The following is a 115,343-nucleotide window of genomic DNA, read 5'->3' on the forward strand; positions in this document are numbered from 1 at the left end:
CGCATCAGGCTCGCCTTTTGTATACATGTGCTCGTAAGCCCATACCGGGTAAGTGCCTTTTGCCACGTTGTCTACAGTTGCGTCAACGCCTTCGTATTTCACGGCTGTTACCGAATCATCCAGGTAAGACAGCGCCAGGTAACCAATTGCGCCAGGAGTTTCGCTTACGAGCTTCTTAACTGTACCGGAAGCATCCTCTTGGATCGAACCCGCAAGGTCTTCTGTTTTTGTGCCAAGAGCGAATTTCTCGAAAGTAGCGCGAGTACCGGAGCTAGCTGGACGGTTAACGATTTGGATTTTCTCGTCTTTGCCGCCTACTTCTTTCCAGTTCGTTACTTTGCCAGTGAAGATGTCAACCAGTTGTTGTTTCGTCAGGTTGTCTACGCCTACGTCTTTGTTTGTAACGGCAGCCATAGCTACTACCGCTACTTGATGGTCAACCAGTTCAGCTGCTTTGTCAGCGTCAAGCTTCTCTTCAGCGAATACGTCGGAGTTGCCGATTTGCGCTTGGCCTTCGGATACTTGCGTCAGACCAGTACCGCTGCCGCCGCCTTGAACTTGAATCGATACGCCTGTATTTTTCTCCATGAACTCTTTGGATACTTGGTCAACAAGTGGTTGAAGAGCTGTAGAGCCAGATGCCAGAATCGAACCGGACAGATCAGCGGAAGCAGTGTTATTTGTTGGAGCATTGTTTGTTGCGGCCGCGTTTCCGTTGTTTGCACTGTTTGTGTTGTTGCCGCATGCTGCGAGCGAAAGCGACAATGTCAGTGCCATAGTGACGATCAGAGACTTCTTCATTTTGAGTAGGTTCCCCTTCCAAACTTTCATTTTTGTTTTTCCTTACAAGAGTCATTGTAGTAGGGCTACGTAAACAGAAAACCCGAATCATGTTAACGCAATGTAAATTTTTTTGAGCGTTGTAAAAATTGATCGATAACGATGGAATCCTCTATAGTAGAAATAGAGTTTTATTATCGTCATGAGGGAGGTATTAGATGAAAGAATTAAAGCTGCAGCAGCTATGCAATCAAGTCGAGGAGCGGCAAGAAGAGCTATTTGCTTTGTTGGCGGAGCTGGTTGCGTTCCCGACGGTTAGCCCGCCCGCGCGCAATACAATGGAAGCACAGCAGTATATGGAGAAGCAGCTAAGAGGCCTAGGCTTTGAGACCGAGCTGTGGGAAGTGTATCCCGGTGATCCGAATGTAACCGCCGTTCTTAAAGGAACGCAAAGCAGTGCTTACCGGAGCCTGCTCTTGAACGGACATATGGATGTAGCCGAAGTTGGCGACAGCTCCGAATGGTCCGCAGATCCTTTTCGGTTATCTATTCATGATGGAAGAGTCTACGGCCGCGGGACGGCGGATATGAAGGCTGGTCTTGCTGCCCTGTTGTTTGCCGTTAGGCTTCTGGTTGAAGCGGGTATTGAACTGAGGGGAGATCTTCACTTCCATTCCGTGATCGGAGAGGAAGCTGGCGAGGCAGGGACAAGAGCCTGCATGGAGCGGGGATGCGAAGCGGATTTTGCCATTGTAGCGGATACAAGCCATCTTGCCGTTCAAGGCCAGGGCGGGGTTATTACCGGGTGGGTAACCGTGCAAAGCCCGGTTACTCATCATGATGCGATGCGCTCGCGGATGATTCATGCGGGAGGCGGGCTGCACGGGGCAAGCGCCATTGAGAAGATGGCCAAGCTGATTGCCGGACTTCAAGAGCTGGAGCGGCATTGGGCGGTAACCAAATCGTATCCGGGATTCGCGCCAGGATCAAATACGATAAACCCCGCCGTTATTGAAGGAGGACGACATGCGGCGTTTATTGCGGATCGCTGCTCGTTATGGATAACGGTTCATTTTTACCCGGATGAGGATTACGAATCGGTTGCCGCGGAGATCGAGGAGCATTTGATTCGCGTGGCACAAGCGGATCCTTGGCTCAGGGACAATCCTCCCGTATTTCGTTGGGGCGGCAGGTCCATGATTGAGGAGCGGGGAGAGATATTCCCTTCATTAAAGCTGGATCAGAATGGCGACGGCGTTAACGCCTTGTTAATGAATCATAAGGCTGTCCTGCAGCGCGAGGCGGAAGTCGGGATGAGTCCGACGGTTACGGACGCGGGCTGGATCGGCAGGGCAGGTATTCCGACGGTTATCTACGGTCCCGGAGAGCTGGGCAAAGCCCATGCGGTGGATGAAAGCTTGGACATTAGAGAGCTTATAGAATACACGAAGGTCATGATTTCTTTTATAGCGGATTGGTGCAATCGGGAAAAAGCGTAAAGGTGAACATCAATGAATTTATTGCCGGGTGGAAAAGCCACCGAAACGTCCTAAACGACATGTTGGAGGAGGCAACAACGGAGCAGCTGTCCTTCAAACCTTGGGAGAAGGGGATGACGGTTGCGGAACTGGCGCTTCATATAACGGGCTCGATGGATATGTTCATGAAGACGGACTGGCGGGCATCGAGAAGCTTCCGTTCTTCGTTAGCCGCGGTTAAGACTGTTAAAGTATAGCACTGGACGGTGCAAAGCGCCGGATGGTATGATGCTTGAGGGTGATTACACGATGAATAATGATATGACGAATACGAATAATAACGATAATACGGAAGTCTGGGACTCGCTCATGAAGACGATTTTCCAAAAGGGACTAGCTTCCTTGCGGCCATTCTTCCCAAATGTTGAAGGTCTTATTGTAAACGATGAGAAGTTCGGACAGATCTTCATCTACCGCGTGACGAATGATTTCAAGAAATCCTACGACTGCGGCTTCTTCCTGCGCGAGCTGGCTGAACAATTCCAGGATGGCGGCCGGGAAGCAGGGGAATGGATGGCATCCTTCTTCTACGAGCTGATGAAAACAAACAAATTCGGCAAAGAGCTGCCTGCTCCACCTGAAAGCGAAGAGAAGGAAGAAGCGTTTATCGATGATGTCCTGTTCCCGCATTGCCTTGGAGCGGTCAGCGAAGAATTCGCTCCGCTTCGGATTACCGGAAACCGCGGACTTGATGACAACCTTACTCCTGTCCTTGAGCTTGGCTTTATCGACATACCGTCGGAGAAATGCGTTTTCCCGATTCATTACCTGTATAAAATGATGCAATTGAACCGCGATCCTTCGGAAACGATTCTGATTGCGCTCGCCAAGCTTCGTCAGAAGCATGGGGTAGAATAACCAATAAAGAGGGGCCGTCCTTCCTGGGCGGCTTTCTTTTTTCTCATGGGAAATGGACTAGACTGTTTAATTGATGGAATGATATGATGATTATGGGTGAAGCGAATAATGAATAACGAGACAACTAACGAAGAGATCAAAGGCAATCAAGAAGAAGAGGCGAAGCAATTCGCTGAGCTGGTCAAAGCGGTCCAGCATAACGGCTTTGTCGCATTGAGACGACATTTCGAAGACGTCCAAGGCCAAGTATTGAATCAAGAGCTTTATGGTCCCGTGTTTGTTTACAAAGCGAAGGATGAATCGGGCAGCGACTATGTATGCGGCTTTTTCCTTCGCGAGTTAATCGCGAACTTCCAAGCGGGCAACGATGAGGCAACAGAATGGATGGCTTCGTTTTTCTATGAACTGATGAAAACCGAAGGGGGCAAACCTCTTCCGGACCCCCCTGCAAGCGAAGATGATGCCAAGGCATTAATAGATCATGTACTCATCCCGCATTGCATTAAGGCTGTCGAAGAAGAATTCCCTGAAGAGAAGGTTCACGCAGGACTTGCCTGGAATGAGGAGCTTAAAGGCCCGGTATTCGAAACGGGTTTCCCGGCTATATCCGATGGCAATAATGTTTGCGCTTTCTCTCTTCATCTGTTGTATACGCATTTGCTGCTGAATCGCGATCCGGCGGAACTGCTCTTGAAAGGGTTGTACAAAATCCGGGAAGAGCATGGTATGGATTAAGAAAAAACAGCTCCCTAACGGAGAACCCTGCAAAAGTCCACTTTTTTAGACTAAGGAAAAAATCAAAGAAAAACGAGCCTCCAGAATCGCTTCTAAGGCTCGTTTCTTGTTCAGGAGGTCATTTTTGACTCCCTGATTTTTGTGATTTTTTCTAAATAGGTACTTTTGCAGCGGTCTCTTAACGGGGGCTGTTTTTTTGTTAATGCCTATTTTGTGATATACTGTTTATATAATAAGCAATTATCGGTATGGAGGATAACCAAATGGATCATGAGGACGAACAAAAAATAGTCAGCAGCCTGCCTCGCGGAGTCGCGCTGGCATGGGGGCTGGTGAAGGAGCCGCAAAGAGGGCCGAAGCGCGAGCTGTCCATTGACCAGATTGTTGCTGCGGCCGTTGAACTTGCGGACAAGGAAGGGCTGCAGGCTGTGTCCATGAACCGGGTGGCGGCTTCCCTGGGGTTTACGGCCATGTCGCTTTACCGTTATGTGGAAAGCAAAGACGATCTGTTGTTGCTTATGCAGGAAGCGGTCTGCCATTTCCCGGATCAGCCCGAAGAAGCGATAGCGGATTGGCGGGAAGGACTGCGTCAGTATGTTCGTGCTTGTATTGACGTCTTTGTCAAGCATCCCTGGTTTGCGGATATCCCGGTGTCCGGAGTGCCTATAACTCCGAATAACCTGCTGATCGTTGATTTGGCCCTTCGGCCGCTGCGCAATCTGCCGCTTAATGACTATGAGAAGATGTCTACGGTATTGCTCCTTAGCAGCTACGCGCGTTCCACCGGCATGATCCAGCGGGATATGGAGCGGGCCATACAAGGAGGAGCAAGTCCGGGTTCATTCAGCGGTCTTGATTATACCAAGGCGCTTAAGCTTCTTGTTAAGAAGGATCGTTATCCGGATCTGCAGCCTATTATCGCGTCTGGCGTATACACCGAGGAGAATCCGGCGGACAATCCGATCGGCAACGACTTTGATTTTGGCCTGGAGCGGATATTGGATGGGGTGGAGCATTATCTGGCTTCCAAGTAGCAAAAAGGACAGCAGGTTGATGATAATCATCAGCTGCTGTCCTTTTTGCTATGGATGGCTTTGTTAACGGCGTCCGGCTTTTTTTCGGAAGGAGGAAATGCTCCATAAGAAAGCAATGGCGAGGATGGCAAGGCACCAGCCAACGGCCCACCATGCGCTGTCTTCCAGAGGCGTACCCGTCAGCAGTCCCCGGATGGTCTCGATAACAGGAGTAATCGGCTGATGATTAGCCACGCCTTGCAGCCATGAAGGCATCGTGTCTGTTGGAACAAAAGCGCTGGACAGATAAGGAAGGAATAAGAGCGCAAAGCCATAACCGCTCGCAGCGGCAGGACTTCCCGCCACTAAGCCGATTGCTGCGAATAACCAGGTGAAGGTCAGAATAAACAGGGTAATGACAGCAATGGCGAGCACCCACTCCACAAAGCTGGCGTTCGGACGGAATCCAACGAGCAGGGCGACACCAAACACAACGCCGGTTGCAAATAAGTTGCGGGCAAGACTGGCTACCACATGCCCGGTCACAACGCTGAGGCTTTTGATCGGCATGGTTCTGAACCGGTCGATAATGCCATTGGTCATATCATTGGACACATCGACGGCCGTGCTTGAAGAGCCAAAGCCGGCACAGAGCAAAATAATGCCCGGAACCACGTAATTCACATAGTCTCCGCTTGAATCGATGGCCCCTCCAAACACGTAAGTAAAGAGAAGCATCAGCATGACGGGCAGCATGATGGCCATAAGCAGGGCTTCCGTATTGCGAAGGCTGTGACGGAGGCTGCGGGTGATAAAGACAAGGTTTGTCGTAAGAATCGATGCCGGCTTCACCGGTTTCTCTGCTGTTATCATACGTGCAGCACCTCTTTCGTATTGGCTGTTAGGGCTACAAATACATCGTCCATGCTTGGTCGGCGGATGTTTACCCGCGTTCCGTGTGGAACCGAATGGACCAGATCATTCAAAGTACGGCTGATATCCTGAATGCTGCCGGTGGTTGGAACGGCATGAATGACTTCATCATGAGCATTCAAGAGTTCAATAACTTCTCCCCCCACGCGAGCCTTTAATTGCTCGGCGCTCCCGGATGCCACGATCCTGCCGCCGTTAATAACGGCGATCTGATCAGCAAGCTGATCGGCTTCTTCCAAATACTGCGTCGTCAGAAATACCGTCATTCCTTGTTTCGCAAGCTGACTGATAATGTCCCATAATGCCCGCCGGCTGATGGTATCAAGCCCGGTTGTAGGTTCGTCAAGGAAAATAACGGGTCGGCTGACCACCATGCTGATGGCAAGATCCAGTCTTCGCCGCATGCCTCCCGAATAGGTTTTTACCTTTTTCCTGGCCGCATCCACGAGATCGAATGCCCTCAGAAGCTCTTCCGTACGAATACGGGACTGTGCGGCGGTTAATCCGGAAAGCCTGCCGATCATCCTTAAATTCTCTTCTCCGGATAAGACTTCGTCCACGGCAGCGAACTGGCCGGTCAGGCTGATGTGCTGCTTGACATGATCCTGTTCTGCGAGGACATCATAACCTCCCACGCGAATCTTCCCTTCATCCGGCGCAATTAAGGTAGACAAAATATGAATCAGGGTTGTTTTGCCGGCTCCGTTTGGACCAAGGAGAGCAAAGACGGTTCCGGCCGGAACCGACAGGTCGACACCGTTAAGAACGGTTTGTTTGCCGAAGCTTTTTCGAAGACCCGATATTTCAATCGCCAGTTGTTTCACGAAACGCCTCATTTCTGTGTACGTTGTACACTGATTATTGTATAAACAGTATATGTCATAAACATTAAAAGATGCAACATTTTTTATCTCGTGGGCTTCGCGGAATTCGGAATGTTTCAAACTTATTCTTTTGGTGTAATAGATAATACGAGATCGAATACGGTTTCGAATACGAGAACGGAATAAAGGAGAGATAACTATGCCAAAGGAAAACACAGGTAGCGGTCTGCTGGTAGGTACAATTGTCGGGACAGCGGTAGGTGCTGTTGGGGCACTTCTACTTGCGCCAAAGTCAGGTGTGAAGCTGAGGGAGGATATCTCGAATAAGTTCCAGGCGTTCAACCAGCGTACTCAGGAACTTGCTTCGACGGCCAAGGATAGAACAAAGGATGTTTTGTCCAGCGTGAGGGAAGAAGCGTCGGATTTGTCCGATCGCGCCAAGAAGTCCAACGAGCATGTTATGGATGCCTTCAGCGCCGCTAAGGACGATGTGAAAGACAAGATAAGAGCGTCATCAAATTAATGAAATTGTTAAAGGAGAAGAAGCTGTCCGTTGGGGCAGCTTCTTTTTGCGCTTGTTCTTGATGGCATAAGAAAGGGGCCGTCTCAAAAGGGGGGCGCTCGCTAGAGAAACGGCTCGCATCAGTAAATTAAAGAAGTGAATTTCATAAAAATAGCGTTGCGGAGGGCTCTGCAACGCTATTTTTATGATTTTGGTCCTTTACTGCTTGCAAGCGAAAGCCACCCGACCTCGAGGCTAACTTTCGGCAAGCCTCGAAGCAGGAATCTGCGAAATCCACGGTTATTCTTGATTTGGCCAAACACACTCTCCGGTTCGTGCATGCGTCGAACCGACAAGGCATGTCCGTCTTCGCTCTTTAATTGCTCCCGAGCTTGTTGTTTGAGGCGAAGATATTCCATACTGACCTTTATTTCTCGATCTCCTTGCGCTCTTGTACACCTATCCTTCAGCGGACAGCCCTCGCAAGAGAGACTGCGATACACGCGAGTAGTGATTTCATATCCGGCTCTCTGTGTTACTTCTGCTCTCATGACGGAACAGGAGTTTCTGACCTGCTGCATATGTCCAAGCATCCTCATTTTCGTCATACAACCAGTTCTCGAACTTGCAAATATCTTGTTTCCACGCTTTGGTGTTTTCTTTGTGGTAGGTATTGTATTTCACGAGCGCCCGTTGTTCTTCAGACTCCAGATAAGCATCGTTTTCTTCACTCCCATAACCTGCGTCTGCAATGATCGTTCCCGGCAATTGTCCGAAGGAAGCTTTCACTTTGTCCAGGTGTGGTTGGAGACAACGCGTATCCGTTGGACGTTGGTGGATACTATAAGCGAGGATGAATTGATCCTCTGTTCCAATCTGCACGTTATATCCAGGCTTCAGCTGACCATTGAGCATGTGGTCTTCCTTCATGCGCATAAATGTGGCATCGGTGTCGGTTTTGCTAAAGCTATTGCGGCTTCGGAGTGTTTCTTGCTGCCCTTCATATTTTTGCAGGCGAGGCAGAAGATCTCTCCGAACAAGGCGAACCGCTTTCTTTAATAGTTTGTCCTTCGGTTTTCCCTGCAGCTTGTTTTCTAACTGCTGAACAGCCTGCTCAAGCTTTTCACTTGTGATGGCGGAAGCCTCTCCGAACTCCGGGAGGTCCAGGTTATTCAAAGCTTGATCTTCCTGCTTCTCTGCCTCTTCAATGGCAGCGAACAAGGTCTGTACTTTCTCTTGCAACTTTACCTTCTGTTTGACGACAGCCTTGCCCCAGACAAAGGTGTAGCGATTGGCATTCGCTTCGATCTTTGTTCCATCCACGAAGTAATGGTCGAGCTTGACGTAGTTTTCATCGATGAGAAGCTGAAGCACGGAGGTAAAGACAGTCTCCAACACGTCTTTCATCCGTTCCGAGCGGAAACGGTTAATGGTGCGGAAATCTGGGCGCTGCCTAGCGGCAAGCCACATAAACATGATATTTTCGCGAACCGCTTTAGCGATTTGGCGAGAAGAGTAAATGCGCTGCGTGTAGGCATAGATGATAACTTTCATGAGCATCTTGGGGTGATGACGCGTACGAGATTGTTTGAGCATTTCATGAACAGGGTAAGGACAGACGGAGCATTTAAATGATTCTGGAGAAGCGTCAGCGTTCGTTTTTGTGAAGGGATTCCAACCACCTTACCTCGTTGATTCAGAGGAATCCCTGAGCAATGGCGATCGGAAGAACATTTAAATGTGCAGTTTGCTGTTTAGCCCAGATAAAACAAGGGGGTGTCCCATTGTCAATTTAATGACTTATGGGACACCCCCTTGTTTTCAGTTCAGCCTTCTTCGCTTTGCGGCGGGTGAAGGAGCTGCTTAAGCTTATCGAGAGCACGCTTCTGGAAGCGGGATACGCTCATCTGGGATACGCCGAGCTGATCGGCGATTTCCCGTTGGGATTGGCCATGCTGGTAGACAAGCACCAATACCTTGCGCTCTTCTTCCTTCAGCTGCGACATGGCATCGCTTAGGGCCAGCTGATCGTCGACATGGCGGTAATTATCGGTATGATCACTGATAACATCGCCAATGGTGGCGCTGTCGCCTTCGGTAGAGAGTGGAGTATCCAGGGATACATACTGGTAGGACTCCCGCGAAGACAAGACCTCAATGGTTTCCTCTACCGATAATCCCAGATAATCCGCGATCTCATCCATCTTAGGCGAGCGCTCAAGCCTTGTTGTCAGCTCATCGATGGCCTTCTGGACGAGCAGCCCTTTTTCCTTCATATTTCGAGGCACCTGTATATACCAGGACTTATCCCGCAAATAATTTTTAAGCTGACCGATGACGCTCTTCATCGCGTAGCCTTCGAACGGAACGCCTTTTTCGCTGTCATATTGCTTGAACAGCCGAAGCATGGACATTTGACCGACCTGGAAGAGATCCTCGTACAGATCCGGTCGGTTACGCGATATTTTGGATACGGCCATACGGACCAGCGGTTCAAAATGCTGCAATAATGCTGTTGCAGCATCATTGCAGCTTACTAGTTTGTATTGAAGAAGAAGATTTGTTATTTGCTGCTGATCCAGGCAGGATGATTGTGATTTCATGCCATCTCCTCTTTCCTACCAAGTCGCTTGGTTAGAATCACCTCGGTTCCCATTTCCGAGCGGATTTCCACTTGATCCATCAAAGCCTGCATCAGAAATAGGCCGAGACCTCCTACATTGGCGTCACTTAAAGGTTTATGATGCAAAGAAGCGCCGGCAATCGCAAGGGGTTCATACTGGAAGCTGCTGCCGGAATCTTTCACCCGAATGTGAAGGGAGTCCTGCTGGACTTCAAATACAATCTCCATCATACCATGAGTTCCGCCATCGTAGGCATGAAGAACAACATTCGTGCATGCTTCCGTAACGGCTACCTTCATATCTTCAATCTCTTCGTAGGAAAAGCCTTCTTTTGCGGCTAACCCTGAAAGGGTCAGCCGTACAATATCAATATAATCTGCTTGAGCAGGTATGGTTAAGCTTATCCATGGTTTCATCATTAGTTCTCGTCCCTCTCCGCTTGTCTATTATAACTTACTGTTGTCTGAGTTTTTTCCAAATACGTACCGAGGATATAATGCCATCTGTTATCGCGCTTGTTATATGACCGCTTCGCGGCCGTACGGTTCCGCTGTCCTGGACCTCCTTATGTTTGCTTTTCATGTTGTCTACAAGGCTGACCGCGGTTTCCTTCATAGCGCCGGTGAAGCTGTGCAGCGTCTGGCCGATATCGTGAACGGTGGCAAATACAACGTCCAGAGAGCGGAGCTTGGTGCGGACATCAAGCGTCATTTCATTGGTATGATGAATCATTTCTTTCACATCGCCGCTAATTTGAGAGACATCGGTTCTTAGTTCTCCTACCGTTGAACGAACCTCGTCCAAGGTAGCCGTCAATGCTTTAATGGTTTGAATGAGGAAGAACATCAGGATGACAAAAGCAACCGTAATTACCGCAATAATGATTTGAATAAACAGATCCATTTCACATCACATCCTCTTTTCTCTATAATTACCCTAGAATAAAGTAAGTGAAACAACAGATTCACGGTGATGATAGTGGTATACTAATAGAAGAGATTAAAAGAGAAGGAGATTCCTATGCTTCGAGCCATCAAATTTAATATCAAGACCAAGATTGCGATCGGGTATTTTCTCATTCTTGTTTGTCTGGGCGCTTCCATTCTGGCAGTGACGGACCGCATTGAGGCTCTGCAAAATGAAGTGGAGACCATCACTTCACGGGATGTTGAGGTCCATAACCTTATTGCATCCATACAATTTGACGCAATCAGCATGGAGACCGCTCAACGCGGCTTTATCATTACAGGCGACTCGAATTATCTGGAGCCCTATGATAAGGGCAAAGCCCAATGGGAGTCCAATTATAACAGCCTGTATAATTATATTTCCGATAACCCCAGCACCCAGAAGGAGCTGGAGGAGATTAAGCTGATGATCCAGGAGTGGATCAGCAAGGCGGCAGAACCAACTATTGCGATGAAGAAGGAAGACAGAAGCGCGGACATCATCGCCTTTTTCCAGAATGATATCGGCAAGCGGCAAATGGACAGCCTTCGCACGAAGTTTGAGTCCATCGGGAGTCAGGAGGTTCAGTCGACAAGACTGCATATTGTTGATCTGGAAAATAAAAACCGTATTCTGACCGTCGGCATTTATGTCCTGCTGCTGGCCGCAACGATTATTTCCTTAATGATCGTTTCCTTTGTATCGAGCTCCATCGTGAAGACCATTAAGCAGGTTGTGAGAACAATTACCGAGATTGCCTCTTCCGGGGGAGATTTGGGCACTCGGATTGCCGTCAATACGAAAGACGAGATCAAGGAGCTTGCTGATGCCACGAATCAGCTGCTTTCCAGTCTTGAGGCGCAAAGCTGGGTGCAAGCGAAGGTGGCGGAAGTCGCGACCATGACCCAAGGGATTAACGATCTGGAAATATTGGCAAGGACGTTCCTGACCAAGGTAGCGCCAATGGTAAACGCGTCTTACGGCGTATTTTACATCCGCAGGGGAACTGGAGAGCAGCAGCGTCTGGAGAAGCTCGCTTCTTATGCGGGAACGGGAGAGGATGCCGGCAAGGTATCCTTCCGCATGGGTGAGGGACTTGTTGGTCAATGCGCCCTTGAGAAACGCGTATTTCTCCTGAATCATCCGAAGGAGCAGGCACCGCTTATTACTACGGGACTTGTCCAGCTGGAGCCAAACAGCATTCTGATGGTGCCAATCTCATATGAAGACAGGCTGGAGGCCGTTATCGAATTCGCTTCTATCCAGTCCTTTACGTCTCAGCATCTGAAGCTGCTTGAGGAGATTGAGAAGGACTTCGGTATTGCGGTTAATAATGTGGCCGGGCGAATGGAAGTTGAACGTCTGCTGAGCGAATCGCAGGTGCTGACAGAGGAACTCCAGATGCAGCAAGAGGAAATGCGGATGACGACCGAGCATCTGGAAGAGCAGTATCTGGTTGCCGAGCAGAAGACAAAGGAGTTGGAGAAAGCAAAGGAAGAGCTGGAGGACTATTCCGAGCAGTTAAAGAAAAGCTCGCAGTACAAAACCAACTTCCTGGCGAATATGTCTCATGAGCTCAGGACGCCGCTCAACAGCATTCTGATCTTGTCACAGCTGCTCGCGGAGAATGAGAACCGCACGTTAAACGATGACGAAGAAGGATATGCTAATGTTATCCATACTTCGGGCACGGACCTGCTCAAGCTGATTGACGATATTTTGGATCTGTCGAAGATTGAAGCTGGCAAAGTCGTTCTTACGGTGGACGAGGTTAATTTAACGGAGATTCCGGAGCTGATGAAGCTCACCTTTAACCCGATTGCGGAGAAGCGGGAGATTGCCTTTACGATTGATCTGGCGGGTGATCTGCCGGATGTCTGGCATACAGACGGACAAAGGCTGCAGCAAATTCTGAAAAATCTGCTGTCGAACGCGTTCAAGTTTACGGAGAATGGATCGGTTCATCTGCAGATCGAGTCGGCAGGCGACGAGATGCTGGCTATTTCGGTGACGGATACGGGGATCGGCATTCCAAAAGACAAGCAGAAGCTGATCTTTGAAGCCTTCCAGCAGGTAGACGGCAAGACGAACCGGCTCTATGGAGGCACCGGCCTTGGATTGTCCATCTGCAGCGAATTTGTAAGGCTTCTTGGCGGCTATATCCGTCTGGACAGCACGGTTGGCGAGGGAAGCTGCTTTACTATTTATCTGCCTGAGCTTAGTCAAGAGAAACTGGATTCTATCCAGCTGGCCATTCAGGAATCGGCCGCGGCTGCCGAGCAGCATGCGGAGAGCGCGGTATCGGAAGAGGCCGAGGATGAGCACGAAGCATTTCCTGCTGACATACACAGCGGCGGATCGGATTTTGCCGGGAAGAAAGTGCTGCTGGTAGAGGACGATGCGCGGAATGTATTTGCCCTTGTCCGTGCGCTTGAGAATAAAAAAATGCAGGTAACGGTAGCAGGCAACGGGCGTCGCTGCATGGAGATTTTACAGGATAACACCGATTTCGACCTGGTGCTGATGGATATTATGATGCCGTTAATGGACGGATATGAGACGATGCGGGAGATTCGCAAGCTGTCTAAGCTTCAGGAGATGCCGATTATTGCGCTTACCGCCAAAGCCATGAAGTCTGATCGCGACAAATGCCTCGAAGCGGGAGCTTCGGACTATATCAGCAAGCCATTACAAATGGATCAGCTGTTCTCGCTTATGCGCGTATGGCTGACGAAGCAGGTGGGCCATTAATGGATGGACAGCAATTCCAAGATGCACCGGAGGCCGCGGTAGACGAGCTCCCGGTTACGGAATGGGAAACTATTGAGATCGAGCTCTTAATTGAAGGAATCTATTTGGCTTACGGTCATGACTTCCGCCATTATTTGCGCTCCTCCCTGAGGCGGCGAATTCGAAACCGGATGTATCAGGACGGCGCAGCTACGGTAACCGAGCTGCTTGGGAAAGTGCTGCATGAGCCGGGGTACGTCAATAAGCTGGTTAATGATTTCTCGATTAAGGTAACGGAGATGTTCCGGGATCCGAGCTTTTTCAAAGCGTTCCGTGAGCGGGCCGTACCGTTGCTCGGGAAGCTCCCGGAAATCCGGATCTGGCATGCGGGCTGCTCAACGGGCGAGGAGGTCTACTCCATGGCGATTTTATTGCAGGAGGAAGGGCTTCTGGATAAAGCCAAAATTTACGCGACGGATATGAGCGAGCATGCGATAGAGCAGGCGAAGGCAGGGAAGTTCCCGCTGAAACGGATGCAGACGTTTACGAGAAATTATATGCAAGCCGGCGGCACGAAAGAGTTCTCGGCCTATTACTCGACTGACAGGGACTATGCTATTTTCAACCGTTCCCTCGCCGAACATATGATGTTCGCACAGCATAATCTAGCCACGGACAGCACGTTTAATGAGTTCCATGTCGTACTCTGCCGCAATGTCATGATTTATTTCAATCCGGAGCTTCAAGACCGTGTCCACCGGCTGTTTCACGACAGCTTGACCGATGATGGCATTCTTGGGCTTGGCAGCATGGAATATTTGATAGCCCCCTGGAAGCAGCATTATGAAGAGCTGGCAGACGGGGAACGACTTTTTGTGAAAAAAGCTATAAACGCATAGAAGTATACAAAGCAGGGTTCCTCCTATTGATCGTTCAATTGGGGGAACCCTGTTTGAGTTATGGCTTTGCGTTGCGCATAACGAACACGCTGTTTTTCCTTTACAATTTATAGTAAGATTAAATTCTGAATTCTTTGATTTAATAACTATTTCTAAGCGAGAGTGAATATAGTGAACACACCCAAAACAAAACAGGGGAAAAATTTAGAAGACGTTCTGGAAATGAACCGCTCGCTGCTTATACGATTAATGAGGAAGCGGCAGCAAGTGTGCACGCGTGCAGAGCTGACGCAGGAATCCGGACTGAATCAATCCACGATTACCAATATTATTAATGAATTAATCAGCTGGGGACTCGTCGTCGAGACCGGCGTTATTGAAGGGAAGAAGGGCCGGAGATCGATTGGCATCCGGTTAAACTGCGAGCCATTCAAGGTTGTGGGTATCCGGCTGGCGCGCAAATCCATCACTGTCGCTCTCTATGATCTTGGCGGCAAGGAATATGAAAGCAAGCAGATCTCCATCCGCAACCTGGAGGGATCCGAGACGGCCTTCTCCAAGATGAAGGGGTTAATTGCCGAGATGATCGAGCCTTGCAAAGACACGGTTAAAGCGATCGGCATTGCCACGCCTGGTCCCCTGTTCCGCAGCGAAGGAAGAATTGCGTTGATGACCGAATTTCCCGGGTGGGAGAAGATTAACATTCACGAACAACTGAACCTCGAGTTTGGCCTGCCTGTCTATATCGAGCATGATGCCAAAGCTGGCGCGCTTGCGCATTGGTGGTTCAGCGATCCTCATCAGGACCATGGCGTTATGGTCTACGTGGCGGCTGGCCAAGGAGTGGGGGCCGGCATTGTCATGGACGGCAAGGTTTACCGGGGGGCGCTTGGCATGGCCGGCGAGATCGGGCACATGAGCATCGATTACAACGGACCGCAATGCGAGTGTGGTCATAAGGGATGCCTGGAGCTTTACTGCTCAACAACCGCTCTGCTCAAGAAACTAAACAAAGAACATGCGGAGCTTCCATCCGTATGGAAGGATTTGAAAAGCGGCGATCCGGTGGCCACGGAAGCAATAACGCAAGCTGCATGGTTTCTTGGTTTTGGCCTTGTTAATATCGTCAATACATTTAATCCGGACCGTATTATTATCGGTGACGAGCTCTCTGACGCGGGCGATCTTGTGCTCCATACGATTAAAGAAGTTATTGATAACCATGCGCTTCCTGTTGTATCCAGCCGATTAATCGTAGAGCAGGCATCGCTTGCAAAAGATGATATTCTGGTTGGTGCGGCAACAATAGCCATAGACAGTTTGCTCAGTCAACCTTCCACCTTGCTTCGCTAAATTTGCCTTTGAAAAAGAGGCAAATTTTTTTATTTTATTACTTGATCAAATCAATTAATTGATTTATAGTAATGATGCAATAAGTAAATATTTACAGATAAGCGGAAGGAGCTTGAAGGAATGACCGTACTGCTGGGAATTGATATCGGAACTTCAAGCGTCAAATCTCTGCTTATGAATGCGGCGGGCAATGTGCTTGGATTCTCACAGCTCGAATATGAAATCAGCATTCCGTCTGCGGGTTATGCCGAACAGGATCCCGAGTTATGGTGGGAGCTTGTATGCCGGACCACTGCGCTAGCGCTTAGTCAGGCGGGAATTGGAGCGGACAGTATTGCAGGCGTTGGTTTATCGGGGCAAATGCACGGTTTAGTGGCTCTTGATCACAACGATGAAGTGATAAGGCCAGCCATTATCTGGTGTGATCAGCGTTCAAATGAACAAAAGCAAGAGCTTGAGGAAATGTTCAGCCGGGAGGAGCTTGGCCGTCTTATTCAAAATCCGGTTGCAGCAGGCTTTCAGCTACTGTCGCTTATGTGGCTGAAACGTCATGAGCCCCATAACTACCGGGAGATTGCGCATGTTATGCTGCCCAAGGATTACATCCGGTTCCGGCTAACCGGCCAGATTGGCGCAGACACAACGGACGCATCCGGTACCTCGGCTTACAATGTGGCAGACAAGGCATTGGCTGGAGAGCTATTGGACAGGGCAGGGATTGATCCGGCCTTATTCCCGCAAGCAAGGGAGCCTTGGGAGATAGGCGGTGAAGTAAGCAGCAAAGCCGCTTCTGAAATCGTGCTGAAGCAGGGAACTCCCGTTGTATTCGGCGGAGCCGATCAAGCGATGCAGGCAATTGGCAACGGAATCCTAGCTCCCGGTACCGTCTCTTGTACAATCGGAACGGGAGGGCAGCTATTTGCTCCAATCGATGCGCCGGTGTACGATCCGTTGTTACGCGCTCATACTTACGTTCATGCAGCCCCAGGCAAATGGTATCTGCTCGGAGCTTCAATGAGCGCGGGACTTTCCCTGAAGTGGCTGGCCGGAAGGATTCTGGGTCGTACCGATTACGAGCAGCTTGACATCAAGGCCTCCCAGGTTGCGGCAGGCAGCGAAGGTTTGCTGTTCTTGCCGTATTTGGCGGGTGACCGCACGCCGCATATGGATGCCCATGCCAAGGGGATGTTTTTTGGATTAGGGCTGAATCACGGCTACGAGCACATGGTCCGCTCCGTGCTTGAGGGCGTTGCTTATTCAATGCTGGACAGTTTGGAAATCTTCAGAACACTGGGCGTACGGATGGATAAAATCATTATCTCCGGGGGCGGAGCCAAAAGTCAGCTGTGGAAGCAGATTCTGGCGGACGTGATGGACTGCGATGTTTATACCAGCACCATGAAGGAGCAGGCGTGTCTTGGCGCAGCAATAACGGCCGGTGTAGGTATAGGGATTTATGCGACGATTGAGCAAGCCATCGCGGATATCGTGTGCATCCAAGAAGCGCCGATACGTCCGCAAGCGGGAAATCGGGAAGTGTATGCAAGGCAATACGAGATTTACAAGCAGTTGTATGTGAGAAATAAGACGCTGTTTCCGATGATGGGATTGTAGGAAGTACTACACACTGGAGGGATGAAACGTGCTTAATCAATGGGAGTTGCCTTGCGTGCTAATGCTGAAGCAAGGTGAAGCGGGATGCTTGAACGCTGGCGCGGTAAAGACGCTGGCAGTTGGACTGGAGCTGAGCGGGGAGGAGACGGGTGATCTTCTTGCTGCGGGATCCGGAGCTATCCGGATTTATTCTAATGGCGGAACAGATTTGGAAGCGTTGTCACTCACCGCTGAGTGTTATACGGACGCAAGGCCGGCACCTATCCAATTATCCGTTCCGTGGGATGCGATTGGCCGCGGGAAGCATTCGTTGTTGTGGCAATACGGCGGTCATTTTGTCCGTTTGTATGTGGATGGCGTGCTTGTTGACGAGGATTGGCCAATGGGTTCCATCATGCTGGACGGGAACCTCCAAGTCCATCCGGATGTGGTAAGCACCCGCATATGGTACGACATTGCTGAATCTGTCATGACTGATCCTGACCTGGAAGAAAGATATTTGGGGAGAGAACCGGAGTCTATCCAATACTGGAAGCCAAAGGGCTTCAATACGGGCGTTGGCGATTGCATGCCGTATTTCGACGGTGAGCAATACCGGATCTATTACTTGTACGACCGGCGCGGACATGCGAGTAAGTGGGGGCTGGGTGCCCATCAATGGGCGCAGCTTTCAACGAAGGATCTAAAGAGCTGGGAGCAGCATCCAATGGCTGTCGCGATTACGGAGGAATGGGAGGGGTCAATCTGCACGGGCTCTGTGTATCGCAAGGATGAGCGGAGCTATTATGCCTTTTATGCAGTCAGGGCGGTTGACGGATCGCCTGCGCGACTAACCTATGCGGTAAGCGAAGATGGAATCAGCTTCACCAAGACGGGTATCAGCATCGGGCTTTCGGACCGGTACACGCTTCCGTCGGTGCGCGATCCGCATGTCTTCCAGAGCGAAGACGGCAAGTATCACATGCTGATTACGACAAGCTTGGTTGATAGCAACAAACATAAAGGATGTCTGGCGCATCTGGAGTCGGATGATCTGGAGAACTGGACAGAGCTTGAGCCTTTCATCGTACCTGGGTATCATGACGAGCCTGAGTGCTCGGACTGCTTCGAGTGGAACGGCTGGTATTATCTTATTTTCAGCAACGACGGAACGGCTCGTTACCGGTATGCCCGCGATCTGAATGGGCCTTGGCTGCGGCCGGCCATGGATGTATTTGACGGTCCGCAGTGGCGGGTGCCAAAGACGGCTGCTTTTCCGGGAGGCAGGAGAATTGCCGCAGGCTTCCTCTCCTCGCCTGGCAAATACGGCGGAGAGCTGATCCTGAGAGAATTGGTGCAGCATCCCGGCGGAGCCTTGGGATTCCGGTTCGTGCCAGAGCTGCTGGAGCAAGCAACCTCAACGACGGATATTCCCGATACCTACCTCCTGGAGGGAGGCTCCGGCCGGGCGGATCAAGCTGCAGGTCATCCATCGCCGTCCTATCGGCTGTCCTTCCAGGCGAAGCCGGAGGATTTAACGATGTACTTCGGTTTTTCCATAGCCGACTCTTCCACCTATCAATCCGGCTATGACATCCGGTTTGAGCCGTCCCGGAGAAAAGTAGGCGTTCATCGCATTCATGCTTCGACCTTGCAGGAAGATGAGCTTTCTTCCATTTACGATGTGGACGGTCTGGATCAACCGGTTTTGGTTGAGGCCGTCATTAAGCCCGGCTGGATCGATTTGTGCGTCAACGGCAATCGGACTCTTATTACCCGGATTGACATGCCTTGCGGACATCTTTCTTTCTTTGCTCAATTTGGCACGGCTGAGTTCGCTTCAATCCGGATGGAAAGGACAGAGGATTTATCCGACGGGAGGGGGCAGGATGATTAGGCTGGGAAGGATAGCCAAAGGGTGGAGGCTTTATGTTCTGTTGCTTCCGGCTCTGGTATACCTGATCCTGTTCCAGTACGTTCCGATGTACGGTGTCCTCATCGCCTTCAAGGACTTTAATGCCATCGACGGGATACTAGGCAGTCCATGGGCGGGCTTCATTCATTTCCAGGAATTTTTCGAGTCTTATGTATTCAAGTCTCTATTGACGAACACGCTGAAACTCAGTGTTTTCTCGTTATTAATCAGCTTTCCTATTCCGATTCTATTCGCGCTCTTGCTTAATCAGATTCGGAGCAGGCTGACTACGAGGTTCGTCCAGACCGTCACTTATGCCCCTTACTTTATTTCGACGGTGGTTCTGGTATCGATGCTTAACGTTTTTCTGGCTCCGAGTTCGGGTATTATCAATAATTTCATTACCTTTTTTGGAGGAGAAGCGGTGAATTTTATGGCGAGGGCGGAGTGGTTCCGCTCCGTCTATATCACCTCCGGCATATGGCAGACGATGGGCTTCAGCGCCATTATTTATATGGCTGCTCTGAGCTCCGTTAATCCGGAGCTTCATGAGGTTGCGATCGTGGATGGGGCATCCAAGCTGAAGCGCATCCGGCATATAGATATTCCGTCGATTATGCCCACGATTGTCATCATGTTCATTCTCGGGATCGGAAGCATTATGTCGGTAGGCTGGGAGAAGGCTTTTCTGATGCAGCAGGGGATGAACCTGACGGCTTCCGAGATTATCTCTACCTATGTCTACAAGATTGGCTTGCTTAACGCGCAGTACAGCATGGCTACGGCAATCGGGCTGTTTAACTCACTCATTAACTTTACACTGCTGATTCTGTCAAACAGCTTGTCCAAACGGGTGATGGGCAGCAGCCTTTGGTGAAGGAGGAGAATTATGAAGGCGCTTACATTTAATGATCGTCTATTTACTGTCTTTATTTACATCCTGATGGCGTTTATTACCCTCAGTATTTTATATCCGCTCTACTTTATCGTGATCGCCTCGTTTACGGATCCCAATATTGTTAACAAAGGCGGTATTCTGCTCTACCCTTCAAAGTTTTATTTTGACGGGTATAACAAAATATTCGATTATAAACCGCTTTGGACCGGCTATGCCAACTCGATTCTGTATACGATATGCGGAACGCTGGTCAATCTGGCAGTTACCATTCCGGCTGCGTATGCCCTTTCGCGAAGAGATCTTGCGGGCCGTACTCCTATTATGATGCTTTTTGTCTTCACGATGTTTTTCAGCGGAGGTTTGATTCCGAGCTATCTTCTTATATCCAAGCTTGGTCTGCTTGATTCCATTTGGGCATTGATTTTGCCTACAGCGGCCTCGGTGTGGAATATCATTATTACCCGTACCTTCTTTCAGAGCTCCATTCCGGATGAAATGCATGAGGCGGCAGTGGTAGACGGATGTACGGACTTCAGATTCTTTTTCTCCATGGTGCTGCCGTTGTCGAAGGTCATCATTGCGGTTATGGCGTTATTCTACGGAATTGCACACTGGAATTCCTTCTTTGAACCTCTCATTTATTTGACCAGCGACAACAAATTTCCTCTGCAGGTTATTTTGCGAAATCTGCTTATTTCAAATGAAGTAAGCAACCAAATGGTGCTCGATCCAATGTCTATGGCTGACCGCCAGAGAATTGCCGAGCAATTGAAATACGGCGTAATTGTTGCTTCTTGCCTGCCTCTCCTTATTGCCTATCCTTTTATTCAAAAATATTTCACGCAAGGCGTCATGATCGGCTCGATTAAGGGCTAGCAGCTCTTGGCCGGCAATCCATCGAATTCAATTGAAGGGAAGATCGATAGATGAGAAAAGCATTTATGCTGTTTGGTACGATTGTGCTGGCAGGCGGTGCCATGTCAGGCTGCAGCGGTAACAAGGACGATAATACGGCTGCTTCGGGCAGCGCTTCAGGAAACGGCGCGGCAGGAGGCGGTACGATAAAAATCGTCCGGGCTAAGGATCCGCGCAATTTACCGGCGAAAGACATGATTTGGTACAAGAACTATACAAAGGTATCAGGCATTAATATTAACTGGGAGGAGGTCCCTGGCGAATCCGCTTCGGAAAAAATTAATCTGATGCTGTCCACGAATAAGCTGCCGGACGCCTTCCTCGGCACCTTAAACACGAACATGGTGATGAAGTATTCTACCCAGAAACTGTTCCTTCCGATTGAAGATTATATTAAAGACATGCCTAACTTCTCCAAGGTACTGGAGCAAAGACCCGAGTATAAAGCGCAAATCACTGCTCCGGACGGTCATATTTATGGGCTGCCGTATATTGAGGAAATGTTCGGACTTGTAGCGAATCAAGGGATACTGCACATCTACAAGCCTTGGCTGGATAAGCTCGGATTGCCGATGCCGGCTACGATTGATGAATATCGGGACACGCTCGAGAAGTTTGTGACGATGGATCCAAACGGCAACGGCAAAGCAGACGAGATTGGTCTAGCAATGGCGAATAAAGATGTCCACTCGGGGATTGGCAGTTTCGGCCGGAACGCCAACGACTTCGGTCAGTGGTTCGGATTGTGGGGACAGGCAGACCGCAGCGACAGTCTAAGCGTGGATGCAAACGGAAAAATATTCAGCACGGCAACAACCGACGCTTACAAGACGGGCGTAGAGTATCTGCACGGCATGTATAAGGACGGGTTAATTGATCCGGAGTTTCTCATTACGGACGGACCTAAGCTGCAGGCGAAGATGACCAATCCGGAGGTTATCGTCGGCTCGCTTATGACCTTCTCCATCAGCGACGTTGTTGGCGCGGACCGGGCTAAAGATTACGCGGCCGTTCCGTATCTGAAGGGCCCGGGTGGAGAAATGGGAACGCGGGAGAACTATTCGGAGATGCATAATCCCGTAGCGCTCGTGTTGACGAAGGATGCCAAGGACCCAAAAACCATATTGAAATGGGCAGACGGACTATACGATCCGTCGTGGTCCGTGCAAACGAACTGGGGGCCGCTTGATTATCAATATAAGCTGAACGACAAAGGGGTCATGGTATTTGACACGCTTAAGGACGGTTTGGAAACTTACAGCGAAATGCGGGGCCGCAATACAATTGGAGGCAATTCCCCTGTAGCCGTATTGAAGGATTATTACGATAAAGTCGTTGAATATCCGCAAGACGCGCAAAGACTGCTCAACGATATGAAGGCGATTGGATTCGTGGATAAACACCTGAACGATCCGTATATTCCGAATACGCTCTACTATGATCCGGAGATTTCCGACCGTATGGCCATTTTGTCCGCGCAGGTATATGGCATCCTTGATAATGAGCGCCGCAAATGGATTACGGACGGCGGCGTTGATAAGGATTGGGATAATTACCTGAAGGAGTTAGACAAGGCTGGATGGAATGAGTTCATCGGTTACGTGCAGGAAGCATATACCAAATACATGAGCAACGTGAAGTAAGACAGGCGGAAAGCCGGCGATTATTCGCCGGCTTTCCGTTATTCACTCGCATATTTGGTCAGAATCACTTCCGTACCATTCTCGCCGGATTGGACCTTTACTTCATCCATTAGAGCCTCCATTAGATAAAGGCCAAGCCCGCCAACCGGAAGCTCGCTGATTTCAATCCCTTGAAGGGGAGGAGAAGCTAACTCCGATTCGCGGTGCTCAAATGGCGGGCCGTCATTTTTGACAATAATGGTTATACCGGCCTCGGTAGGCTGAAAGCTGACGTCAATCAGGCTGCCGCCTTCCTCCTTAGAACGGCCGTACAGAACGGCATTGTTGCAGGCTTCGGAGACAGCAACCTTCATATCTTCAATGTCTTCATAAGAAAAGGATAACTTGGACGCAACACCGTAAAGGCATACCCTTACGATATCGATATAGTCGGCATGAGACGGTATTTGTAATCGTATCATGTCTATTTGTCTGTCCCTTCCGCTAAATAACCGGATATGCCCGTCAAATCGAACAACCGTTGAATCGACGGCGGAATTTCCTTCACCGCGAACGGAGCGTTAATACCGTCACGGTACTTCAATATGGATACGATGATGCCAATTCCGGTACTGTCGATATACGTCAGCTCGCGAAGATTAAGGACTAGGTTAAGATCAGCTCTCTCCATAACGGGTTCTAAAGCGGATCTTAGCTGGGTTACGACAGACAAGTCGAGCTCGCCGCCAAGGGAGATCACGTAGCTGTCGCTTGTTTCTTTCTGATCAATTTGGAATTGCTGAGACTTCATTCGATTCACTCCGATCGTTAAAGTAAGGGTAGTCCAAGCTTATACAGATGAAATATGATAATACGCGATAGATTCAAGCGTACCGTTGTCATAGTTAATGAACAGCTTCAGGACATTCTCCTGACGTTCATATACAATTCCGTCATCGGCTTTATAATCGGGCTCGCCAAGAGCTTCAATTAATGCTCCAATGGAGACGGGGATTTCCTGATCATCGATCCAGATTGTATCCGCGCTTCCGCTAACCTTGATTTCTTCCATAATCCCATCGCTGAACACGACATCCAGATTTGGATACTCATAGGTTTCCTGTTCCGTGAAATAGTCATCACGGGTAACGCGGACGGGTTTGCCGAGCATTCGTTCAACGGTAATTTTGTCATCGTAGAGCGTAAGTCCGTATACCGACTGCAGCTTGATGTCAGATAGGTCATAGTCCGCGTGGGATACGGTTACCCATTCGGATGGGGTCGTGGTGTTCTGCAGCTCATGAACGGGTTGGGGCAGGGATGTATACGTGAGCGGCACGATGCCAATAATCCCTCCCGCAAGATAACATGCCAGCATTGCCTTCTTCATATTAATCCCTCCAGCCTTTGTCACTAGCCTTATTATGAATTACCCGATAAGGAGGGAGTTGAAACAGGCTGGAGTAAAAATTATTTGGTATAAAGGGTGACCAGGCAAATATCGTCCTTCTGTATGGTGCCGTTATCCAACGGAATCATGGAGGCAACCAGCTCGGAGGGGTCCAGCCGCTGCTCATTTTGCATAAGGCTGATTAAGGCATCGCTTGAGATTTCCTCTCCGCCTGCCATTCCGTCGGTCAAACCGTCGGTATAGAGGACAATGCCGGCATCCCGTTTATATTGAAGCTTGCCTTTGTTTACCTTCAGATTATTGAACAAACCGATGGCGCTGCAGCACGGCTCGAGCAATGCCGGCTTTCCGTCAAGGAAGGCAATGCCAGAGGGATGACCGGCGTTGACGTATTCGATCGTCTTTTCCTCCACATCAAGCACCAGATAAATCGCCGTAAAATAGTAACTCATCAATTCGTCCTTCATATGGAGCTGATTCATGTAACGGTTAAGCTCATGCATGACTTGCTCAATATCGGAAATGCGCGTAATGGTATCTCGCAGAACGGATGAGATGTACATGCAGACAAGCGAGGATGAGATGCCATGGCCCATCATATCGAGCAGAATGATGCCATAACGATTCTTGTCAATCCGGTACCAGTTGTAAAAGTCCCCTGCCAGCTCGGAAGAGGGCTGGTACGCTGCATTAATCTTCAAATTCTCGTCATCAATGGCTGTGCTGAGCACGCTGAGCTGTACTTGCTTGGCCAGCTCCAGCTCGGATTTCATTTTCTTGTCATGCTCCTTGTGCCGGTCAATTTCCTGCTTCAGCCGCATGGCGGATCGTATCCGAGCCAGAAGCTCCATGCGGTTGATCGGCTTCATCACATAGTCGCATGCTCCGGCATCAAGGGCTTCAGCCATCTTGTTCGAGTCCCCGACGGCGGTAACGAATATGATCGGAATGTCCTTATAACGCTTGTCCTGCAATACGGTGCGGCATGCATCAATGCCGTCAATATCAGGCATCATCATATCCATAAGGATTAATTCCACATCAGTGTCCACAGCAGCCGCCGAGCCCCCAACACCTAGCAATTCATACAGTTCGCGGGCTGAAGAGACGGTTAATAGATTCCGGTAACCGGCTTTATTCAGAATCGTTTGTACGATAAGCTGATTGGTCGCGTTGTCGTCAACAATGATGATACTCATCCGGGAGCACTCCTTTCCTACATATCTTCTAACACTATACCATAGTTCAAAGACCTACCCGTACGGATAGGTCCTTGAATTTTGGTTTTCACTTGAACGAAAGTGGCGGGTTTCGCTTACAAGCGGTATTCAGGGTAGTAATAGACCGAAGTATCGTATTCGTCATCCCTGTACTCCTTACCGCCCCAGGCGATTACGAGAATTTTGTCCCTGTCCATTTGTTCCTCGAGATGCTCCGCATATTGCTTGGAGATGCCAAGCGACCTCATCTTGGCGCGAAGCTCATCGCCGGTAGACCGGAAGATGTTGGCGATTGCGGTTCCTACGCCTTCGGCGGATACGCCGATTTCCTCGGCGTCGGTATTTCTGGCGATGCGTGCCGTGCGGCCTTTATCGTGAGTCAGTACAAAGATGTTCTCCCTCGCATAGCCGTCACGTTCGAAACGGTGAACCTGCTCTTGAACCTCCAGCATGTTGCTGACCGTGTGTACTCTTGTCGTCATGGTTTGGGTTGTCATTGTAATTCCTCCTCGATTTTGTTAATTGAATTGCAGTTGCTGTTGGTTATGCTCGTCTTCGTCCAAATATCAGGGAAGCAATAAAGAGGACGATAAAGACTACGAATAAGATTTTCGCGATGCCGGCGAGCGCTGATGCGATGCCCAGAAATCCAAACAGGCCTGCGACAACTGCGAAGATGAAGAAGAGTAATGCCCATCCTAACATATTAATCACCTTTCTTTCGATTGGCTTTCTTGCTGTCTTGCTTGTCTTGCTTGATAGATACTTAACCAGGATGCAGGGAGATGAAACAGCTTGTTCTGCAAAAAGTCCGAACTGCCCGGCAGAAGAATTTTCCTTCATTAATAGGCACGTTAATAAAAGAACAGCCTGCACGGTTATCGTGCAGGCTGTTTGACATGCAGGTGATATTAAGTACGGTTCAGATGCTCCTTCAATCGACCCGGGAAATCCGTAATTATGCCGGTTACGCCGATAGAGACAAGACGGTCCCAGTCGGCTGGATGATTGGCTGTGTAAGGGTAGATGTGAAGCCCAGCAGCCGTAGCGTCCCCGGCATCCTGTGCGCCAATTAGGCCGTGATGCGGATGAAGGGACCATACCTCCGTCTCCAGAAGCGCCGCGTACGTAGCATGATGAAGGAGGTCTGCAGCATACAGCAGTCCAATGCGCAGCTCCGGCTCCGCCTGCTTCAGCCTGAGGAGCAGCTTGTGGTCGAAGGAAGATACGACGGTGCGCTCCAGGCGATCTTCTCCGCGGAGGAAATCCAGCAGCACTTCGTCGAGCAGACCCCCGCCGGCATCCTTCACTTCAACATTGATTTCGATGTGCTGTGGGAGGAGATCATAGACTTCCTCCAGAAATGGGACTCTTTCCCCTGCAAAAGAAGGCGAGAACCAGCTTCCGGCATCCGCTTCCCGAATCTCGTCCGAATGAAGGGAGCGGATCGCTCCGGAGTAGTTCGTCGTCCTGTCCAGCGTATCGTCATGGCATACGATAAGCTTGCCGTCTTTCGACAAGTGAATGTCGAGCTCCACCATGTGGCTTCCTTGCTCGGCCGCAAGCTTGAAGCTGGCCAATGTATTCTCCGGCGCTTCTCCGGCTGCGCCACGGTGCCCAATGATGATTGGACTGCTTACATGAATGTCTTGCTCGATTTCCCTTGTCATCTTGCTGTTCCCTCCCAATCGGGCTCCGTTATGGCTTTCGGCAATCCCGTTGGTCATCATTATATTCCGCCTCCGAGAGCTTGTCTCGCATGGATTCCAAATATAAAGAAATCTTTAGAAAGAAACAATTTCTTACAAGTAAGCGTTATCACCTTTCCTAATCTTCATAAAATTCTGACATTGTGGTTACAAATGAGGGTTATTCTTGGACTTGCCAAGCCGATTCCGGCCAAACAAATCTTGAAAGGGCGGTTGCAGTTACACATGAACTCATCACTCTACTCGGACAAGTCTGAAACGGTCTTGTCGCAGGCTTCCGAAGCTAAGGCTAGTACCCGTATCACCGCTGCCAAGCTGAAGCGGATGCGGGAGCAGCTGCTCGGCTACCTGTTTCTGGCACCGAGCCTGGCTGTATTTATTTTGTTTCTATTTTACCCGATGGCTCGATCGGTCTATCTTAGCTTTCAGCTTACCGATCCCCGCGGCAGGGTAGCCGCTTATGCGGGATGGGATAATTATTCGCAGATGCTGGCATCATCGGCTTTCTGGAACAGCCTCTGGATTACAGTCAAATTTACGCTGCTGACCGTGCCTGCCGGACTTGTCCTTGGCTTGCTGTGTGCCAGCCTCGTTCATGCCGCAGGCAGAGGAAGCAAGCTCTTCCGCTTCATCTTCTCGGTTCCGCTGGCGCTTTCCGTCGGAACGGCGTCCATCCTGTGGATGATTCTGTACCATCCGTCGCTCGGCATGCTTAACTACTTGCTGGGACAAATCGGCATCGGACCGGTTCAATGGTTGACCGATCCGTCCGCAGCGCTTGGTTCTGTCTCGCTGATGACGATATGGATGAATTCCGGGTTTCCTTTTGTCCTGCTCCTTGCAGCCATTCAAGGACTCGACAATGATGTGATGGACAGCTCGCGAATCGATGGAGCCTCGATGTGGAGAACGTTCTTCTCGATTAAGCTGCCGCTGCTGTCCCCGACGCTCTTCTTCCTGGCAGTGGTATCGATTATGAGCGCCTTCCAATCATTTGGGCAAATCAATATTCTCACGCGGGGCGGCCCAGCCGGCTCCACGGATGTGCTTGTCTATTCCATCTATCGAGAGGCTTTCATCAACTACCAATTTGGAACTGGCAGCGCGCTTGCCATTGTGCTGTTCGCCTTGATGCTCGTGCTGACGGCGGTTCAATTCGTTGTTCTCGGAAAGAAGGTGCACTACCAGTGAAGGCAATTAGTCATCCGCGCAATCCGTTCCGGTTATTCAGCCAATACGGCCTGCTCATTCTGCTGTCGCTATTGATGATGGGACCGCTGCTCTACCTGCTTGCCCAGATTTTTATGACCTCCGATGAAGCCAGCCAATATCCGCCTAAGCTGCTTCCATCCGGTCTTTACACGGGAGAGCTGCGGAACGCGATTGAAACCGTGCCGATCTTCGGCTTTATCCTCAACAGCTTTGTTCTGGCCGTCTCGATCATGCTGCTTCAGGTGCTGACGGCTGCTCTGGCTGCCTATGCATTCGTGTATATCCGGTTTTCCGGCAGCCGGTTCTGGTTCGCCTTGTTCATCAGCACCATGATGATCCCATGGGAAGTAACGATCATTCCCAATTATTTGACGGTCAAAAGCTGGGGATGGCTCGATTCGTTCCAAGGGTTGATCGTGCCATTCGCAGCCTCGGCATTTGGCGTGTTCCTGCTCCGCCAGTTTTTCATGCAGCTTCCTCGCGAGCTTTTTGAAGCTGCGCGCATCGACGGCTGCGGGCATTTCCGCCATTTCGTATCGGTCGTGCTGCCTCTATCGGGACCTGCGGCTGCGTCGCTGGCCGTATACGTATTTCTGAACGGATGGAACCAGTATCTGTGGCCGCTGCTTACCACGAGCAGCGATGCCATGAGAACGGTTCAGATCGGAATCGCGATGCTCCAGTTCGAGGAGCTGACGAGCTGGAATCTGGTTCTTTGCGGAGTGGCGCTTGTTCTGGTGCCGTCGCTTGTGCTTCTTGCGCTGGGCCTGAAGCCGCTTGTGCGGGGGATTACGGCCGGTGCGGTCAAGGGCTGACCATTTCAACTTTGATTCGGGTAACTGTCCTTCGGGGCTTGCCATATAGAAAACATTCATTTAAAGGGAGAGAAAAGAAATCATGGTTAAACGCAATTGGAAAATGGTACTGCCCGTGGCGGCTATGCTCGTGCTGCCTCTATCAGCTTGCGCATCGAATCCGAACAACGGGGGAAATGAACCGTCGCCTACTGTTTCGGCTTCCAATACGGAGACTTCCGCAAATGCGGGCGCAGCTTCCACTGAACCTGCCAAAGAGCCTGTGAAAGTTGTCTGGTGGCATTCCATGAGCGGCGAGCTCGGCACAGCTGCGGACAAGCTGGTCAGCGATTTTAACGCCTCGCATCCCGATATTAAGGTGGAAGGCGTCTTCCAGGGCACTTATGACGAGAGCTTGAACAAGCTGAAGGCTTCCATGGATTCGAAGTCCGGTCCTTCCTTGATCCAGGTGTACGAGATTGGTTCCAGATTCATGATCGATTCCGGTGCCGTTACGCCGGTTCAGCAGTTCATTGATGAGGAAAGCTATGACGTGTCCTCCCTTGAGCCGAATATCCGAAGCTATTATACATTTGAAGGCAAGCAATACTCGATGCCTTTTAATACATCCAATCCAATTCTTTACTATAACAAAGACTTGTTTGAAAAAGCCGGTCTGGATCCAAACAAGCCGCCAGCGACTTACCAAGAGGTTGCCGATGCAGCCAAGAAGCTTACCGGAAACGGCGTGACAGGGGGCTCCTTCGCCATCTACGGCTGGTTCATGGAGCAATTGCTCGCTAATCAAGGGAAGGATCTTCTTAATAACGGCAATGGCCGCGACAGCGCGGCAACGGAATCGCTTGTCAATCAAGAAGCTGCCGTTAATACGCTGAATTGGTGGAAGGGCATGGTCGACAACAAGTCTGTCCTGAATCTCGGACGCAAGACCGACGATACGAAGAAAGCCTTCCTGGCTGGCCAGGTTGCCATGACGCTGGACTCGACGGCTTCGCTTCGCGGCATTGTTGACGGCGCGGCAGGCAAGTTCGAAGTTGGCACGGCGTTCCTGCCTAAGCCTGACGCTTCCTCCGAAGGCGGCGTTGTCATCGGCGGCGCAAGCAACTGGATTTTGAACAACAAGCCGGCCGAAGAGCAGAAGGCAGCTTGGGAATTCATGAAGTACTTGGCGGAACCGGCCGTGCAAGCGGAATGGCATATTAACACCGGTTACTTCCCGATCACAACAAAAGCTTACGACGAGCAGATCGTAAAGGATAACCTGGCGAAGTATCCGCAGTTCCAAACGGCTGTAGACCAGCTTCATGCCTCCAAGCCAAGCACGGCAAGCCAAGGCGCTGTAATGGGCGTGTTCCCAGACGCGCGCCAAACGGTGGAAGGCGCAATCGAAGAAGTCTTCACGGGCAAGAAGGATGCCAAGGCTGCGCTTGATGCTGCGGCAAAACAAATTACCGAGAAAATCGGCGTCTACAACAAGACAGTAACGAAATAAGCAGCGAATGCTTCTGCATGCCGGAACAGCCCTTGGGATCTACGCTCCCGAGGGCTGTTTTTTTATGGAGACATTTAATTTCAGAATTATCTGATAATAATGTTTCATCCGTTCGATAGCTGGTTAAGTAATGACATGATAGCATTTCAAATTGAAAAGGATGTGGGATCGATGGATAAGCATAAGGTACATGTGAATGGCATCGATATGGTATATGAAGAATGTGGTCAGGAAAACGAGAAAACAATTATTTTGATTCACGGTTTTTGCGGATCGTCCCATTATTGGCATAATGTTTGTCCTCTGCTGACCGATCACTACCGTGTAATCATGCCGCAGCTGCGTGGTCATGGCGAGACATCTGCACCAGACAATGTGTATACGATGGAAGTGATGGCCGATGACATAAATGGATTGGTAGAGAAGCTTGGGATCGATAAAACCGTTGTATTTGGCCATTCCCTTGGCGGCTACGTCACGCTGGCTTTTGCGGATAGATACCCTGACAAGCTGGCTGGCTTTGGACTTATTCATTCCACCGCACTTCCGGATACGGAAGAAGTGAAGAGGAAGAGATACCAGGATATCTCCTTTATCCAGAGGGAAGGGATCGAGCCTTACGTGCACGACCTGATTCCGAAGCTGTTCAAGGAATCCAAGAGGCAAGATTTGCCTGATGAGGTGGAAAAGATTAAAGAGGCCGGGCTCAAAATGTCTGCAAAGGGAGCTATTCATACGCTTGAAGGCATGATGATGAGGCCGGATCGCAGCGCCATGCTGCATGAAGCAAGTTACCCGATTCTGCTGGTAGCAGGTGCGGATGACGAAGTGGTGTCTCCGGACGATACGTTCTCGGTCAATGAGAAGGAGACGCCAAAGTCGACTTACGAGTACCCGCATATCCAGGAGAATACCTTCGAAGGCGTGGCTCATATGAGTCTGGTCGAGGCGCCGGAGCAGCTGGCCAGGGTTATTGCGAACTACCTGAGAACCCTTGGCGAGAAGGAGCCCGTGAGGGCGTTGTAAGCTGATGAATGAACAGAATATAAGTTAGTCGGCAATGCCCGAATGGAAAATTCCATTCGGGCATTTTTTTTATGAAGTGGATGCAATTTCTCTGCCCTGACAGTATGATTAAATCGATAGCAGGAAAAGTAGGTGAAGAGATGACCGAAGAAACCGCAGCCCATTGTCCAATCTGCAAGGGAGATAATAAATGCGGCAATCTGGCGGGAATTCCGGCCGGAGAATGCTGGTGCAGCAAAGAAACCTTTCCTCGGGCAGTCTTTGAGCGCATACCGCCTGAATCATTAGGAAAGGCCTGCGTATGCCAATCCTGTCTGGAGAGGCTGAAGAGGGAAGCAAATGAAGAGTCCGGGGGAATGAGAGCATGAATCCGATAGACCGATCCGAGGTAGAAGATTTATTGCGGATTTATATAGGTGAAGAGATTTACATACATAGCGAAGCAACCTCCTATGTGTTCGTGCGCAATTTCAGAGTGAAGCTGATGCAGGCTTTTGTCGCAGGGGAAGGTCCGTTTCGGATTGCCTTCCGGTTTGATCAGATTGGCTGGCTTCGCATGGAAGCACTCACGCATGTCGAAGAGGACCGCGTGGGGCGCTTATTGCTTGCCGGATATGATGATAGAGGACGGATGAACGTAGCGCTTCATCTTGGAAAGGAGCCGTTCCCAGAATGAGTACAGAACCTAGGAAACTACTTGCGGTGTTTGCCCATCCCGACGATGAGTCCTTCATTTGCGGCGGGACGTTAGCCAAATACGCGTCCAGCGGCGTTGAGATTACCCTCGTCAGCGCAACAAGGGGCGAGATGGGGCGAAGAATGGGGAATCCTCCCTATCTCAACCGTGAAACAATGGCGGAAGCGCGTGAGCTGGAGCTGCGCGAAGCTTGCAAGTGCCTCGGAATTTCCCAGCTTCATTTTTTCGATATCCGCGATAAAACAGTGGAGTTTGCCGACCCGGATCAGTTGGCTGACCGCATCGCCGGCTTGATCAAAGAGGTAGATCCCGATGTTATTCTCACCTTCCATGAGCAGTGGGGCGGACATCCGGATCATTGCGCCATCGGCAAGTCGACGGTCGAGGCGTTAGAACGCACGGGAATGAAGAAGGCCTTGTATTACATATCATTTGGAGATTCGCTCGCTTACCCGGAATCCTTTGGTTACACAAGAGAAGATATCTCTCAAATTAACGTAAGCAAGTTTAAAAAAGCCAAGCTTGCCGCGTTCCGCGCACATCGCTGCCAGACGGAGATTGATGAATGGGTATGGCTGCCGGATAAGCAGGCGATGAACCGCTTCGGGGATTATGAGTATTTTATAAAAGGAAACGAAGAGGCGCTTCGAAGAGATCGTAATGATCTGTTCTAGCACCCCCTGAACATGCTATGGCTGGAATTCGCCTAAGGCTTCCGCAGCGAGATTGTTTATGACGGCATTGTCCATAGGCGGGTTATGCAGTCCTGCCCGGACATCCCGGTAATAGCGCTCGAGCGGAAGCGCCCGGGATAAGCTGGTTCCGCCAACGATTCGCATCGCAAGATCTACGATTTTGATGGCATTATTCGTCACGACATATTTGGCAAGACCAAGGTCCGCTTTCAGAGCGGGCCTGTTCTCTGTCTCCCGGTCCCAGCGGTCCGCAATGGCATACAGCATCGCATGCGATGTCCGCAGCGCAATTTCTATTTCCCCAATGGAATGCTGGACGGAAGGAATGGCGGCGATTGGCTTATCCATCGTATTTGGTTTGTACGAGCTGGCAAAGGAAAGAGCAAAGTCCCTTGCCGCCTGCGCAATCCCCAAATAAACAGCCGGAATATGAAGCATCCAGCCGGCGCCGTCATCCGAGCCTTTGCCTATAAGCCGGTTGGCAGTCGGGACAAAAGCCTGATCAAGGACAACATCATGGCTGCCTGTCGCACGCATGCCAAGCGTGTCCCAAGTCTCGATCAAGGAGACTTGCTCCCCCCGTTCGACGAGAAAATCTCCCGCGCAGTCTTCATCAGGAATATAGGCGGTGACTACAAACCGGTCAAGAATCGGCGACAGCGTGCTGAAGGTTTTGCGGCCGGTAATCAGCCACCCGCCTTCAATGGCTGTTGCCGTCGTCTCGGGCCTGCCTCCCCGGCTTGGGCTGCCGGAAGCTGCCTCGCTGGCGAAGGTATTTATCATCGCGCCGTCTCTGACGATAGCTTCGCATAATCTCGCAAAAACCGGCTCCGGCCATTTCCGGGTGGTCCGAAGATGAAGAATTTGACCGATATGCCAGCCAACCGCCAGAGCCGTTGAGCCGTCGCCATAAGCAAGACGCTCTTGCAGCATGACGAGCTCATACAGGGAGATTTCATCCCCGCCGTAAGCCCGAGGCACCGTAAGCTTCAAATACCCTGCCTCCCGCAAATCCGCGAAGTTATCAAAAGGAAAGGAGCCTTCCCGGTCATGCCGGGAAGCTCTTTCCGCAAAGCTTGCCGCCAGTTGCTCCGCTTGTGCCACAAGGGCTTTCTCTTTCTCGTTCCGAATATATTGATCGATCCATCTTGCCATCCGTTGTCCACTCCTCTCTCTCTTATTATAGCAATTAGCTAGAGGAAACAGGAAGCGTCAGGCATCGACTCGGATATGGCTGTTTGAAGCAAACCGGAATAGCCCTTTATCCGTTAATTTAAGCTCGGGTATGACCGGCAAGGCAAGGAAGGACAGGGTCAGAAATGGATTGAAGGTATCCGGAGCCCCAATCTCGCGAAGGGCTGCATACAGATTTTGCATCTCCGAATACACCTCCTCATAGCTCTGTTCGGATAGCAGTCCGCCAACGGGCAGGGACAAGGAAGCCAGGACTTGCCCATCCAAAGCAACGGCCAAGCCGCCGTTCATGGCAACAATATGCTCGATCGCGGTCCGCATATCCTCATCAGTGACGCCAGCACAAATGATATTATGCGAGTCATGGGCAACCGACGATACGATAGCTCCTTTGCGGAAGCCGAATCCTTTTACAATCGCAAGTCCGACATGGCCGGTCCCGTGATGCCTCTCAACGACCGCCAGCTTAAGCTGGTCTTGTTCAACCGAGGCGATAAACCTCTTTTCTTGATCCCTGCTTACTTCCTCCTGAAGATGACGGGTCACCAGCGAGTTCGGAATAATTCCGATGACATGGCAGCTGCCGGATTGAAGCGGAAGATGCAAGGAATCCGGCTGCAGAGGCTTCATTCCGTCACGGATAACGGCAGCAAGCGGATTGTTTGCGATAGCTGGGGAGGCCGCTTCAGGAAAAACCGCTTCATTAAGCTTACTATCTTTGAATACACAAACACCGTCCTTATAGACTTGCCGGATGGACAACTTATCCAGATCGTCAAGGATGAGCAGATCGGCTTTATAGCCTGGAGCAATTGCGCCTTGATGACGAAGGCCAAAGCATTCGGCCGCGTTTAAGGTTGCCATCCGCACGGCGGTAATGGGATCAAGTCCCTTGCTTACGGCCAGACGGATGCTGTAATCGACACTGCCTTCCTCCAGCAGATCATCGATTAATTTATCATCGGTTACAAACAGGCATCTTCGGCTGTTCTGTGGCGTAACGGCAGGGAGGAGAGCCTCCAGATCCTTGGCCACCGTCCCTTGGCGGATCATCAGGTACATGCCAAGCTCAAGGCGCTGCCGGGCTTCTTCCGCGCTTACGGCCTCGTGGTCCGTGCGAATGCCTGCGGCCATGTAGAGGTTTAATTGCTCGCGGGAAATGCCGGCAGCATGACCGTCCATATGCGCGGCATGATCATTGGCATCGGCCAATTTGCTAATCATGCCGGGACTTCCCGACGCTAGAGCGGGAAAGTCCATCACTTCGGCTAAGCCAAGCACCTTGGGATGCTCGTAGAATGGGCGGAGCTCCTCTGCTCCCAGCGCAGCCCCGCTTGTCTCGAAAGGAGTGGACGGCACGCAGGACGGCAGATTGACATAAATGTCGAGGGGAAGTCCCTCGGAATGGTCAAGCATGTACTGAATTCCCTCGCTGCCCATAACATTGGCCATCTCATGGGGATCGGTCACAACGGCGGTAACCCCATGCTGCAGGACTACCTTAGCGAACTCCCGCGGCGTAAGCATCGAGCTCTCAATATGTACATGACCGTCAATCAAGCCGGGAATAATCCATTGACCTGCCGCATCTATCACGGCCGCACCTTCGGCGTATTCGCCGATCCCCGCAATCCAGCCGTCCACGATGGCAATATCTCCGGATTGAATGCTGCCTGTAAAGACATTAACGATCTTCCCGTTTCGTATAATGAGATCCGCCGCCGCGCGTTTGGCTGCTACTTCGATTCGTCTGGATAACCGCTCTTTTGTATTCATGGTTCTATCTTCTCCTTTTTGTAATGAAATAAAAAAACTCCCGACTACCATCGATGCTGAAAGAAGCATGCTGGTAATCGGGAGTTTACGGTTCCCGGTAGAAACCCCCGGCCCGTATTGCCGAGGTTATACGCAATATTAGTATCTATTGTAGGGGATGAATAACGAAAATTCAAAGCATTATTTTTCTAATGCCGCGTGATCTATCCGTTCATCCATCTTGTGCATCAATTCCGGATCCTCGTACCAATCAAGCTTCTTATCAATCTGCTTGAGGTTTTTGTTCAAATCCTCGATCTGCTTCAGCACTTCCATTCTGTGATCGGCAAGCATCTTTTTACGCACGTCAACCGTGGCGGTTCCCTGCTTGCACCAATCGCTGTACTGCTTGATCTCCTTGATAGGCATCCCCGTTTCTTTCAGACAACAGATGAGGGAGACCCATTCCAGGTCCATCTCCGTAAAGATCCGGATGCCGGATTTATTGCGGGAGACAAAAGGGAGCAGGCCTTCTTTATCGTAATAACGGAGCGTGTGGGCAGACAATCCAAACTTGGTTGCAACCTCGTTAATCGTATAGTTCATTTTTTTCACCCTTATGGCTTGACTTAGAGTTAACTCGAAGGAGTAACCTCACTTTAGAACATTTGGCTGACATAATCAAGTGTTCAACTCTAGGGAGAAAAGGGGAAATGAACAATGGAAACAGCTCATAAAATCGCGCTGGTCACAGGAGGAAGCCGCGGCCTGGGACGCAACTCGGCCATTGCTTTATCGAAGAAAGGAATCGACGTGATCGTGACTTATCTGTCCCGCAAGGACGAAGCGGAAGAGGTCGTGAAGGAGATTGAGGCGAGCGGCCGCAAAGCGGCTGCGCTGCAGCTCGATGCCGGCAAGGTCTCTTCCTTTGACAGCTTTGCCGCACGACTGAGTGACACGCTGATGGAAAAGTGGGGCCGCGATCAATTCGACTTCCTGATCAATAATGCGGGCTTCGGCGTTCATGCAGGCTTTGATCAGACAACGGAAGAGCAGTTTGACAGTCTGGTGAGCGTTCACTTTAAAGGCGTGTATTTCTTGACTCAGAAGCTGCTTTCCCGGATCGCGGATCACGGCGGAGTAATTAATATTTCAACGGGACTGGCAAGATTTGTAGTTGAGGGATACAGCGCTTATGCCGCAATGAAAGGCGCGATTGAAGTGCTGACCAAATATATGGCGAAGGAATTGGGCAGTCGAGGTATTCGGGTCAATGCGGTTGCGCCGGGCGCAACGGCGACGGATTTCGGAGGCGGTCTGGTAAGAGATAATCAAGGAATGCGGGAGCAGCTTGGCTCGGTGACTGCATTAGGCCGCGTGGGAGAAGCCGATGATATCGGCGGTGTTGTAGCTGCTTTATGCACGCCGGAGCTCAGCTGGGTGAATGCGCAGCGCATTGAGGTGTCCGGCGGAATGCTGCTGTAAGAATGGAATAGCATAATTCTCATCTTTGGACTTATTGCTGGAGCCGGCTCGCAAGCCGGCTCCAGCTTCGTTTAATGAAGAATATGCGAAGGAATCTGGCCTTCCGGATATGGACCTTCCCATCCAAGATAATAGTGGCGGACCGGCTGCAAATCGTCATTGAGTTCATATACAAGAGGGATGCCCGTAGGGATGTTCAAATCCGCGATGCCGTCCGACGGAAGCCGGTCCAGGTATTTGACCAATGCCCGGAGCGTGTTGCCGTGCGCGGAAATAATAACCCGGCTGCCTGCGGAGATCGCCGGAGCGATCTCCGCATTCCAGTATCTTAATACGCGGGCTTCCGTGTCCTCCAGATTTTCCGTTAACGGAAATTCGCCGTCCTTAAGCTCCTTGTAACGAGGATCGGATACCTCGTAGCGCTCGTCGGTAATTTCCAGAGCGGGAGGGCGGATATCAACGGATCTTCGCCATAAATACACCTGGTCTTCTCCGTACTTAGCGGCCGTTTCGGCTTTGTTCAGCCCCTGCAAAGCGCCGTAATGACGTTCATTTAACATCCAGCTCTTATGCTCGGGAATCCATAACAGATCCATCTCTTGAAGGATGATCCAGAGCGTTCGGATCGCGCGCTTCAGAAGAGAGGTATAGGCGATGTCGAAGACATAGCCGTGTTTTTTTAATATTTTCCCGGCTTCTCTCGCTTCATCAAGCCCTTGAGTCGACAAGTCCACATCCGTCCAGCCTGTAAACCGGTTTTCCACATTCCATACGCTTTGTCCGTGGCGGATCAAGACGATTTTTTTCATGAGATGTCCTCCGTTCCATTGATTGCCTATCTCTATAATGTTTCCATTCCGATAAAAAAACAAGCTGACTCAACAGAAATTGAGCCAGCTTGTTATTTATTGGGCTTAATGTCCCTCCGCCGAGTCGACATGCTTCAGATGCTTATGGTTAACCGCGATGAGGACAACGGCTAGAATGACAAAGCCGCCGCCAATGTAGAACGGAGCATGGAAGTCGAACCATTCCGCGAATTTAACCGCATAGTAGGGAGCAAGCGCGCCGCCGATAAACCGAAGGAAGCTGTACGCCGCGGACGCCGTAGGGCGCTCAACCGGTGCGGCGTTCATAACCGCCGTCGTAATCAGGGTATTGTTTAAAGACATGTTCGTTCTATCCCTCTCTTTTAATAAATAGTGTAGGAAACGAACCTATCGTATAGGTATGTTAATCTTTACGTCAACGTTAACTTTGTGCTAATGATTTACGGGAAACGTTTTTAATTGCCAAATGAGATGTCACAAATAAAAGCCTCTTCCCGTTCTATTAGCAAAAGCGCGAAGAGGAGAGATCAAACATGAAAGAATGGACAGTTGTAGTGGTTGGCGGCGGGTATGCGGGGATTCATGCGATGAAAGCGGTATGGAAGCAGTGCGAGATACAAGCGGATGGCCGGAAGCTTCGACTCATCTTGATGGATCCGAACCCGTATCACTTGCGCAAGGTGCTGCTGTTCAAGCCGGCGGTGGGAACGGATTCGATCACGGTACCATGGAATCGGATCTTGCCGGAAGCATCCGAATTTGTGCAGGGCAAAGCGCGGCATGTGGATGCGGCAGAGAGCCTGCTGGAGTATGAGAATAGCGAAGGAAGGATAGAGCATCTCGCTTATGATGTTCTAGTCGTCTCGATCGGCAGCATAGCCCGCAAGACGGAAGCGGGGTTGGGAGGCATTGCCCTTGAGGGGATGGATGCGGCTGTACGGATCAGGGATCAGTGGATTCATAACATGGAGGCAGCGCTGCCCGAAAACAAGGAGGGACGAGAGCGTCTGCTCACGGCAGCAGTTGCCGGAGCCGGAATGACCGGCATTGAGACGGCTTCGGAGCTTGCCTTCGCCATGAGGGAGGAAGCGGCTCGGCGAGGGCTGAATCCGGAGGAAGTAAAAGTCCACTTACTGAATTCCCGGAATCGTTTATTCGAGGAAGGGCCGGTTAAGGCCAGCCGGAAGCTGGAGGAGGAGCTGGCGAAATGCGGGGTGTCCGTTCATCATCGGAATAAAGCCGTACGCGAGGAGAAGGGAAGCCTTTTGCTCTCTGACGGTTCAGCCCTTCCCGTCGGCCTCACCGTTTGGACGCTTGGCCTGATTCCCAATCCTGCGGTTCGCGCATTGGGGCTGCCGGTAACGGAGGACGGCAGGCTTATCGTGGACGAAGGCTATCGGGTCAAAGGCTCCCGGGGCGTGTATGCGATTGGCGACTGCGCGCATATCGTAGATCCGGATAGCGGTGAAGCCGCCCGCATGACCTGTAAGGAGGCAATCCCGCAGGCTCAGAGATTGGGCAAAATCATCGCCGCGGACAGAAGCGGCAGTCCGGCCCCCCGCCATAAACAGGTAATGGACGGCTTTACGATTGGACTGGGACCGGGGCGGGGCATCACATGGACGCGAAAGTGGGGCCTTGATATAATCATTTCGGGAAGCTTATCTTATAAAATCAAACGTTTTGTATGGGATTATGCGAGTATGCTGAAATCATAAGGAGCCATCATATGATTGAGCTGTATGAACGTTATAAAGGGCTGTTATTCGGCTTGGCCTATCAATTAACCGGCTCGGCCGCCGATGCGGAGGATGCGGTTCAGGATGTGTTCGTCAAGGTGCAGCATATAGATCCGGAGCGATTGCGGGAGCCTAAAGCCTATTTGTGCAAAATGATCACAAACCGCTGCCTGGATCATCTCCGCTCAGCAAGGATACGCCGGGAGCAATATATTGGTCCTTGGCTGCCGGAGCCTATAGCACAATACTATGACGACAGTCTGGAAGAAGTGGTCCGGCATGACCTGCTGTCGTACGCGATGTTAGCCCTGCTCGAGAGGCTGTCGCCTTCGGAACGCGCCGTATTCGTCCTGCGGGAAGCGCTTGGGTTCGACTATCCGGCTATTGCCGAATTAACGGGCAAAAGCGAGCAAAACTGCCGCAAGCTGATGAGCCGCTCAAGAGCGAAGATGGGAATTGCGGAAGAAGAGCTGCAAGCCGGAGGCTCCATTGAGCAGGCATGGATAAACCGGTTTGTCACGGCCTTATCCGAAGGCGAGGTTGATACCGTTCTGTCCATGCTGGCGGAGGATGTTGTGTTGATATCAGACGGAGGAGGCAAAATATCCGCAGCTGTCCGGCCTATCCAAACAAGGGAGCGGGTGGCGCAGTTCCTGCTTGGCATTTTCCGCAAACCGCAATGGGCGGGCAGTATGACGTTCGAGATGAGGCAGATAAACGGGGAACCAGCCTTCGTATTCCTGCAGGAAGGCGAGGTAGATTCGGTTGCGTTTCTTGAGCGCCGCGAAGGGATGCTGCAACAATTGTTTATTGTCCGCAACCCGGATAAGCTGAAGAGGGTATAAGGAGTGTAGGGATTACTAGAATAAAAGGAGCTAACACGAGTTGGAAAAAATAACCCCATTCTTGATGTTTCAAGGCCAAGCGGAAGAAGCCATGAACTATTATATTTCGTTAATTGAGGGCTCCGGGATTACGAGTATCGCCCGTTACGGTGCGGAGGGCCCTGGAGCGGAAGGCAGCGTGATGAGAGCAAGCTTTACTCTTAAAGGCCAGGCCTTTATGTGCATCGACAGCAACATCAAGCATGAGTTTACGTTTACCCCTTCGTTTTCCTTGTTCATGACCTGCGATTCGGAAGAGGAGATTGATCGCTTGTACGGAGCCCTGATGGATGGCGGACATGCGCTTATGCCGCTTGGAGACTATGGCTTCAGCCGGAAATTCGGCTGGCTTGCCGATAAGTTTGGCGTGTCCTGGCAGCTTACTCTGCCGCATCAAGAAGGTTAAGAAGAGGAGACTAACAAAAGAAACACGCCCTGAATCAGGGCGTGTTTCTTTTGTTAGGTTATTACTTCGCAACCGTTTCGCGGTTGAGGTATACCGTCTCGCCTGTGCGAGCCGATTCGTAAATCGCTTCCAAAATTTCTGTAACAACGAGTGCCTGCTCAGCTTTTACAACCAAATCCGTGTCGTTCAGGATTGCGTTGATCCATGCTGCGCATTCCACATCGATATCGCGATCCGAAGCGCCGTCATAGAAGGCTACGCCGCCAGCGGACAGGTCAACTTCTTTTACGAACAAGCGGCTGTTTTCTTCGCCGTTAATGCGGAGGCCGTTCTTCATGTCCGCGCCGCCTTCAGTACCGCAAAGCGTACATTTTGCTTCGTCGATGTCGAGCGTGTTCAGCGCCCAGCTTGCTTCAAGCGTAATCGTTGCGCCATTCTCCATCTTGATGAAGCCAACTGCTGAATCTTCTACCGTAAATTTCGCTGGATCCCAAGGTCCCCATGCGTTAGCGGCATTTTCTTTCGAACCAAGCTTATGGAAGACGGAGCCCGTTACCGATACCGGCTTGTAGTTATCCATCATCCACAGCGTCAGGTCAAGCGCGTGAGTACCGATATCGATAAGCGGACCGCCGCCTTGTTTCTCTTCGTCAAGGAATACGCCCCAAGTTGGAACCGCGCGGCGACGGATCGCATGAGCGCGTGCATAGTAGATTTCGCCCAGCTCGCCTTGCTCGCATACCTTTTTCAGGTATTGGCTGTCCGAACGGAAGCGGTTGTTGTAACCGATAGTGAGCTTTTTGCCTGTACGTTTTGCAGCGTCCAGCATCGCTCTTGCTTCAACCGCTGTCTTAGCCATCGGCTTCTCGCACATGACGTGCTTGCCGGCTTCAAGGGAATCTATCGTAATAAAGGAGTGGGAGTCATTAGGTGTTAATACATGCACGACATCGATCGATGGATCGGCAATCAGTTCACGGTAGTCGGCATACACTTTCGAGCCTTCCGTACCGTATTTTTGCTGTGCTTCAGCTGCGCGTTCTACTACAACGTCACAGAAAGCAACGATTTCAACGTTCTTGTTTTTGCTGAGTGCAGGGAGATGCTTGCCATTGGCGATACCGCCGCAACCGATGATACCAACCTTCAGTAATTTACTCATGTCCAGCCTCCGTTATAAGAGAAATTTGTTCATGCCCTTACTATAGGTTTGACCGATATTTGGAGTCAATAAGTCTGTGAAAATGTTCTCTTTTATGTCGTATAATTATAGTCGAAATGTCTTTATGTTCTAGTTTTACTTTGGTAAATGGTGTGCTACCTTAGAAATAAGTCGTAAATATGCAGTGAACACAAATATTTGATCTAAGGAGTGGACGTTCAATGATTAGAGTCGCAATGTTAAGCTACTGGCATGTACATGCATGGGATTATACGAAGGAGGCACAGGCTCATCCGAATACGCAAATCGTAGCGGTATGGGATGAGATTCCGGCGAGAGGCCAAGAGGCTGCAAACAAGCTGGAGGTTCCTTTTATCGCTAATCTGGATGAACTGCTTGCCAGAGAAGATATTGACGGTGTTATCGTGGATACGCCAACGAATATTCACCGCGAGGTAATGGTGAAAGCAGCGAAAGCCGGCAAACATATTTTCACGGAAAAAGTGTTGGCGCTTACAACTAAAGAGGTTAATGAAATCGTTGCGGCAGTTGAAGAAGCCGGCGTTAAGCTGACGGTATCGCTGCCAAGATTGAACGATTCGTATACAACTACCATTCAGAACGTGCTGGATACAGGCGCAATCGGAACCGTTACTATGGTCCGCGTACGCTTGTCCCATAACGGCGCAACCGCGAACTGGCTTCCGGAGCATTTCTACAATCTTGAACAATGCGGCGGCGGCGCGCTTATCGATCTGGGCTGCCATCCGATGTATTTGACCCGATTGTTCCTTGGCGAACTGCCTGTTCAGGTTCAAGCTTCGTATGGATATGTTACCGGCAAGGAAGTAGAAGATAACGCAATTTCGATCCTGACAACGGCAGGCGGCGCGCTGGGTATCGTAGAAGCCGGCTTTGTTAACGCGCATTCCCCGTTCACAATCGAGATCCACGGCACGGAAGGCTCGCTGCTCTACGGCACGCCGGATGCGCGCGTTCTCGTTCGCAGCAACAAGAATGGCGAATCGGATTGGACGGAAGTTGAACAAGCAAGCGGCCGCATTAAAGCGTTTGAGCAATGGGCAGAGCATATTCAAAACGATACAGTGGCTGTAGACAACATCCGCATGGCGCAGGAGCTGACGCTGCTGATGGAAGCTTCGAACCGTTCCGTAGCCGAGAAGCGGGCTGTACGTCTTGAAGAGATCCGCTAAACCTATGGCCGGCATGGAAGAACGGGAGCTTCTTGCGGAATCCGACAGCAAGGTAAATGCAAGACCGTATCCGTATGCCGTTATGAAAGAAAAGATGGATGCGCTTGAACGGCTTGATCTGCATTTCAGATGGGGGCGTTACGGCATTCGTGTCTTGAAGTGGCATCTGACCGATTTTAAACCCGGACAGCTGATCAAATTCCACAAGCATTCGGAATTCGAATTTCATTTTGTTCCCCGAGGCAAAGGAACGGTCACGCTGATCGACCATATTTACAAGTTAAACAGCGGCATGTTTTATTTGACCGGTCCGGGAGTCGTGCATCAGCAGACCGCAGACTCCAGGTCCGGAATGGATGAGCTGTGCCTGCATGTGGATATTACTCGCCTTCCCGAGGAAGCGGGCATGGAAGAATGGGGCTCGGAGTGGGAGAACAAGGAATCTGAAGCCTGCATTCAGGCGCTGATGGATTTTCCGCTTCGCCCGTTTATGGATCAGCATGATGCGATGTCCTGCTTCCTCCAGGCTTATCTGGCCTGGAGATCGGGAGAGCTTGGTGCTTATACGACCATCAGGCAGGCTCTTATTCAGATTCTGCTCCGTGCGGCCAAAGCAACCGTTGACCGCGAAGGTCAGCAGATGCTCCCGTCAAGGGATATTCAAGCCCACCGATTCGAGATGGCGCAGCAATATATTTACGACAATTATGCAAGGCCGCTAACGCTGCAGGAGGTTGCGGATCGTATTCAGATCAGCACCAGACAGCTGCAGCGTATCTTTCACCGCTACGGTGTCAGCTCGTTCAGCAGTTATTTGGAGGACTTCCGGCTTCAGCGTATTTGCGAAGAGCTTGTGGAGACCTCCAACACCGTTGAGTCGATTGCGGTAAATCATGGCTTCACGAACACGAACTATCTGTTCCAGGTGTTCAAGCGGAAGATGGGCATGACTCCGCTCGCTTATCGCCAGAGCCGCCAATCCGTGCAAATATAACAGTCAGGGGAGAACTCCGCCAAAGTCTTAGGACGCTGCGGGGTTCTCTTTTTGTTTAGCTGGTAGAGGCTGTCTCGGTGATGATGAATATTGCTATAGCCCTCAACCGCAAAACGTAATACCTTCCCAATAAAAGCGAAGCCGTTTGCGCTTGTGATATACTGAACCATGTAAAGTAACTTCGTAAGGAAACAAGGTGAACAGCTTGAATGACAGAATTGTAATGCCCGTGTGGATGCTGGGCTTGTTTGTCGTGGTGATGAATACGACCATGTTCAACGTCTCGGTACCAAGTATTATTCATGATCTAGACATTACCTCGGACCTTGGCTCATGGATCGTTTCCAGTTATTCGATCGGATATGCGTTATCGACGGTGATCTACAGCCGCTTATCGGATATTGCTCCAATCCGCAGGCTGGTTATGATCGGACTCCTCATATTAGGGCTCTCATCGGTGCTTGGCATCTTCGCCCATAGCTTTGCGCTGCTGCTGACGGCCCGGATTCTCCAGTCGGCTGGAGCCGGTACGATGGCAGGCCTTGGACTAGTCTTAGCGAGCCGATATATCCCTATTGAAAGAAGAGGCCGCGCCATCTCGATGATCGCTGCCGGCAGTGCGATGGCCTTTGGGCTTGGCCCGATCGTGGGCGGCGTGATCAGCGAATTTTTTGGCTGGAACGGCCTGTTTGTGGTTACTTGCCTCGTGCTCGTCATATTGCCGGTCTTGCTGAAGCTGCTGCCGAAGGAAGATCCGCAGCCGGCAAGCTTTGATTATGCAGGCGCCGCTTGGACCGTTATTAATGCGACTACGCTGCTAATAGCGGTAACGCAGCAATCTTTGATCTGGCTGCTTGCAAGCATCGTCACGATAGCGCTTCACGTTGTACATATCCGCAGATTAAAGGGCAAAGGAACCTTTGTGAATCCGGAAGTATTCCGCCAGCCCGGCTATAACCGGCTCCTTGTGGTTGGCTTCTGCCTGCTCATTATCAATCTGGGCAACCTGTTCCTGATGCCGCTGGTGCTGGCCAATCTGTTCCATAAGTCGGAGCTTCTGATTGGCTTCCTGATTGCTCCGGGGGCCATTCTATCGGCGCTGCTGACGCCATTTGTCGGAAGATGGCTGGACCGTTACGGCAATGTCCGGTTCCTGTTCATCGGGACGGTGATCCTGACGGCAGTGATGGCTTTGTTCATGACGGCTCTTGGGAACTCGCCATTCGTCATTATGGGCGGATATCTGCTGTTCTCGCCGGCCTTTTCGGCAACGCTGGCTTCGCTCAATAATCAGACCTCCAGCATTTTGCCCAAGCATTTGATTGGTTCCGGCATGGGGATGATGCAGCTTATTCAATTTTTCGGGGGATCGTTGTCGGTGGCGATCTGCGGGCTGCTGCTCCATAAGATGAGCAATCTTACGCTCGAGCATGCCTATAACCATGTGTACCAGCTGCTGTTCGTGTGCCCGATTATTGCCATTGTGATGCTCGGCTGGTATTACTCGTCCTATCGGAAAAGGGTACAGGCTCATAAGCTTGTTTAATCGTCATCCAGCATTCGCACATTCCAACCCTTACGCTGCCGCATTTCTAATAGCAAGAAGAGAATGCAGGAGGAATGATAGGAATGCTGCACAGCAAAAAGAAGAGGACTGCCACTTATACAACGGGGATATTGCGCCGCAATACAAATACGAATTATGCCATCGTGGATATGGTGAACCTGAACCGTTACGGAAGCCGAAAGGTTAAGGTACAGATCTATGACTGGTCGAACGGAACTCCGGTAGCATTGCCGGTATATCCATGTCGAACAGCCGTTACTGTAGAACCAAACCGGTCCACTTATACGTACGCGGATGTTTCGAAGGTCTCGTTCAAGTACGAGGTTCGTATTACCCGGGTAATAGACCCCAACCTGGTTAACAATGTCTTTGGTCTTAACAAGCTGTATTCCCCGCAATCGGCAATACGGTTCTGGAGAGAAATTTGATTAAGCTATATCGGAAAAAGTAAACGAAAAAAGGTCTGTCCCTGAAGCGGGACAGACCTTTTCGACTATTTTAGAAATATTTCTCCATAAGAATGGACAACATCTGAATGCCAACCTCGTTCTGCCCGCCTTCGGGAATGATGATGTCGGCGTACTTCTTGGACGGCTCGATGAACGCCTCGTGCATCGGTTTGACCGTCTTCAGATATTGATCATGAATGGATTGAATGGAGCGTCCGCGCTCTTCAATATCCCGCAGCACACGGCGCAATATCCGCACATCCGGGTCCGTATCCACGAATACTTTTATGTCGAGCATGGCCCGAAGGTTCTCGTCGGACAGAACATGAAGACCTTCGATAACGACAATCCTGCAAGGCTTAAGCTCAACTGTCTTGTCCTTGAATCGGGAATGCGTTGTGAAATCGTAGACCGGCGCCTCGGCGGCGCCTCCGGATTTCAGCTGCTTCAAATGCTCGACTAGCAAATCATTGTCGAAGACAAGAGGATGATCATAATTCAGCGCTTCACGCTCCGCGAACGTCAAATGGGGATGATCCTTGTAATAGTTATCCTGCGAGATGAAGGTCACCTTCTCCGCGCCAAGACGTTCAATAACCGAACGCGCCACGGATGTTTTTCCCGAACCGGTGCCGCCGGCAATACCAATAATAAGCATAGTTGTTCTTAAATCCTCCTAATGTGAAAGCCCATCAATTCCAGTATTGTATCACAGTGTAGCTCGAAAAACATCTGTGCGGCTGCTGTGATTATTTAGGATGCCAAAAGCTTTTTTATTGCTGCTGTAGAGGGATTTGAAGACTTCGAAATAGGTGTCATAGATTGCTTTATTCTGAGGATTGGGCTTGTAGGCTGCCCGAACCTCAATCAAGCTCTTTGCTTCGTCTATATTCGAGAGCAGGCCAAGCCCTACGGCGGCCATCACGGCTGCTCCGACCGCTCCGGCATTTTGCGGACTGTCGACCGTCTCGATCGTTCGTCCAAGAATATCGGCAAGAATCTGACAGGTGAGCGGGGCAAGAGCTCCTCCCCCAACGAAGCGAATCGCCTCGGAGGTCTTGATCTTCCGCTCCTGCGATTCCATCTGCCATCTCAGATGATAGCAGATGCCTTCCAGCACGGCATGGATGAGTTCGGTTTTCCCGGTTTCAAGGCTGATATTGAAAAATAGCCCCCGCGCATTCGAATCCTCGAACGGACAGCGGTTACCATGCAGCCAAGGCGTGAAGATGACGCCATTGCTGCCGGCGGGAACATCCTTGATGGCGTGCATCATGTAGTCGTACAAGCTGCGGTACATCGTTTCCTGGGATTCGGAGATTTGCTTCTTCTCCAGGTAAATGCCGATTTCATCGAGAGCAAGATGATTTTTGACCCATTCCAGACATTTGCCCGCCGTCTCCAGCTCGCAGAAATAATGGTAATGCTGCGGTCTTGCGCCAACGATTGAAGCGATCATGCTGGTTGCGTCAATAATCTGCCGGTTAACGACCGTGGATACCCAGCCGGACGTGCCGAGGTAAATATGCGTATCGCCTTCCGCAACGGCACCTGCTCCCACCCCGATGAGGGAGGCGTCGCCGCCCCCGCCAAACACGGGAGTACCCTCGGCCAGCCGAAGCTCCAAAGCGGCTTCCGCCGTTAACAATCCTGCCTTGGCGGTAGAGCGGATAACCTTGGGGAAATGGTCGGGATTAACGCCAAACATTCGGCACATTTCTTTGCTGAACCGGCCATTTCGCGCATCGTACAGCAGGGTGGCATAGGCTGTGTCCTCGGTCATGACAAATTCGCCCGTGCATTTAAAGAGAAGGTATTCCTTGACATCCAGCCATTTGTGGACGCGGCGGAATACATTTGGCTCATGGCGCTGCACCCATTTGTATTTCCAGACGGGATCCTTCACGCTGGCCGGAACGGCGCGCGTAATGGCAAGCGACTTAAGCAGCTTGAAGATGTTAGCCCCAGCTATCCGTATACCATGCATGATCCCTTTGCGGTGCTCTTCGGCTGCGCGTGTATCCATATAACTCATGGCTTTACGGACGGGAAGTCCTTTGTCGTCGACCAGAACCAGGCCCTGCATCTGGGCACAGAAGGAAATCCCGCCAATCTGCGATGCCGGGAGAAGGCTGGCCTGCAGCACTTGCTCCGTTGTCTGGCGCATCGCGTGCCACCAGTCTGCCGGATCCTGCTCCGCTCCGCCATTATCCAGAATCGTGAGCTCATAGCTATGCAATGCGCTTGCGATAAGCTTAATGGAATGGGACAGATGATATAGGCATGTCTTCACGCCGGAAGTTCCTACATCATAAGTGAGCACGTAAGCACTCATCGTTTGCACCTGCCTTTACATGGGCTTTGTATCTGCATCCTTGTTGGCGGAGGCCTGATAGGATGATTCTTGAATGCGAAGCGTTACGGGCAGCAGGATGGCAGTCAGCAGCACAAACAGCAGCATAGGCCAGACGATGGAATTCAAAGCCTCATTCAATACTTCAAAGAAGTAAACAAAGGCGATTCCCGATACTTGACCCATCAGCAGGATCATGCCGAGCGAGGTGCCTTCTTGTATGGGATAAGCGACCTCCGTGCCATGCTGGAACAAGATGGGAGCGACTCCCATAATCGCGAAGCCGGCAAGTCCGGCAATAATGGCAACCGGAACAGTCTGTTCGGCAAACGTTAGTCCCGCATAAGCAGGGATAAGCAGGGTAATGGCCGCGATAAAAAACGGCGCTCTGATCCGGTATTTATCGGATAGAATCGGAAGAACAACGGCACCTATTATGCCGGCGACAATAAATACGGCGCCAACGAGTCCGGCCTCCTCGGATGAAAACCCCCGGGGGAGAAGTATGGTTTCAAGCAAGGTGAGGATGGTATTGAAGATTCCAATCGAAATGAAGCTGATGAATAAGATGAGGAAGTAGCTTTTGTTCGCCAGAAGAAGTCGGATTGATTCGAAACGCGAAACCTCTTGACGGGAAGCGGCAACGGTGCGGGGAGCGGGAGGTTTCGCAGGTGTAAAGGCAGCGGCGAGACAAGCGGCGGCAACGGCAACAACCGCAAACCATGTGAAGAGAGCAGGGATGCCGGAGGCTTCCGCAATGGCAGGAGCGAGGGCCATCGGCACGATAAAGCCGATATATTGAGCCAGCGTCAGAATGCCCGCTGCGGTTGACCTCTCCTGAGGCGGGAACCACTCCGATGCCACTTTTGTCGCGATGTTAAGAAGAAACGGCTGACCGATCGCCAGTATGAACTGGAAGATCAGGACAAGCGTGAAATTCTCCGCAAATATGGCGCGCAAGAGTCCAAACACGGCCGTTAAGCCGGCGCCGATCAATAAAGAGGACTTGTAGCCCCATTTGTCGATGACCCAGGACGCGGGCAGGGAGAACAAAATAAACATGATCATAAAGCTCATGGAGCAAAGCGTGATGGACATGCTGCTTACCCCGTAGTAATCCTCGGCAAGACTCGAGATCGGCGCGAGCGAGAGCCACATCATCTCGGTGGATACGATGACCGGCACAATTGATAAAAGAATGATCCATTTCATCGCGGAATGATCGATTCTTTTAATATAAATTCCACCTTTCGGCTAGGAGATAACGGCGGCTTGCTTCGAATATTTCTTCAAATAAACAAAGCGCATCAAGAGGCTTTCCAGGTAGTGAATCGGCTTGACTTGGCCAAGAAGCTTGGCTCCGATATGAGCCTTGCAGTTCTTCTCCAGCACCATGCCTGCGGCAATCGCATCCTCAAACGTGCTGCCGCAGCATAAAGCACCCATTCCCCGGACCAGCGCGGCAGAGGATTTCTTTAGGGCAGATGATACCTCCGCGGGAGAGAGCTCGACACTCTTCGCCGATGTGCCGATCAGCTGAGCGAAATCATCCAGCAGCGGCTTTAGCGGCTTACCGGTTAGGGAATATGCCTTGACTTCAGGAATGCCGCTCCAACGAATATGATGAATCCCCTTATGCGAGCGGTAGATTTGCTGATAAACCCAGGCTTCCTCCGGCATGGCGCCGTCAAGCTCGTCATAGCGGACCTGGATCTCGGAGCCGGCATCGTCAAAGAGAACAAAACCGTCCTCCAGCCTTCGGCTGTGATAGAGCTTGCTTTCTGCTGGTGTTCCATCATGGGATGAGGCGGAAGCGGGAGCGGAAGAACCAAGTCCCAAGGCAAAGCGGCTTATCTGGGCAGGGTCAGCCAGGGACTCTCCGGTTAAGGTTTTATACGTGTCGTCGAGATATTGCCGGCAGGCTTGATCAAGCTCCAGGGCGGCTTTGAATGCTTCCGCGTCATTTGCGCCGTAACAGACCGCCCCGTGATTTTTCATAATAATAGCCTGATTATTGGTATGGGCGAGAGCCTTGGCAACGTTGCGCTGCAGCTTCTTGGTGCTTGGGAGGGCATAAGCTCCGCACAAGACCTGACCCGCCAATAGGCCAACGTCAACCGGAATGGCATTCACATGACAGGCACTTATAACGGATGCGTATTCCTGATGGGTATGAATGACGAAATGCACATCCGGGAAACGCTTGTAGACTTCCGCATGCACGCCTTTCTCGGAAGAAGGCTTGATTGTGCCGCTGTAGCTGCAGTCGGAGATCCGGACGGTCACGATATCTTCCGGCGTCAGAGACCCGTAATCCCGGCCGCTTGGCGTAATGACAAATTGCCCGCCGTCAATGCGATGGCTTACGTTTCCCCAAGTGCGGGCAATCAGCCCGGTATCCATCAGCTTAATCCCAGCCTCAATTACGCGTCGTTTGGCATCTTCCACAGCCGTCATAAACGTCCTCCTTAAATTCCGATCAAGGCCACATTTTCGAAAATACGATCGAAGCGCACAAGCACATCGTCAATCATTTCTTCCGTATAAGCCCCGCTGGTGTACAGCCGGCTTCCTGCCAGCGTTACGATGCCTTCGGCCATATAGGCGGCGCCCATATGCTCCATTTCCTTCTTGCGCTTGGAGGTTTCGGACAACACCTTCGGAATCTGCCAGGGCTTCGACCAGTTGATGGCAAAATGCATGGTGCCTACCGTCTCGAGATGGCAGATGGACCCTTGGTTAAAAGCAACAAACGGGAGCTTGTATTTGCTGATCAGGGTTTGCAGTCCCGCCGTCAGCCGGTCGGCCATTTGTCCCGATCTTGGGATGGCGTTCGTCCGCTCAATCTCGCATAGGGTGTAATAGCCTGCCACGCAGCTCAGCGGATTAGCCGCCATCGTACCGCCGATAAGCGCTTTCTTATGCTTGCTGCCGGCTTCGATGCCCGCGGACAAATATTTTATATACTCCCTCTTGCCGCCGAGGCCGCCTGCACCCGGATAACCGCCGGCGACTACCTTGCCGAAGATCGTCAGATCCGGCGACACGCCGTAATAGCCTTGTGCTCCAGACATTCCAATTCGGAAAGCGGTTACCACTTCGTCGAAGATCAGGAGTGAGCCGTATTTGCGGCACAACTGCTCGACGCCTTTATTAAACACCAAATCGACCGGCCTAGTGCCGCTCTCCGGCCCAACAGGCTCGATCAGAACGGCTGCCGTGCCGCCGCGCAGCTGATTGAACTTCAGTTTTCTCTCCAAATCCTGCAGATCATTCGGGAAAAACTCCTGCGTATGCTTGAAGATATAGCGAGGAACACCATGCGCCTGCGTCCATTTGGAGCCGGGGATCCGAATGCCGTAAGCAAGCTGGTCGCTCCAGCCATGATAGGCTCCGCCCATCTTAATAATCTTTTTCTTCCCGGTGGCAAGGCGTGCAACCCGGATAGCCGCCATGCAGGCTTCGGTGCCGGAGCCCAGCATGCGGAACATCTCGACGGTGTCGATGCTGTCGGCGATCTTTTTGCCTAATTTATATTCGTATTCATGGAAAAGCCCGGTAGAGGGACCGCAGTCGTTCAGCAGCTCAATGACCTTCTCGCGTACTTCAGGAGGGTTGCTGCCAAGCACTGTCGGACCGCCCGCCTGCAGAAAATCATAATAACGGTTGCCGTCGATATCGTAGAGGTAGGCGCCCTCGGCCTTTGTAAATACAAGCGGGAACGGATGGTTAAAGGCCAGATTATGCTGCACGCCGCCGGGAATAACATCCTTGGCAACGTCGATCATTTCTTTCGATTTCACGCATTTCGCTTCAAAATAATCCTCTTCATACTGCTTCAGAGCATCGGGCTTGATCGAATAAATCGGCTGCCGGATAAGATGATCAAGCTGGCTGGTCACTGCCTTGACATCGGGATAGCGGGAAATCGAAAAGGTCCGTTCCATATGTACCTACCTTCCATCATCCGTTATAAAATTATGAATATTTCGAATTTACTTCTAATTCAAGTATATATAAACGGTTCGAAAGAAGGAACCGGTTTAGGTAATATCTCACAAAAATATGCAATAGAATTAATGCTTTTCTACTAAATTTTGTTCCGTTTAAGCGCTTGGAAGGAAGCTGCATCAAAATAAAACCGGAAGCCTCGCAGCTTCCGGTTGGTTCGTTCGTATGGGGGGTTATCTCAACAACCCGCTGAGGATAAACTGCTCGTGGACCTCCGCGTATTGCTCGGTGACGGCTGCTTTTGCCGCGGCGATATCGCCGCTCTTAATGGCCTCGTAGATCCGGCGGTTCGTTTGCGCGGACCGGCTGGGGCGGTATTGCGGATATTTTTTGCGGTAGTATACGGTATAAAAAACATAGCGCCCGCGGTAGAGCTCCATAATCTGCAGCATGCTGTCGTTATGAATGGTGCGAAGGATCGTCTCCGTGAATTGGAGGGTGCTGTTGTAATAGCTGTAGAAATCACTTTGTTCCATGGCAAGCTGCTGCTGATCGAGAAGCTGGCCAAGCGCATGTACGTCAAAGGCAAGCTTGCGTTTCAGGGCAGTGTCCAGCACGAACAGCTGCATAGAGACGAGCACCTCGTACATTTCACTGAAATCATGGGCGGATATATCCTTTATCATAACCCCTCGCCCTCGAAAGGTTCCCACGAGTCCTTCGCGTTCCAGCAAGGAGATGGCCGCTCGAATTGGCGTTCTGCTCATGCCCAGCTGACCGGCAAGCTCATTTTCCGATAACATGGAGCCCGGCATGTATTCCGCACGCATGATCTGCTCCCGAATTTCACGGTAGGCGACGGTTTCCAGAGAAGTTGAAGACATAGTGTATTTTCCTTTGTCTGTTTTTAATCTTATAGTAACAAAACCATCAGGACTTGGAAACACTGCAACGCGGAGGCACTAATTCTGTTATTTAATCTCAAAGATTGAATCAATAATCACCGGAAGATTGTCTCTTAAGGAATTAGCTCCAAGGACAGAGCGGCTATGAATGCCTTTGTCTCCAAAAACCTCACGCATAAGATTCGAGCAGCCGTTAAGTACGAGGTGATGCTGCTCGAATGAAGGGTCAGCGTTAATGAAGCCCTGCAGCTTAACGACACGAGCCACGCGGTCCAAGCTGCCCAAAGCTTGGCGGACAACAGCGATAATCTCAATCCCCGTGCTGCGGGCAAATTGATAGCCCTCTTCCGTTGTGTATGCTTCTCCGAGTTTCCCTTTGGGTTTTCCGGACGGCCCTTTGCCCGAAACAAAAAGCAGGGAGCCGACCATAACGCAATTCGTGTAGTTAGCAGCCGGATCACTCGCTTCGGGAAGAGAAATCCCAAGTTCAATGAGTCGTTCCTCTACGCTTGTACTCATCGTAACGCCTCCCAATCTTTTATGTACGTCCTTTACTTCACCTGTCCAATAGATAGGCTGACTTTATAATTGCCGTACGTCAGCAGCTCATCGAGAAAATCGGTCAGCTCCAGCTGCGAGCCAACGCGGACACGCATCCAATAGCAGCCTTCCCCGCTGACGCGATGTGTCTCTGCCACATGTCTGCTGCTGCTTGCGAAGGCTTGGAAGGCCTGATGAGCCGTGCTTGATTTCATAAAGACAGTGACGAAGGCATGGACGGTCAAGCCGATTTTCTCCGGATTCCAATTAACGGTCGTGCCCTCAATAATGCCAAGATCCTGCAGCTTGCGGACGCGGGCCCCTACAGCTTGGCCGGTTAGATGAACCTGCTCCCCGATCGACTTATGGGACTGGCCGGCATCTGCAATTAAGCAGCTCAAGATTTGCTTGTCGATTTCATCAATTCCGTATGAGCTAGACATGTCGGAAGAAATCCTTTCATTGTGAAAATAAAAGCGGTTATTTCATTTCATGCGGTTATTCGAATGCATGAAGGCTTATTTTATAATTGTATCAGACTCGATTAGAAAAGAGGGAACGAATATGAATCTTCAATTGGTCCGGCATGCCACCTTATGGGTGGAATATGCAGGAGTGCAATTTCTTGTAGATCCGATGCTCAGTGAAGCCGGAGCGAATCCGCCAATTAACAATTCGACGAATGACCGCCGGAATCCGCTGGTGCCGCTGCCCGTTCATGCGGAAGAGCTGCTGCAGCCGGATGTTATTCTCGTTACGCATCTTCACCCCGATCACTGGGACTCTGCCGCAGCAGAGATTTTGCCCAAGAATACGCCTCTTTATTGCCAGCCGGGAGACGCGGCGAGCATCACCGGCCAGCAGTTCTCTAACGTGACGGAGATCGGAAAGTCCGTTCATTATAAAGGCATTTCGATCTCGAGAACAAGCGGACGGCACGGTACGGGCGAGATCGGGAAAATGATGGGGCAGGTATCCGGCTTTGTCCTTCAAGCGGAAGGCCATCCGACATTATACATCGCAGGAGATACCATCTGGTGTGATGAGGTGAAGCATGCGCTGGAAAGCTTCCGGCCGAATGTGACGGTTGTTAATGCGGGAGGCGCGCAATTTGCGGTTGGCGATCCCATTACGATGAACGCGGAAGACGTCATTCAAGTGTGCCGTTACGCGCCTTCGGCCAAGGTGGTTGCCGTTCATATGGATACGATCAATCACTGTCTGGTGACTAGAGCAGATCTCGCCCAAGCGTTAAGCGCAAAAGGGCTTCTGAACCAGGTTCTTATCCCTGCTGACGGCGAGAGCGTAATGATAGACAAGTAATGTTCAATGCTCCGGTTCTTGGTCCCTTGACCAAAAAAATAATAAAAAGCGGCTATGCCAGGAGAAATCCCGCACAGCCGCTTTTTTGTTCTATAAATCCCGCTCATCGGCGCCTATCGCCAGAATTTCGCGGATATCCGCCTCGGTAAGCGAGGAAAGCTGCTCTTCGCCGGGCTGGATAATATCGTCTATCATATTTTTCTTCCGCTGCTGCAGGGCGTACATCTTATCTTCTACCGTACCATGAGCGGCCAGCCGGATAACCTGAACAACCTTGGTCTGCCCGATCCGGTGCGCCCGGTCCGCGGCCTGCTGCTCGACAGCCGGGTTCCACCACAGATCATACAGAATAACCGTATCCGCGCCTGTCAGGTTGAGTCCTGTACCGCCGGCTTTGAGCGAAGCAAGGAAGATATCCTTCTCTCCGTCATTAAACCGGTTGCATAGCTCTACTCTCTCCGATGCCTTGGTACTGCCGTCGAGATAGAAATAAGAAAGGCCTTGACGGACCAATTCCTTGCTGATAAGACCAAGCATCTCCGTAAATTGGGAGAAGATCAGCATCCGTTTGCCAGTGCTGCGGCATTCTTCCACAATCTCGAACAGCTGCTCGAATTTGGCGGAGCTGCCTTCGTAATCCGTTACGAACAGGGCCGGATGGCAGCAGATTTGGCGAAGCCGAGTCAGGCCGGCCAGAATTTTGATCCGGTTCTGATGGAAGCTCCGGTCATTGTCCAGATGCTTGACGGTTTCGGTGCGCAGCTTGGCCAAATAAGAGACGTAAAGCTTCTTCTGCTCGGGCAGAAGATTCGTCGCCTGCAGCGTTTCGATCTTCTCCGGCAGCTCCTTGAGCACATCGCTCTTGAGGCGCCGGAGCAGGAAGGGGCGTGCACGGCGCGCGATGTTCTCTCTTGGCAGGTCGGAGAAGACTTTGCGTGCCGGGAACAGCTCAGGGAAAATAGCGCCAAAGAGCGACCACAGCTCCTCGACCTTATTTTCCAGCGGCGTACCGGTTAATCCAAAGCGGTACTTGGCTTGCAATGCCTTTACGGCTTGCGCCGTTTGAGTCGCATGATTCTTGAATGCCTGCGCTTCGTCCAGGATGACCGTATGATAATAGCGTGTGACGTACAGCTCAATATCCCGGCGCAGAAGCGGATAGGACGTAATAATGACATCCATTTCTTGCAAAGACCTCAGCTTGGCTGCTCTTTCGGGTCTTGTTCCATCTGCAATGACGACTCTCATCTCCGGAGCGAACTTCTTCAGCTCGCTTAACCAGTTGTACATCAGAGACGCGGGAGCGACGATAATGGCGGGTTGGTCCAGCCGCCTGATCTCCGGCAGGAACGAGAGGAGGAAGGTGATGCTTTGCACCGTTTTGCCTAGCCCCATGTCATCAGCCAATATTCCGCCAAAACGGTAATGGGCGAGCGTCTTCATCCATTGGAAGCCATATTTCTGATAGTCCCGGAGCACATGCTGAAGGCTGGCGGGCACCTCGAATTCCAGATGATCCGGGTTGCGGATATGGGCCAGCAGCTTGCGGAATGACTTGCCAAGCTGAATCGTTCTTCCTTCATTGTCGAAGTCCGCGAGGTGAAGTCCGCGTGCCAGCGGGATACGGAAGGCAGCATGATTCAGCTCCGTTCGCAGGAAGCCCGTTTCGTTAATAATTCTTGTGATGGCCTCGTATTCTTTGCCTTCGAGCGGCAGCAGCGCCCCTTCCTGCAAGCGGTAATAACGCCGCTTCTCTACAATGGCGCGAAGCACTTCGCGAATCTCGTCATCGGATATGCCGGTCAGCTCAAACCTGAAATCCAGCCAGTTTGTCCGCTCATCCACTTCGACTTTTAGAATAGGCGGGGTATTGGGGACCACGATCCGTGTCTTCACGGCAGAGGTTGCATGAACCTGCAGCAGCTTCTCCAGCTTGGAAATGGTATGCCGCAGAAATTCATACTCGCTGTCTTCATCCTGCATGTAATAGCCGAGCTCCGTTGTGACAAAGCCGCTCTGCTCCATGATATCGAGAATCTGATTTTCCCGTTCCCCGTCCCGGAGAAGAATGCGGTCGGTGCTTTTGTAATCATGGTTAGCAGCCAGCGGGTTCATCCGAATATCGCCGTACTGGAATTCCAGTTCGGCGAGCAGCCTGTCCCGGATCCGGTCGAGATAAAGCCTGGCTGTCAGCGGAGTCTGCACGATTTTTTCCGATACGCTTCGGGTTACTTGAACCTGCCCCAGCTTCATCAGCTCGGGAACAACCTTGTCCATAAACGGTTCAATCTGCTCCGGAGCAATGATGACATGCTGCCTGCGCGAGGCATCCAGCATGTTCTTGAAATCGGCCAGCTGCCTGCAGGAGGCTTCGGGAAGCGGCATCATCCGGCCTTCGCTCAAGACCATATTGTAGGCGGTTAAGACAACGATTTTATCCAATCCCTCGACATCCAGCTGAAAGCCGTTGCCGTCATGTTCGCCAAATTCGAAACGAACCGGAGAGATCTGCTCGCTCATTTGCAAGCCGGCGGTTACCGTGCCCTCCTGATCAATCAGCACGGAAGGGCAAGCAAGGAGCAGCGGCAGCACATGAGGCCAATCCGCGGGAGGGATCATGAGCATCCGGTCGCTATGCTTGCCGCGTGCGCGGCCTGCCTTGGGCAGCGCATCTTCCTGGTACAACGCTTCATTCCTGCTGATCCGCGCCAGCTCGGCGAGCATCGCGTGATCCTGCGTCAGGAAGCGGTGCTCGGCGGGATTAAAGGTGAACTGCTTGGAAAAGGTACGGGTTACGTTTAAAGTCATGCCTTCGATAAATGCTCGAATATCCGGTACAACGTACAGCCTTCCAAGACCTAATCTCAACTCGATGCCAATCCGGTAGTTCCGGTATCCGCTTGAGAAGATAACGCAGGAGAATTGGACCTCAACGGGAATTCGGGTATCTCTTACATAACGCGTACTGCCTAGGAGTGCGGTTTGCTGGTGCTCCCGGCTGCTGAACAGGTCCAGAATGCTGGAGGATAACAGCTGGTCGCTGGCCGAGATCCGCGCCAAATTAAGCGCTTCTTCGGGCAGCTCAGGCAGCTCTAACAGATGCAGCAGCATGGCTGCCACATGTTCGCAGTATTTATCTTCGGGATCAAAATCCGGGCATGTGCAGGTCGCGACAATCTCGCCCCTGCTGACGGCTGCCGTAACAATCCAATCGCGGTTTGTCCGGACATTTGCTTCGCAGAAGGGCTTCGCCGGGTCATACCTTAGTATCGTTACCCCGCCGGCCTGCCAGATGGATTCTCCTTCTTCAAAGGCAAATCGGCCGCATAACACCCGGACATCATCATCTGTATATTGAAAGCTCATGTTAGGGTTCCTTTCCGAATTACTCGCTTAATTGTTGCAGCAAAAGCAACAGTTGGCCGCGCTCTTCAGGGGATAAGGAGGCGAGAACCTTGTCCGCCGATTCGCTCATGGCCAGACGGGCTTGCTGCATCAGCGGAGGTGCCGTTTCCGACAACCGGATAAATGTTGCCCGGCGATCATCCGGGTCAGGCAGACGCACAATCAGCTTTTCCTGTTCAAGAGCATCCACGAATTGAGTAACGGTCCGCGGTTTAATGCCAAGCTTAGCCGCAATCTCGCTCATGCGGATTTGTCCTGCTTCAGCCACGGAGACGAGGAAGCGCAGCCGTGGTCCCGACAAATATTCCGGCACTTGGAGGGCAGATAGATGGGATTCGAACTGGAGATGAAGCTGATGGGTGGTCCGGAGCAGCGTTTCCAGTACCTGGCCTGATGAAGGCATTGTTTCAGACGTTGCCATATTTCCTCCTTGACTTTTGACACATGAATTTCTATATTCTATTTAACAAATAATTAGTGAGTATACTCAATATGTGTTCATTCCGTATTTTGATTTTACATGATTTCCTGCAATAATCCAATAAGAAGGGTAGTGTCAAAATGATGCAAGCGATCCGTTATCATCAACATGGAGGACCCGGCGTGCTGCAGCTCGAGCAGGTTCCCGAGCCGGTTCCTCAGGAGGGGGAAGTGCTGGTTCGTATTGCTGCGGCGGGCGTTCTGCCAGTAGATTGGAAAATTCGCAAAGGATTAATCCCGATTCCCCAGATATACCCTGTCATTCCGGGTACGGCTTTTGCCGGCGTAATTGCGGGCATTGGCTTGGGGGTTACCGGATTTGAGATCGGGCAGGAGGTATTTGGCCGGAGTACAAACGGAACGTATGCGGAATATACGACGGCTCCGGCTGGTTCTGTTGCGCTGAAGCCTTCTTCAATCAGCTTTGAGGAAGGGGCAACGATTTGCGGCGGAGCCACAACGGCATGGTGCGCGATGAAACAGGCAGGCATCAAAGCCGGAGACCGTGTGTTCATACATGGCGCTGGCGGGGGAGTGGGTTTGTTCGCGGTCCAGTTCGCCAAATGGAAAGGCGCTACCGTAACTGGTACAGCAGGGCCGTCGAATATCGATTTTATACGCTCCATTGGCGTGGATAACCCCATCGATTATACGGCTGCTCGGTTTGAAGAAGGACTGGAGGGTCAATTCGATTTTGTGCTGGATACCATTGGCGGAGCTACCCTGGAGAGGTCATGGCTGCTCCTCAAGCGAGGAGGCGCTCTTCTTACCATAACGGGTCAGCCTCCGATCGAGCGGGGAGAGAAGGAAGGCGTCCGCGTTCTCCGGTCAACGCTTGCTTCTCAAGAGGATTTAATCGAGATTGCGGAGCTGCTGGATAAAGGAATCGTCCAGACCCGGGTTCAGGCGATTTTTCCATTGCGGGAGGCTCGTCAAGCGCATACTCGTTCGGAGGATGGCCATGGCCGGGGACGCATCGTTCTGCAAGTCATAGAGTAATCGCGTAATAAAAATGACAAAACCTATGAATTCGAATGATTTCACGGGTTTTTTATGTTGAAATCTTAATTTTACACGTCATATTCTTTAATTTATGTAGTTTACGGTTTACGAATTACGATTAGAATGAAAAAGGTGTAATAGAATCGTACCAGTTATGTGCGCGAAAAGGAGAAATATAATCATGTCCAAACCCAATGAACCGATTGTAACGCATATTTTTACAGCAGATCCTTCTGCGCATGTATTTGAAGGCAAAATTTATATTTATCCTTCCCATGACCTCGATCATGACGGCCCGACCAACGATAACGGCGACCAATACCAGATGGAAGACTATCATATCTTGTCCTTGGATGACGTGAATTCTCCGTGCGTCGATCACGGTGAAGCTCTGCATGTGAAGGATGTGCCATGGGCGTCGAAGCAAATGTGGGCACCGGATGCGGCATTTAAGAATAATACCTATTACTTGTATTTCCCTGCAAGAGATAAAGACGGCATATTCCGGATTGGCGTTGCTACAAGCGAAACTCCGGCAGGACCGTTCAAGGCAGAAGAAAACTATATCCCGGGCAGCTTCAGCATTGACCCTGCCGTTTACGTTGACGAAGATAACAGAGCTTATATGTATTTCGGCGGTCTGTGGGGCGGACAGCTGGAGAAGTGGACAACCGGCGAGTTTGTTGCGGATGCCGCTGATCCGGATGTAAACGGACCTGCACTTGGACCACGCGTCGCAGAATTAAGCGAAGACATGCTTACTTTTAAATCCGAGCCGACGGAAATTTCCATCGTGGATAAAGAAGGAAATCCGCTGCTCGCAGGCGACGAAGACCGCAGATATTTCGAAGGTCCCTGGATGCATAAATATAACGGCAAATACTATTTGTCGTATTCGACCGGCTCTACCCATAAGCTTGTGTATGCCATTGGCGATAATCCGCAAGGACCGTTTGTATTCCAAGGTACGATTCTGACGCCGGTAATCGGCTGGACGACTCATCACTCCATCGTGGAATTCCAGGACAAATGGTATCTGTTCTATCATGATGCATCGCTGTCCGGCGGCGTTGACCATAAGCGCAGCGTGAAATTTACGGAGTTGAAGTATAACGAGGACGGAACGATTCAAACGCTGGATCCATACAACAATTAATAGGAAAGCACGGAGCGGATGCTCCGTGCTTTTTTTGTATTGCGTCACACGATTGTTAACCCGGCACTTGCGTAACCGGCTACGGTTGTTGCGATATCAAGTCCTTGCGTAACGCTCGCCGAGAAGACCAGTAACAGGCGGGTGCCTGCGGCAACCGGAATGGAAAGTCCCGTTGTAAGGCCGGAAGAAATGGTGCCAAGGCTCAGAACCCCTGTTAGAGGAGGAGCTAGTGTAACCAGAGCGCCGGGAACAGCGGTAAAGGTGTTGTCTGGCGTAGCGGAAGAGAACAGCTGGGCAGTAATCGTCACCGTGGAGCCAACTAGAGTTAAGCCTGCAGTTGTACTGAAGTAGGCAGCCATCGAGGTGATCGTCCCGTCACGCGGCGTGGAAAAAGCAGTGTTCAGGAGTATTCCCGGACCACCAGTTAAATCAATCACGCCACCGGCAACCGTAACGCCTGCCGCATTGGTTCCAAAAGCGGTTAGAGCAGAAGTATTCAACAATCCTCCAAGCACGGTTGTTAATGTCGCAGGCGTGCCGGAAGCAAACGGAATAATAGCTCCTGAGCCTGGTTCACCTGTAGCCCCGGTTACCCCGGTTCCACCTGTCGAACCAGTTGAGCCGGTCGCACCGGTCGCGCCAGTAGCGCCGGTCGCTCCAGTCGCGCCAGTGTCGCCCGTAGCGCCGGTCGCTCCAGTCGCGCCAGTGTCGCCCGTAGAGCCGGTCACTCCAGTCGCGCCAGTGTCGCCCGTAGCGCCGGTCGCTCCAGTCGCACCAGTGTCGCCAGTCGCCCCGGTAGCGCCAGTCGCACCAGTGTCACCCGTAGCGCCGGTAGCTCCAGTCGCACCAGTGTCACCCGTAGCGCCGGTAGCTCCAATCGCGCCAGTGTCGCCCGTAGCGCCGGTCACTCCAGTCGCGCCAGTGTCACCCGTAGAGCCCGTGACCCCAGTCGCGCCAGTGTCGCCCGTCGTGCCGGTAACCCCAGTCGCGCCAGTGTCGCCCGTAGAGCCCGTGACCCCAGTCGCGCCAGTGTCGCCCGTAGCGCCGGTCACTCCAGTCGCGCCAGTGTCGCCCGTAGAGCCCGTGACCCCAGTCGCGCCAGTATCGCCGGTAGCGCCGGTCGCCCCAGTCGCGCCAGTATCGCCGGTAGCGCCGGTCGCTCCAGTCGCACCAGTGTCGCCAGTCGCCCCGGTAGCGCCAGTCGCGCCAGTATCGCCAGTAGCGCCGGTCGCTCCAGTCGCGCCAGTGTCGCCCGTAGCGCCGGTCGCTCCAGTCGCGCCAGTGTCGCCCGTAGAGCCGGTCGCTCCAGTCGCGCCAGTGTCGCCCGTAGAGCCGGTCACTCCAGTCGCGCCAGTGTCACCCGTAGAGCCGGTCACTCCAGTCGCGCCAGTGTCACCCGTAGAGCCCGTGACCCCAGTCGCGCCAGTGTCGCCCGTCGTGCCGGTAACCCCAGTCGCGCCAGTATCGCCGGTAGCGCCGGTCGCCCCAGTCGCGCCAGTATCGCCGGAAGCGCCGGTAGCGCCGGTCGCCCCAGTATCACCCGTAGCGCCAGTATCGCCGGTAGCGCCGGTCGCCCCAGTATCACCCGTAGCGCCAGTATCGCCGGTAGCGCCTGTCGCTCCTGTCGCGCCGGTCGCCCCAGTATCACCCGTAGCGCCAGTATCGCCGGTAGCGCCAGTTGCTCCAGTCGCACCAGTATCCCCAGTAGCCCCGGTCGCGCCAGTAGCTCCGGTATTACCTGTAGCTCCAGTTGCCCCAGTATCGCCAGTAGCGCCGGTCGCCCCAGTATCACCCGTAGCGCCAGTATCGCCCGTAGCGCCGGTCGCTCCAGTCGCGCCAGTGTCGCCCGTAGCGCCGGTCGCTCCAGTCGCGCCAGTGTCGCCCGTAGAGCCGGTCACTCCAGTCGCGCCAGTGTCACCCGTAGAGCCCGTGACCCCAGTCGCGCCAGTGTCGCCCGTCGTGCCGGTAACCCCAGTCGCTCCAGTATCGCCGGTAGCGCCGGTAGCGCCGGTCGCCCCAGTCGCGCCAGTATCGCCGGTAGCGCCAGTTGCTCCTGTGCTGCCAGCCCCGGTCGCGCCGGTCGTACCCGTAGCGCCAGTCGCTCCCGTATCTCCTGTTGCCCCTTCGGCAAGCACCAGGTAATCCGGGGACGAGCCCGGTTCACCCGTTGGGCTGGCTACAAGAGCCAGATAAGTACTCCTGTTGAAGGTGACAATTTGACCTTGCGGGTATAACGGTGCTTGAAGCGGGTTAAAGACCGTAATGCCAACTAAACCTATACCCGTAGCGCCGGTTGCTCCGGTCGCGCCAGTCGCGCCTGTGTCTCCCGCGGCTCCGGCCGGCCCTGCCGGCCCCGCTTCACCTGCCGGTCCGGCTGCTCCGGCCGGCCCCGCGGGACCTGCTGACCCCGCTGGCCCCGCCGGACCTGCGGCCCCAGCAGGTCCCGCAGGTCCCGCAATACCAACCGGTCCAGGTGGTCCCGTTGGACCCGGAGGCCCGGTTGTTGGAATGATGGCAGCAAGGATGATTGCAAGCTGCCGGGAGATGGTGCGTATTTGACCAATAAGAGCGTCTTTATCTGCGGGCAGTATATCAAATAACAGACCATACGCCCCAAGTATATTTATCAAATACTCACATAAAATGACTGTGCCAAGCGGGGAAAAAGGCGTTGTTTCAACAAGGGTAATGAGATTTTCCAGCAGGGCAAGCAGGGTCGACTGTTCCTCAACCTCGAAATCAATGGTTAGTACGAGTGACCGAAGCTCGTTTAATATGGTGTTAAGCTGGGATATCCGGCTTGATGTAGGATTTTCAAGAACACTGGGAAGCAGGTTAGACAAGTCTGTCAGTAGATTCCGTAAGGAAGCTAATTGTGACGAGGTAATAGGTATTGGACCTGTGGCCATTCTTTCATTCACTCCTCTAGCTGCTCGATTGACTATGACCTGTGATCTGGGCAGCGGCAAGAGTTCTCCTTTCCCCTCACCTCGCCTGCACACCCTGATAATGGAATATTGAAAAATATGTTCCATAAATTAGTAATATTCTTTATGGCTGAAGGAATTAAAGGGCAAGTCCATCGAGACCTGTCGCATATCCGCGGGAAAACGCGAATAAAGGAGTGTATCATCCATGATCAGTATCAGTCTCTGTCTTATCGTGAGGAATGAAGAGGATGTGCTGGCCCGCTGCCTGGATTCGGTCAAAGGCATTGCCGATGAGATCATCGTGGTCGACACGGGATCCGTTGACGGAACCAAAGAGATCATTTCATCTTATACGTCCAAGGTTTATGACTTTGAATGGATTGACGATTTCGCCGCTGCACGCAATTACGCATTCGGAAAGGCAACCTGCGAGTACATACTGTGGCTGGACGCGGACGACATTTTCCTGGAGGAAGATCAAGTCAAGCTGCTGGAGCTGAAGGCATCGCTTTCGGCGGACGTGGATACGGTATCGATGTTTTACCATTTGTCGAAGGATGAGAACGGAACCGTAACGAACAGGCTGCGGCGCAACCGGCTGGTCAAGCGTGCCCGCGAGTTCCGGTGGATTGGAGCGGTTCATGAATATTTGGAAGTGTATGGGAAGGCCCTTGCTTCGGATATCGCGGTTACTCATGCAAGCACGAGGCATGACAGCGACAGGAACCTGCGCATCTACGAGCAGCGTCTGGCCAGAGGGGAAGAGTTAAGTCCAAGAGATTTGTATTATTACGCGAATGAGTTAAAGGACCACAGCCGCTATGAGAAAGCCATTCTGTATTACAATCGCTTCCTTCATTCCAAAAAAGGATGGGTGGAGGATAACATTGCGGCATGCGGCAAGCTGGCGGATTGTTTCGCGGCAATCGGCCAGCAGGAGCAGGCGCTGGAATCCGCTCTCCGCTCTTTGCAATACGGAAGTCCCCGGGCAGATAACTGCTGCCGGATCGGCTACTATCATCTGCAGTCTGGTGCCTATGACAGTGCCGTTTTCTGGTATGAATCCGCCTTGCGGGTACCAAATCCGGAGCAGGCATGGTCGATGCAGAATACTTCCTGCTCAACCTGGCTGCCGCATCTTCAGTTATGCGTCTGTTATGATAAGCTTGGAGAGTGGCCGAAAGCCTATGAGCATAACGAAATCGCCCGCGCGTACCGACCTGATCACCCTTCGGTCCAGCATAATAAAACTTATTTGGAAGGCCTGCTTTTACCGCAGCAAGCCGTGGAACAACCGGATCTAAGCCTTACGCAGACCGCTCCATGATAATTGCCGAATTTCCGAGGCTGTGCGTCCCGTTGCCTGCTTGAGCTGTCTGGCAAAATGATGGGAAGTTTTAAAGCCGCAGCGCAGAGCGATTTCGGTTACGGTAAGTCCGGTATTGGTTAGCAGTTCAACCGCCTTCTGAATTCGGAAGTTCCACAAGTATTGAAAGGGCGTAGCTTGCTCGTATTGCTTGAACAGACGAACCAGATGCTCAGGAGAAACCTTAGAGAAAGCGGCTATTTCCTTCAAGGTTACCTCTTGGGCATAATGCTCCCGAATCCAGGATAACGCCGAATAAATGGCAGGATGCTTCTCTTTCTGATGCAAGGTGCGCCTTGATTCCACCGGGTACAGATGCAGGGCGGCAAGTCCCAGCTGCAGCATAACCGAATCCGATGGCGAGGCATCCCGCTGCAAGCGGAGAAGGAGGTCCGTCAGCCGGTTCATGTCCTCGTTGAGGGGGAGAACCTCGGGCAATAGACGGAAGGATTCGCGCGTTTCCTCCTCCAGCTGCTGCACATGTACGGCAATCCAGCGATGCCAGGTATCCTCGGTTTTGGAGAAGACGAACTGCTCTTCATGTCCAGGCAGAAGCAGCACGACATGTCCAGGCTGGACATGAAGCTCACGGCCGTCAACGGTCACGGACATTTCGCCGGTGTAGAGCATAACAAGCTGAATATCCTGCTGGATACGGGGACCAAATCTTCCTCCCGGCGGATATACAACGGATCCGGCTACGGTTGATGTTACGTTCATAGGATCACCTCTCAGCCTGATTGTACGCCTAATAAATAATAAATATCAATATCAGATACAAATGTGTAATTGACAGCAATTGTCCGGAAGCGGGGGGCGGGAGTACGATTAATGTATCGCGCGAGCACTACGAAAATAAAGGAGAATAAATAGTGAACACGACTTATACCGCTCCTCTAGCTCCCCTGTCGGTAGAACAAATCGAATTTTTCAAGAAAAATGGATACCTGTTATGGAAGAAAGGCATGTCCAGCGATTTGATCGATGCCTTTAACGGACACATATACGATATCAGAAACCAGTCGCCTATGCCCGAGTGGGCAGCCTGCGAGGAGTCGAAGAAGTATTCGCTTCGCCTCTTTAATTCGCATAAGCATGACAGCATATCCAGACAGCTGATGAAGCATACGCTTGTGCGCGGAGCGCTGGCGCAACTGATGGGCAAAGAAGCGGTTTGCGTGCAAAGCATGTATTTCTACAAAGAGCCGGGCTCACCGGGACAGGCTGCTCATCAGGATTATTACTATATTAAAAATGATCCGATGACGATGATAGCGGCATGGACGGCAATGGAGGATTTGATCGATATCGAGAACGGCTGCTTGTGGGTGATGCCGGGTACCCATAAGCTGGGGCTGCTGCCGCACGGATCGGTCAAAAACATCGAAGAGCATGAGCCTTGGACCGAAGAGACGGAAGGCGTGGATACGAGCAAGCAAATACCGGTCGTGATGGAGAAAGGCGATATTTTGTTTTTCAGCGAGCTGCTCATCCATTCCTCGGGCAAGAACCGGAGCAAGGACAGATGGCGCCGCTCCTATGTCTGCCATTACATTCGCGAGGATTCTCATGTGCTTCACCGGGAAGATCTGCGCCGGAAATATCCATTATATTAGAGACACGTTAGGGAGCTGGAAAGCTCTCTTCTTTTTGCGTATAATTAGTTTACAACCGTAACGGTTTACAAACATAACTAAAGAAGGTGTCATTATCATGGCAGCAGATTCGATGGACATTTACCAGTCTTTCTTCCGAATAACCAGGCAGCTGAAGAAGCTGGCCTTTCACAGTGCGGCTAATCTGGGAGTGACCGTTCACCAGATCAACATTTTGGAGTCGGTGCGGCTAAATCCGGGACGGAAGCAGAAGGAGCTGACGGAGCAGCTGGTGTTCGCCAAAAGCCGTGTCAGCGTGCACATTGATCAGCTTGTCGAGAAGGGTCTAATTATCCGGGAGCCTTCCGAGCAGGACCGGAGAGAGATCCAGCTGTTTATTACGACTGCCGGGGAAGAGCTGTGCCTTCTCTATAATCAGGAAGCGGCCTCGTATAAGGCCTTGAGCGGTGCGCTCGAGCAACTGTCTTCCGATGATGTCGAGAAGCTGCATCAGCTTCATCAGCAGATCTTGAGCCATTTGTAGAGAGAGAAGGGATCCCAATGTCCAAAATGTACGGGGGACCAGGGTTTAACAAAATGAAATACGACGACGGGACGAAGCCGAACATTACGAAAGCGATGCTGGCCCGGATCTCCGCCTATTTTATCCCCTATTGGAAGCAAACCGTTATTGTTCTGTTTATTTTGCTGCTCACCTCGGGACTGGGGCTTTTGCCGCCTATCTTTATTCAGCACATCGTAGACGATGCGCTGCCGAATAAAGATATGAGGCTGCTTCTGGAGCTGGTGCTGGTCTCGCTGGCGGCAACTATCGCATCCGGCCTTCTTGGCGTCCTGCAGAGCTATCTCAATTCCTATATCTCGCAAAACATTGTATATGATATGAAAAATCAAATGTACCGCCATCTGCAGAAGATGCCCATGCAGTTCTACTCAAATGTGAAGCAGGGCGAGGTCATTACAAGAATGACCAGCGATATTTCCGGAATACAAGGCGTGTTTAACAGCACCGTCGTGAATTTCGCCAGCAATTTGTTTATCCTGGTGACAACGCTTGGCACGTTGTTCGTCATGAACTGGAAGCTGGCCATATTGGGGCTGTGCGTCATCCCGCTCTTCCTGGTTCCTACGCGAAAAATGGGCCGAGTCCGCTGGAAAATCGCCAAGCAGACCCAGGAGAAGATGTCCGAGCAGAATCACATAATCCAGGAAACGCTTAGTATCAGCGGCTATCTTCTGATGAAGCTGTTCACGAAGGAACGGAAGGAATACGAGGGCTTCAAAGCGGTTAACGGCGAATCGACCCGTCTGCAGATCCGGGAATCGATGGCTGGCCGCTGGTTTATGATGCTGCTATCCACCTTCACGAGTATCGGACCCATGCTCATCTACTTGTACGGGGGTTACTTATTTATACAAGGCGAGATCACGATCGGGGCTATTATCAGCTTTGTTGCTTTGCTGGGTCGGATATACGGCCCGTTTGGGCAAATGACCAACCTGTACGTCGATATTAACCGTTCGATTGCGCTGTTTGAACGGATCTTTGATTACTTCGACATGGAGCCGGTAATAGCGAACAAGGAGGGATCTCGACCGGTCGATATTACCGGACGGGACATCGTGTTTGAGGATGTGAGTTTTGCCTACCAGAAAGACAAGCAGGCTTTGCAGCATATTTCCTTTACGGCTGCCGCAGGAACGATGACCGCCCTTGTTGGGCCAAGCGGAGCGGGGAAGACGACGATTACGAATTTGCTGCCGCGTCTCTATGAGCGTAGTTCCGGCAGCATTCGAATCGGCGGCACGGATATCCGGGAGATGACGCTGGAGTCGCTCCGGTCCCAGATTGGCTTGGTTACGCAGGACAGCTATTTGTTTAACGGAACAATCCGGGAGAATGTCATGTATGCAAGCGACACGGCAACGGAAGAAGAAATGCAGGAAGCCTGCAAAGCGGCCTACATCCATGATTTTATAATGGAGCTGCCGGAGGGCTATGATACGGTTGTCGGCAACCGCGGCATGAAGCTGTCGGGCGGAGAGAAGCAGAGAATCTCCATCGCGAGAGTTCTGCTCAAGAATCCGGCGGTTATCATTATGGATGAGGCTACTTCTTCGCTAGATACCGTATCGGAGTACTATATTCAGAAGGCAATGAGCGTTCTGTTGCAGAATAAGACTAGTATCGTAATTGCGCACCGGTTGTCTACCATTATGGCGGCCGATCAGATTCTTGTCTTACAGGACGGGACAATTGTGGAAGAAGGGCGTCACGAGGAGCTGCTTAAGCTGGACGGAATATACAAAGACTTGCATGCCAAGCAGTTTAGGCAGCCGGAAAAGGAGGAGCTATGAACGTATGGATCGCATTGCTGCGCGGCATTAACGTCGGCGGAAAAAACAAGATCAAGATGGCGGATTTGAGAGAGGCGCTCGCCTCTATCGGATTAAGGGATATTCAGACATATATTCAAAGCGGCAATATATTGTTCAAGTCGGATGAGGATGAAGCGATGCTCCGCGGACGGGTCGAGCGGCAGATTGAAGCCGTATTTGGCCTGCAGATCAAAGTAATGCTGCGGACCGCTGAAGAGATGCGCGCCATTGCGGCTAGCTGTCCGTTTACGGCCGAACAGCTTGCCCAAGCGGCGGCGAGCGCGCAGGGAGAATCCTTGTATGTTTCGATGATGCTCGAAGAGCCGAAGGCCGACCAGCTTGAGAAGCTTCGCTCGTTTGAGACGGAGGAGGAAATCTTCGGCAGCAAGGGACGGGATTTGTACCTGCTGTTTTATCAAACGGTTCGAAATTCCAAGCTTGCGGTCAAAGCCGATAAGCTTGGCGTACATGCTACGGTCCGCAACTGGAATACGATTAACAAGCTTGTATCGCTGGCTGATGCCATGGAAGCGGAAGCCTAGAGCGGATATGCCTTAAGAAGCCTCCAATCGCAATGGATTTGGAGGCTTTTGTCTGTTTTATGTCTCCGTCATAACGCCGCCGTTCACATGCAGCACCTGGCCGGTCACAAACGAGGAGTCATCGGATGCAAGGTAAATATAAGTCGGGGCCAGCTCGAACGGCTGACCGGCACGTTTCATCGGCGTCTCCAGACCAAAGGTTTTGACATATTCGGCCGAGTAGCTCGATACGATGAGCGGTGTCCAGATGGGGCCGGGAGCAACGGCGTTAACCCGAATGCCGCAGCTAACGAGCTGAAGGGATAAAGAACGGGTGAATGAGACAATGGCGCCTTTGGTTGATGAATAGTCAACGAGCAAAGGGGCTCCTGCGTAGGCTGTAACCGAAGCGGTGCTGATAATGGAGCTTCCGGGCTTAAGATGCGGCAGCGCGGCTTTCGTCAAATAGAAGTGAGGGAAGATATTTGTCCGGTACGTATCCTCGAGCTGCTCGTTTGTAATGTCGAGGATGCATTTTTGCGGGAATTGCACCCCTTGATTTAATACGAGAATATCCAGGCATCCATAGCTGTCGATCGTCTTTTGCACGATTTCAGCCGAAAACTCCGGCTTCCTAAGATCACCCTCGATCAGCAGGCAGCGTCCACCGTATTGCTCCACCATTTGCTTCGTCGCAAGCGCATCCTCGCGCTCGTATAAGTAGACGATAACCACGTTTGCGCCTTCCTTGGAAAAACCGATGGCAACGGCGCGGCCAATTCCGCTGTCGCCGCCCGTAATGATCGCAACCTTGCCTTTCAGCTTCCCGCTGCCCTTGTATTCCGGATTATCCGAAATCGGGGTCGGCTGCATGAGATACTCGAGACCGGGCTGCCGGTCCTGATGCTGAGGCGGGAAAGTAACGGGTACCTGTTTACACTTGGTTTCCTGGCTAAAGTACGGGTATATGGGAATCATGCTGCTCCTCCAAACAGAAAAGTTAATATAGGATATTCACCTATTCCTTGCGAGGTGTTATGTTCGCCCATACCATTGCATGGGTATCCACATACTCTAACGCAGGCATTAAATTACTTTTCTGAAAAGGAGTAATTTCAAATGACGAAAAATAATCGGGGATTTATTCCTCCGGGTCAGGGCGGATTTATTCAGCCCGTACAGCCATGGGGCTGGCAGCAACCTTGGGGCTGGGGGCAGCCCCCGCGTCCGCCATGGTGGGGCTGGGGACCACCTCCACGTCCGCCATGGGGCTGGGGAGGCCAAGGCTGGGGAGGTCAAGGCTGGGGAGGCCAAGGATGGGGTCCAGGTTTTGGTCCAGGGGGACCAGGAGGTCCTGGTGGCCCTGGACCGGGAGGTCCCGGAGGTCCGCCGCCGGGTCCAAGGATTAGCCGAAATAAATAAATGAACGTAAAGAAGCCGTTCCTTAATGGGCGGCTTCTTTCATTTGTTATAGGTCATGGCGCGGACGCAGCGTCTCGCGAGCGAAGCCAATCCACTCCCGCGCAGCGAACGACAGATAGCCATTCCGGCGCCAGATCATGGCCAGATGCCAAGGGATGCTCGGAGAGGTGAGCGGGATGGCGCGCAGACGCTTCTGATCGAGCTCTCCGCAGATCGCTTCGGGCAGCAGGGCGATGCCGAGATTAGCCGCCACCATTTCGCTGATGAAATCCCATTGGGTGCTTTTGTAGACGACATCCGGCTGAAATCCAAGCTTCTCGCATTCGGCAATAATCCGGTCATGCAGCGTAAAGTCCTCATGGAACAGCAGGAAAGGCTCGTCCTTCAGTTCAATAAGCGATGCTTCATCCCGGTCCGCAAGCCTGTGGGAGAGAGGAATCACCAGCATCAGGCTTTGCCTTACAAAGCAAAACGATTCAAACTTTTCCTCGTTTGTCGGCAGCAGGATGACCCCGATATCCAGTTCCCCGGAGCCGACGTAAGCTTCAACTTTTTTGGCGCCATGCTCAAACAATTGCATGGTTATCTTTGGATACTTCTCCCTGAACTGACCGATAATACGCGGGAAGAAGCTTACGCCAACCATAGGAGGAAGACCAATCCGGATATGGCCGGCCTTCAGCTCCATTAACTCGGACAAGCGCGAATTCATTTGGCTGAACGACTGAACCATTTGCTGCGCTTGCGTCAGCAGAATGGAGCCGGCATCGGTCAACGCGATTTTTTTGCCGACACGCTCGAACAAGACGACGCCAAGCTCCTCTTCGAGGTTCTTGATCATCTTGCTGATCGTCGGCTGAGTGATGTAGAGGGATTGAGCGGCTTTCGTAAAGCTCTGGAAGCGGGCAGCTTCCACAAAATATTGCAAATGTCGGATATCCAAGCGTCAGCTTCTCCTTATCCATAGATAAATGGAATGAAAACCATTCTGTAAATGTATTTTACCTATGAGAATGGCTGCTGTACACTTCCATTAAAGGGAGTTGGCCGTTATGCGCTACTTGGTGAAATTAATCTTACAGATTTTGTTCTTTATCGGATTGTCCTGGCTGATGAACCGGCTTGCCGAGTGGCTTCATCTGCCTGTTCCCGGAAGCGTTCTGGGCATGCTTCTGCTGTTTATCTTGCTTCAGGCAAGGATTATTCCGCGCAGATTCGTTGAGTCCGGCTCGGATTGGCTGATTGCAACCATGCTGCTTTTCTTTATCCCGCCTGCTGTTGGCATCATCGGATACCGTCAGCTTATCTTAAGCTCCGGCGTTCAGATTGCCCTGGTTATTGCATTGGGCACGATTATCGTTATGCTGTGCAGCGGACTTGTAGCGCAGCAGGTAGCGAAGCGGAAAGGGGGAACGCACGGATGATGACCGCCGCGGCAAGTTTACTTACTACGGTTATCGTATATCTGCTTGCCAAAAAGCTACACCGGCATAAACCGCATATGCTGCTCTCTCCGTTAATTCTGACGCCAGCTGTTCTGATCCTGCTATTGGCGGTGACAAGAACCAGTTATGCCGACTATAATGCGGGCGCGCATTGGTTGTCCGATATGCTTGGACCGGCCACCATAGCGTTTGCTATTCCGTTATCCCGGCATTTTGATCTCATCAAGAAGCATGCGGCGCAGATTATCGTCAGCGTATTAACCGGCTCTGCGGCAGCCGTCGCGTCTTCCTTATGGCTGGCAAAAGGATTGGGATTAAACGAAAAAATCATTTACAGTCTAATCCCGCATTCCGCTACGACCCCAATTGCGATGAATGTCTCCCAGTCGATTGGCGGCATTCCGACGATTACGGCTGTTGCCGTAATGGTGACGGGGATATTTGGCTCCTTGATCGGGCCTCCGATTATTCGTCTGTTCCGTATCCGCAATGATGTCGCTCGCGGTGTCCTGCTGGGAACTAGCGCGCACGGGGCAGGGACTTCCAAGGCATTTGAGCTGGGCAGCATTTCCGGCACCGTATCGAGCGTGTCGATGATCCTGACCGCAATTATTACCTTATTCCTGACGCCGCTGCTGATAGGGAATTAGAGGAGGAGTATTTTTTCGTGAAAAAACGATCCAAACAGCAAACCTTTCTGCTGATATTATTTCTGGTGCTGGTATGGGGCATTAACTGGCCTTTATCGAAATATGCGCTGGACTATATGCCGCCGGTTCTTTTCTCGGGAGTCAGGACGCTGCTTGGCGGATTGCTGCTTCTTGGGGCGGCGCTTCCGAGATACCGTCGTCTGCGGTTCAAGCAGACCTGGTACATCTATGTCGTCTCCGCAGTCGTAAATGTTGTCCTGTACTATGGTCTGCAGACGATGGGAATTCAATATTTGCCTGCCGGACTATTCTCGGCAATTGTTTTCCTCCAGCCTGTGCTGGTCGGCTTATTCTCATGGTTATGGCTCGGGGAATTCATGAACGGATTAAAAGTAACGGGCTTGGTTCTGGGGTTTGCCGGTGTAGGCGTTATTTCCAGCGGAGCGAGCGGCGCTTCCGGCCATATTTCGGCAGCCGGCATTCTGCTGGCGCTTGGATCGGCGCTTAGCTGGGCGCTTGGGACCATATTCGTGAAGAAAACAAGCGCAAAAGTAGATAACATCTGGCTTGTTACCCTGCAGCTAATAATGGGCGGCGTATTTATGACCGGACTTGGATCCATGACGGAGAGCTGGTCCGAGGTGGAGTGGAGTGCCGGTTTTATCGCGAGCTTGTTATTTATCTCGATCTTTGTCATCGCTCTTGGCTGGCTTGTCTTCTACAAGCTGATGGATTCGGGGGAAGCGAGCAAGGTGGCATCCTTCACCTTCCTTATCCCGCTTGTCGCTATCTTGATCGGAACGATGTTCCTGCATGAGCCGTTCACGTATTCGCTTCTCATCGGGCTTGTGCTGGTGCTTGGCAGCATTTATCTGGTGAACCGGCCGAGGCGTCTTCGGGCTATGCCCGGTTCGTAACTATTCTTAAAAGGAAAACCCGCCTATCGGAGGCGGGTTTTTATTTGTCCGTTCGGATGAATTTGTGATCATGAATATCGAGCATTTCATAGGCTCTGCCAACCATATCCCTGTCCCGTTCGAACAGATGGGTTGCTTTATCGTAGATGCCGCTTGATTTGGCGACATGGTTTAGCTGCTCCACCATAAACTCGGAATTGCAAAGGACAATTACCTTCTTGCTGTAAGCGGTGAGCTCTTGCTGGAACTGAACCGCTCTCTCGGCAACCTCCGGAGAATAAACAACAGGTTCTCCATCGGACGTTACCATGCCGCGATGATCAACGAGAACATCGAGCTCTTCCTTGCCGTAAGCCGAGCAGATGCCAAGGACGATGGAAGACATGTATTCGACATCCTGCTTGCCCGATGCCAGGCCGTTCACCTGAAAGGACAGCAGCTTCTTGTCCGGATCCAGCGTGTACTGCACTCTATCTTTGAACGGAATAATGAAATCTTTTGGCTGATAGGCCTGCTTGGGCGAGAACCTTTCACCCGAGAACAAGTAGGCAACGCTTATTTGCAGAGCGGCGGCGATTTTCTCGATATTAATAATGCTGACATTCCGTTCTCCGCGTTCCACTCCGCTTATGTAGCTCCGGTCTAATCCCGCCCGGTAAGCCAAATGCTCCTGTGACATTCCGCTGCGGGCCCGCAGTTCTTTGATTCTCTGTCCGAATTCGATGCGTATATCCAATTATGTCAGCCCCCGGAATCTAGTATTCTACTTTGAGATTATCTGCAATGTGACTTAAAGTCAACAGACGTATCCATCTAATAGGTATATGATAGATGAAGCTCATTTGCATAGGAGGATTCTATGCCATTCATCCAAGTACGGGATATTCCGGTCAACTATCATATGTATAATGCAGAATCCGCTACGGAAACCGTTGTATTTATACATGGTCTCGGGCTCAACCAGGAAGTCTGGGAGTCCATTCTCCCTTACGTCAGCGAGAATTATCGCGTTGTCGTCTTCGATCTGCGGGGGCATGGCCTTACCGGCCGGGGCGACGCTCTAGTCAGCTGGGCGTTATTTACCCAAGATCTGCATGAGCTCCTGACACAGCTGGAGCTGGGACCAGTCCATTTGCTCGGTCATGGTTTTGGGGCAACGTTAGCCGTGAAGTTCAGCTTCCAATATGCCGAGCTGGTAAAAAGCCTTATCCTGGTTTCAACTCCCGCCTTTTTGCCAAGAAAGACGGTAGAGTCCATCGTCTACAGCCGCAAGCAATTGACGACCAAAGGCTCCATGCTGGCTCTTGCGGAAAGCTTGGCGAATGGGGTATTCAAGCTGACGGCAGACAGCCCTGACTATCGTAAAATTGTATCCGCTTATATGGCAGTCTCGCCGGCGATGTATTTCGAAGCGCTTGAATTATACGGGGATGCTCCGGTTAACGAGGATTTTGCGCAGTTAGCCCATCCAACGCTGGTTTTGGTAGGTGCGGAGGATTCGATTACCCTGACTTCCAATGCCTTATCCTCCCAGCTTCTGATGCATTCGTCCTTAATAGTCGTTCCGGATGCTACCAATACGTTATTTATTGATCAGCCTCAATATACGTTTGAACGGATTCATGAGTTTATGACGGATCCGTCCGCGGTGACGACGGACTATGCGTCCTTCGAATGTCACGTTGCGAAATATGTGATGCAGTATTTCAATGAAGCTTTTGAACAAGTGCTGAACAAAAAGGCGATACAGGCCTAAGTCTGTACCGCCTTTTTTGTTTGATGATTCTCAGCTTTGACTCAAGTACGGTAAGAATGGTTAGATCAATACTCTCCTTACAAGTCAATAACGAAATTCATTATAATTGAACTTAATTGATCATGGGAATGGTGAGGATTATGAACGTACAAAGGACAATTTCCAATATTGTTGACCATTTAAAGCAAGTTAAAGGCGTAACCGCAATCGTGCTTGGCGGTTCAAGAGCCAGAGGAACTGAAACTCCCGGCTCCGATATCGACATTGGTATCTATTATGATTCCGAAACAGGGCTGGACATTCCCGGGCTTGCTCAGGCTGCTTCTCTCATGGATGACGAGCACAGGAGAAATATAGTGACGGAATTAGGCGGCTGGGGACCATGGATCAATGGCGGGGGCTGGCTGAATGTCAATCAAACTCCCGTTGATTTTTTATATCGCGATCAGAAGAAGGTGTCACAAGTCATTGAACAATGTATCGCGGGAGATGTGACAATCGACTATCAAACGGGGCATCCCCATGGAGTTGCGAACGCCATCTATATGGCTGAGGTTGCGTTATGCCAAGTATTATGGGATCCCGCGGAGGTTATCGGCAAGCTGAAAAGCAGAACCTCTCCTTATCCGCCTGCTTTTAAAAAGGCTGTAATTGAAAAATTTTTTTGGGAGGCCGGCTTCTCTCTCGATAATGGAAAAAAGGGCATTTACAAGAATGATTTATCTTATATGGCTGGTTGCTGCTTCCGGTCAGTATCTTGCCTTAATCAGGTCTTGTTTGCTATTAATGAAACTTACTTGATGAACGAAAAAGGGGCAGCCGCGATAGCCGATTCCTTTCCTATCGTGCCACGCCATTACTCCAGGAGAGTAAATGAAATCTTTACCTTAATTACAGAAAATCGTGATGGTTTAAATAATGCTTTTAACAGAATGAGCGAACTTATTCAGGAAACAGAAGACCTAATAAAACCTAATTCATAACCGTGGGTGGATGATATGATCGAAATTTATAATTTGAAAGACAGACCATGTACAGAGCTGTAAGGCTACTATGAGAAGCATGGCTGGACATACCTGTCGAATGGATATTTGTTCAACGGGCAGGAAACGAAGGTTTATGCGGCTGCAGCGTGCAATCAGGAATTAAAAAAGTAAGTAATTGACAATGGAGGTCTTCCTGTTGTAAAAATGTAGTAATACAATTTTATACCAACATGCAATGATGAAGAGAGTACGCATAACGAATACTCCAGAGAGCTGATGGATGGTGCGAATCAGTGTAGGGATTATGCCGAAGTGGGCTTCTGAGCATCCAAACCGAAACCTGATGGAGTAGGCTTTGGCGAAAGTCTCGTCGTTACAAGAGACGCGTATTCCAGCATCCAGCATGCGTCGATACGTAATAGTGAGTCCGATCGGGGTAAGATCGGGCTAATGAAGGTGGTACCACGGGGTTTCTCGTCCTTTTCCAAGGATGAGAGCCCCTTTTTTATTTCATTCCAAACGCCTTAGGAGGGATCAAGTATGAGCATTGTATTAACGGGCATCAAGCCAACGGGCAGAGTCCACGTCGGGAATTACATGGCCGCGATCAAGCCAGCCTTGCAAATCGCGCAAAACCGGGAATGTACAGCCTTGTATTTTATCGCGGATTACCACGGATTAACGTTTATTCAGGACCGCGAAGAGTTTAACGAGCTGTCCTACGGGATTGCGGCGACATGGCTGGCTTTAGGACTTGATCCGGAGCGGGTTGTGTTTTATAGGCAATCGGATGTACCGGAGATTTTCGAGCTGAGCTGGATTTTGTCCTGTCTGGCACCTAAAGGCCTGATGAATCGCGCGCATGCTTATAAGGCGGTCGTCGATAAAAACGAGCAGCTGGGGCTCGATACCGATACGGGTGTTAATATGGGCTTGTTTACGTATCCAATCCTGATGGCGGCAGATATTTTGCTGTTCCAGACGGATCAAGTCCCGGTCGGCAAGGATCAGATTCAGCATGTCGAGATCGCTAGGGATCTGGCGGAGGCTTTTAATCGAAACTACGGCGAGACCTTTAAGCTGCCTGACTATATCGTGGATGATCAGACGGCGGTTATTCCCGGTCTAGACGGCCGAAAAATGAGCAAAAGCTACAACAATACGATTCCGCTCTTCGAGTCGGCCGAGAGCTTGAAGAAGCTGATTAGCAGAATCAAGACAGACTCTACTCCGCCGCACGAGCCTAAAGATCCGGATTCTTCGAATATTTTTCTGCTTTATAAAGAATTTGCGACGGCAGAACAGATAGAGGCATTGAGAGAAAGATATTACGGCGGCATCAGCTGGGGAGAAGCGAAGCAGGAGCTGTATCAAGCGATGAATGCTTTTCTGGAGGAACCGCGGAACAAATACCATCATTATATGGCATCGCGGGATGAACTGGACGAGATTCTGAAGGAAGGCGCGAAAAAAGCAAGAGCGATGGCGCAGCCTTTGCTGGAGCAGGTGAAGCGCAGGATAGGAAGGTATAGGTAAAGGCAGAAGAGCGCCAATGCAGCATTGGCGCTCTTCAAGTTTTTATATTCTATTGTAGGACTTCAAAGTGATAAGGCTTTTGAGTGTTTTATAAGCCCGCCATTCTAATCTTGCAAGCTCGCTTGGCGGCTCCCATTGGATTTGCCATCCGCCGTCTTCCTCTTGCTGGGATTCCAGCACGTTCAAGTGTGCTTCAATGACTTCGTCCGAGAATATCCTCCTGCAATACGAATCGGAGACCGGGGCAAAATCCAGCGGAGTCAGCCCGTAGGATTGAGAAGGAGCTTCTAGGCAAAAGAACTTCGCTTGATAAAGCTCCTCCGATAGTTTGGTATAAAGCTTGTTTACTTCATCGGTCTGAGGAAGACTTTCCAGCAGGCAAAATGCGGTTAGGATCGTATGGGAATCCTCGTAGCCGGATGAAGAAATATCGTTCAAGCAGACACCGACAGCCTGATCCAGCCATGCATGGTTAAGGCCCTGCCAATTCAACAGACCAACCAGCCCGGTAAGCCGGCTAAAGGAAGGCTGTTCCGAAGCGGGGAAATTCCAATGGGCTGCACGGGGATAATGACTGGAAGAGGTCATTATGGTTGGAATCCCCTGTTGCAAATCGGCATGCTGCGCCACATAGCTGCAAATAGCGGCAGCTAGTTCCTTATCCTTTATATCTGCTTCATAAAGCGTTCTCAGACCAAATTCGATAAAGAGAGGCTGGCTTTCCGGTGCCCGGACATCAGGCTCCAGGGCGTGACCAAATCCGCCGTCTTCATTCTGATAAGATTTCAGGGCATCCAATACCCGATCCGCAGAACCGTCAAGGAAGAATAATTCGAATATTCTCCTCTCCAGCAATCGGCCATTGTTCCAGATAAAAGTTGCAGCTTTCTCAAAGTTCATAAGCTACCTCCCGGGAATGGTTGATTGTTACATTTTACCATAAATAAAACTATGAACAGGAATGAAAATGTATTTAGTTGAGAGAAGCCTCCTTTTATTTCGTTATATTAGGTGTAAGTGTGTTTGATAGATGAAGGAGGATCGTCATTGCGAGTTAACGAGAACAATTTTATTCAACGGTTACAGCGAAAAAAAGAAGATGCATTAGAGTTCGTCATTGATACATACCTGCCTCTTATTAAAGGCGTTACCCATAAAGTACTTGCTCCGCTCGAGAACGACGGGATGATTGAAGAATGCATCAATGATATCTTTATATCTGTCTGGAACAATGCAAGCAAGTTTACGGGCGGACCGGTTGACTTCAGGAAATGGATTTGCGCGGTAGCCAAGTTCAAATCTATCGATTATTACAGAAAGGCCAGTAAGAAAGTAGAGGTAATCTCCCACACTGCTGCGGAGCTTCAATATGGGATATCAGCAGAGGATGAGCTCATGATTAGGGAAAACAAACGGGAGCTCGTCCATTTCATAAATTTATTAGAGCCTATTGATCGGAATATCTTTGTTATGAAATTTTTTCTGGGATTAAATACGGAGGAGATAGGCAGGGAGCTTGGCTTGACCCGCGCCTCGGTAGACAATCGTATTTATAGAGGGAAAAAACGGCTCTACAACAAAGTTAATCCTGGAGGTCATATATGATGAAGGATGTCTATGAATTACTTAACGAAATGGATATAAATGAGAACGAGTTTGAAGAAATGGAAGTTAGCGAAATTGAAAGGGCAAAAGTTAAAAGGGCATTAAGGAATGCCATCACACCTCGGAAAAAACGTTGGACAAGAAATACAGCAGCGGCTGTTCTTGCTGCGGGTTTGTCGGTTATCATGCTGGGAATGACGTTCCCTGCTTATGCCAATAGCATTCCGGGGATAGATAATATTTTCAGATTGTTGGGTTCTGAAAGATCAGGGCTTTTTGATCATTACAAAACATATTCCAGCGAAATGAATTTGGCGGAAAAGGAAAGCGGCATTACCATCACGATAAATGACGCATTGTTTGACGGTGAAACGGTGTTCTTAACGTATGCGTTGGAGAGTGATCAAGATTTGGGAGTTAATCCTACCCTGCATGGGTTATTAGATATAAAAGGCGCAAATGGTCTTGCAGGCAGCAATCAACTAACGAGAGTTGGTCATAACAAATACGTTGGTCTAGTGACGGGAACGGGTTTTGGCGGTGAAGTGGACAGTAAGACAGCCAATGTGAAGTGGAGCATTGACAGTATCGTGAACCAGGATGGCAAGGCAGCCATAACAGGAGATTGGCATTTTGCACTAAAGTTAATGGCAACTGAAAGTATGACTCAACAGATCAATCGTAGTACCGAACATAATGGAGTAACCGTTCAAGTAGATAAACTGTCGGTCACACCGATGTCTTTTATTCTTTATTTTAATCAGGCGGTTGACCAGAAGTTGAGAGAACAGTGGGAAGCTGTAGACGTGGGGATTAAAGTAAAAGACAATTTAGGTCATAGGTATACCGGCCAAGGCAATGGAGGGGCAGGGGATAAAGAAGGCTATAACATGAACTGGAGTAAAACATTCGAGGCATTGGATCCTAATGCCTCTCAGCTTATTATTACGCCGCTGCTTTCGTTATACGATTACACATCCGAAAATCATGGATCCATGGAGATGACAAGAGACGGTTCCGTAGAGGAAGCCTCTAAAGAGCGGGTAAAAGCAAAAAGCAGGCAGGAATATGTGCTGGAGGACATCGTTATTGATTTGAGAAAATGAGAAGGGACGGATATGCAGAAAACCACTTCAAATTAAGAAGTGGTTTTTGCAGCTTGGCGGAATTACGCGGACTAATCGTTTAATCCTTTGCCGTCGAGAATAGCCTGATAGTATTTTTCGATTCGCGCCTCGCGCGTTTTGGACTGTTTGGCAGCGGAGAAATGAAGCAGGTAAGCTCTTTGCCGGCCTGGCGTCAAAGCTTCGAACGCGATTTTAAAGGCAGGATTGTCATCGAATTTCGCTTGAAGCTCTTCCACAACGATATACTCGTCGTTCTTTTTATAGACAATCTCCTGACCGGATCGTTCAACCTCTACAGCCTCGCGAATATACGCCTTCAGGATGTCTTCCATTTCGATAATTTGTTCCACATTCGTGAAACGGATTTGACGCGCTGCCTGCACATTCTCTGTCTGCTGGATAAGAATGCCGTTTGGATCCTTTAACAATGCGCCTTTTTGGAACAGGATCGCGCAGTAATCTTTAAAGCCATGGATGATAAGGATGTTCTTGTCCTCGAACGTGTAGCAAGGATGCATCCACTTGAAATCCTCGGTCAGGTCACAAGCAAGGACGATTTCTCTTAACTTGATATATTCTTCTTTCCATTTCTTAGCCTTGTTTAGGAAACCATCGACTTTACGGTTTAAAGTACGGTTTGTCATTCATGAACACCTTTCCTATCGTTAGTACAACCGGTTTTTGTAGCTGTCCGCCAGACTTATCGCAACGGTTTCCTCCGTTACGCCGTCTGTGTTCAGATGCTCGGCAAGGATCTTCGCTGGCGAAGGAAGCTGATCGTTATCAAGCCAGGTTTCAGGCTTCCAAAGCTGGGAACGGAAGAAAGCTTTTGCGCAATGCATATAGCATTCCTCGGCTTCGACAATTATTCCGACAAGAGGAGTGCGGCCTTGCACAGCCATCGATTGCAACAGCACTTCGTCTTTGGTGATCGACGCACGGCCGTTAATCCGCAGGGTTTCACCTAGACCAGGCACGATAAACTGGAGACCGACATGAGGATTCTCGAGTATGTTGCGCAAGGTATCTATTCTTTTGTTGCCCGGCCGCTCCGGAATGACCAGATGCTTATCGTCCAGAACATGTACAAAACCGGGAGCGTCTCCTCTTGGAGAAGCGTCGCATTTACCTTCGGCATTAGACGTTGAAACCGTAAGAAAAGGGGATTTGGCAATAAATTCACGGCAATTATGATCAAGCTCGGAGATTACCTTTTTTATTACGCGCTCACCGGGAAATCCAAGAAGCGAACGAAGTTCCGCTTCCGTGCTGATGAGTTGGGTTTTATCTATTCCTATCAAAAGCTTCATCCTTTCTATATGCAATAGATATTTGATAATTTTACCATATGGAGATTGCGATGATACAGTCCAAGTTTATCCTGCCTGCTTGGATGGCGATAATGGAGAAATAATGGCGAATAAGCAAGTCTTATGATGACTTGTGTGTTACTATAAAGAAATGCGGGATGAATGACAATGGATTATCAAGACGCAAGTTAAGGATAATGTTGTAATATCCGGTAATTATAAAAAGTGAAATAACAAGAGAACGGATGGGATCATTTGAGTCAACGTGGATTTAACAGCGAATTGCCTTCAAATTATGATGAATTAAAAACAGCAGCAAACCGGTCTAACTGGAGAGAACGTCTGGATGCAGTCGAAGAGTTGGGACAATGGAACAATCCGAAAATCATCGATGTACTAACACATAGATTGAATAATGATGTTGTGTATCAAGTGCAAGAGGCTGCTTATCGCAAGCTAAAAGCATTTGGCGAGGATGTTCAGCTGCCGGCACGGAGAAAAGGCGATCCGGTTAAAGGAACCACGAAGATTCTGGTTCGCATTAAGAAAAGCTTGCCGGAGGGTCACTCCTACGATGAGTTTAAAGAGAAGCTAAGAAAAATGAGACTTGATGTGTATGACGCCTACGATGGTGAAAAGGGTTCTGATTTCGATAGCTGGCTCGAATCGACTTGGGCATCTTTATCCAAAAAATAAGCGAATACGAGAGGAGTTTTAACTTGGGAAGACAAAAACCGATGTCAATGGAAGATCTGCTGAAGGATCTGCAAGGACAAAAAAACGTTCAGGAAGACCCGAATAATATTTCTTTAGACAAATTGTTTAATGAATCGTTCATGAAAAAGCATTCGAATTTCGATAGTTTCGCGGCGTTTCTGGAGAAAGGCAACTTTCAAGCGACGACCCAGGCCGAGATCAATAATTTCCACGAGGAATTGTTTGATCGCCATATCGCAAGAGAAACAAAGTTTAACAGCTGGAAAACGATGCTGGATACAGCAAATTCGGAGTATGCCAACTAAATGATTGCATCACGAAAAAAAGATCAAAAAGCACTTTGCTTTTTGATCTTTTTTTGCGTTGTACTGTTCCGAAGATTCTCCCTCTTACAACCGAACATTAGGGATAGTTCATAACGCGGCACTCTTCTACTATGGTAAGGTGATGCTGCAGCCGGGAGAAACGAAGGAAATCAGCTTCCTTATCAGAGAGGAAGACTTGAAATAGCATGACAAGCAGCTGCGTTATTGCGCGGAGGAAGGGGAGTTCACGCTACGCATTCTCCTGCAGCCGGCTCCTGTACTCTCGCGGCGTGCATCCGAACCGCTGGCGAAATACGGTGTTGAAATAGCTTAAGCTATTGAATCCCACATCAAGTGCGACCTCCATAATCTTGGCATCCGATTGCCGGAGGCGGCTCGCAGCCTGTTGAACCCGGTAGCTGTTCATATATTCAATGGGGCTTTTGGTTGTAATTCGTTTGAAAAAGCGGCAGAAATACGATTCGCTCATTCGCGCAAGCTCGGCAAGCTTATTCAGCGGGATGGGCTCCGCATAATTCCGCTCAATATATTCGATCACGGTCTTCAATCGTTCGATCCGGTAGCCTTCTTGCTCCGGCTTCACCTTTACTGACGGCTTCCCTAAACGGATCAGCGTGGCGAATATGCCGTACAGCAAGCCTTTGACCGTTAGCTCCGAACCGGGCAGTCCGGTATGATGCGCTTCAAACAGCCGGCCCAGCATCGTAAGCAGTTCCAGCCCGGCACCGGACTCCCGTCTCAGATGGACGGGTACTTCATATCTTCTCTCCAATACCGGAGAAATATAACGGTCAAACAAATAATCGATCGATCCGCTGCTGAACAAGCTGGAGTGAAATACGACAGCGGAGAAGGAGCAGGGCTGATCGCCAACGACATAACCCGAATGAAGCTCCCCGGAATTAACGAAGATGGCTTCACCTGCCTGCAGCTGATAATCCTGCAAATCTACTCGAAACACAGCCGATCCTTCGGTCACGAGCAGCAGCTCCAGCTCGTCATGCCAATGCAGATCAAGAAGCGGCGCATCTGCCGGACAGGAGATATCGTACATGCTGACCGGGTAGATGGGATTGCCATGCTTGCGTGCCTCTTTCAGCAAAGATTTATCCATAACCATACTCCTAACGATTCTATAGAAAATGTCAAAATCGTGATAATAATGGGCAATATTTAGGCAGAGTTAAACAAGATAAGACAATATTATTATAACATAACCGCTTACAAGCTACGAGAAGCTACTAAGTGTGCAAACTTATGCTGGGAGGGTCACATTAATGAAATTTACAGATGGTTACTGGCAAATTCGCGAAGGCGTCGAGATGCAGCATCCGGTTGACGTGCGCGAAGTGAAAGAAAAGAACGGTAAGCTGACGGCTTACATGGCAACAAAGCCAGTTCTGATTAAAGGCGATACGCTGAACGGTACCATGCTTACGGCAGAGATCAGCTCGCCAATCCCCGATGTGATTAAAGTCCGCTGGATTCATCATGCAGGCATAAAACAAGTAGGCCCTGAATTCGACATTCACGCAGACGCTAACCATAATGTAACGATTGAACATGACGAGCAATATACGACGCTGACAAGCGGCGGCCTGCAGGCACGTCTGCGCAAATCGCCAGCTTGGGGCCTTGAGTTCATCCAAAACGGCCGCAAGATGACGGGCACGGCGCAAAAAGCCGCAGCTTACGTCAAAGACGAAGGGAAACCGTTCTTCCGCGAAATGCTGGATCTTGGCGTTGGCGAGCAAGTATACGGACTTGGCGAGCGCTTCACTCCGTTTATCAAGAACGGTCAAGTCGTTGACTCCTGGAACGAAGACGGCGGCACAAGCTCCGAGCAAGCATACAAAAACGTACCGTTCTACCTGTCCAGCGGAGGTTATGGCGTATTCGTCAACCATCCGGAACGCGTATCGTTCGAGGTCGGTTCCGAAGTTGTATCGAAGGTCGGCTTCAGCGTACCGGGCGAGCATCTGGAGTACTATATCGTTGGCGGCAAAACGTTGAAGGACGTTCTCGACAACTACACGAAATTGACAGGCAAACCGGCATTGCCGCCGGCATGGTCGTTTGGTCTCTGGCTGACGACGTCGTTCACGACGGATTATGATGAAGCGACGGTTAACAGCTTTATCGAAGGCATGGCTGAGCGCAATCTTCCGCTTCATGTCTTCCATTTCGACTGCTTCTGGATGAAGGAATATGAATGGTGCAACTTCGAATGGGATGCCGATATGTTCCCGGATCCGGAAGGCATGCTTCGCCGCCTGAAGGAACGCGGTCTTCGTATCTGCGTATGGATCAACTCCTATATCGGCCAGAAGTCGCCTCTCTTCCAGGAAGGCATGGAGAACGGCTACCTGGTTCGCACGAAAGACGGCAGCGTATGGCAGTGGGATAAATGGCAAGCGGGTATGGGTCTTGTCGACTTCACAAATCCGGATGCCGTGAAATGGTTCAAAGGCCATCTGAAACGTCTCATGGATATGGGCGTCGACTGCTTCAAAACGGACTTCGGCGAGCGCATTCCGACGGATGTTGTCTACTTCGACGGCTCCGACCCTATGAAAATGCACAACTACTATACTCAGCTGTATAACAAAGCGGTATTCGAGGTGTTGGAAGAAAACCGCGGCAAAAACGAAGCGATGCTGTTCGCGCGTTCGGCTACAGCCGGCGGCCAGCAGTATCCGGTTCACTGGGGCGGAGACTGCTCCGCGAACTATGACTCGATGGCGGAATCGCTCCGCGGCGGCCTGTCGCTTGGCTTGTCCGGCTTCGGCTTCTGGAGCCACGACATCAGCGGCTTCGAACGGACGGCACCACCCGATATCTATAAACGTTGGGTTGCCTTCGGCATGCTTAGCTCGCATAGCCGTCTGCACGGCAATGAATCGTACCGCGTACCTTGGCTGTTCGACGAAGAGTCCGTTGACGTGCTTCGTTACTTCACCGAGCTTAAGAGCAGCTTGATGCCTTATCTGTTCAGCCATGCGGTTGAAGCAACGGAGAAGGGGATACCAATGATGCGCGCGATGGTGCTCGAGTTCCCAGAGGATCCGACAACTCATTATTTGGATCGTCAATACATGCTCGGCGAGAACCTGCTTGTTGCTCCAATCTTCAACACGGAAGGTACCGCGAAATATTACGTACCGGCAGGCAAATGGACAAGCTTGATTGACGGAACAACGGTTGAAGGCGGCAAATGGGTAGAGGAGCAGCACGGCTACAGCTCGATTCCATTGCTGGTTCGTCCAAACACGCTTCTTGCCATCGGCAGCAACAATCAAAAGCCGGACTACGATTATGCGGACAACGTTACGCTTCATTTGTTCGAGCTCGAGGATGGCGCGACAGCTACGGCTGTTATCCATGACCTGAACGGCATTGCGCAGGCAACGGCGACAGCCGTTCGTACGGGCAGCTCGATCGAAATCAGCTATGAAGGCAACGGCAAGCCATGGCAGGTTGTTCTGCGCGGCATCGAGCAGGCAGCTGCCTTGGAAGGCGCGGACGCACAAAAAACCGCGGATGGCGTCAAGCTTACGCCGCACAACGCTTCCGGCAAGAAAATCATCGTTAACCTGTAATTGAATGGAAGCGAAAATAAACAGGCCGCTTGCTCTCCGGAGTAAGCGGCTGTTTGCCAATTCGAAGCATTGCTGCGCAACAAAAAAATAAGCTCAACGCAGAAAAGCCCGGTTGGAGAGAAGTTCTTTGAGCCTCATCGCCAATCCGGGACCATTAATCCTGATTTCTATTTGCCGAAACGGAACCAGCTTAGCTTGGTTTCGCCTTCGCCCTGAACTACCAGATACACGTTAGGATTGCCGCCAGCGCCAGCCGCTTGTTCAATCGAGCCGGTTGCAGTCTGCCAAGCTGAGCCTGCGTGCAGCGTGCAGCTGCCAGCTAACGGCCCGTCCGGAGCATCCAGGCGAATCTCAATAACCGCGCCTTTCGCTGACAACGCTCTTAGTTCAAAGAAGCAAAGCTCTTCGCCAAGCGCGGCATCATCATAACGAAGCCATGCAACGGATGAAGTTGTCGCGGCGCTGTCGCCGCCTTCGGTATTGTCGCTGATCATCATGTTGGAGTAGTCATCATAATTCACGGCGGCAGTAACCTGGGACAAATTACGAGGCGGAATCGTCTCGCCCGCAACGCTTAACGTACCTTCCAGGCGGATATCGCCGGAGGAAGCGCCAACGAGGAAAGCGTAGCTGCCTTGCTCGACGCACATTTTGCTGCGGGTAACATCCCAGAAGGCGAGAGCCGAACGATCCAGCCCGAAGCTGACTTCGACCGATTCGCCGGCAGAAAGCGCAATGCGATCAAACGATTGGAGCTGTCTAAGCGGACGTTTCACGCGGGAGTCCAATGCTCTCGTGTACAGCTGAACGACTTCTTCGCCGCTAACGTCGCTGACGTTCGTTACGCGTAAGGTTGCTTTAATCGCTTCGCCGGATTGCTCCAAATTCAAAGCGTCGTATTGGAAGCGGCTGTAAGACAGACCGTGTCCGAATGGATATAAAGGTTTGCCGGCAAAATATTGGTAAGTACGTTCGCTTTTAATAATATCGTAATCCATAAATTCGCCAAGCTGATCGGCCGACTCGTACCAGGTCATGTTAACGCGGCCCGCCGGATTGTAATCGCCGAACAGAACATCCGCAAGCGCACGGCCAAGCTCTTGGCCCGCATGCGACATACATACAATGGCAGGAATGTTCTCCTGAACCCATGGCATCGCAAACGGATAGCTGCCTACCACCACAACAACGGTGTTCGGGTTAACGGCATGAACCTCGCGGATGAGCTTCTCCTGATAAGCAGCCAGAGTCAGATCAGGACGGTCAATGGTTTCTTTGCCGTTAATGAGCGGGTGGTTGCCGACAACAACAACGGCAACTTCGGCATGGCGCGCTGCGGCAACGGCTTCCTGAAGACCGTCGGTTTCTTTTTCAATGGCAAAAGGCTCCGCGATATGAGCATCGCCGTCTTGAACCTCAAGAGCGCCGGTCTCTGCGTTTACCGTTACGGGACGGTTGTTCCAAGTGGTGAAGGTAACAACATTCTCGTCCTGCTGCGGACGAACATGGAACACTTCCTTCGTGAACCATTCCCAGATATGCTCCGACGATGCCGTAACTTTCTCGTCGTCCGTCGTTAAGTACAGCTTGTTGTTCTCGGCGATAATGGTGTGGCTGTCCCAGCCCCAATCGGTGGTCTCGAACAGCTCGGCAGCGTCAGCGCCTTGCGAATTAGCGGCAAGAGGATTCTTCTCGCCGTCCGTTATGGTCACATACCGGCCGTTCTTCAGCGACTTAAGTTTAACGCGGTTGCTGCCGGTAGCCAAGGTTACGGTTTGATCGGCACCGTTAAGCTTTGCCTTGATGCCTTCAAACGGCGTTACGGCGTACGGCATAAGGCCGCTGTACCAATCGCGGTAGACGATGCCGGCAAGCGGCCCGATAACGGCAGCCTTGGACAGCTTATCTGCTGCAAGCGGCAGAATTCCGTCGTTTTTCAGCAGGACGATGCTTTTGCGTACCGATTCAAGAGCCAGCTTGGCATGCTCCGGCTTCATAATGACCGATTCATCAATCGCCGCGTAAGGATTGCGGTCCGCAGGATCAAATTCGCCAAGACGGAAGCGGACGCGGAACGTGTTGCGAAGCGCGGTATCGAGATCATTTTCGGAGAGAAGTCCTTCTGCCAGGGCATCGCGGATTGCCTGCTTCGAGATTGGATGATCGTCGGTAATGCTGTCTACGCCGGCTTTGATCGTTAGCGCAACGGCTTCTTTGTACGTCTCGACATAATGATGGTCGTTCACGGTGCCAAGCACGTCGCCGGCGTCGCTTACCACAAATCCGTTCATGCCCCAGTCCCGCTTGACGATATTGTTCACGTCGGGATTGATGTTGGCAGGAACACCGTTCACCGAGTTGTAGGCCGTCATCATCGACAGCGCTCCGCCTTCCTTGAACGGAATTTCGAACGCTTTCAAATAATATTCGTGCTTGTTGCGGGGATCGAGGCTGACGGAGCATTCGCCGCGGTTAATCTCGTTGTTGTTGCCGATGAAATGCTTAAGCGATGCAACCGCTTTCACATAGAAAGGATGGTCGCCCTGAAGACCTTGCGTAAGCGCGGCCGACAGCTTGCCTGTCAGATGCGGGTCTTCGCCGTAAGCTTCTTCGGTACGGCCCCAGCGCGGATCGCGTTCCATATCGACGGTTGGCGCCCAGAGAGTAAGACCGTTAACGGCCGGATTGCGGTGATAGAAGCCGCGGGCTTCATCTCCGATCACGCTTCCGATTTTCTTCAGCAGTTCCTTGTCCCACGTGCAAGCAAGACCAATCGGCTGAGGGAAGGTTGTTGCTTCGCCAAGCCAGGCCATGCCGTGCGCAGCTTCGGTTCCGTGTTTGTATGCCTTCACGCCAAGATGAGCAATCTCGTCCTGATATTGGCACATTAAATTGATTTTTTCTTCCAGGGTAAATCGGTTAACCAAATCATTAACGCGCTGCTCGAGCGGCAGCTCGGGGTTTTGAAATGGGAAATTCCGTTCGGAATTTTGGGTCATGACAAGAGTCAGCTCCTTTGATTGTAAGGGGTTTCAAAAATTCTATCATGCCCGGGCAACCGTTCATACCCGAACAATTGGAGATAAAATCCCTGTACAATTAGCGGTTAAACCCCTAGAATGTAAACGCAATCAAATTTTCTGTGAGGGTGACAGGGGGCTGGCAAGATGTTTCATATGTTCTCGCACCTGCTTAATAACGTAAAGCTGAGAACAAAGCTCATCTTATCCTGCATCGTAGTTGTGTTCATTCCAATTCTTATCATTGGCGTGTTCCTGACAAACGAGCTGCGCAATATGGCGCTGGATAACGCGATGGAGCAGACGCATACAAACGTACAGCGCGTCAAAGCAAGGACGACCGAGCTGATGAATGTCGCTTACGACAGTGCTTACCGTCTGGAGAACAGCCGGCTCGAGGCCGTGACGAACCGGAAATATGAATCCACCTATGAGGTTGTAAAAGCATATCGGGAATACACCGACTTTAACGAAATCCGCCAGCAGCATGACGAAGTCGCGAATATCCGGTTTTATATGGAGAACCCGACCATGCTCAACAACTGGGACTTCATTCAGCCGGACAACTCCATTAAGGATTCCGTGTGGTATAAGAAAGCGATAACTCCCGGAAGCGGAGTGAACTGGTACTACATGGAGGACGAGCGGGATAAACGGAATTATTTGAGCCTGGTCCGCGAAATTAATTTCTCGAGCAACAATACAAGCGGCGTGCTTGTCATAACGCTGAATATGACGATGCTAAGCAGCATCTTGAATCAAGAATCCTTCGAGACGATGATCGTCGATGAGGATAACCACATTATTGCGGCCAACCGAATCGGCAAAACGGGAAAAACGCTGCAGGAAATTGACTTCGAGCAGGGCATTGCCCATGAGAAGAGCGGGATGTACTCCGCGGATGTGGATGGCCAAGCCTCCCGGGTGCTGATCGAGCCTATTGTGCCGGAAGCAAGCGGGAATGCGCTTCGAATTATCTCCGTTTTCTCCGTAGATACCATTGTGGCGGATGCCAACCGGATTAATTCTCTTGCGCTTACCGTTATTTCAATAAGCCTTTTTATCGCGATTGCCTTGATTATTGGCGTTTCCACCATTATTACGAAGCGGCTGCTCCGCTTAAGCAAGCATATTACGAAGGTTGCAACCGGCAAGCTGGATATCGTGATGCAGATTGACGGCAAGGATGAGATCGGCCAGCTGTCCAGGCAATTTAATTCCATGGTATCGAGCATTAACGGGCTGGTCGAGGAAGTACAGGAAACAAACAAGATGAAGAGCCTGCTTGAATCCAAGCAAAATGAAATCAAACTGAAGATGATGGCTAGCCAGATTAATCCCCATTTCCTGTTTAACGCGCTGGAATCGATCCGGATGAAGGCTCATTTGAAGGGGGAAAAGGAAATCTCGCAGGTTGTCCGCCTGCTCGGCAAGCTTATGCGGCGGAGCATTGAGGTTACGCAGCGCATGACCCATCTTGCCGACGAGATGGATATTGTCCGCTGTTACCTGGATATACAGAAATTCAGATACGAAGACCGGTTATCTTATGAGCTTCATGTTGATCCGGTCGTAGAGAGAGTATCGATTCCGCCTCTTATTATTCAACCGCTTGTAGAGAATGCCGTTATTCATGGCTTCGAGAACAAGATGGAAGGCGGCGTCGTGACGGTTCGCGCCGCAAGGGAAGGCGATCGCGTCCGGATTGACGTCATCGACAATGGAGCGGGGATGACGCAGGAGAAGATCGACCGGCTGATGGAGCATCTGAACGAAACGGAAGATGCGGATAATAACCGAATTGGCTTGCGCAATGTCCATTTGCGGCTCCAGCTGACCTACGGTCCGGAGCATGGCCTTCAATTCGAGAGTGAACCGGGTATAGGGACGAAGGTTTCCTTCACCTTGCCTTTTGGGGAGGATTTGTATGTATAAAGTATTGCTGGTTGACGATGAACCGATGATCCGCGAAGGTCTTCGAACCTTGCTGGAATGGGAGAGCCTCGGTTATGAAGTGGTAGATACGGCAGCTAACGGCAAGGATGCTCTGCTTAAATGCGAACAGCATGAGCTGGATCTCATCATCGTGGATATCCGGATGCCGGAGATGAACGGACTCGAGCTGATCAAGACGATACGCGAGAACGGAGGCACCATGCATGTCCTGATATTAAGCGGCTATGCGGACTTCGAATATGCCAAGCAGGCCATTGTTCAGCGAATTGACGGCTATTTGCTGAAGCCCGTTGACGAGGACGAGCTGATGGACTACTTAAACGCCTTGAAGAAAGAGTTGGATCACGAATATGAAGCCCGCCGGAAGCAGCAGGATATGCGGCAAGGCAACGTAGAGGAGGAGCTGAAGCAGCTGCTTGCTGAAGGAAGCGCGGAGGGAAGCCCGACACAGCTGCCCGGCTCCCTGGATGGGAAGGAGTATGAACTGCTGCTCATTAAGACGCATGAACGAAGCGAAGAGGATAGGGCCGGGCATACTACTCAGATTAAGCGAAAGCTCTCGGAAGGGCTGGAGCAATCCGGTGCCGGTCTAGTGCTGGTCATGGAGCCGTATTTGCTGATCCTGCTGGGCAAAAGCCTGGAGAACGAGCGGTTCCGCCGGGAGGTGTATGCGATCATTGCCGGCGCCTGCGAGAATCTCGCTTCGGATTTCACCGTCGTAACGGGCGCCAGGGCAGCGGGCTACGCGGATATCCGGGCTGCCTATCAGAAGGCGCTGGTTCGGATGAAGCACCGATTCTTCCTCGAGAGCGGGACGATTATGCGGGAGGATCTGGAGCTGCCGGTTGGCAGTGAGGATACAAGACCTGATTTGCTCGGGATAGCGGAGAAGCTGTACCTGGCTCTGGACATTGTGAACAGGGATGCGATCAGGCAATTGATCGAAGAAACCGCTGAAGCGATGAGGGCGATCGGTTATGGGGAAGCCGAGATCAAGGCTGCCTTTGTCGAGCTTGTATCCGCAGTCCTCGACAAGCTTTCCTCCAAACGGCCGGAGCTCCCGGTGCGGGATTACCGTATGCGGATTCCGGAGCTGTACCGCGAATACCGCTTCAGCTCGCTTATCGGGCGGGTTACCGCCATAATGGAAGAAATTGCGGATTCTCTCGATAATTCTTCCGCGGATAAGCAGATCAAGCGCATGATCGACCTTATTCACCGGAATTACAAAGAGAACCTGAAAATGGAGACGCTTGCCGAACTATTTAACTATAACAGCGCTTATCTTGGCAAGCTGTTCAAGCAGGTTACAGGGGAAAACTTCAACACGTATCTGGATAAAGTACGGATGGAACAAGCGAAGCTATTACTTGAGCAAGGACTGAAGGTGTATCAGGTTGCGGAGATGGTCGGCTATGCGAACGTTGACTATTTCCACAGCAAATTCCGCAAGTATGTAGGCTCTTCGCCGTCTGTTTATCGCAAGAAGGAATCGTAAGAAGAACGCATGGTTTTCTCTGACCCTGAGAAAACCATGCGTTTTTTTATGCGGTGAATCCGCTTACACTAATTTTTATATGATTTTATGCCAAATCCTTTGGGTACCGATATCTGCCATGTATCCGTTATCATAAATGCATAAGGCAGGAGGGATTCCGATGAAAGCGGTCACAACAAGCGTTCCGCAGCAGACGCGCAAGTTAAAAGCAGAGAGAAATTTTTGGAGAACAGCTATCCGCAACAGATACTTATACATGATGTCGCTGCCTTTCATAATTTGGGTGTTTGTATTCAGCTATTACCCATTATGGGGCTGGACGATGGCCTTCCAGAAATTTAAACCGGCGAAATCATTCTGGGAGCAGGATTGGGTAGGCTTCGAGCAATTTAAAATCTTGTTCCAGGACGATACATTCTACCTCGTTATGCGAAACACGCTGGCGATGAGCTTTATGGGAATTATTGCAGGCTTTGCCGTGCCAATCGTGTTCGCGGTCCTGCTTAACGAGGTTCGGAGCATGGCATTCAAACGGTTCGCGCAAACGATATCGTATCTGCCGCACTTTGTATCCTGGGTTGTTGTGGCAGGCATCGTATCGAAGATGCTGTCGGCCGACCACGGTACGGTCAATGAGATTCTGATGTGGCTTGGCTTTATTGATACGCCAATCCAATTCCTGGCGAAGCCGCATTACTTTTGGGGGATCGTAACGATCTCGGATGTGTGGAAAGAGATGGGCTGGAATACGATTATCTACCTTGCAGCTATCGCGGGGATCAGCCAAGAGATGTATGAAGCGGCTAGAGTAGACGGTGCGAACCGTATCCGCCAGATTTGGCACATAACGCTGCCAGGCATTCGTTCAACGATTGTTATCCTGCTCATTATGTCGATCGGTCACTTGATCCAGATCGGCTTCGAGAAGCAGTTCCTGCTTGGCAATAATCTCGTTCGGGATTATTCGCAAGTCCTTGACTTGTATTCGCTTGAATATGGCTTGCAGATGAGCCGGTACTCGTTTGGTACGGCGGTCAATATTTTCAACTCGGTTGTAAGTATTATCCTGCTCTTCGCGGCTAACGGATTATTCAAGAAAATTACGAAAGAAAGCATTATGTAAGGAGGAGAGTGGGCCATGACATCAAAAAGACTGCTGGGCAGCGCGCCTCTTTCGGATCGGCTTCTAAGCGTGATCGTATACGCATTTGTCATCTTCGTTATGATCGTAACCTTGTATCCGTTTCTGAACGTGCTTGCTCTTTCGCTAAATGATTCGGTAGACAGTGTAAGAGGCGGCATTACCATCTTCCCGCGCGATTTCACTTGGGAGAACTATACAGTTATCTTTTCCTTCAGCGGCTTAATTACAGGGTTCAAAATTTCCGTATTCCGGACGGTAGCCGGTACGGTGGTTGGCCTGATCAGCGCTTCCATGCTGGCCTTTACGCTGAGCCGGCCCGATTTCCAGGGACGCAAATTCGTCTCGGTCTTCCTCGCGCTGACCATGTACGTATCGGGGGGCTTGATTCCGGTCTACTTCCTGATTCGCGACCTGAACATGATGGGAACGTTCTGGGTTTACATCCTTCCTGGTCTCGTAAGCGCCTTTAACGTCTTTGTTATCCGGTCCTTTATGGATAGCATCCCTTATGCGCTTCAAGAGTCGGCCAAGCTCGACGGCGCGAACGATTTCACGATCTATTGGCGCATTATTCTTCCGATGGCGAAGCCGGCGCTTGCAACTATCGCGTTATTCCTTGCCGTTGGACAATGGAACTCTTGGTTCGATACTTATCTGTACAACGGTTCGAGCGAATCGCTGACAACCCTGCAGTTCGAGCTGATGAAGGTGCTGCAAAGCACAACATCGGGCAATAACGTGGACATCCACAATTCGAACATGACGCAAGTGATGTCTTCCGTCTCGCCGGAATCTGTCAAAATGGCGATTACGATCGTGGTAACGGTGCCGATCCTGCTGGTCTATCCTTTCTTGCAGCGGTACTTCGTCAAAGGCATGACATTAGGCGCCGTCAAAGGCTGATCTAATGATTAGAAGCGGTATTCTTGGGGAAACCCGTTAATACAATATGGATTTCATAAATATATAGGAGGGTTATTACATGAATCAAATCATTAAATGGTCAAGCCTGGCATTGTCTACGACGTTAGTTGCCGGATTGCTGGCTGGATGCGGCAGCAATAACAATAATGATGCAAATACGGCTAGTCCGGACGCCGGCAGCAATACGGGTTCGGAATCGGCTGCACCGGAAGATACTTCGCCGCTCACACTGACGTACTACAGCGAAGATCCGTCACCAAACTGGGCTAATATGCAAGACGAAATCGGCAAAGCCCTTACAGAGAAAACAGGCATTACCCTTGATGCGGAATTCGCGGTAGGCGACGCGGTTCAGAAATCGTCCCTGATTGCGGCAAGCGGAGAATATCCGGACCTTATCAGCGCCAAGCAAAGCATCGCTAAATTTGTCGACGCCGGCGCGGTTCTTGATTTGACCGATCTGATTGATAAGTATGCTCCAAACCTGAAGAAGCTGTTTGAAGGCAATATGAGCCGTCTGAAATACAACGATGAAGACCAAGCGATTTATGTAATCCCTTCCTATAACGGCATTGGACAAACATCCTTCAACGCAGGCGGCGGCTTCGAGCTGCAGCACCGTGTCGTAAAAGAGCTCGGTTACCCGACCATCCGCACCGTTGCGGATTACGAGAAAGCGATTAAAGACTATCTTGCCCTTCATCCAAAAGACGAGAACGGCAACCCGAATATCGGTCTGACATTGAATGCCGACGACTGGCATATGTACATCTCGGTAACGAACCCGGCATTCTTTGCAACTGGCGGTTCGGATGACGGCGAGTTCAACATCAATATCGATACGCAAGAAGTAACGTACCACTTCCGTCGTCCGGAAGAGAAAGAATACTTCAAATGGCTGAACCACATGAATGCCGAAGGTTTGCTTGATCCGGAAAGCTTCGTTCAAAAATACGATCAATACAAAGCGAAAATCGCTTCCGGCCGCGTGCTTGGCTTGATTGACCAAGACTGGGATTATGGCGACGGCGAGAAAGCTCTGAAAGCAGAAGGGAAATTCGAATACGGCTATGGCCACTATCCGGTTACCATGTCCGAAGACATCAAAGAAGCGTCGTTCTGGCCAACAGGCTTTATGGCGGGCAGCGGTGTAGCTATCTCCGTAGACAATCCGGATCCCGTACGTACCATTAAATTCCTTGACTACCTCGCTTCCGATGAAGGCCAAGTGCTTATGAACTGGGGTATTGAAGGCAAGCACTACAATGTAGAGAACGGCAAACGCGTTATTCCGCAAGAAGTAAACGATCGCAAAATCAATGACGCAACAAACTTCACAAAACAAACGGGCATCGGTCTCTACAACCTGCTCAGCGGCCATTACGGCGACGGCGTGAAAGATCCAAGCGGCAACTACTACACGACAAACTTCCCGGAGCAAATCGTGGCAGGCTTTAACGATGTAGAGAAAGAAGTTCTTAAAGCTTACAACGCAACGACTTGGAAGGACCTGTTCCCTAAAGAAGAAGAGTTCAAAGTTAAGCCTTGGGGCGCAGCATGGAACATTCCGATTCCTGGCGACAGCGAAGCGGTAGTTATCGAGAAGAAACTGACAGACATTACTTGGAAACGTATTCCTGAAGCGATCTTGGCTAAACCGGCTGATTTTGATAAAATTTGGGATGCCTACCAACAAGAGCTGATCAAAGCGGATGTGGAGAAAGCGGAAAGCATTCGTGAAGACCTGGTTAAAGCTCGCGTGAAATTGTGGAGTGAATAATACGCATTGACGATAAGAGAGCCCGATATATGCGGGCTCTCTTTGGCATCGGGAGACGGAGGATGAACGATGGGGACAATTAGGGATTGGAAGCTGTGGTATGAGCAGCCTGCTGCGCTATGGGAAGAAGCGTTGCCAATCGGCAACGGCCGGATTGGCGGGATGGTGTTTGCGGGGACGGACACGGACCAGATCCTGCTCAATGAAGATACGTTATGGGCAGGTTTTCCTCGGGACCCGATCAATTATGAAGCCCAACGATATTTGGCGAAAGCAAGACAGCTTATATTTTCCGGGAAATATGTCGAAGCCGAGAAATTGATTGAATCTACGATGCAAGGAAGGGATGTCGAGCCGTATTTGCCGCTTGGCGGTCTTTCCATTGTGCGAAGAGAGGAACGCGAGCCCGCAGTGTCGCAATATAGGCGCGAGCTTCATCTTAACGAAGGGATAGCTGCGACCGGGTATCAGGATGGAGATGTAACGATCCAATCCCGCTATTTCGCAAGCGTACCGGATCAGGTTCTTGTAGTCAGATACGAGGCTTCCGGAGGAACCATGAACCGCGACATTCGGATCGATTCCTTGCTCCAGTACAAGCTTGCTGAAGCAGAAGAAGGATGTTTGCATCTGATTGGACAAGCACCAAGCCATGTGGCTGGCAATTATCATAAAGATCATCCGCTGGATGTGCTTTATGAAGAAGGGCTTGGTCTGCCGTTTGAGATCCGCGTTCAGGTGGAGACGGATGGAATCGTTACGAATGATGACAATGGCCTGCAAATTCGGAATGCCGCTTATTTCAACGTGTATTTGGCAACAGAGACAGGATTCGCCGGTTATAATCAGTCTCCGGATCTGACGGCTTTCACGGCGCGTTGTCTGGAGCGGCTTCAGGCTGCAGCAGCACGAGGATTTGAAGCGCTGCGCAAGCGTCATGTTGAGGATCATCGCTGCTTGTTTGACCGTGTATCGTTCTCTTTGTCAGATGAAGCCGCCGAATATGACAAACCAACGGACCGCAGGCTTGCCGACTATCAGACGACAAAACAAGACCCGCATTTGGAAGCGCTCTACTTCCACTTTGGCCGTTATCTGTTGATGGGAAGCTCGAGACCGGGCACTCAGCCGGCTAACCTGCAGGGGATCTGGAACCATCATGTTTCACCGCCATGGCATAGCGATTATACGATAAATATTAATACGCAAATGAATTATTGGCCGGCGGAAGCGTGCAACCTCAGTGAATGTCATGAGCCGCTGTTTACCATGCTGCAGGAAATGAGCGAGACCGGCTCGCGAACGGCACGCATTCATTATGGCAGCCGCGGCTGGACGGCTCATCATAATGTGGATTTATGGCGAATGACAACGCCAACCGGAGGAAGCGCAAGCTGGGCATTCTGGCCGCTTGGCGGAGCTTGGCTTGTCCGGCAGGTATGGGAAAGCTACCTGTACAATCTGGACAAGGAGTTTCTCGGGGAACAAGCTTATCCGCTCCTGAAGGGCGCTGCATTGTTCTGTCTGGATTGGCTGATTGAAGGACCAAGCGGCGACTTGGTTACCAATCCTTCGACCTCGCCGGAGAATAAGTTTCTAACCGCAGATGGGGAGCCATGCAGTGTTTCTTATGGATCCACGATGGATATTGCAATTATCCGCGATTTATTCCATAACTGTCTGGAAGCCATTGATGCGCTTGGTATGGAAGAGGCGGCATTCCGTGACGAGCTGCTTGCGGCATTAGACCGTCTTCCATCCTACAAGATTGGCCGTCATGGACAGCTGCAGGAGTGGTATGAGGATTTCGAAGAGAGCGAGCCTGGTCATCGGCATGTCTCCCATCTATATGGCATTTATCCGGGCAAAGAGATCAATGAGGATACGCCGGAGCTGCTGGCTGCGGCGGTTGCATCCCTGGATCGCAGACTCGCGAACGGCGGCGGGCATACCGGCTGGAGCTGTGCTTGGCTGCTTAATCTGTTTGCGCGTCTGAAGGATAAGAAGCAAGCCTACGGCGCTGTTCAGACGCTTCTCGCAAGATCCACTTATCCGAATCTGCTTGATGCTCATCCGCCGTTCCAGATTGACGGCAACTTTGGCGGAAGTGCCGGCATCGCCGAGCTTCTGCTTCAAAGTCATCTGAATGATATCGAGCTGCTTCCGGCATTGCCAGCCGCATGGAGAGCGGGGCAGATCAGCGGATTGAAGGCAAGAGGCGGTTATAAGGTCTCGATCGAGTGGGCTGACGGCAAGCTGAAGCGGGCGGTTATTGAGCCGAAGAAGAGCGGTATTTGCCAAATCCGGTATGAACAGACGCTTTGCGTCGAAGATGATAAGGGGGCTGCCGTTGCCCTTAACAACGGCGGATTTGAAGCTGAACAAGGACGGATTTATTATCTGTCCGTAAAAGTCGATTCGTAGAAAAAAAGTTGTCCTTACTGGATGAATGCGGTAACAGACTCCTCTCTCGCAAAATAGGATACTAGTAATGCTCGTATGAGAGAGGAGATTCATCATGACGATGAACAAGAAAGTCAGAATCAGTCTATCTCCGCCTGAATTTACGTATTTCAATGAGATCAAGTATTCGATTGGCAAAGATCCGCTAGTCAGGGTCGGCCCGCTGCAGGATCACGGAGACGGACAGTTTGTCATCTCGCTGCATGTTAAGGGACTGAAGAAAGCCAAAGCATTGGCTACCCTGCTTGTCGCCGATAAAGGGATTGGCGAAATCAACATTCATGTACAAGTCATCAGCGGCGGCAAAGCGATAAGCCCGATTACGCGTACGCTGACGCCAAAAGAAATCGCCGGTCTGTACCGGGCTGCGTTCCGTACCAACCGCTTCTTTCATTTTGTCGCCCTCAGAGTCATATTCGGAAATACCTTTGTGTATCCGGTGTTCAAAATCAAGGTTGTCCAGTTCTTTAATGACGATCTTTCCGATTTCTACGGCAACTATAATAATGTCGCGGCATTTGTCTTCCGGAATGTGCTGCGAAATGACATTAACGGCGTCCCGATTCAGTTTTCCACCGATAAGAAGAGCAGCAAAAAGAGAAAATAAGGAGAAAGCCTGTCTTCGAATGAGAAGGCAGGCTTTTTTTGCGTTTCGAATCTGCCTCTTGCGAACGGGTACACTTGTCAAGTAAATTGATTGTTATACATTCATGTGAAGGACTGAGCTCTTATGCTGACCCGATGGTTCCGCAAAATAACGCCGGATACGTTTAAAAACCGGATATTGCTTTCACTGCTGATTTTTATTCTTGTCCCGATTGCCCTGTTATTCCTGTATAACTTCCGGGAAACGGAAGAGCTGCTTCAACGCAATGCCTCGGACAAGAACATCGAGCAGCTTGAAGCGATCAAGACCGATCTGGTTGATCTGATGGGTCTTGTGATGAAGACGGGAATGCTGCTGGAGCAGGATTCCGTGCTTCGCCAGGTCATGCAGAAGCCGGAGCAATATGACGCCATTAACCGCAAGAAAATTGTCGAGAATAAATTCGCGGGCATCGAGAACAGCTTCTTTCTTACGGGAACAACCGTTTATTACACGGTTATAGATTTAAAGGGAAACGCTTACACCTCCTATACGCCGGCAGAGTCCCTGAATTACGGCAAGATAAGCGCGGAGGCCTGGGTTCAGGAGCTGAAGAAGGAAGGCGGACAACGCTATATCTGGCAGACGAATGACCAGTCCATGGAAATACGCGAGACGAAAGGCAATCGCATGCTCAGCCTTTATGAAGTGATGCGAGATGACGGGCTGAAGCCTTTTGCTTATGGACGGTTCAGTATTGATTACGAGCAATGGTTTACGGACAAGACGCAAGGCAGCGGCGGGGAAGGGGCTTATTTCCTGCTGGATTCCGGCGGTAATACGATTCTTCAGTCCGCGGCCGGGGATAAAGTGCCATCAGACGTAGCTGCATTGATCTCGACAGCGGGACAAAGCGAGCAGGACGATGCTTCTTCCAAGTCGATCACGGATAATCAGATGATGTATACGTACAGCAAAATCGAGGAGCTTGACGGTTATCTTGTCAAGAAGGTTCCGCTGTCTTTGCTCTTTAACGAGGTGGACAAGCAGAAGAAGCGTTCATTTGCCGTCTACTCCGCGATTCTCATCTTGTTTGTCCTTATGATTTATTTCATTTCGTCAACGGTAACCGGACCGCTGAAGCTGCTTCAGCGCAAGATGGAAACGACGGTCAAATCCAACCTGAAGGCGAAGCTGCCCGAACAGGGCAGGGGCGAAATATTAGCTTTGACCCGAAGCTTCAACTCGATGATCTCCGATATTAATGGCCTGCTGGAGAGGCTAAAGCTGGAGGAGCGGCAGAAGCAATTTGTCCGGTTCCAGGTGCTGCTCGGGCAGATGAACCCGCATTTTCTGCTTAATACGCTTAACACGATCAAGAGCATTGCGCTGGATAAAGACGAGGACGATATTTACGAAATATGCATCGCGCTGGGCAAAATATTGGAAACGACGCTTAATACGGAGGCTGATCTAATCCTGCTGAAGGAGGAGATCGTCCTCATCGAGTCCTATATGGATATCCAGCGGAAGCGGTTCGGGCATGGCATCGAGCTGCAATACGAGCTGGAGAGCGAGCTGGAATACGCGCTTATTCCGAAGTTTTGTCTGCAGCCTTTGGTGGAGAATTCGCTTCTTCATGGCTTCGGACAGTCGCAGCGGGAAGGGCGTATCGTTATACGCGCCTCAAGCCGCAACAAGCTCTTGATTCTTGAAGTCATCGACAACGGAATAGGGATTGAGAAAGCGAAGGAAACGCAGACGGCCCGGAAACGGAAGAGCATTGGCATTCAGAATCTGCGGGAGAGTCTCGAGCTGATGTTCAAAAATCAGCCTTCAGGCCTGATGCTGGAATCATCGGATGAAGGGACGCGGGTTATGATGCATTGCCCGCTTCTATTATCCAAACCCTATGTGAAGGAGGGGCATGACCATGTGGCGGACACTAATTGTTGAAGATGAGCAGCATGCAAGAGCAAGCCTGCGCAAGCTGTTTGCGAAGGCCGGCATTCCATTTGAGATTATAGGCGAGGCTGCTGACGGCGAAGAAGGATTGAAGATGATCCGGGAGCTTCGGCCGGATGTTGTGGTTTCGGATATTTTCATGCCCGTGATGGACGGCGTGCGGCTGCTTCAGCTGGCCAGGGAGGAAGGCATCGAAAGCCGTTTCGTCATGCTGACGGCTGTCAGTGAGTTCGAGTATGCGCGACAGGCGTTGGAATACGGCGCTTCTGGATATTTGATGAAGCTGTCTCTTGATTTGACGGGGCTGAGGCAAGCGATGGAGAAGGTGGCTGCCGAGCTTGCCAAGATGGAGAAGCTTCGCCGGGCGGACAAGTGGTTCCCGGAGAAGTCGGCGCAGGAGCCGACGGATCATCCGGAGATGAACCGAATTATTGCTTATATCGAGGAGCATTTCGCCGAGGATATTACGCTCAAGAGCCTGGCAGATTTTATCCGCATGGATGCGAGCTATGTCAGTGACCTGTTCAAGAAGAAGACCGGTACCACGCTGACGCATTATATCCAGAACCGGCGCATTCGGGCTGCGAAGATGCTGCTGACCGAGACGGATCGTACCGTCAGCGACATCGGCAGAACGGTCGGCTTCGAGAACGACAACTACTTCATCAAGATTTTTAAGCGGTGGTGCGAAGTTACGCCAAACGAGTACCGTAAAGAACAAAAAAACGTTCTATGAATGTCCAAACGCTGTTCATCCCCCGATCGCCGGGCCGGTGATAAAGTTAAAGACGTAGCAAACATGCTGGTCATCTTCAGAAGGGGGAAGACAAATGAAAAGAAAAGGTTTGTTAAAGGTTGCGCTGATTACGACTTTGGCCGCTTCGATTCTTGGAGCATGCGGAAGCAACGGCAACAACGGTAATGCCGGGTCAAGCCCGGGCACGGCAAGCGAATCGCCGGCAGGCGGGTCGGGCGAGAAGGTAAAGCTCACGCTTTGGGGAGCGGTTCCCGCCGAGGCAGGCCCGCAAGCTGTCGTTGACAACTGGAACAAGGAAAATCCGGACATTCAGGTTGAATATGTCCGCTACGTCAATGATGATCCGGGCAACCTGAAGCTGGACACCGCGCTTATGACCGGACAGGATGCAGATCTTTACATCAACTACACGCTCACCCGCTTGCAGAAGCGCGTTGACGCTGGCGTAGCCTTGGATCTTAGCAGCAAATCCGATTATAACATCGATGATCAAATGGGTCCGGATGCCGCGCAGTGGAAAATCGGAGACAAATATTACGGGATTCCTACAAAGAAGAACATGGCGTTTATCTGGCTGAACAAAGACATGCTGGACGCAGCGGGACTCCCGGTTCCACCGGTGGATTGGACATGGGATGATCTCAGAGAGTATTCGAACAAATTGAAGAAAGACAAAGTATACGGCCTGGTGCAGCATGATGCTTCCTTTACGGCAACCATGGACGGAACGATTGCCGGTCTTGGCATTACGAAGCCGGACGGAACTTCGAACTTCGACAATGATCTGTGGAAGAAGCAATTGCAAACGCTTCATGACATGATGTTCGTAGACAAGTCGACGCCGGAGTACGGCGAACAAGTGACGAGCAAAATGCCGGTTGATACCATGTTCCTGAAAGGCGAAGCAGCGATGCTGTCCGCAGGGGAGTTTATTTTCCGCAATGCAAACGACCTGACTAATTTCCCGCATGACTTCAAGATCGCCTTCGCAACCATTCCGAAAGTATCAGCAGACCAACAGGATTACAAGTACCCGGGCGGCGTTGGCGACGTACTGTCCGTTAATGCGAAATCCAAACACCAGGATGCCGCATGGAAGTTTGCAACATGGTATGCGGACGGCGGCATGCTGCCGATGGCTAGCGGCGGACGCATTCCATCCTCGAAGAGCGTAGACAGCAAGCAAGCGATGGATCTGCTGCTCAAAGGCGTAGAAGATAAATACGACACGGAATCGATGAACAAAGTTGTGTTTGGCCAGTTCCCGTCGTTCCAGCTGAGCGTTCCGCAGCAAGCGCTTGATGCACGGAAGGAAGAGTACGAGAAATACTTCCTGAACGAGCAGGATATTGATGCAACGCTTAAAAATATGGCCAAACGCCATCAGGAATATATCAAGTAACCTAAGCCGAATATGAACAAGCCCCCAAGAGAGAAGAAGGATCCCCCGCTTCCTTCTTCTCTCTTTGTTATATTCAGGAAGCTCCATACGATTAAGAAAGGCGGCGGTTTCTGTGAAAAGGAAAAGCTGGATTCAGAAACAAGGCTGGATTGGTTATGCTTTTATTCTGCCTAATATGCTGGGCATCCTGGCATTCTTTATTTTGCCGGCCCTGTTCTCCTTCGGCATGATGTTTACGGATTATCAGTTCGGCAATCCCAACTGGAAGTTCACCGGATTAGATAATATAACTCGCATGTTCGGCGACGATCAGTTCTACTCCTCCATCAAATATACGGTCATTTTCCTGTTGTCCGTTCCGGTCTCTCTGGCCCTGGCCTTCATCGTTGCGCTTGTGCTGAACCGCAACGTGTATTTAAAGGGTCTGCTTAGAGGGATGTTCTTCCTGCCTTACATTTCGAGCGGCGTTGCCGTTGCCTTTGTCTGGATGCTGCTGTTCCAGCCATCCCAAGGGCCGATTAATGAAGTCCTTCGTTTTATCGGCATTGTATCGCCTCCGGGCTGGTTCGCGGATTCCGACTCGGCGATGTATGCCATCGACATTGTTCAGATCTGGTTTATGCTTGGCTACAACATGATCATCTATTTGGCGGCCTTGCAGGAGATTTCGACGGAACAGCTTGAAGCGGCGCGTATTGACGGTGCGAGTTCCATGACGATCACTTGGAAAATTGTATGGCCGCTCGTTAGTCCAACAACTTTTATGCTGCTTATTACAGGGCTGATTATGACGGTCAAATCCTTCTCTCTCATACAGGCGATTACGGGCGGCGGCCCGAGCGGAAGCACCACGATTCTGTCGTTGTTCGTCTACAAAACAGCCTTTAGCTACTATGAGATGGGCTATGCTTCAACGATTTCCTGGTTCCTGTTCGCGGTTATTCTCGTCATTACCATCATCCAATGGGTCGGCCAAAAACGCTGGGTCCATTACTAGAGAGGAGCATGCTCTATGATTGAAACCAATAAGAACCTCTCGGTTAAGCTTAGTGTCACGATCCTTATGCTGATCGCAGGGTTGTTTATGATCGTCCCTTTCTTATGGATGCTCAGCACCTCCTTCCAGACCCCAAGCGAAGTATTCCGCCAGTGGCTTCCTTCGAGTCTGGACTGGAGCAACCATAAGCGGATATGGACGGGAAGCTATAATTTCCTGCCATACTATCTGAACTCGCTTAAGATTTCCGTGATTGGCACAGCCGGTGCGGTCTTTATGTCGGCCCTAGCGGGTTACGGCTTCGCGCGCACGGAGTTTAAAGGACGGGATACGCTTTTTATCGTGTACTTATCCATGATGATGATTCCTCCCCAGGTCGTTTTTGTTCCGAAGTTTATCCTGTTTAACTGGCTTCATATCTACAACACGCATTGGGCATTGATTCTGCCGGCCATGTTCTCGATCTTTGGCGTATTTATGCTCCGCCAGTTTTTCCTGGGGATTCCGAAGGAAATTACAGAATCCGCGTTTCTTGACGGGGCCGGTCATTTCCGGATCTTCTTCAACCTGGTATTGCCGTTAGCCAAGCCGGCGCTGGCGACGTTTGCTATTATCGACTTCTCCTGGCAATGGAACGATTACGAGAATGCGCTTGTCTTCCTGCAAAGCCCGAAGCTTTATACGATCCCTCTTGGCCTCCAGAACTTCGTTCTGGAAAATAACGTTGACTATAACGGTATGATGGCAGCTTCGTCGGCAGCAATCATTCCTATGATTCTCATATTCCTGCTTGGTCAGAAATACATCATTCAAGGCGTATCCAGCTCGGCAGTTAAAGGCTAATTCAAAGGAGGCTTTATTTTCATGAGACAGGAGATTGTAAGATCCAATGTAACGGTAATTGGCGGAGGTCTGGCAGGCATCAGCGCGGCCATTGCGGCAGCAAGGTTGGGGCAAAAGGTGGCGCTGGTCCATAACCGCCCGGTGCTTGGCGGCAACTCCAGCTCCGAGGTTCGTGTCTGGGTATGCGGCGCTACGGGCCATGGCGTGAACCGGTATGCCCGCGAGACCGGCATTATGGGCGAGCTGTTTATTCAGAACCAGTTCCGCAATCCGGAAGGCAATCCGTATCTCTGGGATGTCACGCTGCTGGAGGCGGTAAGAGCGGAGCCTAATCTGACGCTGTACATGAATACCGATGTCAGGGAAGTGGAAGCGCACGGAGCATTGGATGCCCGGGTTATCCGCAGCGTGACGGGCTGGATGATGGGCTCGGAGCGGGAGATCACGTTTGAGAGCGAAGTGTTCCTCGATTGTACCGGTGACGGGCTAGTTGGATTCCTGGCGGGAGCGGCCTACCGGATTGGACGCGAAGCCCGCGACGAGTTCGGAGAAGATTGGGCTCCGGAGGTTGCCGACGATATCACGCTGGGCAGCACTTTGCTGTTCTATACGAAAGACACGGGCAAGCCGGTACGGTTTGTTGCTCCGTCTTTTGCAAAAGATATTACAACAACCTCCATTCCGATTAAGCGCGTGATCCGAAGCGGCGACTCCGGCTGCCATTATTGGTGGATTGAATGGGGCGGCGAGCTGGATACGGTTCATGAGAATGAGCAAATCCGGGATGAATTATGGTCTGTCATTTATGGGATTTGGGATTACATTAAGAATTCCGGTCAATTTGAAGCGGAAAACATGACGCTGGAGTGGGTAGGCTCGATTCCGGGCAAACGCGAATACCGCCGCTTCCTTGGGGATACGATTCTCACGCAAAACGACGTAATCTCGCAGCGTCCGTTCGAGGACCGGGTCGCCTTTGGCGGCTGGTCGATCGATCTGCATCCGCCGCAAGGCATGTACGCGACCGAAAGCGGCTCCAAGCATTTGCATGCGGACGGTATTTACCATATCCCGTTTGGCTCCCTCTACTCCAGAAATGTCGGCAACCTGCTGTTTGCGGGACGCAATGTCAGCGCATCGCATGTCGCGTTCGGAACAACCCGCGTCATGGCGACCTGTGCGGTAATGGGAGAAGCGGCAGGCGTTGGCGCCGCCTTGTCGGCTATCAAAGGGATTACGCCGCGCGAGCTGCGTGGACGTCATTTGACCGAGCTGCAGCAAACGATGCTGCGCATGGATGCCTCCATTATTGGTCTGCGGAACGAAGATTCAGCTGACTTGGCCAGAACGGGAACCGTCACGGCATCCAGCGCAATGACGGGCATTTTGCTTGATGAACCTTCCAAAGCATATCCTCTTGCGTCTGATGTTGGCTGGTTATTCCCGGCGGAGGGCGGCTTTGAAGGCTTAACTCTTCTTGCTTCCGCTTCCGAAGCGACAAGTTTGACCGTCGAGCTATGGGATACGGGCCGTCCCGAGAATTATGTGCCGGCAAACTTCAAGCAAGCGTTGACCATAGAGGTAAGAGCCGGTGAGAAGCAATGGCTTGATTTGCCCGCGGACGGCGCGTTATTTGGCAGCGAGCCTTGCAACGTGTTTGTCATTGTCCGGGCGAATGAGGCAGCAAGCCTCTATACGTCAGCTGTTCCGGTTACCGGCGTGCTCGCGTTCGAGAGGGGAGTCAAACCGATCGTCAGCTCCGACCTGGAAGATCATCAGCCGGATCAGCCCGTTATTGAATGGTCGATGAAGCGTCTTGTCCGCAAGCCTTTCTGCTTTGCCGTCGCCACTAGCGCTTTTGCGCCGGAAAAAGTGATTGACGGTTATGCTCGTCCGTACGGCGGACCACATCTATGGGTATCCCAGCCGCTGGCGGAAGGACGTGAAGAATGGGTGGAGGTCGCCCTTGCCCGGCAAGCGGATGTAAGGGAAATTCATCTGACGTTTAACGATGATGTCAATGAGGACCTTATTAATCTGCATCACCACGAAACCCCGTTCCTGATCATTCCGGAAGTTGTGAAATCGTACGAGGTTCAGGCGTGGGTGAACGGTGAATGGCAGACAGTCGCCTATGACAATGAGAACCGGACGCGCAAAGTCGTGTTTACTCTGGAACATCCGGTAAGAACAGACCGGATTCGGACTGTCGTAAAGGAAACAAACGGCGGCGAACGTGCTGAAGTGGTTGAGATCCGTATTTACGAATAACGATATTGATATGAAAAACAGGCTGGAATCCGCGGATTCCAGCCTGTTTTATTTGCATCATAGGGTAAGCATGTTTTCCATCGGACTCTTAAATACGGTTTGACTCATTAACGAAGCCAGCTCTTCCGGAGGAAGATTCATATCCGATTGAATCCAGCGGACAAGAATGCCCAGATTTCCGTTAATGACGCTCTCCATCAAGAGATCCCGTTTGATTAGATCAGCCCCGTTACAGCTTGATAATATGGATTCAAACCGGGCTAAAGCATTTTGCCGGATGACCTTAAGCAGGCCTTCCCGGAAATGGGGCCGGCTATGAGGACCGGTAAGAATTCGCAGTACCTTATGATGCTGCTCCATGTATTGGAAGATCGGGATGAAATATTGCATGAATTCCCCGTTTTTCTCGGACAGGTATAAGTGGCGGGCTTTATTTCCCCGTTCTTTGATCGCTTCCAAATGCTCATTCTCAATACTCGTGATCAGATCCTCGAGGTTGAAGAAATGAAGATAAAAGGTTCCCCGGTTAATGTCTGCTGCCTCGGTTAACATCTTGATGTGAATTCGTTCGAGCGGCAAGCTCTCATAGATATGCAAAAAGGTATCCATGATATGGACGCGGGTATTGGCGGAAGACGTATTCATAATTAAACCTCAATCTTTTTGGAGTGATACGACATATTCGGAATTCTATTTATTGAGATTCGGGAGTCGTGTATGACAATAAATCCCGAAATCTCTTGCTCTCTAGAATACCATATCCTTTCCAAGCAATCGACAGCCAACAACCGGGGGTAATTTTTTTCGCAAGAGGAATTGAAAAATGCAGGGCGGCGTGTATAATGGAGTTAAGCGCTTAACTAATTTTACTTAATTTATGTATAATATTGTCGAATGAAGTCTTTAAATTTACTTAGTTTACTTACATTAAGCGATTAACTTAATAGGAGGTACTATGACAACGATTCGATTGACAATGGCGCAGGCTTTAGTAAGGTTTCTCGATGCCCAGTATGTTTCGGTTGATGGCGAGGAAACGAAATTCGTTCAAGGTGTCATGGGGATATTCGGTCACGGCAATGTAACGGGGATTGGCGAGGCATTAGAGTACAGTCCGGGCAGCCTGACCTTGATTCAGGGGAAAAACGAGCAGGGCATGGTGCATGCGGCTGCAGCCTTTGCCAAGCAGAAGAACCGCCTGCAAATTTACGCTTGCACCTCTTCTATTGGACCAGGCGCGCTGAATATGGTAACCGCCGCCGCAACCGCTACCGTAAACCGCATACCGGTATTGTTACTACCGGGAGATAACTTTGCGTCCCGCCAGCCGGATCCGGTGCTTCAGCAGCTGGAGGTTGCATCTGACTACACGGTTTCGGCGACGGATGCTTTCAAGTCGGTCAGCAAGTATTGGGATCGCATCGTTCGTCCCGAGCAGCTGATGGCGGCAGCGTTTCAGGCCATGCGGGTATTGACGGATCCGGCAGAGACGGGAGCTGTCACATTAGCTCTCCCGCAGGATGTTCAGACGGAAGCTTACGACTATCCGGAAGCGTTTTTTAGTAAGCGCATTCATTATATTGACCGCCGGCCGCCTGCCCAAGACGCGGTACAACGTGCGGCAGAGCTTCTAAGAGGAAAGAAAAGACCGCTTATTATCGCTGGCGGAGGCGCATTGTACGCTTCGGCCACTAACGAGCTCCGTGCTTTCGCTGAAGCCTTTCATATTCCTGTTGCGGAAACGCAGGCGGGCAAAAGCGTACTGCCTTGGAATCACCCTTTGAATGTAGGAGCCGTTGGGGTTACGGGCACGCTTGCGGCTAATCTTCTGGCTAGGGAAGCGGATGTTGTTATTGGGGTTGGAACCAGATATTCGGATTTCACGACTTCTTCCAAGTCGGCCTTCACAAATGAAGAGGTTCAATTTATCAATCTAAATGTCAGCACTCTTGATGCCGCCAAGTGGGGCGGAGCTGCCTTGACGGGGGATGCGAAGCTTGGACTGACGCTTCTGGCCGATGCTCTTGCGGCAACCGGCTACAAAAGCACTTACGCGGACAATGAAATTGCGGATTTGAAGAAGACCTGGGATGCCGAGGTAGACCGGCTTTATGCCTTGGAGCATGAACAAGGACTTGCCCAAACCCATGCGCTAGGCGTTATTCAAAACACGATTGATCCAAGCTCTGTTATTGTTTGCGCGGCAGGCAGCCTGCCGGGCGATCTGCACCGTCTGTGGAGACCGGAGCAGCCGAAGACGTACCATATGGAATACGGTTTTTCCTGTATGGGCTATGAGGTGAGCGGCGCATTCGGCGCGGCGCTGGCAACAGCCGGGGAAGACCGGGAGGTATACGCCGTTGTGGGTGACGGAAGCTACTTCATGCTGCATTCCGAGCTGATCACAAGCCTGCAGGAAGGCGTGAAAATCACGATCTTATTATTCGATAACCATGGCTTCCAATGTATCCATAACCTGCAGCGCGGCCACGGCAGCGAGGGCTTCGGCAACGAGTTCCGTTACCGCGAAGCTTCGACGGGCAAGCTTACCGGCAGCTATATGCCGATCGACTTTGCGGCCCATGCCCGCAGTCTCGGGGCGAAATCTTATAAGGTATCTTCCTCGGAGGAGCTTAAGGCGGCGCTCGAGCAAGCGAAGCAAGAAACGGTATCTACCTTGATTGAGATTCCGGTCGTGCCGGGTACCAATACATCCGGTTACGAGTCCTGGTGGAATGTTGGCGTGCCGGAAGTATCGGTCAGCGATAAAGTGCTTGATGCGCATGAGGATATGAAGCAGCGGATTCGCGCCGCAAGAATGATATAAGAGGCTAAGGGAGCTGAAGCTGATGAAGTCATTGCCGTTTAAGATTGGTGCCCATCCGATCAATTGGGTCGGGGAAGACGTGAAGGAACACGGAGCGGATACGACTTACGAGCAGATTATGGATGAGATGCAGCGGTTAGGTCTCTCCGGAACCGAGATGGGACGCAAATATCCGGACGACCCCGAGATTCTGAAGCAGGAGCTTGGGAAAAGAAACTTGCAGCTTGTATCTCAATGGAAGTCCGTGCTGTTCTCGGATCCTTCCTATCGCGAGGAGGAGCTTGCAGCCTACGAGGAGCATGTCAAGTTTCTGAAAGAAATGGGCAGCACCGTCATCAGTACCTGCGAGGTAGGCGGTTCGCTTCATTTCGATCCCCGCCGCACGCCTAATGAGACGGAAGTTATTCCGCTCGACGAAGCGGGCTGGCAGAGCCTCGCTGAAGGATTAAATGCAGCCGGTGCGATAGCCAAGGCGCATGGCCTCAAGCTTACCTATCATCATCATGGGGGTACGGCCGTAGAGAGCCCGGAGGAAATCGACCGCCTGATGGAGCTCACGGATCCGGGCCTGGTCTACCTGCTGTTTGATACGGGTCATGCCTATTACGGAGGCGCAGCTCCGCTTGAAGTCCTAACCAAGCATTACAGCCGGATCGCCTATATCCATCTGAAGGATGTCAGACAGCATGTGCTGGATGAAGCGCGTGCGGAGAATGCGGATTTCATTACCTGCATTCGCAAAGGCGTATTTACGGTTCCGGGGACAGGCGATCTTGATTTCAAGCCGATAGTCGAGGAGCTTCTGGCCCTCGGTTATAGCGGCTGGGCGATGCTGGAAGGAGAGCAGGATCCTGCAAAGTATCCGGCATATGAATTCGCAGCCAAGGCGATAGCTTACCTGGAGTCGCTACTTCCTACGAAAGCGGGGGAATCCCAATGAACGACATCAAGTTTCCGCTGGACCGGACACTCGATTTTACGGCCATCGGCCGCTTATGCATAGATCTAAACGCCAATGAAATCAACCGTCCGATGGAGCAGACCAGTACGTTTACGAAATACGTGGGCGGATCTCCGGCCAACATTACGATCGGAATGTCGCGGTTTGACCTGAAGACGGCTTTTATCGGCAAAATCGCCAACGATCAAATGGGACGCTTCATCCGCAGTTACCTGGAGCAAAACCGGATTGATACAAGCAATGTCGTAAATGACTACACGGGCGCGGTTACCGGACTTGCTTTTACCGAGATTAAGAGTCCAACCGATTGCAGCATCTTAATGTACCGCGACAACGTCGCCGATCTGCTGCTTACTCCCGGCGAAGTGAATGAGGAGCTGATCGCGAAATCCAAGCTTCTGCTGATCTCCGGTACCGCGCTTGCGCAAAGCCCGTCTCGCGAAGCGGTATTCCAGGCGCTGCAATACGCGAAGAAGCATGGCACGGTTATTGCCTTTGATCTGGATTACCGCCCTTATACATGGAAATCCCAAGAGGAAACGGCTGTTTATTATAATCTCGCGGCCGAGAAATGCGACATCATTCTGGGCACGCGGGAAGAGTTCGACATGATGGAATGCTTCGAGCAGGAGCATAGCGACCAGAACACGGCATCCAGATGGTTCAATCATTCCGCCAAAATCGTTATTATCAAGCATGGCAAGGATGGCTCCATCGCTTACACGAAGGACGGGGTAAGTCACCGGGCCAAGTCGTTCCCGGCCAAGGTCATCAAGACCTTTGGCGCCGGCGACTCCTATGCGGCAGGCTTCCTGTACGGCGTGATGCAGGGCTGGACCCTGGAGAAAAGCATGGAGTTCGGCAGCGCTTCCGCGTGTATCGTCATTTCCAGCCACAGCTGCTCCGACGCGATGCCAAGAGCCGAGCAGGTTCATGAATATATTGCCGCTTGCGAACGCGGTGAAATCGTAGTCTGATTCGCAAATACGAGGAAGAGGTGCTCCTATGACACAACTATTAAAAAACTGGATTGGCGGACAATGGGTAGACGCGGTATCGAAACAAAGCGATCCCGTCTACAATCCGGCTACGGAAGAAATTCTCGCAAACGTTCCCTTGTCTACGAAAGAAGACGTCGATCTGGCTGTTCGTACGGCGGCAGAAGCATTCAAAACATGGAGCCGCACGCCGGTGCCAAAGAGAGCGCGTACGCTTTTCAAATACCAGCAGCTCCTGGTGGAGAACTGGGAAGCGCTTGCCAAGCTGGTTACGCTTGAGAACGGCAAGAGCTATGCAGAGGCTTATGGCGAAGTGCAGCGGGGGATTGAATGCGTGGAGTTTGCCGCGGGCGCTCCGAATCTGATGATGGGCAAACAGCTGCCTGATATCGCTACGAACCTGGAATCCGGCATGTACCGTTATCCAATTGGCGTTGTTGGAGGCATTACTCCGTTTAACTTCCCGATGATGGTGCCTTGCTGGATGTTCCCGCTTGCGATTGCCTGCGGCAATGCCTTCATCCTGAAGCCTTCGGAGCGGACGCCGCTTCTGGCTAACCGACTAGCCGAGCTTCTCCAGGAAGCGGGGCTTCCGGACGGCGTGTTCAATATTGTCCATGGCGCTCATGATGTCGTTAACGGCATGCTGGAGCATCCGTCGATTCAGGCTATTTCGTTCGTAGGCTCGCAGCCTGTTGCGGAATACGTATACAAAACAGCTTCGGCGCATGGCAAGCGCGTTCAGGCGCTGGCCGGCGCGAAGAACCACTCGATCGTTATGCCGGACGCGGATCTGAATCTGACCGTGAAAGAAATCGTCAACGCCGCTTTCGGCTCCGCAGGCGAACGCTGCATGGCATGCTCGGTTGTTGTTGCGGTAGGCGAGGTGGGCGATACGCTTGTGAGCAAGCTGGTTGAAGCGGCGGATAACCTCACGATCGGCAACGGAATGGATGAAGGGATTTTCCTTGGTCCGGTTATCCGCGGACATC

105 protein-coding genes, 2 pseudogenes, 1 riboswitch and 1 other annotated feature (2 of these 109 running past the window's edge) are annotated in these 115,343 nt (G+C 51.0%); of the genes and pseudogenes, 66 read left to right on the plus strand and 41 right to left on the minus strand.

The genetic code is table 11. The annotated features are described in order from the left end of the window. On the minus strand, positions 1–801 hold the 5' portion of the coding sequence (locus tag M3194_RS05995; protein ID WP_251652443.1) for a phosphate ABC transporter substrate-binding protein. Its footprint begins 135 nt before the window's first position; the window shows 801 of its 936 coding nt (coding positions 1–801); it begins with the start codon at positions 799–801; its stop codon lies off the left edge, out of view. A 197-nt stretch (positions 802–998) separates the two neighbouring features. Here M3194_RS05995 and M3194_RS06000 point away from each other — a divergent pair, with 197 nt between their 5' ends. The 5 genes from M3194_RS06000 (at position 999) to M3194_RS06020 (ending at position 4,945) form a co-directional block, all read left to right on the plus strand. Further along, positions 999–2,279 carry an acetylornithine deacetylase gene (locus M3194_RS06000; RefSeq protein ID WP_251652445.1) on the plus strand — a complete coding sequence of 427 codons (1,281 nt, stop codon included), beginning with the start codon at positions 999–1,001 and terminating at the stop codon, positions 2,277–2,279. 2 nt (positions 2,280–2,281) lie between these two features. Beyond that, positions 2,282–2,515 carry a DinB family protein gene (locus tag M3194_RS06005; RefSeq protein WP_251652447.1) on the plus strand — a complete coding sequence of 78 codons (234 nt, stop codon included), beginning with the start codon at positions 2,282–2,284 and terminating at the stop codon, positions 2,513–2,515. Between the two features lie 52 nt (positions 2,516–2,567). After that, complete coding sequence (locus M3194_RS06010; protein WP_251652449.1) at positions 2,568–3,176, plus strand: hypothetical protein; 609 nt, start codon at positions 2,568–2,570, stop codon at positions 3,174–3,176. 108 nt (positions 3,177–3,284) lie between these two features. Beyond that, positions 3,285–3,911 (plus strand): hypothetical protein, encoded by a 627-nt coding sequence (locus M3194_RS06015; RefSeq protein ID WP_251652451.1) that lies wholly within the window; start codon positions 3,285–3,287, stop codon positions 3,909–3,911. Between the two features lie 263 nt (positions 3,912–4,174). Beyond that, a complete protein-coding gene (locus M3194_RS06020; protein ID WP_251652453.1) occupies positions 4,175–4,945 on the plus strand; it encodes a TetR/AcrR family transcriptional regulator in 771 nt (256 codons plus the stop codon). Between the two features lie 63 nt (positions 4,946–5,008). Here the strand turns inward: M3194_RS06020 and M3194_RS06025 are convergent, their stop codons facing one another. After that, positions 5,009–5,797, minus strand: a complete 789-nt coding sequence (locus tag M3194_RS06025) for an ABC transporter permease (protein WP_251652455.1) — start codon at positions 5,795–5,797, stop codon at positions 5,009–5,011. Then, complete coding sequence (locus M3194_RS06030) at positions 5,794–6,681, minus strand: ATP-binding cassette domain-containing protein (RefSeq protein WP_251652457.1); 888 nt, start codon at positions 6,679–6,681, stop codon at positions 5,794–5,796. The genes M3194_RS06025 and M3194_RS06030 overlap by 4 nt, the downstream gene beginning before the upstream one ends. 199 nt (positions 6,682–6,880) lie before the next feature. On the opposite strand from M3194_RS06030, the gene M3194_RS06035 reads away from it, so the two are divergent. Next, positions 6,881–7,204 carry a YtxH domain-containing protein gene (locus tag M3194_RS06035; protein WP_251652459.1) on the plus strand — a complete coding sequence of 108 codons (324 nt, stop codon included), beginning with the start codon at positions 6,881–6,883 and terminating at the stop codon, positions 7,202–7,204. Positions 7,205–7,386: 182 nt separating this feature from the next. On the opposite strand, the pseudogene M3194_RS06045 reads toward M3194_RS06035, so the two are convergent. The 4 genes and pseudogenes from M3194_RS06045 to M3194_RS06060 all read right to left on the minus strand — a co-directional run. After that, positions 7,387–8,764 (minus strand): annotated as a pseudogene (locus tag M3194_RS06045) (IS1182 family transposase); the annotation flags it as partial. A 245-nt stretch (positions 8,765–9,009) separates the two neighbouring features. Continuing rightward, a complete protein-coding gene (locus M3194_RS06050; protein WP_251652466.1) occupies positions 9,010–9,786 on the minus strand; it encodes a sigma-70 family RNA polymerase sigma factor in 777 nt (258 codons plus the stop codon). Continuing rightward, on the minus strand, positions 9,783–10,223 hold the full coding sequence (rsbW, locus tag M3194_RS06055) for an anti-sigma B factor RsbW (RefSeq protein ID WP_251653186.1): 441 nt from the start codon (positions 10,221–10,223) through the stop codon (positions 9,783–9,785). The genes M3194_RS06050 and rsbW overlap by 4 nt, the downstream gene beginning before the upstream one ends. Before the next feature lie 37 nt (positions 10,224–10,260). Continuing rightward, positions 10,261–10,710 carry a DUF948 domain-containing protein gene (locus M3194_RS06060; protein WP_251652468.1) on the minus strand — a complete coding sequence of 150 codons (450 nt, stop codon included), beginning with the start codon at positions 10,708–10,710 and terminating at the stop codon, positions 10,261–10,263. Positions 10,711–10,827: 117 nt separating this feature from the next. Between M3194_RS06060 and M3194_RS06065 the strand changes: the two genes are divergently transcribed. From M3194_RS06065 to M3194_RS06100, 8 genes are all read left to right on the plus strand, one after another. Further along, positions 10,828–13,506, plus strand: coding sequence for an ATP-binding protein (locus tag M3194_RS06065; protein ID WP_251652470.1), 2,679 nt, complete (start codon positions 10,828–10,830; stop codon positions 13,504–13,506). After that, a complete protein-coding gene (locus M3194_RS06070; protein ID WP_251652472.1) occupies positions 13,506–14,384 on the plus strand; it encodes a CheR family methyltransferase in 879 nt (292 codons plus the stop codon). Before M3194_RS06065 ends, M3194_RS06070 begins: the two co-directional genes overlap by 1 nt. A 171-nt stretch (positions 14,385–14,555) precedes the next feature. Continuing rightward, entirely contained in the window at positions 14,556–15,737 is a 1,182-nt protein-coding gene (locus M3194_RS06075; protein ID WP_251652474.1) for an ROK family protein, read from the plus strand. Positions 15,738–15,857: 120 nt separating this feature from the next. After that, a complete protein-coding gene (gene xylB, locus M3194_RS06080; protein ID WP_251652476.1) occupies positions 15,858–17,351 on the plus strand; it encodes a xylulokinase in 1,494 nt (497 codons plus the stop codon). A gap of 28 nt (positions 17,352–17,379) precedes the next feature. Beyond that, positions 17,380–19,227 carry a glycoside hydrolase family protein gene (locus M3194_RS06085; protein ID WP_251652477.1) on the plus strand — a complete coding sequence of 616 codons (1,848 nt, stop codon included), beginning with the start codon at positions 17,380–17,382 and terminating at the stop codon, positions 19,225–19,227. Next, entirely contained in the window at positions 19,220–20,122 is a 903-nt protein-coding gene (locus M3194_RS06090; protein WP_251652480.1) for an ABC transporter permease, read from the plus strand. The genes M3194_RS06085 and M3194_RS06090 overlap by 8 nt, the downstream gene beginning before the upstream one ends. Positions 20,123–20,134: 12 nt before the next feature. Then, entirely contained in the window at positions 20,135–21,019 is an 885-nt protein-coding gene (locus M3194_RS06095) for a carbohydrate ABC transporter permease (protein ID WP_251652482.1), read from the plus strand. A gap of 50 nt (positions 21,020–21,069) precedes the next feature. Next, the gene (locus M3194_RS06100; RefSeq protein ID WP_251652484.1) at positions 21,070–22,701 is read left to right on the plus strand and encodes an extracellular solute-binding protein; all 1,632 of its coding nucleotides are present in this window, start codon (positions 21,070–21,072) and stop codon (positions 22,699–22,701) included. A 38-nt stretch (positions 22,702–22,739) separates the two neighbouring features. Here M3194_RS06100 and M3194_RS06105 read toward each other — a convergent pair whose 3' ends face one another. From M3194_RS06105 to M3194_RS06135, 7 genes are all read right to left on the minus strand, one after another. Further along, a complete protein-coding gene (locus tag M3194_RS06105; protein WP_251652486.1) occupies positions 22,740–23,162 on the minus strand; it encodes an ATP-binding protein in 423 nt (140 codons plus the stop codon). 2 nt (positions 23,163–23,164) lie between these two features. Further along, positions 23,165–23,491 carry an STAS domain-containing protein gene (locus tag M3194_RS06110; RefSeq protein WP_251652488.1) on the minus strand — a complete coding sequence of 109 codons (327 nt, stop codon included), beginning with the start codon at positions 23,489–23,491 and terminating at the stop codon, positions 23,165–23,167. A 39-nt stretch (positions 23,492–23,530) separates the two neighbouring features. Further along, the gene (locus M3194_RS06115) at positions 23,531–24,070 is read right to left on the minus strand and encodes a hypothetical protein (protein WP_251652490.1); all 540 of its coding nucleotides are present in this window, start codon (positions 24,068–24,070) and stop codon (positions 23,531–23,533) included. Between the two features lie 80 nt (positions 24,071–24,150). Continuing rightward, positions 24,151–25,290 carry a PP2C family protein-serine/threonine phosphatase gene (locus tag M3194_RS06120; protein ID WP_251652492.1) on the minus strand — a complete coding sequence of 380 codons (1,140 nt, stop codon included), beginning with the start codon at positions 25,288–25,290 and terminating at the stop codon, positions 24,151–24,153. A 116-nt stretch (positions 25,291–25,406) separates the two neighbouring features. After that, complete coding sequence (locus tag M3194_RS06125) at positions 25,407–25,808, minus strand: YflT domain-containing protein (RefSeq protein WP_251652494.1); 402 nt, start codon at positions 25,806–25,808, stop codon at positions 25,407–25,409. A 46-nt stretch (positions 25,809–25,854) separates the two neighbouring features. Further along, positions 25,855–26,154: a DUF1328 domain-containing protein gene (locus tag M3194_RS31820; RefSeq protein ID WP_463674782.1), complete on the minus strand. Its 300-nt coding sequence runs from the start codon at positions 26,152–26,154 to the stop codon at positions 25,855–25,857. Positions 26,155–26,222: 68 nt separating this feature from the next. Beyond that, positions 26,223–27,041 (minus strand): glycerophosphodiester phosphodiesterase, encoded by an 819-nt coding sequence (locus tag M3194_RS06135; RefSeq protein ID WP_311289827.1) that lies wholly within the window; start codon positions 27,039–27,041, stop codon positions 26,223–26,225. Positions 27,042–27,245: 204 nt separating this feature from the next. On the opposite strand from M3194_RS06135, the gene M3194_RS06140 reads away from it, so the two are divergent. The 7 genes from M3194_RS06140 (at position 27,246) to M3194_RS06170 (ending at position 32,936) form a co-directional block, all read left to right on the plus strand. Further along, positions 27,246–28,211, plus strand: a complete 966-nt coding sequence (locus M3194_RS06140; RefSeq protein ID WP_251652496.1) for a carbohydrate ABC transporter permease — start codon at positions 27,246–27,248, stop codon at positions 28,209–28,211. 74 nt (positions 28,212–28,285) lie between these two features. After that, positions 28,286–29,047 (plus strand): carbohydrate ABC transporter permease, encoded by a 762-nt coding sequence (locus M3194_RS06145; protein ID WP_251653188.1) that lies wholly within the window; start codon positions 28,286–28,288, stop codon positions 29,045–29,047. An 82-nt stretch (positions 29,048–29,129) separates the two neighbouring features. Then, positions 29,130–30,539, plus strand: a complete 1,410-nt coding sequence (locus M3194_RS06150; RefSeq protein ID WP_251652498.1) for an ABC transporter substrate-binding protein — start codon at positions 29,130–29,132, stop codon at positions 30,537–30,539. Positions 30,540–30,710: 171 nt separating this feature from the next. Then, entirely contained in the window at positions 30,711–31,565 is an 855-nt protein-coding gene (locus tag M3194_RS06155) for an alpha/beta fold hydrolase (RefSeq protein ID WP_251652501.1), read from the plus strand. A 140-nt stretch (positions 31,566–31,705) separates the two neighbouring features. Further along, positions 31,706–31,933: a cysteine-rich CWC family protein gene (locus tag M3194_RS06160; RefSeq protein WP_251652503.1), complete on the plus strand. Its 228-nt coding sequence runs from the start codon at positions 31,706–31,708 to the stop codon at positions 31,931–31,933. Continuing rightward, positions 31,930–32,241 carry a DUF1806 family protein gene (locus M3194_RS06165; RefSeq protein WP_251652505.1) on the plus strand — a complete coding sequence of 104 codons (312 nt, stop codon included), beginning with the start codon at positions 31,930–31,932 and terminating at the stop codon, positions 32,239–32,241. Before M3194_RS06160 ends, M3194_RS06165 begins: the two co-directional genes overlap by 4 nt. Beyond that, the gene (locus tag M3194_RS06170) at positions 32,238–32,936 is read left to right on the plus strand and encodes a PIG-L family deacetylase (protein WP_251652507.1); all 699 of its coding nucleotides are present in this window, start codon (positions 32,238–32,240) and stop codon (positions 32,934–32,936) included. The genes M3194_RS06165 and M3194_RS06170 overlap by 4 nt, the downstream gene beginning before the upstream one ends. 15 nt (positions 32,937–32,951) lie before the next feature. Here M3194_RS06170 and M3194_RS06175 read toward each other — a convergent pair whose 3' ends face one another. The 3 genes from M3194_RS06175 to M3194_RS06185 form a co-directional block, all read right to left on the minus strand. Further along, positions 32,952–34,112 carry an acyl-CoA dehydrogenase family protein gene (locus M3194_RS06175; protein ID WP_251652509.1) on the minus strand — a complete coding sequence of 387 codons (1,161 nt, stop codon included), beginning with the start codon at positions 34,110–34,112 and terminating at the stop codon, positions 32,952–32,954. A 57-nt stretch (positions 34,113–34,169) separates the two neighbouring features. Next, a complete protein-coding gene (gene ade / locus M3194_RS06180) occupies positions 34,170–35,927 on the minus strand; it encodes an adenine deaminase (RefSeq protein WP_251652511.1) in 1,758 nt (585 codons plus the stop codon). Between the two features lie 54 nt (positions 35,928–35,981). Next, positions 35,982–36,079, minus strand: a riboswitch (purine riboswitch). Positions 36,080–36,107: 28 nt separating this feature from the next. Then, positions 36,108–36,512: a MerR family transcriptional regulator gene (locus M3194_RS06185; RefSeq protein ID WP_251652513.1), complete on the minus strand. Its 405-nt coding sequence runs from the start codon at positions 36,510–36,512 to the stop codon at positions 36,108–36,110. 114 nt (positions 36,513–36,626) lie between these two features. Here M3194_RS06185 and M3194_RS06190 point away from each other — a divergent pair, with 114 nt between their 5' ends. Next, entirely contained in the window at positions 36,627–37,391 is a 765-nt protein-coding gene (locus M3194_RS06190; protein ID WP_251652515.1) for an SDR family NAD(P)-dependent oxidoreductase, read from the plus strand. Positions 37,392–37,462: 71 nt separating this feature from the next. On the opposite strand, the gene gpmA is transcribed toward M3194_RS06190, so the two are convergent. Together gpmA and M3194_RS06200 are read right to left on the minus strand one after the other, a co-directional pair. Beyond that, entirely contained in the window at positions 37,463–38,200 is a 738-nt protein-coding gene (gpmA, locus tag M3194_RS06195) for a 2,3-diphosphoglycerate-dependent phosphoglycerate mutase (RefSeq protein WP_251652517.1), read from the minus strand. 105 nt (positions 38,201–38,305) lie between these two features. Then, positions 38,306–38,554, minus strand: a pseudogene (locus tag M3194_RS06200) (MFS transporter); the annotation flags it as partial. Between the two features lie 200 nt (positions 38,555–38,754). On the opposite strand from M3194_RS06200, the gene M3194_RS06205 reads away from it, so the two are divergent. From M3194_RS06205 to M3194_RS06215, 3 genes are read left to right on the plus strand one after another with little or no spacing between them, the layout of a single operon-like run. Next, positions 38,755–39,939, plus strand: a complete 1,185-nt coding sequence (locus M3194_RS06205) for an NAD(P)/FAD-dependent oxidoreductase (protein WP_251652519.1) — start codon at positions 38,755–38,757, stop codon at positions 39,937–39,939. A gap of 11 nt (positions 39,940–39,950) precedes the next feature. Next, positions 39,951–40,805: an RNA polymerase sigma-70 factor gene (locus M3194_RS06210; protein ID WP_251652521.1), complete on the plus strand. Its 855-nt coding sequence runs from the start codon at positions 39,951–39,953 to the stop codon at positions 40,803–40,805. 40 nt (positions 40,806–40,845) lie between these two features. Beyond that, positions 40,846–41,250, plus strand: a complete 405-nt coding sequence (locus M3194_RS06215; protein WP_251652523.1) for a VOC family protein — start codon at positions 40,846–40,848, stop codon at positions 41,248–41,250. A 61-nt stretch (positions 41,251–41,311) separates the two neighbouring features. Here M3194_RS06215 and M3194_RS06220 read toward each other — a convergent pair whose 3' ends face one another. Beyond that, entirely contained in the window at positions 41,312–42,412 is a 1,101-nt protein-coding gene (locus M3194_RS06220; protein WP_251652525.1) for a Gfo/Idh/MocA family protein, read from the minus strand. A gap of 221 nt (positions 42,413–42,633) precedes the next feature. Between M3194_RS06220 and M3194_RS06225 the strand changes: the two genes are divergently transcribed. From M3194_RS06225 to M3194_RS06240, 4 genes are all read left to right on the plus strand, one after another. After that, positions 42,634–43,626, plus strand: coding sequence for a Gfo/Idh/MocA family protein (locus tag M3194_RS06225; protein WP_251652527.1), 993 nt, complete (start codon positions 42,634–42,636; stop codon positions 43,624–43,626). Then, complete coding sequence (locus M3194_RS06230; RefSeq protein ID WP_311289840.1) at positions 43,610–44,620, plus strand: helix-turn-helix domain-containing protein; 1,011 nt, start codon at positions 43,610–43,612, stop codon at positions 44,618–44,620. The genes M3194_RS06225 and M3194_RS06230 overlap by 17 nt, the downstream gene beginning before the upstream one ends. Before the next feature lie 196 nt (positions 44,621–44,816). After that, positions 44,817–46,166 (plus strand): MFS transporter, encoded by a 1,350-nt coding sequence (locus tag M3194_RS06235; RefSeq protein WP_251652529.1) that lies wholly within the window; start codon positions 44,817–44,819, stop codon positions 46,164–46,166. An 83-nt stretch (positions 46,167–46,249) separates the two neighbouring features. Beyond that, on the plus strand, positions 46,250–46,615 hold the full coding sequence (locus M3194_RS06240) for a hypothetical protein (protein ID WP_251652531.1): 366 nt from the start codon (positions 46,250–46,252) through the stop codon (positions 46,613–46,615). A gap of 70 nt (positions 46,616–46,685) precedes the next feature. Here the strand turns inward: M3194_RS06240 and udk are convergent, their stop codons facing one another. The 8 genes from udk to M3194_RS06280 all read right to left on the minus strand — a co-directional run bounded on the left by udk (position 46,686) and on the right by M3194_RS06280 (position 54,828). Further along, positions 46,686–47,294, minus strand: coding sequence for a uridine kinase (gene udk / locus M3194_RS06245; RefSeq protein ID WP_251652532.1), 609 nt, complete (start codon positions 47,292–47,294; stop codon positions 46,686–46,688). A 51-nt stretch (positions 47,295–47,345) separates the two neighbouring features. Beyond that, a complete protein-coding gene (locus M3194_RS06250; protein WP_251652533.1) occupies positions 47,346–48,971 on the minus strand; it encodes a xylulokinase in 1,626 nt (541 codons plus the stop codon). A 15-nt stretch (positions 48,972–48,986) separates the two neighbouring features. Continuing rightward, positions 48,987–50,201, minus strand: a complete 1,215-nt coding sequence (locus tag M3194_RS06255) for an MFS transporter (RefSeq protein ID WP_251652535.1) — start codon at positions 50,199–50,201, stop codon at positions 48,987–48,989. 42 nt (positions 50,202–50,243) lie between these two features. Then, complete coding sequence (locus tag M3194_RS06260) at positions 50,244–51,446, minus strand: class II aldolase/adducin family protein (RefSeq protein ID WP_251652537.1); 1,203 nt, start codon at positions 51,444–51,446, stop codon at positions 50,244–50,246. A gap of 11 nt (positions 51,447–51,457) precedes the next feature. Further along, positions 51,458–52,936: an aspartate aminotransferase family protein gene (locus M3194_RS06265; RefSeq protein ID WP_251652538.1), complete on the minus strand. Its 1,479-nt coding sequence runs from the start codon at positions 52,934–52,936 to the stop codon at positions 51,458–51,460. Positions 52,937–53,173: 237 nt separating this feature from the next. Then, positions 53,174–53,824 carry a GntR family transcriptional regulator gene (locus M3194_RS06270; RefSeq protein ID WP_251652540.1) on the minus strand — a complete coding sequence of 217 codons (651 nt, stop codon included), beginning with the start codon at positions 53,822–53,824 and terminating at the stop codon, positions 53,174–53,176. Positions 53,825–53,911: 87 nt separating this feature from the next. Next, positions 53,912–54,364, minus strand: coding sequence for a RidA family protein (locus M3194_RS06275; RefSeq protein ID WP_251652542.1), 453 nt, complete (start codon positions 54,362–54,364; stop codon positions 53,912–53,914). Positions 54,365–54,396: 32 nt separating this feature from the next. Then, entirely contained in the window at positions 54,397–54,828 is a 432-nt protein-coding gene (locus M3194_RS06280) for an Lrp/AsnC family transcriptional regulator (protein WP_251652544.1), read from the minus strand. A 121-nt stretch (positions 54,829–54,949) separates the two neighbouring features. Here M3194_RS06280 and M3194_RS06285 point away from each other — a divergent pair, with 121 nt between their 5' ends. Further along, entirely contained in the window at positions 54,950–55,708 is a 759-nt protein-coding gene (locus M3194_RS06285) for an MBL fold metallo-hydrolase (protein WP_251652546.1), read from the plus strand. Positions 55,709–55,798: 90 nt separating this feature from the next. On the opposite strand, the gene M3194_RS06290 is transcribed toward M3194_RS06285, so the two are convergent. Then, positions 55,799–59,074, minus strand: coding sequence for a DEAD/DEAH box helicase (locus tag M3194_RS06290; protein WP_251652548.1), 3,276 nt, complete (start codon positions 59,072–59,074; stop codon positions 55,799–55,801). 19 nt (positions 59,075–59,093) lie between these two features. Next, complete coding sequence (locus M3194_RS06295) at positions 59,094–59,534, minus strand: MarR family winged helix-turn-helix transcriptional regulator (protein ID WP_251652550.1); 441 nt, start codon at positions 59,532–59,534, stop codon at positions 59,094–59,096. A gap of 140 nt (positions 59,535–59,674) precedes the next feature. Here M3194_RS06295 and M3194_RS06300 point away from each other — a divergent pair, with 140 nt between their 5' ends. Together M3194_RS06300 and M3194_RS06305 are read left to right on the plus strand one after the other, a co-directional pair. Continuing rightward, the gene (locus tag M3194_RS06300) at positions 59,675–60,592 is read left to right on the plus strand and encodes an NADP-dependent oxidoreductase (protein ID WP_251652552.1); all 918 of its coding nucleotides are present in this window, start codon (positions 59,675–59,677) and stop codon (positions 60,590–60,592) included. A gap of 184 nt (positions 60,593–60,776) precedes the next feature. Continuing rightward, complete coding sequence (locus M3194_RS06305; protein ID WP_251652553.1) at positions 60,777–61,751, plus strand: glycoside hydrolase family 43 protein; 975 nt, start codon at positions 60,777–60,779, stop codon at positions 61,749–61,751. A 44-nt stretch (positions 61,752–61,795) separates the two neighbouring features. Here the strand turns inward: M3194_RS06305 and M3194_RS06310 are convergent, their stop codons facing one another. After that, a complete protein-coding gene (locus M3194_RS06310; RefSeq protein ID WP_285889155.1) occupies positions 61,796–64,660 on the minus strand; it encodes an exosporium glycoprotein BclB-related protein in 2,865 nt (954 codons plus the stop codon). A 226-nt stretch (positions 64,661–64,886) separates the two neighbouring features. Here M3194_RS06310 and M3194_RS06320 point away from each other — a divergent pair, with 226 nt between their 5' ends. Next, positions 64,887–66,008, plus strand: coding sequence for a tetratricopeptide repeat-containing glycosyltransferase family 2 protein (locus M3194_RS06320; protein WP_251652555.1), 1,122 nt, complete (start codon positions 64,887–64,889; stop codon positions 66,006–66,008). Here M3194_RS06320 and M3194_RS06325 read toward each other — a convergent pair. Next, on the minus strand, positions 65,982–66,767 hold the full coding sequence (locus M3194_RS06325) for an AraC family transcriptional regulator (protein ID WP_251652557.1): 786 nt from the start codon (positions 66,765–66,767) through the stop codon (positions 65,982–65,984). The two genes, M3194_RS06320 and M3194_RS06325, sit on opposite strands and share 27 nt — an antisense overlap. 152 nt (positions 66,768–66,919) lie before the next feature. Here M3194_RS06325 and M3194_RS06330 point away from each other — a divergent pair, with 152 nt between their 5' ends. The 4 genes from M3194_RS06330 (at position 66,920) to M3194_RS06345 (ending at position 70,584) form a co-directional block, all read left to right on the plus strand. Further along, positions 66,920–67,663 (plus strand): phytanoyl-CoA dioxygenase family protein, encoded by a 744-nt coding sequence (locus M3194_RS06330; RefSeq protein WP_251652559.1) that lies wholly within the window; start codon positions 66,920–66,922, stop codon positions 67,661–67,663. Between the two features lie 97 nt (positions 67,664–67,760). Next, positions 67,761–68,186, plus strand: coding sequence for a MarR family winged helix-turn-helix transcriptional regulator (locus M3194_RS06335; RefSeq protein WP_251652561.1), 426 nt, complete (start codon positions 67,761–67,763; stop codon positions 68,184–68,186). Between the two features lie 17 nt (positions 68,187–68,203). Further along, positions 68,204–70,021: an ABC transporter ATP-binding protein gene (locus M3194_RS06340; protein ID WP_251652563.1), complete on the plus strand. Its 1,818-nt coding sequence runs from the start codon at positions 68,204–68,206 to the stop codon at positions 70,019–70,021. Beyond that, positions 70,018–70,584 carry a DUF1697 domain-containing protein gene (locus M3194_RS06345; protein ID WP_251652565.1) on the plus strand — a complete coding sequence of 189 codons (567 nt, stop codon included), beginning with the start codon at positions 70,018–70,020 and terminating at the stop codon, positions 70,582–70,584. Before M3194_RS06340 ends, M3194_RS06345 begins: the two co-directional genes overlap by 4 nt. A gap of 57 nt (positions 70,585–70,641) precedes the next feature. Here M3194_RS06345 and M3194_RS06350 read toward each other — a convergent pair whose 3' ends face one another. Then, positions 70,642–71,541 carry an SDR family oxidoreductase gene (locus M3194_RS06350; RefSeq protein WP_251652567.1) on the minus strand — a complete coding sequence of 300 codons (900 nt, stop codon included), beginning with the start codon at positions 71,539–71,541 and terminating at the stop codon, positions 70,642–70,644. Positions 71,542–71,682: 141 nt separating this feature from the next. On the opposite strand from M3194_RS06350, the gene M3194_RS06355 reads away from it, so the two are divergent. Next, positions 71,683–71,985 carry a hypothetical protein gene (locus tag M3194_RS06355; RefSeq protein WP_251652569.1) on the plus strand — a complete coding sequence of 101 codons (303 nt, stop codon included), beginning with the start codon at positions 71,683–71,685 and terminating at the stop codon, positions 71,983–71,985. Between the two features lie 46 nt (positions 71,986–72,031). Here the strand turns inward: M3194_RS06355 and cidR are convergent, their stop codons facing one another. After that, on the minus strand, positions 72,032–72,928 hold the full coding sequence (gene cidR, locus M3194_RS06360; RefSeq protein ID WP_251652571.1) for a cidABC operon transcriptional activator CidR: 897 nt from the start codon (positions 72,926–72,928) through the stop codon (positions 72,032–72,034). A gap of 109 nt (positions 72,929–73,037) precedes the next feature. Here cidR and M3194_RS06365 point away from each other — a divergent pair, with 109 nt between their 5' ends. From M3194_RS06365 to M3194_RS06375, 3 genes are read left to right on the plus strand one after another with little or no spacing between them, the layout of a single operon-like run. Next, positions 73,038–73,409: a CidA/LrgA family protein gene (locus M3194_RS06365; RefSeq protein WP_251652573.1), complete on the plus strand. Its 372-nt coding sequence runs from the start codon at positions 73,038–73,040 to the stop codon at positions 73,407–73,409. Beyond that, the gene (locus tag M3194_RS06370; RefSeq protein WP_397334295.1) at positions 73,409–74,080 is read left to right on the plus strand and encodes an LrgB family protein; all 672 of its coding nucleotides are present in this window, start codon (positions 73,409–73,411) and stop codon (positions 74,078–74,080) included. The genes M3194_RS06365 and M3194_RS06370 overlap by 1 nt, the downstream gene beginning before the upstream one ends. A gap of 17 nt (positions 74,081–74,097) precedes the next feature. Then, positions 74,098–74,997, plus strand: coding sequence for a DMT family transporter (locus M3194_RS06375; protein WP_251652576.1), 900 nt, complete (start codon positions 74,098–74,100; stop codon positions 74,995–74,997). 40 nt (positions 74,998–75,037) lie between these two features. On the opposite strand, the gene M3194_RS06380 is transcribed toward M3194_RS06375, so the two are convergent. Further along, entirely contained in the window at positions 75,038–75,733 is a 696-nt protein-coding gene (locus tag M3194_RS06380; protein WP_251652578.1) for a helix-turn-helix domain-containing protein, read from the minus strand. A 123-nt stretch (positions 75,734–75,856) separates the two neighbouring features. On the opposite strand from M3194_RS06380, the gene M3194_RS06385 reads away from it, so the two are divergent. From M3194_RS06385 to M3194_RS06395, 3 genes are all read left to right on the plus strand, one after another. Continuing rightward, complete coding sequence (locus tag M3194_RS06385; RefSeq protein ID WP_251652579.1) at positions 75,857–76,753, plus strand: alpha/beta fold hydrolase; 897 nt, start codon at positions 75,857–75,859, stop codon at positions 76,751–76,753. 140 nt (positions 76,754–76,893) lie between these two features. Beyond that, complete coding sequence (locus M3194_RS06390) at positions 76,894–77,736, plus strand: nucleotidyltransferase family protein (protein ID WP_251652581.1); 843 nt, start codon at positions 76,894–76,896, stop codon at positions 77,734–77,736. Positions 77,737–77,965: 229 nt separating this feature from the next. Further along, positions 77,966–78,224: a binding site (T-box leader), on the plus strand. A 55-nt stretch (positions 78,225–78,279) separates the two neighbouring features. Beyond that, on the plus strand, positions 78,280–79,275 hold the full coding sequence (locus M3194_RS06395; RefSeq protein ID WP_251652583.1) for a tryptophan--tRNA ligase: 996 nt from the start codon (positions 78,280–78,282) through the stop codon (positions 79,273–79,275). A 42-nt stretch (positions 79,276–79,317) separates the two neighbouring features. Here the strand turns inward: M3194_RS06395 and M3194_RS06400 are convergent, their stop codons facing one another. After that, a complete protein-coding gene (locus M3194_RS06400) occupies positions 79,318–80,175 on the minus strand; it encodes a hypothetical protein (RefSeq protein WP_251652585.1) in 858 nt (285 codons plus the stop codon). A gap of 147 nt (positions 80,176–80,322) precedes the next feature. Between M3194_RS06400 and M3194_RS06405 the strand changes: the two genes are divergently transcribed. Together M3194_RS06405 and M3194_RS06410 are read left to right on the plus strand one after the other, a co-directional pair. Next, entirely contained in the window at positions 80,323–80,880 is a 558-nt protein-coding gene (locus M3194_RS06405) for a sigma-70 family RNA polymerase sigma factor (RefSeq protein ID WP_251652586.1), read from the plus strand. Further along, complete coding sequence (locus M3194_RS06410; protein ID WP_251652588.1) at positions 80,877–81,986, plus strand: DUF4179 domain-containing protein; 1,110 nt, start codon at positions 80,877–80,879, stop codon at positions 81,984–81,986. The genes M3194_RS06405 and M3194_RS06410 overlap by 4 nt, the downstream gene beginning before the upstream one ends. 71 nt (positions 81,987–82,057) lie before the next feature. Here the strand turns inward: M3194_RS06410 and M3194_RS06415 are convergent, their stop codons facing one another. After that, entirely contained in the window at positions 82,058–82,651 is a 594-nt protein-coding gene (locus tag M3194_RS06415; RefSeq protein ID WP_251652590.1) for a YdeI/OmpD-associated family protein, read from the minus strand. A 21-nt stretch (positions 82,652–82,672) separates the two neighbouring features. Continuing rightward, entirely contained in the window at positions 82,673–83,317 is a 645-nt protein-coding gene (locus tag M3194_RS06420; protein WP_285889156.1) for a pyridoxamine 5'-phosphate oxidase family protein, read from the minus strand. Between the two features lie 255 nt (positions 83,318–83,572). Here M3194_RS06420 and M3194_RS06425 point away from each other — a divergent pair, with 255 nt between their 5' ends. Further along, positions 83,573–84,013 (plus strand): HEAT repeat domain-containing protein, encoded by a 441-nt coding sequence (locus M3194_RS06425; protein WP_251652592.1) that lies wholly within the window; start codon positions 83,573–83,575, stop codon positions 84,011–84,013. Between the two features lie 41 nt (positions 84,014–84,054). After that, a complete protein-coding gene (locus M3194_RS06430) occupies positions 84,055–84,339 on the plus strand; it encodes a hypothetical protein (protein ID WP_251653192.1) in 285 nt (94 codons plus the stop codon). Between the two features lie 250 nt (positions 84,340–84,589). Here the strand turns inward: M3194_RS06430 and M3194_RS06435 are convergent, their stop codons facing one another. Next, positions 84,590–85,474: a helix-turn-helix transcriptional regulator gene (locus tag M3194_RS06435; protein WP_251652594.1), complete on the minus strand. Its 885-nt coding sequence runs from the start codon at positions 85,472–85,474 to the stop codon at positions 84,590–84,592. Between the two features lie 163 nt (positions 85,475–85,637). Here M3194_RS06435 and yicI point away from each other — a divergent pair, with 163 nt between their 5' ends. Further along, the gene (gene yicI, locus M3194_RS06440) at positions 85,638–87,959 is read left to right on the plus strand and encodes an alpha-xylosidase (RefSeq protein ID WP_251652596.1); all 2,322 of its coding nucleotides are present in this window, start codon (positions 85,638–85,640) and stop codon (positions 87,957–87,959) included. 167 nt (positions 87,960–88,126) lie between these two features. On the opposite strand, the gene M3194_RS06445 is transcribed toward yicI, so the two are convergent. After that, the gene (locus tag M3194_RS06445; RefSeq protein ID WP_251652598.1) at positions 88,127–90,958 is read right to left on the minus strand and encodes a glycoside hydrolase family 3 protein; all 2,832 of its coding nucleotides are present in this window, start codon (positions 90,956–90,958) and stop codon (positions 88,127–88,129) included. Positions 90,959–91,126: 168 nt separating this feature from the next. Between M3194_RS06445 and M3194_RS06450 the strand changes: the two genes are divergently transcribed. The 13 genes from M3194_RS06450 to M3194_RS06510 all read left to right on the plus strand — a co-directional run bounded on the left by M3194_RS06450 (position 91,127) and on the right by M3194_RS06510 (position 109,565). Then, on the plus strand, positions 91,127–92,914 hold the full coding sequence (locus tag M3194_RS06450; RefSeq protein WP_251652600.1) for a sensor histidine kinase: 1,788 nt from the start codon (positions 91,127–91,129) through the stop codon (positions 92,912–92,914). Beyond that, on the plus strand, positions 92,907–94,433 hold the full coding sequence (locus tag M3194_RS06455) for a response regulator transcription factor (protein ID WP_251652602.1): 1,527 nt from the start codon (positions 92,907–92,909) through the stop codon (positions 94,431–94,433). The genes M3194_RS06450 and M3194_RS06455 overlap by 8 nt, the downstream gene beginning before the upstream one ends. 160 nt (positions 94,434–94,593) lie before the next feature. Beyond that, a complete protein-coding gene (locus tag M3194_RS06460; RefSeq protein ID WP_251652604.1) occupies positions 94,594–95,556 on the plus strand; it encodes an ABC transporter permease in 963 nt (320 codons plus the stop codon). 15 nt (positions 95,557–95,571) lie between these two features. Further along, positions 95,572–96,480, plus strand: a complete 909-nt coding sequence (locus tag M3194_RS06465; protein ID WP_251652606.1) for a carbohydrate ABC transporter permease — start codon at positions 95,572–95,574, stop codon at positions 96,478–96,480. Positions 96,481–96,559: 79 nt separating this feature from the next. Further along, positions 96,560–98,281 (plus strand): ABC transporter substrate-binding protein, encoded by a 1,722-nt coding sequence (locus tag M3194_RS06470; protein WP_251652608.1) that lies wholly within the window; start codon positions 96,560–96,562, stop codon positions 98,279–98,281. Positions 98,282–98,350: 69 nt separating this feature from the next. Then, entirely contained in the window at positions 98,351–100,705 is a 2,355-nt protein-coding gene (locus M3194_RS06475) for a glycoside hydrolase family 95 protein (protein ID WP_251652611.1), read from the plus strand. Between the two features lie 94 nt (positions 100,706–100,799). Further along, a complete protein-coding gene (locus M3194_RS06480; protein WP_251652613.1) occupies positions 100,800–101,351 on the plus strand; it encodes a hypothetical protein in 552 nt (183 codons plus the stop codon). Between the two features lie 123 nt (positions 101,352–101,474). Continuing rightward, positions 101,475–103,286 carry a cache domain-containing sensor histidine kinase gene (locus M3194_RS06485; protein WP_251652615.1) on the plus strand — a complete coding sequence of 604 codons (1,812 nt, stop codon included), beginning with the start codon at positions 101,475–101,477 and terminating at the stop codon, positions 103,284–103,286. Then, on the plus strand, positions 103,264–104,031 hold the full coding sequence (locus M3194_RS06490; RefSeq protein ID WP_251652617.1) for a response regulator transcription factor: 768 nt from the start codon (positions 103,264–103,266) through the stop codon (positions 104,029–104,031). Before M3194_RS06485 ends, M3194_RS06490 begins: the two co-directional genes overlap by 23 nt. A 94-nt stretch (positions 104,032–104,125) precedes the next feature. After that, positions 104,126–105,454: an ABC transporter substrate-binding protein gene (locus M3194_RS06495; RefSeq protein WP_251652619.1), complete on the plus strand. Its 1,329-nt coding sequence runs from the start codon at positions 104,126–104,128 to the stop codon at positions 105,452–105,454. A 112-nt stretch (positions 105,455–105,566) separates the two neighbouring features. Next, positions 105,567–106,451, plus strand: a complete 885-nt coding sequence (locus M3194_RS06500; protein WP_251652620.1) for a carbohydrate ABC transporter permease — start codon at positions 105,567–105,569, stop codon at positions 106,449–106,451. Positions 106,452–106,466: 15 nt separating this feature from the next. Then, the gene (locus M3194_RS06505; protein ID WP_251652621.1) at positions 106,467–107,294 is read left to right on the plus strand and encodes a carbohydrate ABC transporter permease; all 828 of its coding nucleotides are present in this window, start codon (positions 106,467–106,469) and stop codon (positions 107,292–107,294) included. Positions 107,295–107,315: 21 nt separating this feature from the next. Further along, the gene (locus M3194_RS06510; RefSeq protein ID WP_251652622.1) at positions 107,316–109,565 is read left to right on the plus strand and encodes an FAD-dependent oxidoreductase; all 2,250 of its coding nucleotides are present in this window, start codon (positions 107,316–107,318) and stop codon (positions 109,563–109,565) included. Between the two features lie 57 nt (positions 109,566–109,622). Here the strand turns inward: M3194_RS06510 and M3194_RS06515 are convergent, their stop codons facing one another. Beyond that, positions 109,623–110,210 carry a TetR/AcrR family transcriptional regulator gene (locus tag M3194_RS06515; protein ID WP_251652623.1) on the minus strand — a complete coding sequence of 196 codons (588 nt, stop codon included), beginning with the start codon at positions 110,208–110,210 and terminating at the stop codon, positions 109,623–109,625. 310 nt (positions 110,211–110,520) lie between these two features. Between M3194_RS06515 and iolD the strand changes: the two genes are divergently transcribed. The 4 genes in view from iolD to M3194_RS06535 are tightly spaced (at most 28 nt apart) and all read left to right on the plus strand, a layout consistent with a single transcriptional unit that may run on beyond the window. Further along, positions 110,521–112,392 (plus strand): 3D-(3,5/4)-trihydroxycyclohexane-1,2-dione acylhydrolase (decyclizing), encoded by a 1,872-nt coding sequence (gene iolD, locus M3194_RS06520; RefSeq protein ID WP_251652624.1) that lies wholly within the window; start codon positions 110,521–110,523, stop codon positions 112,390–112,392. A 22-nt stretch (positions 112,393–112,414) separates the two neighbouring features. Further along, complete coding sequence (gene iolE / locus M3194_RS06525) at positions 112,415–113,332, plus strand: myo-inosose-2 dehydratase (protein ID WP_251652625.1); 918 nt, start codon at positions 112,415–112,417, stop codon at positions 113,330–113,332. Continuing rightward, positions 113,329–114,330, plus strand: coding sequence for a 5-dehydro-2-deoxygluconokinase (gene iolC / locus M3194_RS06530; RefSeq protein WP_251652626.1), 1,002 nt, complete (start codon positions 113,329–113,331; stop codon positions 114,328–114,330). The genes iolE and iolC overlap by 4 nt, the downstream gene beginning before the upstream one ends. Before the next feature lie 28 nt (positions 114,331–114,358). After that, positions 114,359–115,343, plus strand: partial view of a CoA-acylating methylmalonate-semialdehyde dehydrogenase gene (locus M3194_RS06535; protein WP_251652627.1) — the 5' portion only. 461 nt of this gene lie beyond the right edge of the window; the window shows 985 of its 1,446 coding nt (coding positions 1–985); it begins with the start codon at positions 114,359–114,361; its stop codon lies off the right edge, out of view.

The sequence above is a fragment of the Paenibacillus glycanilyticus genome (assembly GCF_023715145.1).
In the GTDB taxonomy this organism is placed as follows: Bacteria; Bacillota; Bacilli; order Paenibacillales; family Paenibacillaceae; genus Pristimantibacillus; species Pristimantibacillus glycanilyticus_A.

Bases quoted from the DNA above. Each gene is read 5' to 3' on its own strand.
- M3194_RS06000 (WP_251652445.1), top strand. From the start codon at position 999: ATGAAAGAATTAAAGCTGCAGCAGCTATGCAATCAAGTCGAGGAGCGG.
- M3194_RS06010 (WP_251652449.1), top strand. From the start codon at position 2,568: ATGAATAATGATATGACGAATACGAATAATAACGATAATACGGAAGTC.
- M3194_RS06015 (WP_251652451.1), top strand. From the start codon at position 3,285: ATGAATAACGAGACAACTAACGAAGAGATCAAAGGCAATCAAGAAGAA.
- M3194_RS06020 (WP_251652453.1), top strand. From the start codon at position 4,175: ATGGATCATGAGGACGAACAAAAAATAGTCAGCAGCCTGCCTCGCGGA.
- M3194_RS06025 (WP_251652455.1), bottom strand. From the start codon at position 5,797: ATGATAACAGCAGAGAAACCGGTGAAGCCGGCATCGATTCTTACGACA.
- M3194_RS06035 (WP_251652459.1), top strand. From the start codon at position 6,881: ATGCCAAAGGAAAACACAGGTAGCGGTCTGCTGGTAGGTACAATTGTC.
- M3194_RS06050 (WP_251652466.1), bottom strand. From the start codon at position 9,786: ATGAAATCACAATCATCCTGCCTGGATCAGCAGCAAATAACAAATCTT.
- rsbW (WP_251653186.1), bottom strand. From the start codon at position 10,223: ATGAAACCATGGATAAGCTTAACCATACCTGCTCAAGCAGATTATATT.
- M3194_RS06060 (WP_251652468.1), bottom strand. From the start codon at position 10,710: ATGGATCTGTTTATTCAAATCATTATTGCGGTAATTACGGTTGCTTTT.
- M3194_RS06065 (WP_251652470.1), top strand. From the start codon at position 10,828: ATGCTTCGAGCCATCAAATTTAATATCAAGACCAAGATTGCGATCGGG.
- M3194_RS06070 (WP_251652472.1), top strand. From the start codon at position 13,506: ATGGATGGACAGCAATTCCAAGATGCACCGGAGGCCGCGGTAGACGAG.
- xylB (WP_251652476.1), top strand. From the start codon at position 15,858: ATGACCGTACTGCTGGGAATTGATATCGGAACTTCAAGCGTCAAATCT.
- M3194_RS06090 (WP_251652480.1), top strand. From the start codon at position 19,220: ATGATTAGGCTGGGAAGGATAGCCAAAGGGTGGAGGCTTTATGTTCTG.
- M3194_RS06095 (WP_251652482.1), top strand. From the start codon at position 20,135: ATGAAGGCGCTTACATTTAATGATCGTCTATTTACTGTCTTTATTTAC.
- M3194_RS06100 (WP_251652484.1), top strand. From the start codon at position 21,070: ATGAGAAAAGCATTTATGCTGTTTGGTACGATTGTGCTGGCAGGCGGT.
- M3194_RS06105 (WP_251652486.1), bottom strand. From the start codon at position 23,162: ATGATACGATTACAAATACCGTCTCATGCCGACTATATCGATATCGTA.
- M3194_RS06110 (WP_251652488.1), bottom strand. From the start codon at position 23,491: ATGAAGTCTCAGCAATTCCAAATTGATCAGAAAGAAACAAGCGACAGC.
- M3194_RS06115 (WP_251652490.1), bottom strand. From the start codon at position 24,070: ATGAAGAAGGCAATGCTGGCATGTTATCTTGCGGGAGGGATTATTGGC.
- M3194_RS06120 (WP_251652492.1), bottom strand. From the start codon at position 25,290: ATGAGTATCATCATTGTTGACGACAACGCGACCAATCAGCTTATCGTA.
- M3194_RS06125 (WP_251652494.1), bottom strand. From the start codon at position 25,808: ATGACAACCCAAACCATGACGACAAGAGTACACACGGTCAGCAACATG.
- M3194_RS31820 (WP_463674782.1), bottom strand. From the start codon at position 26,154: ATGAAGGAAAATTCTTCTGCCGGGCAGTTCGGACTTTTTGCAGAACAA.
- M3194_RS06135 (WP_311289827.1), bottom strand. From the start codon at position 27,041: ATGATGACCAACGGGATTGCCGAAAGCCATAACGGAGCCCGATTGGGA.
- M3194_RS06140 (WP_251652496.1), top strand. From the start codon at position 27,246: ATGAACTCATCACTCTACTCGGACAAGTCTGAAACGGTCTTGTCGCAG.
- M3194_RS06145 (WP_251653188.1), top strand. From the start codon at position 28,286: ATGATGGGACCGCTGCTCTACCTGCTTGCCCAGATTTTTATGACCTCC.
- M3194_RS06150 (WP_251652498.1), top strand. From the start codon at position 29,130: ATGGTTAAACGCAATTGGAAAATGGTACTGCCCGTGGCGGCTATGCTC.
- M3194_RS06155 (WP_251652501.1), top strand. From the start codon at position 30,711: ATGGATAAGCATAAGGTACATGTGAATGGCATCGATATGGTATATGAA.
- M3194_RS06160 (WP_251652503.1), top strand. From the start codon at position 31,706: ATGACCGAAGAAACCGCAGCCCATTGTCCAATCTGCAAGGGAGATAAT.
- M3194_RS06165 (WP_251652505.1), top strand. From the start codon at position 31,930: ATGAATCCGATAGACCGATCCGAGGTAGAAGATTTATTGCGGATTTAT.
- M3194_RS06170 (WP_251652507.1), top strand. From the start codon at position 32,238: ATGAGTACAGAACCTAGGAAACTACTTGCGGTGTTTGCCCATCCCGAC.
- M3194_RS06175 (WP_251652509.1), bottom strand. From the start codon at position 34,112: ATGGCAAGATGGATCGATCAATATATTCGGAACGAGAAAGAGAAAGCC.
- ade (WP_251652511.1), bottom strand. From the start codon at position 35,927: ATGAATACAAAAGAGCGGTTATCCAGACGAATCGAAGTAGCAGCCAAA.
- M3194_RS06185 (WP_251652513.1), bottom strand. From the start codon at position 36,512: ATGAACTATACGATTAACGAGGTTGCAACCAAGTTTGGATTGTCTGCC.
- M3194_RS06190 (WP_251652515.1), top strand. From the start codon at position 36,627: ATGGAAACAGCTCATAAAATCGCGCTGGTCACAGGAGGAAGCCGCGGC.
- gpmA (WP_251652517.1), bottom strand. From the start codon at position 38,200: ATGAAAAAAATCGTCTTGATCCGCCACGGACAAAGCGTATGGAATGTG.
- M3194_RS06205 (WP_251652519.1), top strand. From the start codon at position 38,755: ATGAAAGAATGGACAGTTGTAGTGGTTGGCGGCGGGTATGCGGGGATT.
- M3194_RS06210 (WP_251652521.1), top strand. From the start codon at position 39,951: ATGATTGAGCTGTATGAACGTTATAAAGGGCTGTTATTCGGCTTGGCC.
- M3194_RS06220 (WP_251652525.1), bottom strand. From the start codon at position 42,412: ATGAGTAAATTACTGAAGGTTGGTATCATCGGTTGCGGCGGTATCGCC.
- M3194_RS06225 (WP_251652527.1), top strand. From the start codon at position 42,634: ATGATTAGAGTCGCAATGTTAAGCTACTGGCATGTACATGCATGGGAT.
- M3194_RS06240 (WP_251652531.1), top strand. From the start codon at position 46,250: ATGCTGCACAGCAAAAAGAAGAGGACTGCCACTTATACAACGGGGATA.
- udk (WP_251652532.1), bottom strand. From the start codon at position 47,294: ATGCTTATTATTGGTATTGCCGGCGGCACCGGTTCGGGAAAAACATCC.
- M3194_RS06250 (WP_251652533.1), bottom strand. From the start codon at position 48,971: ATGAGTGCTTACGTGCTCACTTATGATGTAGGAACTTCCGGCGTGAAG.
- M3194_RS06255 (WP_251652535.1), bottom strand. From the start codon at position 50,201: ATGAAATGGATCATTCTTTTATCAATTGTGCCGGTCATCGTATCCACC.
- M3194_RS06260 (WP_251652537.1), bottom strand. From the start codon at position 51,446: ATGACGGCTGTGGAAGATGCCAAACGACGCGTAATTGAGGCTGGGATT.
- M3194_RS06265 (WP_251652538.1), bottom strand. From the start codon at position 52,936: ATGGAACGGACCTTTTCGATTTCCCGCTATCCCGATGTCAAGGCAGTG.
- M3194_RS06270 (WP_251652540.1), bottom strand. From the start codon at position 53,824: ATGTCTTCAACTTCTCTGGAAACCGTCGCCTACCGTGAAATTCGGGAG.
- M3194_RS06275 (WP_251652542.1), bottom strand. From the start codon at position 54,364: ATGAGTACAAGCGTAGAGGAACGACTCATTGAACTTGGGATTTCTCTT.
- M3194_RS06280 (WP_251652544.1), bottom strand. From the start codon at position 54,828: ATGTCTAGCTCATACGGAATTGATGAAATCGACAAGCAAATCTTGAGC.
- M3194_RS06285 (WP_251652546.1), top strand. From the start codon at position 54,950: ATGAATCTTCAATTGGTCCGGCATGCCACCTTATGGGTGGAATATGCA.
- M3194_RS06290 (WP_251652548.1), bottom strand. From the start codon at position 59,074: ATGAGCTTTCAATATACAGATGATGATGTCCGGGTGTTATGCGGCCGA.
- M3194_RS06295 (WP_251652550.1), bottom strand. From the start codon at position 59,534: ATGGCAACGTCTGAAACAATGCCTTCATCAGGCCAGGTACTGGAAACG.
- M3194_RS06300 (WP_251652552.1), top strand. From the start codon at position 59,675: ATGATGCAAGCGATCCGTTATCATCAACATGGAGGACCCGGCGTGCTG.
- M3194_RS06305 (WP_251652553.1), top strand. From the start codon at position 60,777: ATGTCCAAACCCAATGAACCGATTGTAACGCATATTTTTACAGCAGAT.
- M3194_RS06310 (WP_285889155.1), bottom strand. From the start codon at position 64,660: ATGGCCACAGGTCCAATACCTATTACCTCGTCACAATTAGCTTCCTTA.
- M3194_RS06320 (WP_251652555.1), top strand. From the start codon at position 64,887: ATGATCAGTATCAGTCTCTGTCTTATCGTGAGGAATGAAGAGGATGTG.
- M3194_RS06325 (WP_251652557.1), bottom strand. From the start codon at position 66,767: ATGAACGTAACATCAACCGTAGCCGGATCCGTTGTATATCCGCCGGGA.
- M3194_RS06335 (WP_251652561.1), top strand. From the start codon at position 67,761: ATGGCAGCAGATTCGATGGACATTTACCAGTCTTTCTTCCGAATAACC.
- M3194_RS06340 (WP_251652563.1), top strand. From the start codon at position 68,204: ATGTCCAAAATGTACGGGGGACCAGGGTTTAACAAAATGAAATACGAC.
- M3194_RS06345 (WP_251652565.1), top strand. From the start codon at position 70,018: ATGAACGTATGGATCGCATTGCTGCGCGGCATTAACGTCGGCGGAAAA.
- M3194_RS06350 (WP_251652567.1), bottom strand. From the start codon at position 71,541: ATGATTCCCATATACCCGTACTTTAGCCAGGAAACCAAGTGTAAACAG.
- M3194_RS06355 (WP_251652569.1), top strand. From the start codon at position 71,683: ATGACGAAAAATAATCGGGGATTTATTCCTCCGGGTCAGGGCGGATTT.
- M3194_RS06365 (WP_251652573.1), top strand. From the start codon at position 73,038: ATGCGCTACTTGGTGAAATTAATCTTACAGATTTTGTTCTTTATCGGA.
- M3194_RS06370 (WP_397334295.1), top strand. From the start codon at position 73,409: ATGACCGCCGCGGCAAGTTTACTTACTACGGTTATCGTATATCTGCTT.
- M3194_RS06385 (WP_251652579.1), top strand. From the start codon at position 75,857: ATGCCATTCATCCAAGTACGGGATATTCCGGTCAACTATCATATGTAT.
- M3194_RS06390 (WP_251652581.1), top strand. From the start codon at position 76,894: ATGAACGTACAAAGGACAATTTCCAATATTGTTGACCATTTAAAGCAA.
- M3194_RS06395 (WP_251652583.1), top strand. From the start codon at position 78,280: ATGAGCATTGTATTAACGGGCATCAAGCCAACGGGCAGAGTCCACGTC.
- M3194_RS06400 (WP_251652585.1), bottom strand. From the start codon at position 80,175: ATGAACTTTGAGAAAGCTGCAACTTTTATCTGGAACAATGGCCGATTG.
- M3194_RS06410 (WP_251652588.1), top strand. From the start codon at position 80,877: ATGATGAAGGATGTCTATGAATTACTTAACGAAATGGATATAAATGAG.
- M3194_RS06415 (WP_251652590.1), bottom strand. From the start codon at position 82,651: ATGACAAACCGTACTTTAAACCGTAAAGTCGATGGTTTCCTAAACAAG.
- M3194_RS06420 (WP_285889156.1), bottom strand. From the start codon at position 83,317: ATGAAGCTTTTGATAGGAATAGATAAAACCCAACTCATCAGCACGGAA.
- M3194_RS06430 (WP_251653192.1), top strand. From the start codon at position 84,055: ATGTCAATGGAAGATCTGCTGAAGGATCTGCAAGGACAAAAAAACGTT.
- M3194_RS06435 (WP_251652594.1), bottom strand. From the start codon at position 85,474: ATGGATAAATCTTTGCTGAAAGAGGCACGCAAGCATGGCAATCCCATC.
- yicI (WP_251652596.1), top strand. From the start codon at position 85,638: ATGAAATTTACAGATGGTTACTGGCAAATTCGCGAAGGCGTCGAGATG.
- M3194_RS06445 (WP_251652598.1), bottom strand. From the start codon at position 90,958: ATGACCCAAAATTCCGAACGGAATTTCCCATTTCAAAACCCCGAGCTG.
- M3194_RS06450 (WP_251652600.1), top strand. From the start codon at position 91,127: ATGTTTCATATGTTCTCGCACCTGCTTAATAACGTAAAGCTGAGAACA.
- M3194_RS06455 (WP_251652602.1), top strand. From the start codon at position 92,907: ATGTATAAAGTATTGCTGGTTGACGATGAACCGATGATCCGCGAAGGT.
- M3194_RS06460 (WP_251652604.1), top strand. From the start codon at position 94,594: ATGAAAGCGGTCACAACAAGCGTTCCGCAGCAGACGCGCAAGTTAAAA.
- M3194_RS06465 (WP_251652606.1), top strand. From the start codon at position 95,572: ATGACATCAAAAAGACTGCTGGGCAGCGCGCCTCTTTCGGATCGGCTT.
- M3194_RS06470 (WP_251652608.1), top strand. From the start codon at position 96,560: ATGAATCAAATCATTAAATGGTCAAGCCTGGCATTGTCTACGACGTTA.
- M3194_RS06475 (WP_251652611.1), top strand. From the start codon at position 98,351: ATGGGGACAATTAGGGATTGGAAGCTGTGGTATGAGCAGCCTGCTGCG.
- M3194_RS06480 (WP_251652613.1), top strand. From the start codon at position 100,800: ATGACGATGAACAAGAAAGTCAGAATCAGTCTATCTCCGCCTGAATTT.
- M3194_RS06485 (WP_251652615.1), top strand. From the start codon at position 101,475: ATGCTGACCCGATGGTTCCGCAAAATAACGCCGGATACGTTTAAAAAC.
- M3194_RS06490 (WP_251652617.1), top strand. From the start codon at position 103,264: ATGTGGCGGACACTAATTGTTGAAGATGAGCAGCATGCAAGAGCAAGC.
- M3194_RS06495 (WP_251652619.1), top strand. From the start codon at position 104,126: ATGAAAAGAAAAGGTTTGTTAAAGGTTGCGCTGATTACGACTTTGGCC.
- M3194_RS06505 (WP_251652621.1), top strand. From the start codon at position 106,467: ATGATTGAAACCAATAAGAACCTCTCGGTTAAGCTTAGTGTCACGATC.
- M3194_RS06510 (WP_251652622.1), top strand. From the start codon at position 107,316: ATGAGACAGGAGATTGTAAGATCCAATGTAACGGTAATTGGCGGAGGT.
- M3194_RS06515 (WP_251652623.1), bottom strand. From the start codon at position 110,210: ATGAATACGTCTTCCGCCAATACCCGCGTCCATATCATGGATACCTTT.
- iolD (WP_251652624.1), top strand. From the start codon at position 110,521: ATGACAACGATTCGATTGACAATGGCGCAGGCTTTAGTAAGGTTTCTC.
- iolE (WP_251652625.1), top strand. From the start codon at position 112,415: ATGAAGTCATTGCCGTTTAAGATTGGTGCCCATCCGATCAATTGGGTC.
- iolC (WP_251652626.1), top strand. From the start codon at position 113,329: ATGAACGACATCAAGTTTCCGCTGGACCGGACACTCGATTTTACGGCC.